Source organism: Rhodococcoides sp. S146-33 (assembly GCF_059489205.1).
Map to the genome: position 1 here is coordinate 56,348 of NZ_JCAJWY010000005.1, position 115,343 is coordinate 171,690.

At 64.5% G+C, this 115,343-nt stretch carries 104 protein-coding genes (2 of these 104 running past the window's edge); 62 read left to right on the forward strand and 42 right to left on the reverse strand.

Going from position 1 to position 115,343, the window contains the following annotated elements; genetic code table 11:
• The 4 genes from AC5WEY_RS19920 to AC5WEY_RS19935 form a co-directional block, all read left to right on the forward strand.
• A protein-coding gene (locus AC5WEY_RS19920; protein ID WP_495647210.1) for an MCE family protein crosses the window boundary here: on the forward strand, positions 1–194 show its final stretch. It extends 1,054 nt beyond the left edge of the window; 194 of the gene's 1,248 nt are visible here — the last part of the coding sequence; its start codon lies off the left edge, out of view; the stop codon is at positions 192–194.
• Between the two features lie 83 nt (positions 195–277).
• Complete coding sequence (locus tag AC5WEY_RS19925; protein WP_495647211.1) at positions 278–985, forward strand: hypothetical protein; 708 nt, start codon at positions 278–280, stop codon at positions 983–985.
• Positions 986–1,059: 74 nt separating this feature from the next.
• Positions 1,060–2,034, forward strand: a complete 975-nt coding sequence (locus AC5WEY_RS19930; RefSeq protein WP_495647212.1) for a hypothetical protein — start codon at positions 1,060–1,062, stop codon at positions 2,032–2,034.
• Positions 2,035–2,248: 214 nt separating this feature from the next.
• Complete coding sequence (locus tag AC5WEY_RS19935) at positions 2,249–4,825, forward strand: aminotransferase class III-fold pyridoxal phosphate-dependent enzyme (RefSeq protein WP_495647213.1); 2,577 nt, start codon at positions 2,249–2,251, stop codon at positions 4,823–4,825.
• Here the strand turns inward: AC5WEY_RS19935 and AC5WEY_RS19940 are convergent.
• On the reverse strand, positions 4,819–6,990 hold the full coding sequence (locus AC5WEY_RS19940) for an MMPL family transporter (RefSeq protein ID WP_495647214.1): 2,172 nt from the start codon (positions 6,988–6,990) through the stop codon (positions 4,819–4,821). The genes AC5WEY_RS19935 and AC5WEY_RS19940 overlap by 7 nt on opposite strands.
• Positions 6,991–7,646: 656 nt before the next feature.
• On the opposite strand from AC5WEY_RS19940, the gene rpoB reads away from it, so the two are divergent.
• The 3 genes from rpoB (at position 7,647) to AC5WEY_RS19955 (ending at position 15,777) form a co-directional block, all read left to right on the forward strand.
• On the forward strand, positions 7,647–11,153 hold the full coding sequence (gene rpoB, locus AC5WEY_RS19945) for a DNA-directed RNA polymerase subunit beta (RefSeq protein WP_032399433.1): 3,507 nt from the start codon (positions 7,647–7,649) through the stop codon (positions 11,151–11,153).
• A 95-nt stretch (positions 11,154–11,248) separates the two neighbouring features.
• Complete coding sequence (locus AC5WEY_RS19950; protein ID WP_283314423.1) at positions 11,249–15,205, forward strand: DNA-directed RNA polymerase subunit beta'; 3,957 nt, start codon at positions 11,249–11,251, stop codon at positions 15,203–15,205.
• 182 nt (positions 15,206–15,387) lie between these two features.
• On the forward strand, positions 15,388–15,777 hold the full coding sequence (locus AC5WEY_RS19955) for a VOC family protein (protein ID WP_495647215.1): 390 nt from the start codon (positions 15,388–15,390) through the stop codon (positions 15,775–15,777).
• A gap of 12 nt (positions 15,778–15,789) precedes the next feature.
• On the opposite strand, the gene AC5WEY_RS19960 is transcribed toward AC5WEY_RS19955, so the two are convergent.
• Positions 15,790–16,152 carry a nuclear transport factor 2 family protein gene (locus AC5WEY_RS19960; protein WP_495647216.1) on the reverse strand — a complete coding sequence of 121 codons (363 nt, stop codon included), beginning with the start codon at positions 16,150–16,152 and terminating at the stop codon, positions 15,790–15,792.
• A gap of 75 nt (positions 16,153–16,227) precedes the next feature.
• Between AC5WEY_RS19960 and AC5WEY_RS19965 the strand changes: the two genes are divergently transcribed.
• On the forward strand, positions 16,228–16,719 hold the full coding sequence (locus tag AC5WEY_RS19965; protein WP_495647217.1) for a MarR family winged helix-turn-helix transcriptional regulator: 492 nt from the start codon (positions 16,228–16,230) through the stop codon (positions 16,717–16,719).
• Positions 16,720–16,749: 30 nt separating this feature from the next.
• On the opposite strand, the gene AC5WEY_RS19970 is transcribed toward AC5WEY_RS19965, so the two are convergent.
• Positions 16,750–17,172 (reverse strand): VOC family protein, encoded by a 423-nt coding sequence (locus tag AC5WEY_RS19970; protein WP_495647218.1) that lies wholly within the window; start codon positions 17,170–17,172, stop codon positions 16,750–16,752.
• Positions 17,173–17,292: 120 nt separating this feature from the next.
• On the opposite strand from AC5WEY_RS19970, the gene AC5WEY_RS19975 reads away from it, so the two are divergent.
• Positions 17,293–18,906: an alkaline phosphatase D family protein gene (locus tag AC5WEY_RS19975; RefSeq protein WP_495647219.1), complete on the forward strand. Its 1,614-nt coding sequence runs from the start codon at positions 17,293–17,295 to the stop codon at positions 18,904–18,906.
• Positions 18,907–18,916: 10 nt separating this feature from the next.
• On the opposite strand, the gene AC5WEY_RS19980 is transcribed toward AC5WEY_RS19975, so the two are convergent.
• Positions 18,917–20,557, reverse strand: coding sequence for a GMC oxidoreductase (locus AC5WEY_RS19980; RefSeq protein ID WP_495647220.1), 1,641 nt, complete (start codon positions 20,555–20,557; stop codon positions 18,917–18,919).
• 133 nt (positions 20,558–20,690) lie between these two features.
• Here AC5WEY_RS19980 and AC5WEY_RS19985 point away from each other — a divergent pair, with 133 nt between their 5' ends.
• The gene (locus AC5WEY_RS19985; RefSeq protein ID WP_495647221.1) at positions 20,691–21,626 is read left to right on the forward strand and encodes an endonuclease/exonuclease/phosphatase family protein; all 936 of its coding nucleotides are present in this window, start codon (positions 20,691–20,693) and stop codon (positions 21,624–21,626) included.
• On the opposite strand, the gene AC5WEY_RS19990 is transcribed toward AC5WEY_RS19985, so the two are convergent.
• The gene (locus AC5WEY_RS19990; protein ID WP_057475252.1) at positions 21,623–21,997 is read right to left on the reverse strand and encodes a VOC family protein; all 375 of its coding nucleotides are present in this window, start codon (positions 21,995–21,997) and stop codon (positions 21,623–21,625) included. The genes AC5WEY_RS19985 and AC5WEY_RS19990 overlap by 4 nt on opposite strands.
• A 39-nt stretch (positions 21,998–22,036) precedes the next feature.
• Entirely contained in the window at positions 22,037–22,684 is a 648-nt protein-coding gene (locus tag AC5WEY_RS19995) for a type 1 glutamine amidotransferase (RefSeq protein WP_495647222.1), read from the reverse strand.
• Between AC5WEY_RS19995 and AC5WEY_RS20000 the strand changes: the two genes are divergently transcribed.
• Complete coding sequence (locus tag AC5WEY_RS20000) at positions 22,683–23,687, forward strand: MsnO8 family LLM class oxidoreductase (RefSeq protein WP_495647223.1); 1,005 nt, start codon at positions 22,683–22,685, stop codon at positions 23,685–23,687. The two genes, AC5WEY_RS19995 and AC5WEY_RS20000, sit on opposite strands and share 2 nt — an antisense overlap.
• Here AC5WEY_RS20000 and AC5WEY_RS20005 read toward each other — a convergent pair.
• Positions 23,663–24,562 (reverse strand): LysR family transcriptional regulator, encoded by a 900-nt coding sequence (locus AC5WEY_RS20005; protein WP_495647224.1) that lies wholly within the window; start codon positions 24,560–24,562, stop codon positions 23,663–23,665. The genes AC5WEY_RS20000 and AC5WEY_RS20005 overlap by 25 nt on opposite strands.
• 130 nt (positions 24,563–24,692) lie before the next feature.
• Here AC5WEY_RS20005 and AC5WEY_RS20010 point away from each other — a divergent pair, with 130 nt between their 5' ends.
• Positions 24,693–26,015, forward strand: coding sequence for an NAD(P)/FAD-dependent oxidoreductase (locus AC5WEY_RS20010; RefSeq protein WP_495647225.1), 1,323 nt, complete (start codon positions 24,693–24,695; stop codon positions 26,013–26,015).
• A 12-nt stretch (positions 26,016–26,027) separates the two neighbouring features.
• On the opposite strand, the gene AC5WEY_RS20015 is transcribed toward AC5WEY_RS20010, so the two are convergent.
• Genes AC5WEY_RS20015 through AC5WEY_RS20025 form a run of 3 tightly spaced genes read right to left on the reverse strand, consistent with a single transcriptional unit; the run spans position 26,028 to position 28,554 of the window.
• Positions 26,028–26,687, reverse strand: a complete 660-nt coding sequence (locus AC5WEY_RS20015) for a response regulator (protein ID WP_495647226.1) — start codon at positions 26,685–26,687, stop codon at positions 26,028–26,030.
• A complete protein-coding gene (locus AC5WEY_RS20020; RefSeq protein ID WP_495647227.1) occupies positions 26,684–27,979 on the reverse strand; it encodes a sensor histidine kinase in 1,296 nt (431 codons plus the stop codon). The genes AC5WEY_RS20015 and AC5WEY_RS20020 overlap by 4 nt, the downstream gene beginning before the upstream one ends.
• On the reverse strand, positions 27,979–28,554 hold the full coding sequence (locus tag AC5WEY_RS20025; protein WP_495647228.1) for a hypothetical protein: 576 nt from the start codon (positions 28,552–28,554) through the stop codon (positions 27,979–27,981). Before AC5WEY_RS20025 ends, AC5WEY_RS20020 begins: the two co-directional genes overlap by 1 nt.
• 166 nt (positions 28,555–28,720) lie before the next feature.
• Here AC5WEY_RS20025 and AC5WEY_RS20030 point away from each other — a divergent pair, with 166 nt between their 5' ends.
• The gene (locus AC5WEY_RS20030; protein ID WP_057475259.1) at positions 28,721–28,921 is read left to right on the forward strand and encodes a hypothetical protein; all 201 of its coding nucleotides are present in this window, start codon (positions 28,721–28,723) and stop codon (positions 28,919–28,921) included.
• A gap of 32 nt (positions 28,922–28,953) precedes the next feature.
• Here AC5WEY_RS20030 and AC5WEY_RS20035 read toward each other — a convergent pair whose 3' ends face one another.
• The 3 genes from AC5WEY_RS20035 to AC5WEY_RS20045 are packed head-to-tail and all read right to left on the reverse strand — an operon-like array spanning position 28,954 to position 30,694.
• Positions 28,954–29,478: a SixA phosphatase family protein gene (locus AC5WEY_RS20035; RefSeq protein ID WP_495647229.1), complete on the reverse strand. Its 525-nt coding sequence runs from the start codon at positions 29,476–29,478 to the stop codon at positions 28,954–28,956.
• Positions 29,465–30,028 (reverse strand): GtrA family protein, encoded by a 564-nt coding sequence (locus tag AC5WEY_RS20040; RefSeq protein ID WP_495647230.1) that lies wholly within the window; start codon positions 30,026–30,028, stop codon positions 29,465–29,467. Before AC5WEY_RS20040 ends, AC5WEY_RS20035 begins: the two co-directional genes overlap by 14 nt.
• A gap of 60 nt (positions 30,029–30,088) precedes the next feature.
• Complete coding sequence (locus AC5WEY_RS20045) at positions 30,089–30,694, reverse strand: TetR/AcrR family transcriptional regulator (RefSeq protein WP_495647231.1); 606 nt, start codon at positions 30,692–30,694, stop codon at positions 30,089–30,091.
• A 66-nt stretch (positions 30,695–30,760) separates the two neighbouring features.
• On the opposite strand from AC5WEY_RS20045, the gene AC5WEY_RS20050 reads away from it, so the two are divergent.
• The 3 genes from AC5WEY_RS20050 to AC5WEY_RS20060 all read left to right on the forward strand — a co-directional run bounded on the left by AC5WEY_RS20050 (position 30,761) and on the right by AC5WEY_RS20060 (position 32,773).
• Positions 30,761–31,417 carry a GAP family protein gene (locus AC5WEY_RS20050; RefSeq protein ID WP_495647232.1) on the forward strand — a complete coding sequence of 219 codons (657 nt, stop codon included), beginning with the start codon at positions 30,761–30,763 and terminating at the stop codon, positions 31,415–31,417.
• A gap of 35 nt (positions 31,418–31,452) precedes the next feature.
• Positions 31,453–31,719, forward strand: coding sequence for a hypothetical protein (locus AC5WEY_RS20055; protein WP_495647233.1), 267 nt, complete (start codon positions 31,453–31,455; stop codon positions 31,717–31,719).
• A gap of 106 nt (positions 31,720–31,825) precedes the next feature.
• A complete protein-coding gene (locus AC5WEY_RS20060; RefSeq protein WP_495647234.1) occupies positions 31,826–32,773 on the forward strand; it encodes a CPBP family intramembrane glutamic endopeptidase in 948 nt (315 codons plus the stop codon).
• On the opposite strand, the gene AC5WEY_RS20065 is transcribed toward AC5WEY_RS20060, so the two are convergent.
• A complete protein-coding gene (locus tag AC5WEY_RS20065; RefSeq protein ID WP_495647235.1) occupies positions 32,763–33,065 on the reverse strand; it encodes a GNAT family N-acetyltransferase in 303 nt (100 codons plus the stop codon). The genes AC5WEY_RS20060 and AC5WEY_RS20065 overlap by 11 nt on opposite strands.
• 285 nt (positions 33,066–33,350) lie before the next feature.
• On the opposite strand from AC5WEY_RS20065, the gene AC5WEY_RS20070 reads away from it, so the two are divergent.
• The 7 genes from AC5WEY_RS20070 to AC5WEY_RS20100 all read left to right on the forward strand — a co-directional run bounded on the left by AC5WEY_RS20070 (position 33,351) and on the right by AC5WEY_RS20100 (position 41,337).
• Complete coding sequence (locus AC5WEY_RS20070; protein WP_495647236.1) at positions 33,351–35,666, forward strand: HNH endonuclease signature motif containing protein; 2,316 nt, start codon at positions 33,351–33,353, stop codon at positions 35,664–35,666.
• Positions 35,667–35,820: 154 nt separating this feature from the next.
• A complete protein-coding gene (locus tag AC5WEY_RS20075) occupies positions 35,821–36,372 on the forward strand; it encodes a biotin transporter BioY (RefSeq protein WP_200936476.1) in 552 nt (183 codons plus the stop codon).
• Positions 36,369–37,490 carry an AMP-binding protein gene (locus AC5WEY_RS20080; protein WP_495647237.1) on the forward strand — a complete coding sequence of 374 codons (1,122 nt, stop codon included), beginning with the start codon at positions 36,369–36,371 and terminating at the stop codon, positions 37,488–37,490. The genes AC5WEY_RS20075 and AC5WEY_RS20080 overlap by 4 nt, the downstream gene beginning before the upstream one ends.
• Positions 37,487–38,605, forward strand: coding sequence for a thiolase family protein (locus AC5WEY_RS20085; RefSeq protein WP_495647238.1), 1,119 nt, complete (start codon positions 37,487–37,489; stop codon positions 38,603–38,605). Before AC5WEY_RS20080 ends, AC5WEY_RS20085 begins: the two co-directional genes overlap by 4 nt.
• Positions 38,602–39,282 carry an energy-coupling factor ABC transporter ATP-binding protein gene (locus AC5WEY_RS20090; RefSeq protein WP_495647239.1) on the forward strand — a complete coding sequence of 227 codons (681 nt, stop codon included), beginning with the start codon at positions 38,602–38,604 and terminating at the stop codon, positions 39,280–39,282. Before AC5WEY_RS20085 ends, AC5WEY_RS20090 begins: the two co-directional genes overlap by 4 nt.
• Positions 39,279–39,899 (forward strand): energy-coupling factor transporter transmembrane component T family protein, encoded by a 621-nt coding sequence (locus tag AC5WEY_RS20095; RefSeq protein WP_495647240.1) that lies wholly within the window; start codon positions 39,279–39,281, stop codon positions 39,897–39,899. The genes AC5WEY_RS20090 and AC5WEY_RS20095 overlap by 4 nt, the downstream gene beginning before the upstream one ends.
• Positions 39,889–41,337, forward strand: coding sequence for an AMP-binding protein (locus AC5WEY_RS20100; protein WP_495647241.1), 1,449 nt, complete (start codon positions 39,889–39,891; stop codon positions 41,335–41,337). Before AC5WEY_RS20095 ends, AC5WEY_RS20100 begins: the two co-directional genes overlap by 11 nt.
• Here the strand turns inward: AC5WEY_RS20100 and AC5WEY_RS20105 are convergent.
• From AC5WEY_RS20105 to aroQ, 5 genes are all read right to left on the reverse strand, one after another.
• Complete coding sequence (locus tag AC5WEY_RS20105; RefSeq protein ID WP_495647242.1) at positions 41,241–42,032, reverse strand: acyl-[acyl-carrier-protein] thioesterase; 792 nt, start codon at positions 42,030–42,032, stop codon at positions 41,241–41,243. The two genes, AC5WEY_RS20100 and AC5WEY_RS20105, sit on opposite strands and share 97 nt — an antisense overlap.
• 36 nt (positions 42,033–42,068) lie before the next feature.
• Entirely contained in the window at positions 42,069–43,592 is a 1,524-nt protein-coding gene (locus AC5WEY_RS20110) for a C40 family peptidase (RefSeq protein ID WP_495647243.1), read from the reverse strand.
• A 132-nt stretch (positions 43,593–43,724) separates the two neighbouring features.
• The gene (locus AC5WEY_RS20115) at positions 43,725–44,297 is read right to left on the reverse strand and encodes a vitamin K epoxide reductase family protein (protein WP_495647244.1); all 573 of its coding nucleotides are present in this window, start codon (positions 44,295–44,297) and stop codon (positions 43,725–43,727) included.
• Positions 44,298–44,316: 19 nt separating this feature from the next.
• Complete coding sequence (locus AC5WEY_RS20120; protein ID WP_057475272.1) at positions 44,317–45,069, reverse strand: DsbA family protein; 753 nt, start codon at positions 45,067–45,069, stop codon at positions 44,317–44,319.
• 62 nt (positions 45,070–45,131) lie between these two features.
• Positions 45,132–45,566: a type II 3-dehydroquinate dehydratase gene (aroQ, locus tag AC5WEY_RS20125; RefSeq protein WP_200936477.1), complete on the reverse strand. Its 435-nt coding sequence runs from the start codon at positions 45,564–45,566 to the stop codon at positions 45,132–45,134.
• A gap of 72 nt (positions 45,567–45,638) precedes the next feature.
• Here aroQ and AC5WEY_RS20130 point away from each other — a divergent pair, with 72 nt between their 5' ends.
• Positions 45,639–46,928 carry an MFS transporter gene (locus AC5WEY_RS20130; protein WP_495647245.1) on the forward strand — a complete coding sequence of 430 codons (1,290 nt, stop codon included), beginning with the start codon at positions 45,639–45,641 and terminating at the stop codon, positions 46,926–46,928.
• Positions 46,929–47,020: 92 nt separating this feature from the next.
• Entirely contained in the window at positions 47,021–48,712 is a 1,692-nt protein-coding gene (locus AC5WEY_RS20135) for an MDR family MFS transporter (RefSeq protein ID WP_495647246.1), read from the forward strand.
• 48 nt (positions 48,713–48,760) lie between these two features.
• Here AC5WEY_RS20135 and AC5WEY_RS20140 read toward each other — a convergent pair whose 3' ends face one another.
• Positions 48,761–49,444 carry a TetR/AcrR family transcriptional regulator C-terminal domain-containing protein gene (locus AC5WEY_RS20140; protein WP_495647247.1) on the reverse strand — a complete coding sequence of 228 codons (684 nt, stop codon included), beginning with the start codon at positions 49,442–49,444 and terminating at the stop codon, positions 48,761–48,763.
• 407 nt (positions 49,445–49,851) lie between these two features.
• Here AC5WEY_RS20140 and AC5WEY_RS20145 point away from each other — a divergent pair, with 407 nt between their 5' ends.
• The 3 genes from AC5WEY_RS20145 (at position 49,852) to AC5WEY_RS20155 (ending at position 54,102) form a co-directional block, all read left to right on the forward strand.
• Complete coding sequence (locus AC5WEY_RS20145) at positions 49,852–51,264, forward strand: ice-binding family protein (RefSeq protein WP_495647248.1); 1,413 nt, start codon at positions 49,852–49,854, stop codon at positions 51,262–51,264.
• Positions 51,265–51,444: 180 nt separating this feature from the next.
• Entirely contained in the window at positions 51,445–51,951 is a 507-nt protein-coding gene (locus AC5WEY_RS20150) for a class F sortase (RefSeq protein WP_235581490.1), read from the forward strand.
• A 102-nt stretch (positions 51,952–52,053) separates the two neighbouring features.
• Positions 52,054–54,102 (forward strand): ArnT family glycosyltransferase, encoded by a 2,049-nt coding sequence (locus tag AC5WEY_RS20155; RefSeq protein WP_495647249.1) that lies wholly within the window; start codon positions 52,054–52,056, stop codon positions 54,100–54,102.
• A 101-nt stretch (positions 54,103–54,203) separates the two neighbouring features.
• Here the strand turns inward: AC5WEY_RS20155 and AC5WEY_RS20160 are convergent, their stop codons facing one another.
• Positions 54,204–56,060 carry an HNH endonuclease signature motif containing protein gene (locus AC5WEY_RS20160; protein ID WP_495647250.1) on the reverse strand — a complete coding sequence of 619 codons (1,857 nt, stop codon included), beginning with the start codon at positions 56,058–56,060 and terminating at the stop codon, positions 54,204–54,206.
• A gap of 188 nt (positions 56,061–56,248) precedes the next feature.
• Between AC5WEY_RS20160 and AC5WEY_RS20165 the strand changes: the two genes are divergently transcribed.
• Complete coding sequence (locus tag AC5WEY_RS20165) at positions 56,249–56,764, forward strand: VOC family protein (protein ID WP_495647251.1); 516 nt, start codon at positions 56,249–56,251, stop codon at positions 56,762–56,764.
• A gap of 2 nt (positions 56,765–56,766) precedes the next feature.
• Here AC5WEY_RS20165 and AC5WEY_RS20170 read toward each other — a convergent pair whose 3' ends face one another.
• Entirely contained in the window at positions 56,767–57,165 is a 399-nt protein-coding gene (locus tag AC5WEY_RS20170; protein WP_495647252.1) for an ASCH domain-containing protein, read from the reverse strand.
• Between the two features lie 7 nt (positions 57,166–57,172).
• Positions 57,173–58,240, reverse strand: coding sequence for an endonuclease/exonuclease/phosphatase family protein (locus AC5WEY_RS20175; protein WP_495647354.1), 1,068 nt, complete (start codon positions 58,238–58,240; stop codon positions 57,173–57,175).
• 100 nt (positions 58,241–58,340) lie between these two features.
• On the opposite strand from AC5WEY_RS20175, the gene AC5WEY_RS20180 reads away from it, so the two are divergent.
• From AC5WEY_RS20180 to tuf, 15 genes are all read left to right on the forward strand, one after another.
• Positions 58,341–59,138, forward strand: coding sequence for a TIGR03084 family metal-binding protein (locus AC5WEY_RS20180; protein WP_495647253.1), 798 nt, complete (start codon positions 58,341–58,343; stop codon positions 59,136–59,138).
• The gene (locus AC5WEY_RS20185) at positions 59,135–60,829 is read left to right on the forward strand and encodes an acyclic terpene utilization AtuA family protein (RefSeq protein WP_495647254.1); all 1,695 of its coding nucleotides are present in this window, start codon (positions 59,135–59,137) and stop codon (positions 60,827–60,829) included. Before AC5WEY_RS20180 ends, AC5WEY_RS20185 begins: the two co-directional genes overlap by 4 nt.
• Positions 60,826–61,974: an acyl-CoA dehydrogenase family protein gene (locus tag AC5WEY_RS20190; RefSeq protein WP_495647255.1), complete on the forward strand. Its 1,149-nt coding sequence runs from the start codon at positions 60,826–60,828 to the stop codon at positions 61,972–61,974. The genes AC5WEY_RS20185 and AC5WEY_RS20190 overlap by 4 nt, the downstream gene beginning before the upstream one ends.
• Entirely contained in the window at positions 61,971–63,569 is a 1,599-nt protein-coding gene (locus AC5WEY_RS20195) for an acyl-CoA carboxylase subunit beta (RefSeq protein ID WP_495647256.1), read from the forward strand. Before AC5WEY_RS20190 ends, AC5WEY_RS20195 begins: the two co-directional genes overlap by 4 nt.
• 4 nt (positions 63,570–63,573) lie before the next feature.
• A complete protein-coding gene (locus AC5WEY_RS20200; RefSeq protein WP_495647257.1) occupies positions 63,574–65,544 on the forward strand; it encodes an acetyl/propionyl/methylcrotonyl-CoA carboxylase subunit alpha in 1,971 nt (656 codons plus the stop codon).
• Entirely contained in the window at positions 65,541–66,701 is a 1,161-nt protein-coding gene (locus tag AC5WEY_RS20205; protein ID WP_057475284.1) for an acyl-CoA dehydrogenase family protein, read from the forward strand. Before AC5WEY_RS20200 ends, AC5WEY_RS20205 begins: the two co-directional genes overlap by 4 nt.
• Positions 66,701–67,453, forward strand: a complete 753-nt coding sequence (locus tag AC5WEY_RS20210) for an enoyl-CoA hydratase family protein (protein ID WP_057475285.1) — start codon at positions 66,701–66,703, stop codon at positions 67,451–67,453. Before AC5WEY_RS20205 ends, AC5WEY_RS20210 begins: the two co-directional genes overlap by 1 nt.
• Before the next feature lie 29 nt (positions 67,454–67,482).
• On the forward strand, positions 67,483–68,106 hold the full coding sequence (locus tag AC5WEY_RS20215; RefSeq protein WP_495647258.1) for a TetR/AcrR family transcriptional regulator: 624 nt from the start codon (positions 67,483–67,485) through the stop codon (positions 68,104–68,106).
• A 60-nt stretch (positions 68,107–68,166) separates the two neighbouring features.
• The gene (locus AC5WEY_RS20220; protein WP_495647355.1) at positions 68,167–69,570 is read left to right on the forward strand and encodes a guanine deaminase; all 1,404 of its coding nucleotides are present in this window, start codon (positions 68,167–68,169) and stop codon (positions 69,568–69,570) included.
• A gap of 89 nt (positions 69,571–69,659) precedes the next feature.
• On the forward strand, positions 69,660–70,181 hold the full coding sequence (locus AC5WEY_RS20225) for a DUF3558 domain-containing protein (RefSeq protein WP_495647259.1): 522 nt from the start codon (positions 69,660–69,662) through the stop codon (positions 70,179–70,181).
• Positions 70,178–70,720 carry a DUF3558 domain-containing protein gene (locus tag AC5WEY_RS20230; RefSeq protein ID WP_495647260.1) on the forward strand — a complete coding sequence of 181 codons (543 nt, stop codon included), beginning with the start codon at positions 70,178–70,180 and terminating at the stop codon, positions 70,718–70,720. Before AC5WEY_RS20225 ends, AC5WEY_RS20230 begins: the two co-directional genes overlap by 4 nt.
• 294 nt (positions 70,721–71,014) lie before the next feature.
• A complete protein-coding gene (gene rpsL / locus AC5WEY_RS20235) occupies positions 71,015–71,389 on the forward strand; it encodes a 30S ribosomal protein S12 (RefSeq protein ID WP_008714048.1) in 375 nt (124 codons plus the stop codon).
• A 1-nt stretch (position 71,390) separates the two neighbouring features.
• The gene (rpsG, locus tag AC5WEY_RS20240) at positions 71,391–71,861 is read left to right on the forward strand and encodes a 30S ribosomal protein S7 (protein WP_003941856.1); all 471 of its coding nucleotides are present in this window, start codon (positions 71,391–71,393) and stop codon (positions 71,859–71,861) included.
• A 95-nt stretch (positions 71,862–71,956) separates the two neighbouring features.
• Positions 71,957–74,059, forward strand: coding sequence for an elongation factor G (gene fusA / locus AC5WEY_RS20245; protein WP_057475288.1), 2,103 nt, complete (start codon positions 71,957–71,959; stop codon positions 74,057–74,059).
• Between the two features lie 102 nt (positions 74,060–74,161).
• On the forward strand, positions 74,162–75,352 hold the full coding sequence (tuf, locus tag AC5WEY_RS20250) for an elongation factor Tu (RefSeq protein ID WP_032380840.1): 1,191 nt from the start codon (positions 74,162–74,164) through the stop codon (positions 75,350–75,352).
• 243 nt (positions 75,353–75,595) lie between these two features.
• Here the strand turns inward: tuf and AC5WEY_RS20255 are convergent, their stop codons facing one another.
• Genes AC5WEY_RS20255 through AC5WEY_RS20265 form a run of 3 tightly spaced genes read right to left on the reverse strand, consistent with a single transcriptional unit; the run spans position 75,596 to position 77,473 of the window.
• The gene (locus tag AC5WEY_RS20255; RefSeq protein WP_495647261.1) at positions 75,596–75,976 is read right to left on the reverse strand and encodes a hypothetical protein; all 381 of its coding nucleotides are present in this window, start codon (positions 75,974–75,976) and stop codon (positions 75,596–75,598) included.
• Positions 75,977–75,983: 7 nt separating this feature from the next.
• On the reverse strand, positions 75,984–76,535 hold the full coding sequence (locus AC5WEY_RS20260; protein WP_495647262.1) for a hypothetical protein: 552 nt from the start codon (positions 76,533–76,535) through the stop codon (positions 75,984–75,986).
• Positions 76,532–77,473: an Asp23/Gls24 family envelope stress response protein gene (locus AC5WEY_RS20265; protein ID WP_495647263.1), complete on the reverse strand. Its 942-nt coding sequence runs from the start codon at positions 77,471–77,473 to the stop codon at positions 76,532–76,534. Before AC5WEY_RS20265 ends, AC5WEY_RS20260 begins: the two co-directional genes overlap by 4 nt.
• Before the next feature lie 182 nt (positions 77,474–77,655).
• Here AC5WEY_RS20265 and ilvA point away from each other — a divergent pair, with 182 nt between their 5' ends.
• From ilvA to AC5WEY_RS20290, 5 genes are all read left to right on the forward strand, one after another.
• Positions 77,656–78,819: a threonine ammonia-lyase gene (gene ilvA / locus AC5WEY_RS20270; protein ID WP_495647356.1), complete on the forward strand. Its 1,164-nt coding sequence runs from the start codon at positions 77,656–77,658 to the stop codon at positions 78,817–78,819.
• Positions 78,820–78,893: 74 nt separating this feature from the next.
• Positions 78,894–82,025 (forward strand): arabinosyltransferase domain-containing protein, encoded by a 3,132-nt coding sequence (locus AC5WEY_RS20275; protein WP_495647264.1) that lies wholly within the window; start codon positions 78,894–78,896, stop codon positions 82,023–82,025.
• 55 nt (positions 82,026–82,080) lie between these two features.
• Positions 82,081–83,049: an ATP-binding cassette domain-containing protein gene (locus tag AC5WEY_RS20280; RefSeq protein ID WP_057475294.1), complete on the forward strand. Its 969-nt coding sequence runs from the start codon at positions 82,081–82,083 to the stop codon at positions 83,047–83,049.
• Positions 83,046–83,840, forward strand: a complete 795-nt coding sequence (locus AC5WEY_RS20285; RefSeq protein ID WP_057475295.1) for an ABC transporter permease — start codon at positions 83,046–83,048, stop codon at positions 83,838–83,840. The genes AC5WEY_RS20280 and AC5WEY_RS20285 overlap by 4 nt, the downstream gene beginning before the upstream one ends.
• Complete coding sequence (locus tag AC5WEY_RS20290) at positions 83,840–84,646, forward strand: endo alpha-1,4 polygalactosaminidase (RefSeq protein WP_495647265.1); 807 nt, start codon at positions 83,840–83,842, stop codon at positions 84,644–84,646. The genes AC5WEY_RS20285 and AC5WEY_RS20290 overlap by 1 nt, the downstream gene beginning before the upstream one ends.
• Before the next feature lie 68 nt (positions 84,647–84,714).
• On the opposite strand, the gene greA is transcribed toward AC5WEY_RS20290, so the two are convergent.
• Both greA and AC5WEY_RS20300 read right to left on the reverse strand, forming a co-directional pair.
• Positions 84,715–85,209, reverse strand: coding sequence for a transcription elongation factor GreA (gene greA, locus AC5WEY_RS20295; RefSeq protein ID WP_057475512.1), 495 nt, complete (start codon positions 85,207–85,209; stop codon positions 84,715–84,717).
• A gap of 224 nt (positions 85,210–85,433) precedes the next feature.
• The gene (locus AC5WEY_RS20300) at positions 85,434–85,874 is read right to left on the reverse strand and encodes a DUF4307 domain-containing protein (RefSeq protein ID WP_495647266.1); all 441 of its coding nucleotides are present in this window, start codon (positions 85,872–85,874) and stop codon (positions 85,434–85,436) included.
• 103 nt (positions 85,875–85,977) lie between these two features.
• Between AC5WEY_RS20300 and mca the strand changes: the two genes are divergently transcribed.
• The 4 genes from mca to AC5WEY_RS20320 all read left to right on the forward strand — a co-directional run bounded on the left by mca (position 85,978) and on the right by AC5WEY_RS20320 (position 90,182).
• The gene (gene mca, locus AC5WEY_RS20305) at positions 85,978–86,853 is read left to right on the forward strand and encodes a mycothiol conjugate amidase Mca (protein ID WP_200936480.1); all 876 of its coding nucleotides are present in this window, start codon (positions 85,978–85,980) and stop codon (positions 86,851–86,853) included.
• Positions 86,850–87,122: a hypothetical protein gene (locus AC5WEY_RS20310; RefSeq protein WP_057475299.1), complete on the forward strand. Its 273-nt coding sequence runs from the start codon at positions 86,850–86,852 to the stop codon at positions 87,120–87,122. The genes mca and AC5WEY_RS20310 overlap by 4 nt, the downstream gene beginning before the upstream one ends.
• Complete coding sequence (locus AC5WEY_RS20315; RefSeq protein WP_495647267.1) at positions 87,122–89,146, forward strand: thioredoxin domain-containing protein; 2,025 nt, start codon at positions 87,122–87,124, stop codon at positions 89,144–89,146. The genes AC5WEY_RS20310 and AC5WEY_RS20315 overlap by 1 nt, the downstream gene beginning before the upstream one ends.
• A 97-nt stretch (positions 89,147–89,243) precedes the next feature.
• Entirely contained in the window at positions 89,244–90,182 is a 939-nt protein-coding gene (locus AC5WEY_RS20320) for a GGDEF domain-containing protein (protein WP_495647268.1), read from the forward strand.
• 6 nt (positions 90,183–90,188) lie between these two features.
• Here AC5WEY_RS20320 and trhA read toward each other — a convergent pair whose 3' ends face one another.
• Positions 90,189–90,854 carry a PAQR family membrane homeostasis protein TrhA gene (trhA, locus tag AC5WEY_RS20325; protein WP_057475302.1) on the reverse strand — a complete coding sequence of 222 codons (666 nt, stop codon included), beginning with the start codon at positions 90,852–90,854 and terminating at the stop codon, positions 90,189–90,191.
• A gap of 160 nt (positions 90,855–91,014) precedes the next feature.
• On the opposite strand from trhA, the gene AC5WEY_RS20330 reads away from it, so the two are divergent.
• Entirely contained in the window at positions 91,015–91,797 is a 783-nt protein-coding gene (locus AC5WEY_RS20330; protein WP_057475303.1) for an isoprenyl transferase, read from the forward strand.
• 84 nt (positions 91,798–91,881) lie between these two features.
• Here the strand turns inward: AC5WEY_RS20330 and coaA are convergent, their stop codons facing one another.
• Positions 91,882–92,850, reverse strand: coding sequence for a type I pantothenate kinase (gene coaA, locus AC5WEY_RS20335; RefSeq protein WP_057475513.1), 969 nt, complete (start codon positions 92,848–92,850; stop codon positions 91,882–91,884).
• A gap of 99 nt (positions 92,851–92,949) precedes the next feature.
• Here coaA and AC5WEY_RS20340 point away from each other — a divergent pair, with 99 nt between their 5' ends.
• From AC5WEY_RS20340 to phoH2, 3 genes are all read left to right on the forward strand, one after another.
• Complete coding sequence (locus tag AC5WEY_RS20340) at positions 92,950–94,146, forward strand: DUF885 domain-containing protein (RefSeq protein WP_495647269.1); 1,197 nt, start codon at positions 92,950–92,952, stop codon at positions 94,144–94,146.
• 47 nt (positions 94,147–94,193) lie between these two features.
• A complete protein-coding gene (gene glyA, locus AC5WEY_RS20345) occupies positions 94,194–95,477 on the forward strand; it encodes a serine hydroxymethyltransferase (protein WP_057475305.1) in 1,284 nt (427 codons plus the stop codon).
• 442 nt (positions 95,478–95,919) lie between these two features.
• Positions 95,920–97,245 carry an RNA 5'-3' helicase PhoH2 gene (phoH2, locus tag AC5WEY_RS20350; RefSeq protein WP_170945933.1) on the forward strand — a complete coding sequence of 442 codons (1,326 nt, stop codon included), beginning with the start codon at positions 95,920–95,922 and terminating at the stop codon, positions 97,243–97,245.
• Between the two features lie 58 nt (positions 97,246–97,303).
• Here phoH2 and AC5WEY_RS20355 read toward each other — a convergent pair whose 3' ends face one another.
• Together AC5WEY_RS20355 and AC5WEY_RS20360 are read right to left on the reverse strand one after the other, a co-directional pair.
• The gene (locus AC5WEY_RS20355; protein WP_495647270.1) at positions 97,304–97,711 is read right to left on the reverse strand and encodes a limonene-1,2-epoxide hydrolase family protein; all 408 of its coding nucleotides are present in this window, start codon (positions 97,709–97,711) and stop codon (positions 97,304–97,306) included.
• Positions 97,708–97,878: a hypothetical protein gene (locus tag AC5WEY_RS20360; RefSeq protein ID WP_495647271.1), complete on the reverse strand. Its 171-nt coding sequence runs from the start codon at positions 97,876–97,878 to the stop codon at positions 97,708–97,710. Before AC5WEY_RS20360 ends, AC5WEY_RS20355 begins: the two co-directional genes overlap by 4 nt.
• 53 nt (positions 97,879–97,931) lie before the next feature.
• On the opposite strand from AC5WEY_RS20360, the gene AC5WEY_RS20365 reads away from it, so the two are divergent.
• Positions 97,932–98,789: an acyl-ACP desaturase gene (locus tag AC5WEY_RS20365; RefSeq protein ID WP_057475306.1), complete on the forward strand. Its 858-nt coding sequence runs from the start codon at positions 97,932–97,934 to the stop codon at positions 98,787–98,789.
• A 131-nt stretch (positions 98,790–98,920) separates the two neighbouring features.
• Here AC5WEY_RS20365 and AC5WEY_RS20370 read toward each other — a convergent pair whose 3' ends face one another.
• Positions 98,921–100,324, reverse strand: a complete 1,404-nt coding sequence (locus AC5WEY_RS20370; RefSeq protein ID WP_057475307.1) for a class II fumarate hydratase — start codon at positions 100,322–100,324, stop codon at positions 98,921–98,923.
• 32 nt (positions 100,325–100,356) lie between these two features.
• Positions 100,357–101,397: a class II fructose-bisphosphatase gene (gene glpX, locus AC5WEY_RS20375; protein WP_057475308.1), complete on the reverse strand. Its 1,041-nt coding sequence runs from the start codon at positions 101,395–101,397 to the stop codon at positions 100,357–100,359.
• A 135-nt stretch (positions 101,398–101,532) separates the two neighbouring features.
• Here glpX and AC5WEY_RS20380 point away from each other — a divergent pair, with 135 nt between their 5' ends.
• On the forward strand, positions 101,533–102,105 hold the full coding sequence (locus tag AC5WEY_RS20380; protein WP_495647272.1) for a DUF4245 domain-containing protein: 573 nt from the start codon (positions 101,533–101,535) through the stop codon (positions 102,103–102,105).
• Here AC5WEY_RS20380 and AC5WEY_RS20385 read toward each other — a convergent pair.
• The 3 genes from AC5WEY_RS20385 to AC5WEY_RS20395 form a co-directional block, all read right to left on the reverse strand.
• Positions 102,102–102,326 carry an exodeoxyribonuclease VII small subunit gene (locus tag AC5WEY_RS20385; RefSeq protein ID WP_156399342.1) on the reverse strand — a complete coding sequence of 75 codons (225 nt, stop codon included), beginning with the start codon at positions 102,324–102,326 and terminating at the stop codon, positions 102,102–102,104. The two genes, AC5WEY_RS20380 and AC5WEY_RS20385, sit on opposite strands and share 4 nt — an antisense overlap.
• Before the next feature lie 29 nt (positions 102,327–102,355).
• Positions 102,356–103,534: an exodeoxyribonuclease VII large subunit gene (gene xseA, locus AC5WEY_RS20390; RefSeq protein WP_495647357.1), complete on the reverse strand. Its 1,179-nt coding sequence runs from the start codon at positions 103,532–103,534 to the stop codon at positions 102,356–102,358.
• 95 nt (positions 103,535–103,629) lie between these two features.
• Positions 103,630–104,229 carry a lipid droplet-associated protein gene (locus AC5WEY_RS20395; RefSeq protein WP_495647273.1) on the reverse strand — a complete coding sequence of 200 codons (600 nt, stop codon included), beginning with the start codon at positions 104,227–104,229 and terminating at the stop codon, positions 103,630–103,632.
• 150 nt (positions 104,230–104,379) lie between these two features.
• On the opposite strand from AC5WEY_RS20395, the gene AC5WEY_RS20400 reads away from it, so the two are divergent.
• The gene (locus AC5WEY_RS20400; protein WP_057475311.1) at positions 104,380–105,387 is read left to right on the forward strand and encodes a 4-hydroxy-3-methylbut-2-enyl diphosphate reductase; all 1,008 of its coding nucleotides are present in this window, start codon (positions 104,380–104,382) and stop codon (positions 105,385–105,387) included.
• Positions 105,388–105,425: 38 nt separating this feature from the next.
• Here the strand turns inward: AC5WEY_RS20400 and AC5WEY_RS20405 are convergent, their stop codons facing one another.
• Both AC5WEY_RS20405 and AC5WEY_RS20410 read right to left on the reverse strand, forming a co-directional pair.
• Positions 105,426–106,568, reverse strand: coding sequence for a DUF6542 domain-containing protein (locus tag AC5WEY_RS20405; RefSeq protein ID WP_495647274.1), 1,143 nt, complete (start codon positions 106,566–106,568; stop codon positions 105,426–105,428).
• A gap of 20 nt (positions 106,569–106,588) precedes the next feature.
• The gene (locus AC5WEY_RS20410; RefSeq protein WP_495647275.1) at positions 106,589–107,755 is read right to left on the reverse strand and encodes a DNA recombination protein RmuC; all 1,167 of its coding nucleotides are present in this window, start codon (positions 107,753–107,755) and stop codon (positions 106,589–106,591) included.
• Between the two features lie 136 nt (positions 107,756–107,891).
• Between AC5WEY_RS20410 and AC5WEY_RS20415 the strand changes: the two genes are divergently transcribed.
• Entirely contained in the window at positions 107,892–109,076 is a 1,185-nt protein-coding gene (locus AC5WEY_RS20415) for an exonuclease SbcCD subunit D (protein ID WP_495647276.1), read from the forward strand.
• Positions 109,073–112,072 (forward strand): AAA family ATPase, encoded by a 3,000-nt coding sequence (locus AC5WEY_RS20420; RefSeq protein WP_495647277.1) that lies wholly within the window; start codon positions 109,073–109,075, stop codon positions 112,070–112,072. The genes AC5WEY_RS20415 and AC5WEY_RS20420 overlap by 4 nt, the downstream gene beginning before the upstream one ends.
• Here the strand turns inward: AC5WEY_RS20420 and AC5WEY_RS20425 are convergent.
• The 3 genes from AC5WEY_RS20425 to AC5WEY_RS20435 all read right to left on the reverse strand — a co-directional run.
• Positions 112,054–113,295, reverse strand: coding sequence for an AI-2E family transporter (locus AC5WEY_RS20425; RefSeq protein ID WP_495647278.1), 1,242 nt, complete (start codon positions 113,293–113,295; stop codon positions 112,054–112,056). The genes AC5WEY_RS20420 and AC5WEY_RS20425 overlap by 19 nt on opposite strands.
• Positions 113,296–113,392: 97 nt before the next feature.
• On the reverse strand, positions 113,393–113,890 hold the full coding sequence (locus tag AC5WEY_RS20430) for a methylated-DNA--[protein]-cysteine S-methyltransferase (protein WP_057475315.1): 498 nt from the start codon (positions 113,888–113,890) through the stop codon (positions 113,393–113,395).
• Positions 113,887–115,343, reverse strand: the 3' portion of a protein-coding gene (locus AC5WEY_RS20435; protein WP_495647279.1) for an AlkA N-terminal domain-containing protein. 10 nt of this gene lie beyond the right edge of the window; the window shows 1,457 of its 1,467 coding nt (coding positions 11–1,467); its start codon lies beyond the right edge, outside the window; its stop codon occupies positions 113,887–113,889. The genes AC5WEY_RS20430 and AC5WEY_RS20435 overlap by 4 nt, the downstream gene beginning before the upstream one ends.

A 115,343-nucleotide genomic window follows, 5' to 3' on the forward strand; every position in this document is an offset into this window, starting at 1 on the left:
CGCTGAACCTCGACGCGAACTGTGCAACGCCACAGGGCAGCGTGACGGGTGTTCGCAGCGCGAACCGAATCGTCTTTGCCGATCCGGACGTGCCGCAGCCGTGGGACCTCAACCCCAAGGTCGATCCCGAGAAGCTCAACCTCAACCCCATCGCCACCCAGTTGGCACCGCTCATCGGCGTCACGCCGAAGTAGCGGGATCGGAAGAACTGCTGCTCAGCACTGTCGTCGGGCCGAGAGTGGTTCGGCCGGATATTACCGAGTAGTAGGGTGAAATTGTGAACTCGAGCACCGAAGCCCTGGAGTCCCCAGCGACTCCAGGGCAGAACAAGACAGCGAAAATTCTTCTTGCCGTCGTCACGGTGATCGCCGTGGCCGCTCTCGCGGCGGCAGTGTTCTTCGGTTACGGCTGGGGCACGGCCCTGTTCAGCCAGAAGCCGACGGAAGATACTCGCGACTCTGCCCTCACCGGTGCCCAGCAAGCGGCCGTCAACTTGAACACGGTCGACGCCGCAAACATCGATCAGTCGTTCGACAACATGAAGTCCTCCATCACCGGCGACTTGATGCTCAACGACCTCGAGCAGACACGGTCGGGCATCACCGATCAGGTCCGTCAGTCCGGTGCCAAGAGTGAGGCCGAGGTGTTGCACGCCGCGGTGACCGAGCTCAGTACCGACGAGAACACCGCCGAGGCTCTCGTAGTCATCAAGACGACTACGACGTGGCCCGACCGCGTCGAGCAGAGCAAGCTCACGATGCGACTGGCCATGGAAGAAGTCGACGGGGTGTGGAAGACCAACAAGGTCGACCCCATCGGTTCGCGCATCTCGCTGGACAACCCGAACACCAATCCCGTCATCCCGACCGAACCGGGTGGCGCTACCGACCCGAATGCCGTCGACCCGAACGCCGCCGATCCGAATGCGGCCGACCCCAGTGCGGAAGCGACGCCGGCCCCACAGCCGGATTCCGGTGGCAACTGACGTTCCCCGCGCAGTGTCATGTTCGTCTGTAGTGCAGTGCGGTTCAGTGCAGTGAGTTTCGAAGGAGTTCTGTAGTGCCTCCCCAGCGTCGCAAGATCGTCCCACCCACCACCACCAGCAAGGTGCGCCGCAAGGTGGCCGGCACCGGTAAGCCCACAGCCTCCGATGCGGATTCGACCACCGCGGAGGGTTCGGGCGTGGCCGAGACGACCGCGATCACAACGCCGGCCTCGAGCGCGCCTCCAACCGACAAGACTGCGGTCGACAAGACTGCGGCCGATGAAACGGTTGCGGACAAGCCTGCGGCCGACAAGTCCGTGGCCGGCAACACTGCGGCCGACAACACTGCGGCCGACAACTCCGTGACTTCGAAGCCGTCACTGGCCAAAGCTGCCACCAAGCCCAAGACCACCAAGCCCGATACCGCCGAGCCCGACGCCAACGAGAAGACCGCCACCAAGCCTGTCTCCGCGACGGCAGGGGCTTCGGACGCGAATCCGGCAGCCGATTCGGCTGTCACCTCTCGCGAGGCGTCCACCTCGCGCGAGAAGTCGAAGTCGGGAATCGGTTACAAGCACGTGATCGTCGTCGCGATCATCGCTGTGGTGCTCGGTGCCTTTGCCGCCGTTGCGGCGTTCAAGCCGTTCGCCACCATCGACAATGCTGCCTGGGTGGATTCTGCAGCCACCCAGGAAGTCACCTCGGCGGCCACCGACGCGCTTCAGACCCTGTACACGTACAAGGCCGATACGATCGACGCCGATTTCGATGCGGCCCGTGCGGTGCTCAATCAGTCGATGCTCGATGAGTTCAATTCCACTGCGGACACCACCAAATCCGCTGTGGTGCAAACGAAGACGGGAACCGAAGCCATGGTTACCGACATCGGCGTCTCGCGTCTGGAGGACGACAAGGCCGAGTTGATCGCCAACGTCAACATCAGTGCCACTCAGGACGGTGTGGCATCGGGTAGTGCCGAGGGCCCGTTGACGGTCAACATGGAAAAGGTCGACGGCACCTGGAAGCTGTCGGCCATCGACGATCAGTAGTACCGGCACCCGTTCGCCGCACAAGCCCCGTTCGACGCAGATCTCCTGCTCGGACGGGGCTTTTTCGTGCGTCGGCCGCTGATCTGTCGTTAGCGAAGGACCGGATTACCATCGCGATTGCGTCCTGGCTTGGGACGAGCCCTGGTTGTTCGGGACAACCATTTCGACGCTCGACAGCCAGGGGTGGATCCGATGAAAACGGAGCATGCTGGTCATGACTGACACAACTATCGATCTCTCCATGCTGGAATCGAGGTCCGGTCGATCGGGCTTCGCCGAGAACGTCAATCCCGAACTGTACCGATTGTTGTCATCCCTGAATCTCGATCGCGAGTACGTGCGCGGCGACGGAACCGTCTTGTTCGACGCCGCGGGCCGACGCTATCTCGATTTCGCCGGCGCGTATGGGGCACTCCCGTTCGGTCACGGGCCCACACCGATCTGGCAGGCGATCAACGATGTTCGATGCAGTGGAGAGGCAATTTTCGTACAGCCCTCGGTGCTGACGGCGGCAGGTGAACTGGCAGATCGGTTGGGACGCATCGCTCCCGACGGGTTGACGCGAACGACGTTCGTCAACAGCGGCGCCGAGGCCACCGAGGTTGCGCTCAAGCTCGCGCATGCGCATACCGGGCGATCGGGAGTGTTGACCACCGGCAACAGTTTCCACGGCAAGACGCTCGGTGCGCTGTCGGCGACCGGAAACATCAAGTATCAGAGTGGATTCGGGGCACCGGTGGCCGGGTTCGATCACATCGCCTTCGGTGACGCGGATGCTCTGGATGCGGCCCTCACGTCGGCACCGGATCACTATGCGGTGTTCCTTGTGGAACCGATTCAGGGTGAGGGCGGAGTGGTGTGTCCGCCCGACGGCTATCTGCGGCGGGTGCGGGATGTCTGTGATCGGCACGGGGTGTTGCTCGCGTTCGACGAGGTGCAGACTGGTCTCGGCCGGACCGGACGGATGTTCGCGGCGGACCACGAGGGGGTGGTACCCGACATTCTGACCGTGGCGAAGGCGCTCGGTGGCGGCATCGTGCCGGTGGGTGCGGTGTTGTGCAAACCGGAGTTGGTGGACGAGAGCTTCGCGCTGCGCCACACGTCGACGTTCGCGGGCAATGCGCTGGCGGCTCGGGTGGGCATTGCAGTCATCGACGAGCTGACCCGGGACGACTGTGCGGTGGTGACGAATGCGGCCGTGCTCGGTCGGCAGTTGACGAAGGATCTCGGTGCGTTGGCCGAGAAGTATCCGTCCGTGGTCACCGACGTTCGCGGCCGCGGCTTGTTGCTCGGAATCGAGCTGACTGCGGACGTGAACTTCGTAGGGCGTCAGTCGCTGCTGGGTTCTATTGCCCAGCAACACAATCTGACTGCGGTGATCTGCTCGTACCTGCTCAACGTCGAAGGGATCCGAGTTGCTCCGACCCTGTTCGGGACCAGAGTGATTCGGATCGAGCCACCGCTGACGGTGTCCGCGGCGCAGTGCGCGCGTGTGGTGGCTGCGTTGGATCGGGCGCTGGGATACGCGGCGGTAGGGGACTTGGACGGATTGTTCGGGCACCTGTTGGGTCGGCCGACCGTCGCCACCCCGCCCTCACTCACCGCGCTGCGTCCGGGACGCGTCCCCGATATCGCTGTACGCCGAACGGATCGCCGGTTCGCGTTCATCGCGCACCCTCTGGATCTGGGGTTCTTCGCCGCCTTCGATCCGGCGCTCGACGTGTTCGATCATTCCGAACGACAGGATCTGCTACGCCGGTTCGCGGCATCGACGTCCGAGCTCGACCCCGCCTCGTTCGTCATCGGCAGCGGCCGGGTCGTCGGGGGAGGGGATGCGACGGCACACGGTGACCTGATCGGACTGCCCTACACCTCGGAGCAGTTGCTGCATCTGCCGACCGAACAGGCGCTGCGGGTGGTGGGCGGTGCCGTCGAACTCGCGATCTCGCGCGGTGCGACGGTGATCGGATTGGGCGGCTATTCGTCGGTGATCACCGGGAACGGGTTGGGTCTCGGTGCCACGTCTCGGCCGATCACCACCGGCAACACGTTCACCGCTGCAGCGAGTCTGCGGGCTGTTCGACGCGTGTGCCGTGAACGCGGAATCGACGTCGGTCGTGCCAGGGTGACGATTCTCGGTGCTGCCGGGGCGATCGGGCGGACGATCGGCAAGCAGTTGGCGGGCGAGGTCGGCAGTATCGCTCTGGTGGGTCGACGCGGTGAGAGCTCGGTCATCGCGCCGAAGTTGTGGGCGGCCGCCCAGGAGATGGTGGCCAGCGCGACGAGCGGATCCGGCTCGGGGGATCTCGCCGGTGCTGCGCTCGAGGTCAATGGCGACCTGGACGATCTGATCAGGTCCCGGCATATCGAGTTCTTCACTGATCCCGTTGCTGCGGTGCATGATTCGCTGATCGTCATTGCCGCCACGTCGGCACCGCACGCACTGATCGATCCGACCGATCTGATGGAGGGTGCCATCGTCTGCGATGTTGCGCAGCCGCCGAACATCGGCCGCGATGTGCGCGGTGAGCGGCCGGACGTGACGGTGTTCGACGGCGGCATCGTGAGGGTGCCGTCGGGTTCGGATTTCGGGTTGACCTACGGGTTGGCTCCGGGACTGACCTATGCCTGCATGGCCGAGACGATGCTGATCGCATTGTCGGGTGAGTTCGACCTCCGCAGCATCGGCACGAGTCTCGACGGAGACAGCGTCGAACGATTGGGCGAGCTGGCCGACGTTCACGGGTTCGCTCTCGCCGAGGCCACTCGATGGCGCGAAGGTAGTCAGTAGTCGGCGGGGGCCGGGGTTCCCGGGAGTTCGGGAACCCCGGCCCCGTCCCGCCCAGTCCCAGTCGGTCGTGTCGGGGTGGGATGCAGCCACCAGTTCGCGTTTCCCATCAGCGCGACGAGGGCGGGCACGAGCATCATCCGCACGATGGTGGCGTCGATGACGAGACCGACGATGATGCCGATACCCACCAGTCGCATCATCGATAGTTCGGACAACGAGAAGAACGCGGTGACGGTGATGAGCAGCAGCGCTGCGGCCGTCACGATGCGTCCGGTGTGAGCGGCCCCGAGGCGGACTGCCTCTCTGGTGCCGGCTCCGTTGTCGTGGGCCTCCACGATGCGTGAAAGCAGAAAGATCTCGTAGTCGGTGGACAGGCCGAACACCACCGCCATGACGAGGATGCTCATCGTGGACTGTAGAGGGCCGGCAGTGACGCCGATCGGCCCGGCACCGTAGCCGTCGTGAAAGATCCAGGTGAGCACACCGAAAGTGGCCGCCAGGCTGACCATCGCCATGGCAATTGCCTTGAGGCTGAGCACGATCGAACGAAAGGCCAGTGTCGTCATCGTGAATGTGGCCAGCACCATGATGGCCAGCATCCAGGGAATGGTGGAGTAGATCGCGTCGATGCCGTCCTCGCTCTGCGCGGTGCTGCCGCCTACGCCGAGCGTCGTCCCGGCAGGAGCGGGGATCGATCGAATCGCATCCAGTGTCGCGAGTGCAGCGGGGGTGCGATCGGCCGAGTTCATGATGGCATCGACCACGGTCAGATTGTCGGTGCTGCCACTGGGAAACGCGGCCGTGACTCCGTCCACGCGGCCGACTGCAGCGGTGACTTCGGAGACCGCGGCAGGGCTCGGCGGTTCGTCGGTGACCGATTCGACGACGACGGTGACGCTGCTGTTGGCGAGGGTGAATTCGGTGATCAGCTTCTGCGTGGCGATCCGGGCGGGTGAGTCCGCCGGCAGACCCGTGTGGTCGAGGTCGCCCAGAGCTACTCCGGAGATGGGTGCGCTGAGGACGGCCAGCACGCCGATGATGGCAACGGCCACGAGGACGGGCCTGCGCATCACGCGGTCTGCGACTTTGCCCCAGAACCTCTGCGCCCGTGCCTCGCCGCGGTCGATCGCACCAGTGCGCCAGCTCAGCGAATCGATGCGGGGGCCGAGGAGGGCGAGTGCGGCGGGCAACGCGGTCAGCGAGATCACGGCGGCGACGGCCACCGCTGCCATGCCGCCGATGCCCAGTGAGCGAATCATTGCCTGCGGGAAGATGAGCATGCCGATGAATGCACAGATCAGCAGCAGTGCCGAGAACGCCACGGTTCGGCCGGCGGTGGACATCGTGCGGCGTACCGCATCCACCGTTCCGTGCCCGTTGCGCAGCTCCTCGCGAAACCGCGTGATCACGAACAGGCTGTAGTCGACGGCCATTCCGAGTCCGACGAGGGATGCAATGTTGGTCGCGAACACCGACACCTCGGAGACGCTGTTCACCGCTCGCAGCACGGCCAGGGAGGCCAGCACGCTCAGTCCGCCGATCACCAGCGGAGTTCCTGCGGCGACGAGTCCGCCGAACACGATCAGGAGCAGGACCAGCAGAATCGGGAAGGTGATGATCTCGGCTCGCACGAGATCTGCCCGCGCTTGCTCGTTGTACGCGTCGAAGACGGCCGAGAATCCACCGAGCTGCACGTCCGCGCCATCGATCGTCAACTTCTCACGCAGGTCCTGGTAGGACTTGACGCGCCGATCCTCGTCGCCGGTCAGAGTCAGCACCGCGAGGGCAGAATTGCCGTCCGACGATCGAAGTCCGGGAGCAAAGGCGTCGGGCACCGTCCAGTAGGTGACGGGGTCGCGGGCCAGTACACCCGCGTCGATTCCGGCCAGGCTTGCCGCCACCGCGTCCCTGATCCCGTCGACCGTCCGCCCGTCCGTCGGGGTGTAGATCACCGCGACGTCCGGAACGTCGCGACCGAACCGGGATTCGACGAGTGCGTCGATTTTCGCCGACTCGCTCCCGGGATCGCTGTAGCCACCGAGGCTGAGTTCGTCGACGACGCCCAGGCCCCAGGTTCCGGCGAGCAGGACGGTTGCCACCACGGCAGCGAGGACCCAGCGCGCACGGGCGATGACGAACTCGACGACGGGCGAACCCCTGCTCACGCGAGGCTGCCGAGGGCTCGACACCTGCATGCAGCGCCGATTTTTACCACCGTGACCATGTTGTCCCCCCGCGAGACGTGATGTGAGTGCTCCGTGAATCTGCCTGTGGCACAGAGGAAGATCTGTCACACAGCACGTCCGATGACAGAACGACGCCGCCCCCGGTTGCGACAGAAGAAATACAATCAGAAGCGGCGGCCGATTGCCATAGCGGCAGCGGATTCCCGCGGACCTCTTGACGAAGGAAGGCGCAGGGGTCACTCTTGTCGTGAAGGAGCACCCCCGTGGTGACCGACCGTTGCCGGTCGTCAGCCACAGTCTTCTGTCACCGTTGCTGTTCGTTCGGGCCTCGGCGAGGAAGGCCGACACGCTGCTGCCGACTCGGCGCGCGAACGGACCTCGGGTGCTACTTTTGATGCCCCCGTTGCGCTGTGCGCACATTTGGGGTACCTTTGGACGTTGCGCTGGCTGCCTCCTGTCCACCTCTCGATCGCTGTTACCCGAAAGCACGTTTTCGGGCCGCTGTGATGGGGATTCGGTCTGGTTGCGACCAGCCGAAATTCGCCCCACATATAGCAAACAGATACAGCGGCGGTCGCCATGTCGTGTCAGCTGACAGGTCCTGTCAGTCGACGGAACGGCGCGACCCGCGTGAGGTGCTGGAAGGACGCATCTTGGCAGTCTCTAGCCAGACCAAGGCAGTTGTCGGAACACCGGGAGCCCCGAGGAGGGTTTCGTTCGCGAACATTCGCGAGCCGTTGGAGGTACCCGGTCTCCTCGATGTACAGACGGATTCGTTCGAATGGCTGGTAGGTGCGCAGAGTTGGCGCGACCGTGCCGCCGCCCGCGGAGACAGTGGTGTCTCCGGCGGACTCGAGGACATCCTGACCGAGCTCTCCCCGATCGAGGACTTCTCGGGCTCGATGTCGCTTTCCTTCTCCGACCCACGATTCGACGAGGTCAAGGCCTCGACCGATGAGTGCAAGGACAAGGACATGACGTACGCAGCTCCGCTGTTCGTCACCGCCGAGTTCATCAACAACAACACCGGCGAGATCAAGAGCCAGACGGTCTTCATGGGTGATTTCCCGATGATGACCGACAAGGGCACCTTCATCATCAACGGCACCGAGCGTGTCGTCGTCTCGCAGCTGGTGCGTTCTCCGGGCGTCTACTTCGATCATTCGATCGACAAGACCACCGAGAAGGACCTGCACAGCGTCAAGGTCATTCCCGGCCGTGGTGCTTGGCTCGAGTTCGACGTCGACAAGCGCGACACCGTCGGTGTCCGCATCGACCGCAAGCGTCGCCAGCCCGTCACGGTGCTGCTGAAGGCTCTCGGCTGGTCCACCGAGCAGATCACGGAGCGTTTCGGCTTCTCCGAGATCCTCATGGCCACGCTGGAGAAGGACAACACCGCCGGTACCGACGAGGCTCTCCTCGACATCTACCGCAAGCTGCGTCCGGGCGAGCCGCCGACCAAGGAGTCGGCGCAGACCCTGCTGGAGAACCTGTTCTTCAAGGACAAGCGCTACGACCTCGCTCGCGTGGGTCGCTACAAGATCAACAAGAAGCTCGGCCTCAACTCGGGCCAGCCCATCGTGGCGTCGACCCTCACCGAGGAAGACATCGTTGCGACCATCGAGTACCTGGTGCGTCTGCACGCAGGTGAGACCTCGATGACCGCACCCGAGGGCGTCGAGGTTCCCGTCGAGGTCGACGACATCGACCACTTCGGCAACCGTCGTCTGCGTACCGTCGGTGAGCTCATCCAGAACCAGATCCGCGTGGGCCTGTCCCGCATGGAGCGCGTCGTGCGCGAACGTATGACGACTCAGGACGTCGAGGCGATCACGCCGCAGACCCTGATCAACATTCGTCCCGTCGTCGCTGCGATCAAGGAGTTCTTCGGAACCTCCCAGCTCTCGCAGTTCATGGACCAGAACAACCCGCTGTCGGGTCTGACGCACAAGCGTCGCCTGTCGGCACTGGGACCCGGCGGTCTCTCTCGTGAGCGCGCCGGCCTCGAGGTCCGCGACGTGCACCCCTCGCACTACGGCCGCATGTGCCCCATCGAGACCCCGGAAGGCCCGAACATCGGCCTGATCGGATCGCTGTCGGTGTACGCACGCGTCAACCCGTTCGGCTTCATCGAGACCCCGTACCGCAAGGTCGTCGACGGCAAGGTGACCGACGATGTCGATTACCTGACCGCCGACGAGGAAGATCGCCACACGCTCGCGCAGGCGAACTCTCCGGTCGACGATTCGGGTCACTTCATCGAGGACAAGATCCTCGTCCGTCGTAAGGGTGGAGAGGTCGAGTTCGTCTCGTCCGACGACATCGACTACATGGACGTCTCGCCTCGCCAGATGGTGTCCGTCGCCACCGCGATGATTCCGTTCCTCGAGCACGACGATGCAAACCGTGCCCTGATGGGTGCGAACATGCAGCGTCAGGCTGTCCCGCTGGTTCGCAGCGAGGCTCCGATCGTCGGTACCGGTATGGAGTTGCGTGCCGCTGTCGACGCCGGTGACGTCGTCATCACCGAGAAGACCGGTGTCGTCGAAGAGGTCTCCGCCGACTACGTCACGGTCATGGCCGACGACGGATCACGCAAGACCTACCGGATGCGTAAGTTCGCGCGTTCCAACCAGGGCACGTGCGCCAACCAGCGTCCGATCGTGGACGAGGGACAGCGCGTCGAGTCCGGCCAGGTCCTCGCCGACGGCCCCTGCACCGAGAACGGTGAGATGGCACTCGGCAAGAACCTGCTGCTGGCGATCATGCCGTGGGAGGGCCACAACTACGAGGACGCGATCATCCTGTCGCAGCGCCTCGTGGAAGAGGACGTTCTCACCTCGATTCACATCGAGGAGCACGAGATCGACGCTCGCGACACCAAGCTCGGTGCCGAAGAGATCACTCGCGACATCCCGAACGTCTCCGACGAGGTCCTCGCAGACCTCGACGAGCGCGGCATCATCCGTATCGGTGCCGAGGTTCGTGACGGCGACGTGCTGGTCGGAAAGGTCACGCCGAAGGGCGAGACCGAGCTGACCCCCGAGGAGCGCCTGCTGCGCGCCATCTTCGGTGAGAAGGCTCGCGAAGTTCGCGACACCTCGCTCAAGGTTCCGCACGGCGAGAACGGAAAGGTCATCGGCATCCGCGTCTTCTCGCGCGACGACGACGACGATCTGCCTCCCGGCGTCAACGAGCTGGTCCGCGTCTACGTGGCTCAGAAGCGCAAGATCCAGGACGGCGACAAGCTCGCCGGCCGTCACGGCAACAAGGGCGTCATCGGCAAGATCCTCCCGCAGGAGGACATGCCGTTCCTGCCCGACGGCACCCCGATCGACATCATCCTCAACACCCACGGTGTTCCGCGTCGTATGAACATCGGTCAGGTCCTCGAAACCCACCTGGGTTGGATCGGCAAGACCGGTTGGAACGTGCAGATCGCCGCGGACGGCACGAAGCCCGATTGGGCCGAGCGTCTGCCCGAGGAGATGTTGGCGGCTCCGGCCGACAGCAACATCGCCACCCCGGTGTTCGACGGTGCCAAGGAGAATCAGCTCGCCGGCCTGCTGGAGAGCACGATTCCCAACCGCGACGGCGAGCAGATGGTCGGCTCCGACGGAAAGGCCACGTTGTTCGACGGCCGCTCCGGCGAACCGTTCCCGTACCCGGTGTCGGTGGGCTACATGTACATCATCAAGCTGCACCACTTGGTCGACGACAAGATCCACGCTCGTTCGACCGGGCCGTACTCGATGATCACGCAGCAGCCCCTCGGTGGTAAGGCCCAGTTCGGTGGACAGCGCTTCGGTGAGATGGAGTGCTGGGCGATGCAGGCCTACGGCGCCGCGTACACGCTGCAGGAGCTTCTCACCATCAAGTCGGACGACGTTGTCGGCCGCGTGAAGGTGTACGAGGCGATCGTCAAGGGCGAGAACATTCCCGAGCCCGGTATCCCCGAGTCCTTCAAGGTGCTCCTCAAGGAGCTCCAGTCGCTGTGCCTCAACGTGGAGGTGCTGTCCTCGGACGGCGCTGCCATCACGATGGCCGACGGTGACGACGAAGACCTCGAGCGTGCCGCAGCCAACCTGGGAATCAACCTCTCCCGCAACGAAGCTGCAACGGTCGACGACCTAGCTCAGTAGTTCAGTGGTCTCCGGGCCTGCGTCACTGCAGGCCCGGAGGCGTTCTTCTCATTTGCTCTTCCAGCACAACACCCATAACGGGGAAAGGAAGTTACGTGCTCGACGTCAACTTCTTCGATGAACTCCGCATTGGCCTTGCCACTGCAGACGACATCCGTCAGTGGTCCTACGGCGAGGTCAAGAAGCCGGAGACCATCAACTACCGCACGCTCAAGCCCGAGAAGGACGGCCTCTTCTGCGAGAAGATCTTCGGCCCCACTCGGGACTGGGAGTGCTACTGCGGCAAGTACAAGCGCGTCCGCTTCAAGGGCATCATCTGTGAGCGCTGTGGCGTCGAGGTCACTCGCGCCAAGGTGCGTCGTGAGCGCATGGGCCACATCGAACTGGCCGCTCCGGTCACGCACATCTGGTACTTCAAGGGTGTGCCGTCGCGTCTGGGCTACCTGCTCGACCTGGCTCCGAAGGATCTCGAGAAGATCATCTACTTCGCTGCCTACGTCATCACCACGGTCGACGACGAGCTCCGTCACAACGAGCTCTCGACGCTCGAGGCCGAGATGGAGGTCGAGAAGAAGGCCGTCGCAGATCAGCGCGACGCCGATCTCGAGGCTCGTGCGCAGAAGCTCGAAGCCGACATCGCCGAGCTCGAAGCCGAGGGTGCCAAGTCCGACGTGCGTCGCAAGGTCAAGGACGGCGGCGAGCGCGAGATGCGTCAGCTCCGTGACCGCGCGCAGCGTGAGCTCGATCGTCTCGAAGAGATCTGGACGACGTTCACCAAGCTTGCTCCCAAGCAGCTCATCGTCGACGAGCTCATCTACCGCGAGCTCATCGACCGGTACGGCGAGTACTTCACCGGTGCCATGGGTGCCGAGTCGATCCAGAAGCTCATGCAGACCTTCGACATCGATGCCGAGGCGGAGTCTCTTCGCGAGACCATCCGCAGTGGCAAGGGTCAGAAGAAGCTGCGCGCGCTCAAGCGTCTGAAGGTCGTCGCCGCATTCCAGGCCGGCCGTAACTCGCCGATGGGCATGGTCCTGGACGCTGTCCCGGTCATCCCACCGGAGCTTCGTCCGATGGTGCAGCTCGACGGTGGCCGTTTCGCGACGTCCGACCTCAACGATCTGTACCGCCGCGTCATCAACCGCAACAACCGCCTCAAGCGTCTGATCGACCTCGGTGCTCCCGAGATCATCGTCAACAACGAGAAGCGGATGCTGCAGGAGTCGGTCGACGCCCTGTTCGACAACGGCCGTCGTGGACGTCCGGTCACCGGACCGGGTAACCGTCCGCTGAAGTCGCTCTCCGACTTGCTCAAGGGCAAGCAGGGTCGATTCCGTCAGAACCTCCTCGGCAAGCGCGTCGACTACTCGGGCCGTTCGGTCATCGTCGTCGGCCCGCAGCTCAAGCTGCACCAGTGTGGTCTGCCGAAGCTGATGGCTCTCGAGCTGTTCAAGCCGTTCGTGATGAAGCGTCTGGTGGATCTGAACCACGCGCAGAACATCAAGTCGGCCAAGCGCATGGTCGAGCGTCAGCGTCCGCAGGTGTGGGATGTTCTCGAAGAGGTCATCGCCGAGCACCCCGTGCTGCTGAACCGTGCACCCACCCTGCACCGGTTGGGCATCCAGGCGTTCGAGCCGCAGCTCGTCGAGGGCAAGGCCATCCAGCTGCACCCGCTCGTGTGTGAGGCGTTCAACGCCGACTTCGACGGTGACCAGATGGCTGTCCACCTCCCGCTGTCCGCCGAGGCTCAGGCCGAGGCACGCGTGCTGATGCTGTCGTCGAACAACATCCTCTCGCCGGCATCGGGCCGTCCGCTCGCCATGCCGCGTCTGGACATGGTGACGGGTCTCTACCACCTGACGCGTCTGGACGCCGGTGCTGTCGGCGAGCGCGTCGACGCATCGACCGATCAGGCCGAGTTCGGGGCGTACTCCTCCCCGGCCGAGGCTCAGATGGCCGTCGATCGTGGATCGCTCACGGTGCAGTCGCAGATTCGGGTTCGTCTCACCACGCAGCGCCCGCCGCGTGACATCGAGAACGAGCTGTTCCCCGAGGGCTGGAACCGCGGCGAGGCATGGACCGCGGAGACCACTCTGGGACGTGTGCTCTTCAACGAGCTGCTTCCGGCGGACTACCCGTTCGTCAACGAGCAGATGCCGAAGAAGCGTCAGTCGACCATCATCAACGATCTCGCCGAGCGTTACCCGATGATCGTCGTCGCTCAGACCGTCGACAAGCTCAAGGACGCAGGCTTCTACTGGGCCACGCGTTCGGGTGTCACCATCTCGATCTCCGACGTCCTCGTGCCGCCGGAGAAGCCGCAGATCATGGAGACCTTCGAGGCTCAGGCCGATCAGATCGAGAAGAAGTACCAGCGTGGCGCACTCGACAAGGTCGAGCGCAACTCCGCACTGGTCAAGATCTGGCAGGACGCTACCGAGCAGGTCGGTAAGGCCATGGAGGCCCACTTCCCCGACGACAACCCGATCCCGATGATCGTGAAGTCCGGCGCAGCCGGAAACATGACTCAGGTTCGCTCGCTCGCCGGCATGAAGGGCTTGGTGACGAACCCGAAGGGTGAGTTCATCCCGCGTCCGATCAAGTCTTCCTTCAAGGAAGGCCTGACGGTCCTCGAGTACTTCATCAACACGCACGGTGCTCGTAAGGGTCTGGCCGACACGGCGCTTCGTACCGCCGACTCGGGCTACCTGACGCGTCGTCTGGTCGACGTCTCGCAGGATGTCATCGTTCGGGAAACCGACTGTGGCACCGAGCGCGGCATCGTCACGACGATCGCCGAGAAGACCGCCGACGGCAAGATGATCCGCGACGCTCACGTCGAGACCAGCACGTACGCCCGCACGTTGGCGAACGACGCTGTCGACGAGAACGGCACGGTCATCGTCGCTCGTGGACACGATCTCGGTGACCCGGCCATCGACGCGCTGCTCGCTGCGGGCATCACGTCGGTCAAGGTTCGCTCGGTGCTCACCTGCACCACCGGCACGGGCGTCTGCGCCACCTGCTACGGCCGTTCGATGGCCACCGGCAAGCTGGTCGACATCGGTGAGGCCGTCGGTATCGTTGCCGCACAGTCCATCGGTGAGCCCGGAACCCAGCTGACCATGCGTACCTTCCACCAGGGTGGTGTCGCCGGAGATGACATCACCGGTGGTCTGCCTCGCGTGCAGGAGCTGTTCGAGGCACGTGTGCCGAAGGGCAAGGCTCCGATCGCGGACGTGTCGGGACGCATCCAGCTCGAGGACGGCGATCGTTTCTACAAGATCACCATCGTCCCGGACGACGGCGGCGAAGAGGTTGTCTACGACAAGCTCTCCAAGCGTCAGCGTCTGCGCGTCTTCAAGCACGACGACGGCACCGAGCGCCTCCTGGCGGACGGTGACCACGTCGAGGTCGGCCAGCAGCTCATGGAAGGTGCTGCCGATCCGCACGAGGTGCTGCGCGTGATGGGTCCCCGTCAGGTGCAGATCCACCTCGTCAACGAGGTCCAGGAGGTGTACCGGTCGCAGGGTGTGTCCATCCACGACAAGCACATCGAGACGATCGTTCGTCAGATGCTCCGTCGCGTGACGATCATCGACAGCGGCTCCACCGAATTCCTGCCCGGTTCACTCACCGAGCGCAGCGAATTCGAGTCGAGCAACCGTCGCGTCGTCTCCGAGGGTGGCGAGCCCGCAGCCGGACGTCCGGTCCTGATGGGTATCACCAAGGCGTCGCTGGCCACCGACTCGTGGCTGTCGGCAGCGTCCTTCCAGGAGACCACTCGTGTGCTCACCGATGCGGCGATCAACTGCCGTAGCGACAAGCTCATAGGTCTCAAGGAGAACGTCATCATCGGTAAGCTCATCCCGGCTGGTACCGGTATCAACCGGTACCGGAACATCACGGTGCAGCCGACCGAAGAGGCGCGTGCCGCGGCATACGCGGTGCCGTCGTACGACGATCAGTACTACAGCCCGGACGGCTTCGGCCAGGGAACCGGTGCTGCAGTGCCGCTCGACGACTACGGTTTCTCCAACGAATACCGCTAGAGCGACTTCGTCGCACGTGCATAGAAATTCGTAGCCCGCTACGAATTTCCGTTCACGACGACAGAGCCCGCAGACAAAGCCCCGCATCGACTTCGGTCGGTGCGGGGCTTTGTTGTGATCAGTGCTTTTTTGTATCTGGATGCGAGCGGTGAGTTTTCCGCGTGACGCTAGTCGGTACCGACATGAGCAACCCAACATCCAGCACCATCGTGAATATCGGCGTAGCCATGTTCACCGTCACCGATCAGGACGCAGCCCTCGACTTCTACTCCCGCACGCTCGGGTTCGAGATTCGCGGCGATCTGCGGTTCGGCCCCGAAAAGGAGTACCGCTGGTTGGAGGTGGCACCTCCCGGTTCGACGGCGCGGCTCGCCCTGAACCCGCCGATGGGAGGCACACCCGGTGGCGGCTCCATCGGCGTCGAGACGGCCGATGTCGCGGCCGAGCATGCGCGGCTCAGCGCTCTCGGCGGTGTCGATCTGGACGACTTCATGGAAGAGGTGGACGGCGTCCCGCCGATGTTCGCGCTACGGGATCCCGACGGCAATTCGGTGTGGGTCGTGCAAGCCTGACGGGTCGACGGGCTACTTCTGGTCGACGAACGTGTACAGCTCGGCGATGAGGCCGTCCTTGACCACGGCGAAGTCCTGCCCGGTGACGACGGCCGGGGCGTCGGGCGGTGAGAGAGCCCAGGAGATGCGAGCAACGTCGCCCAACACAGCGGGCTCGACGGTGACGGCGAAGGACAGGCCGTCGGAGTCCGCGAGGAGTGCGGTGATCGCATCGATGACGGCGTCGCGTCCGGTCGCGGTGTTCTCGGCGTCGTAGAACACCGCGTCCGGGTGGTACATGGCCTCGATGAGTTCGCGTCGTCGTTCGACCTCGGTGGCGTTGAAGACCTCGACGACGTTGCGACGTACCAACTCGGCGTGAGAGATGCGATCCATTGGTGTGCCCCTAAGGTTGGTTGTCGGGGCTACCCGTCTTGCACCCCGGAGCAATAGTCGCAGAAAGAACATGACATGTCACGTAATGAGTCGACGGCCGACTCTCCTTGGCTGACGCCTTCGCAGGAATCGGCGTGGCGTGCTTACATGGGGCTCTCGCTGCAGATGACGTTCGAGATGAACCGACAGTTGACCGAGGACCATGGTCTATCCCTGGCCGACTACTCGGTGCTGGTCGCGCTGGCGGACAGTCCCGACGGGCGTCGCCGGGTGACCGACCTGGCAGCCGAGATCGGCTGGGAGCGCAGCCGGGCCTCTCACCACCTCGCCCGAATGTCCGCACGAGGGCTCACCGATCGAACGGTCTCGCCCACCGACGCGCGGGCCACGGACGCAGTCCTCACCGACGCGGGTCGGGCAGCTCTGGACGCGGCTGCAGCGGGTCACGTCGATGTGGTGCGTCGATTGTTCTTCGACGGGCTGGCACCCGAGGATGTCGCCACTCTGGAGTCGCTTCTCACCCGGCTGCGTGACCATGTGCGAGCCAACGGAACTCTGCCGCAGTAACCGATCTCCCCATCGTCCGAAGGCTGTTTGTCACCCCTGGTGACAGACAGCCTCGAGGTCGATGCCGTTGAGGTCCCGCACGAAAGATCCGTAGTACGTCGCGTGGTACTCCGGCTGGAGTCCCGGTGCCCGGAGTTCGATAGCTCCTGCCGACAGTGCTGCGGTGTGGAAGGCGTCGACTGTGGCGCGGTCCGGGGCACTGAAGGCGAGATGCGTATGCGGGCCGATGGCCGAACCCGGTGCGTCGACGATCCAAAAGAAGGGCTTCACCTCCGCCCAACCGAAGGCGATCATGGCGAGCTGGTGTGCCTCGGGGGTGTGCGGTACCCGCATGATCTCGGTGATCCCTAGCGGTGCGAGTGCAGCGCCGTAGAACTCGGCGCTGGCGGCGAGATCGGCAACGCCGATGTTGAGGTGGTCGATTTGAGAGCCGGTGCGGTCTGGGTTCGTCATGGGGCCAGTCTCATCGACATCGAGGACGTATTCGGTCCTGAATCGAATGGATCCGTCGTGTTCACCTTGCCGTCGAATCGATGACGGGCGCAGTTTGCCGGGGCGCGAGAGTCTCGACCAATGGTGAGACGGGGTAAAGACATTCGGATCGGGCAGGACATTTCCTTGCGGGCGGCGGCCACGCGCCGACAGTTTCTGACATGGAGTGCGTTGGTCGGGGCGATCGCCTTCACTCCTGAACTCGCGGGAACCACGGCGCACGCACAGTCCGTCGTGACCCCCGACTACCCCTTCCGCCTCGGCGTGGCTTCGGGTGATCCGTTGCCCGATTCGGTGGTGCTGTGGACCAGGCTCGCCACCGATCCTTTTGCGCCGCTGGGCGGGATGACTCCTGGCGTCGTGCCGGTGCAGTGGCAGATCGCAGCCGACGACAAGTTCGGCCGCATCGTCGCGCAAGGAATCGAGCTCGCCACCGAGTTCGATGGTTGGTCCATTCATGTCGACGTCCGGGGCCTCGAGCCGGCACGAGAGTACTTCTATCGCTTTCTCGTCGGCCCACACGCCAGCCCGGTCGGCCGTACCAAAACGGCACCGGCACTGGGCCAGCAGCTGAGCAAGCTCGACTTCGCTTGGGCGTCGTGCCAGAAGTGGGAGGACGGGTTCTTCGGCGCGTACCAAGACTTGGCCGCGTCCAATCTCGATGTGGTGTTCTTCTTGGGCGACTACATCTACGAATATGCGATCAAGGACGAGGGTGCCCGAAAGGGTGAGCCGCGAACCGAGTCGGCGGCCCGAGAAACCATGGTGCTCAGCGACTATCGCGATCGATACGCGATGTACAAGGCAGACCAGAACCTGGCTGCCGCGCATGCGTCGGCACCGTTCGTCTCGACGTTCGACGACCACGAGGTGGACAACAACTGGGCGTCACAGATCAGCCAGGACAACGACGATCCGACGCAGTTCCTGCTGCGCAGAGCCGATGCCTTCAAGGCGTGGTGGGAGAACACTCCGGTGCGCGCGAATCTGAAGCCCGCGGGCCCGGACATGAAGGTCTATCGCCGGTTCTCGTTCGGCGATCTGGTGGATTTCTCGGTACTGGACACTCGGCAGTACCGCAGCGATCAGGCGCACGGCGACGGCGAGCACGCGCAGGACGCCGAGACGGCCGATCCGTCGCGCACCATAACCGGTGCGGCGCAGGAACAGTGGATTCTCGATGGTTTCGCATCACCGTCGAGGTGGAACTTCCTGGCGCACCAGACGGTCATCGCAGATCTCGCTCGGGGGCAGGGTAACGACCGCAAGGTCGGCATGGATCCGTGGAGCGGGTACGAGGCCTCGCGGCATCGAATCCTGGACGGTGCCCGGGATCGCGGCACGAAGAACGTGGCGTCGATCGTCGGAGACATTCACCGCACGATCGTCTCGGAGTTGCGCCGCGATTACCAGGATCAGGTGTCGCCCATCCAGGGTGTGGAGATCGCAACCACGTCCATCGCGTCGGGCAAGGACGGTGCCGATGTCGATTCCGCGGGAGCTGCCATCGCGGACGGTTCGCCGCATGTGAAGTACGGCAATGCCCGGCGCGGCTACTTGCGGAGCACGCTGACGACCACCGAATGGCGTTCGGAGGTAAGGGTTCTCGATCGTGTGTCCACCCCGGGCGCGTCGGTGCGAACCGCAGCAACGGTCACCGTCCCCGAAGGCCGACCCGAAATCCAGCTGAGCTAGCGCCCGTGTCTCAGCGCCCGTCGGCGATGATCTGGGCGACGTTGCGTTCGGCCAGCGCGGTGATCGTCAGTGATGGGTTGGCGGCACCGGTGCTTCCCGGGATCAGCGCACCGTCGACGACGTAGAGGCCGGGGTGACCCTTCACGCGGCCGTAGTTGTCGGTGGCGTCGCCTAGTACCGCGCCGCCGAGGGGGTGGGCGGTGAACGTGTCGTCGACATCGCGGGTGAACGGTTCGGCCGCGACGATGGTCCCGCCGGCCTGCGCCATCCGATTCTGCACTGCGCGCAGGGCTTCCACGGTGTCGCGGCTGCCGCCCTTGGGCCAGTTCAGGGTCAATCTGTTTGCGGCGGAATCGAATCCGAAGTTTCCCCGCAGTGGGTCGATGGTCATGCCGAGTGAGCCGAGGAACCCGAGGTTCACGGGAACACCTGGCACGTACCAGTTTTCGACGGTCAGTGGCAGCCCGGAGTCGTCGGTTATGCGGGATGCACACGGCGCTCCCTGAGGGCCGGCGGACATCGGCCCGAGCGACCGTGTCATCGAGGCGTCGCCGTTGGTACCCCAGCCGGTGCCGACGAACTCGTTGAGGTTTCCCAGCGCCCCGGTGGTGCGGGCGCGCATCAGCAGTTCGGTGGTGCCGATCGATCCGGCACCGAGGACGAGGGTGTCGCAGGTGACGGCGCGAGTCTCGACGACGTTGCCGAAGGGGTCGAGGCGTTCGATCTCGACGCGGTAGCGGCCGCCGGATTCGCTGCCGATCGCGGCGACGCGGTGGCTGTGGCACACGGCCGCGTTACCGGTGGCTTCGGCTTGGGGAATGTAGTTCTGCGTCAGGTCGTGCTTGGCACCGTTGGAGTTGCCGAACGTGCTGGCACCGACGGTCGCGGACGGCCTGGACCGGCCGGCGATCTCGTCGCGCACGACGTTCCAGTTCCAGTTGCCGTCCACCGCTTCCGGGGTGAAACCTGCCCGTCGGGCGTGGTCGTCCCAGGTGCGGGAGTGCGCGAAGTTCGGGCTGTTGTACACGTCCTCGGGTATCGTCGACGGCCGAAGCATCGAACGGGCCTTGGGGTACCAGCTGGCGGCCATCTCGTCGTAGTTCAGACGCCCGCCGAACGAGAGGTCGAAGAATTTCTTGTTCGGTGCGATGGTGACGCCGGTGTAGACCACGGAGCCGCCGCCGACGGCCGCTCCGCGCCAGACCGAGAGGTTCTCGTAACGGGTGGTGTCGAGGACTCCGCCGAAGAGATCGACCGGTCCCACCGGGAGCCCGGTGATGTTGGTGAACGACGTTTGTTGCCACAGGCCGCGTCCGTCGGCGGTCATGTCGGCGGTGAAGATCTCGCGCCAGGGGTCGCGCGGCCAGCGCAGCCCGCGCTCGAGCACGGTCACCTGGGTGCCGGCCTGGGCCATACGCAGGGCGGCAGCGCTGGCGCCGAATCCGGAGCCGACCACGATGACGGACGAGTGGTCCGGCGGGCGCGGTGGGTCGGCGAACAGTTCGGGGACGAGCGATCGAATTCGGTCGGCACCGAGGGGGAGGGCACCGGCGGGGGCGGAGCCCGGCATGCCGGCGGAGCTCAGGACCGGAGCGGCGGCAGCGCCGAGCATTCCGGCAGCGGCCAGTCGCAGCAATTGCCTTCGGTTCACGGAAAGTCCCCCTACTTGACTCACGGACAGCGTTGTCGATTGTGTCGTGTTTGCCGCGAGAAAGCGAACAGTTCGGTCGGTCTCGAGGATGCTTCCCAGCTCGGCCTCAGGTTTGCCTGTCAGACTTCCGCTCATGGTTTCGGCTTCGGTGTCTCTGTTGTTGCTTGTCGCAGCGGTGGTCGGCATCGTGGCGCACCTCCGCGACTCGCGGGGGCAGGGGATGCTCGTGGCCGCCGCGTTGGCACATGTCCTCATGCTCGCTGCTGTGCCGGGCGCTGTTCTCGCGGCCGTGGCATTCGGTTGGTGGGGGTTGGCGGCAGGCGCGGCGGTACTGGCAGGGGCTGCCGCGACCCAGCTTCCTCTACACAGGCACCGCTCCCGGACGACGGCCAAGGCTCCGGCTCTGACAGTGCTACACGCCAACATCTGGCTCGGTCAGGCCGATCTCGACGGGTTGGTCGCGCTGGTCGAGCAGCACCGACCCGACGTGCTCACTCTCGTCGAGTTGACGCCCGAGGCCGACGCCCGGCTGCGGCCCAGACTGTCCGGCTCGTTGCCGCACGCGTACGTCGGTGCCGCTCCCGGCGGCGAAGGAACCGGCATCTACAGCCGGTTCCCGCTCGTCGACGAACAGCGCCACGACGGCTTCGTGACCGAGCTGCTCTCTGCGCGGGTGGACATGCCGGGCCGGCCGCTCGTGTTCGCGGTGCACCCGGTGCCGCCGTGGCCGCGGGAACCGTCCGAGTGGGTCCGCGAGCTCGGGCTACTACGACAACTGTTGGCCAAGATCCCCGCAGAGGACGGACCCGTGGTGGTGGCGGGCGATTTCAATGCGACGCAGGATCATCGGCGTTATCGCGATCTGCAGGACGGCCGATTCGTCGACGCGGCGGTGGTGACCGGAGCCGGCATGCTCAGGACGTACCCGGCGCACACCTGGCACCCGCCGGTCATTGCCATCGACCATGTTCTGGTGGCGGACATGGCGGTTCGATCGGTGGAAGCGGTGACCGTTCCAGGCTCCGACCACCGCGGCATCGTTGCCAGGCTGGCGTTTCGGCCGGTTTAGGACCGGGCCGGCAACTGCTGCACCGACCACGTGTTGCCGTCGGGGTCGGCGAAGTACACGAAGGTGCCCCAGCCCTCGTCCTTGGGCGGATCGATGGTCAGACCGGCTGCGGTGAGGTGTTCGTAGGCCTCCTGGACGTTGTCGACGACCATCAGGATTCCGGCTCCCTTGCCCGGTTCGGCGTCGGTGATGTTTTCGCCGATCGCGATGGAACACGCCGATCCCGGGGGGGTGAGCTGGACGTACCGCATCCCTTCCCAGGGCCGAGCGTCGTGGTCGGCGTTGAAACCGATCGAGACGTAGAAATCTTTGGCGCGGTCGACGTCGGTGACGGCCAGGGTGACGAGTTCGATCTTCATGGTGAGGTTCATGACGCAATGATGACCGCCATCGCGGACACATTCGGTCCGCTATGAGGCTTCGTCGAAGAACGTTTCGAGAATTCTTCGACCGTCCTCGGCGACTCCGGCCAGAACCTGTCCGCTCGGCGCTGTTCCCGCAGGCATGTGCGCATCGAGCATCGGCTGCTGCGCCGGTGTGAGCTCGACATGGAACTGCAGACCGAGACCGCTGCCGAAGCGGAACGCCTCATTCCGGTAGAGATTCGAGCTCGCCAGGAGCACCGCCCCCGCAGGCAGGTCGAACGTATCGGTGTGCCAATGAACGACCTGGATTCGATCCGGTCCGAAGAACGGTGCGCCGGCCTCGGTCGCCATCACCTCACCGGCACCCAACTCCGCAACCGGCCCTCGATACACCGCGCATCCCTGCGAGGCCGCGAGCAATTGAGCACCGAGACACACTCCGAGCACGGGAATGTCACGCCCTAGACACTCGGCAATCAATTCTCGTTCGGCCTGTATGTGAGGGTGAGCGACATCGCCCCACGCATCCATCGGCCCGCCCAACACGACCAACCCCGTGACCGCGTCGGCTGGGGGCAACGGGTCCCCACTTGCCGCCGAGACCACCGTGTACTCGATTCCGCGCTCGGTCATGATCGTCCCGATCAGCGCCGGCCCTTCGGCATCGACGTGCTTCACCACCCACCAACTCATGACAAGAAATATGCCCGACGCCCCGCCGGTTGTCCTAGCTGTGTTGCTTTCGCTTCTCGACAGATCCCGCACTCGATCCGGTATGGACGACGCCTCCGCGCTGCGTCACACCGTGGAACGGGCGGTGCACGCGGAGAAGATCGGGCTGCATCGGTTCTGGGTGGCCGAGCATCACGGCGTACCCGGCATCGCGTCGGGCGCTCCGGCGGTACTGGCCGCGGCAGTGGCGTCGCGCACCTCGCACATCCGTGTCGGATCCGGCGGCGTGATGTTGCCCAACCATCAGCCGCTGATCGTGGCCGAACAATTCCTGATGTTGGAGTCCCTTTTTCCCGGCCGGATCGATCTCGGGGTCGGCCGCTCCCTCGGATTCACCGAGCCGGTACGGGCAGCCTTACGCAGTGAGCACGCCGATACCTTCGAGGAAGATATCGCCGAATTGAGTGCGTATCTGGACGGTTCGGCACCGGTGACGGCGCGCCCTGTCACCACGCCTCCGCCGGTGTTCGTTCTCGCGACCGGTGCGGGCCTCGAGGTCGCTGCCCGCGCCGGGCTTCCGGTGGTCGTGGGTGGACCGGTGATTCAGCAGCCCGACCCATTGGCGATGTATCGCAGGAGTTTTCGGCCCTCACCCGCCAATCCTGAACCGCACGTGATCATCTCGCTCGACGTGACGATCGCAGCCGATACCGCCGATGCGCGCAGGCTTGCGCTGCCGGAGGCGTGGGCGATGGCGAGGTCGCGGCGGGAGGGTGAGTTCCCAGCGTTGGAACCGGCGTCGGCCGTCGACGATTCCCGGTGGACGCCGCGGACGCGGGACCGCATCGAGACCTCGCTCGCATCGACTGTTCTCGGGACCCTCGGTCAGGTGCGTCCGCGACTGGAGGAGTTGATCGATCGCACCGGCGCACGCGAGATCATGGCGTCGACATCGACGTTCGATCGTGCCGAGTTGTTCGACGCAGACGCCGCTTTCGCTCAGCTTGCCGGTGCCGTCGGCTGAACAGGTGCTGTTGCTGCCAGGGCTGCCACGAGGTCACGTTGGATGTCGGTGACGGGCACGGTGGCGTCGACCACGGCCGAGACCGGTAGTTGCAGTCTTCGGTCGGCCTCGGTGCGGAAGACGAGACCGGTCTTGGGGGTGCTGTCGGCGGTGCTGGCGTACAGAATCGTCCAGCATTGCGGGTGGTTGAGTAGTTCGGCGCTGGCGGTGTGATCGGACGCGACCGGCGGCCCGAAGGTGAGTGGAAGCCCGCTGCGCTTCATCTCGCGTTCGATCACCCGGTGCAGCAGGATCTGTTCGCTGCGTTTGGGCAGCAGCAGCGGGTAGTCGGCCAGTTGACTCAGGCTCGGGTTGTCCACGCCGGCCAGCGGATGGCCCTCGGCGAGCGCGACGACGAGGTCCTCGGTCCACAGTTCGGTGACGTGCAGTCCCGAACGTTCGACGCTGCCGCGAATCAGCGCCACCTGGCAGTCCCCGGACGTCACCGCTTCGATCTGTTCTGCGAATCGTTTCAACACGAAGTCGATCTCGGCGTCGGGATGGCGTTCGCGTACCGAGACGATGGCCGCGATGGCGTTCGCGGCGAAGGTCATGTTTCCGGTGAGGCGCAGTTGGTTTCGGCGGCGCGCCGTCAGTGCCAGGGCGGCTTGCTCGAGCTCCACCATGTGCCGCGCGATGGATACCAATTGTGCTCCCACAACGGTCAATCGGACGGTCCGTGAGGTTCGCTCGAACAGCGGCTCGCCGATCTCTCGCTCCAGCTTGCCGATCTGCAGACTGATCGCCGATTGTGAGACGTAGCAGCGCTCGGCAGCGCGCGAGAAGTTCAGTTCCTCCCCGACAGCAAGGAAGTACTTCAGCTGCCGCAGTTCCACGTGCATCTCCATCCATGAGTTCTACTCATGGATACTATTCCAACTTTCGCGTTGATAGACCAGCGATGTCGGAGTTTCATGGAAGTAGTTATTCGCCAAGGGAAAGACTCGAGCCGAAAAGGAAAGTGCTGTGCAAACGTACGACGTCGTCATCGTGGGATCGGGATTCGGAGCATTGGCTGCTGCCAAGTCTCTGGGCAAGGCCGGTGTGACGTTCTCGCTCATCTCCAGCACCACCGAGCACCTCTTTCAGCCACTGCTCTACCAGGCCGCCACGGGAATGCTCTCGACGGGTGAAATAGCCCCGCCGATCCGTCGCATCCTTTCGCAGTACGATTCCGCCGACGTCCGTCTGGGACGCGTCGTCGACGTCGATCCAGACGCTCACCAGGTGACGTACATCGGCGCGGGGGAGAGCCACACCATCGGCTTCGGTCGGCTCATCGTCGCAACGGGTGCCACGCAGGCGTACTTCGGTCGCGACGAGTTCAAGGACCGCACATTCGCGCTCAAGACCGTCGACGACGCGATCGCTCTTCGCGAGCAGATCCTGAGCTGCTACGAGACCGCGCATCTGACAACCGATCCGGCCGCTCGCAAGGAGTTGCTGAGCTTCGTCGTCGTCGGTGCCGGTGCAACGGGCGTCGAATTGGCCGGTCAGATCAGGGACCTCGCGCATCGCTACTTCGCCGGATCGTTCCCCGACATCGAACCGGACGACGTCACGGTCACCCTCGTCGACGGTGTGAAGGAAGTTCTGCCCGCATTCGGCGGCAAGCTCAGCGCCTACGCCCGCACGAAGCTCGAGAAGTCCGGCGTCGACGTCGTCACCGGGGCCATGGTCACCGACATCGCCGACGACGTCGTCACGGTGCAGGATGTGGACACCAAGACTTCACGGACCTTCGCCGCCAAGACGGTCATCTGGTCGGCAGGAGTGCAGGCCAGCGACTTGGCCGCGACAGTCGCCGAGCGGACCGGCTGCGAAACAGACCGTGCCGGACGCCTTCTCGTGCACGAGGATCTGACCGTCGGCTCGGCAAAGGACATCTACGCGATCGGCGACGTGACGTCGTTGAACAAGCTCCCCGGACAATCGCCCGTGGCGATGCAGCAGGGCAGGCACGTCGCGAAGATGATCATCGGCAAGGTCGACGCCGGAACGCCGTTCAAGTACACCGACAAGGGCAGCATGTCGATCGTCGGCCGATTCAGTGCTGTGGCAAGGCTGTTCGGCAAGGTCGACATGTCCGGTCCGATCGCCTGGCTCATGTGGCTTGCCGTGCACCTGATGTACCTGGTCGGGTTCCGAAACCGCTACGTTGCAGTGGTGTCGTGGATGACCTCGTACATCGGCGACAAGCGACCGCACTTCCAGTACACCGATCACTCCGCCTCGCTGGTCGAGCGAACCGGTAAGACTGCGGATGACGAGGAGCAAAAGGCCGCCTAGCTCGCTTGCTGCTCACTGATTGCTGCTCGCAAGGCCGTTGCGGTAGGCCCAGATCACCACGTGGACTCGGGTGTTGACGTCGAGCTTGCGACAGATATTTCCGATGTGAGTTTTCACCGTGCTCTGTTCGAGTTGCAGCGCCCGGGCAATGTCGTTGTTGCCCAGGCCCTGCGACAGCAGTTGCACCACTTCCATCTCGCGCAGACTCAAGTCCTGTTGCGGTGCAACGGAAGTGGGTCGACTCGTTGCACCCCGGCGGGCGAATTCCGTCATCAAACGCGGGGTCAGGTGGGGTGAGAGCGCCGCACCGCCGCCGGCCACGATGACGACCGCATCGGCGAGTTCATCGGGATCGGTGTCCTTGAGCAGAAAGCCGGATGCACCACTGTCGAGTGCCGCGAACACGTATTCGTCGAGGTCGAAGGTGGTGACCACGATGACGCGGGTGGTGTCGAACCGCGCCAGAATCTCGCGGGTTGCCGTCAGCCCGTCTCCGTTCGGCATTCGGATGTCCATCAGTACGATGTCGGGTCGAAGGTTCTCAACCTGTTGTACGGCATGCTTTCCCGAGATTGCGTGTCCGACGACCTGGATATCGGGATGTCCGGCGAGGAACAACTCGAACCCCTGTCGAACCACGGGTTGATCGTCGGCGATCAAGACGGTGATCATGCCGGCACCTCGAGCGGCCGGGAGATCTTTCCACCGACCGGCAGCCGAGCACGCACGAACCAGGTGGATCCGTCGGCCGACAATCCGGCGTCGAGAGTGCCTCCGAGCAGTGCGGCTCGCTCCTGCATACCCGGGATACCGAAGCCCTGTCCGGCCGATTCGCCCCGGCCGGACGCGTCCGAGGTAATCGTGTTGCTCACGGTCACTTCGATGTTCGACGAACGTTCGGATACCTGCACGCTCACATCGCAGTCGGGCGCATGGCGTCGGGCATTGGACAACGCCTCCTGGACGATGCGATAGCACGTCAACTGCACGGCGCTGTCGGTGTCGTCCCTGTTCACCCCGGTGTCGATCGTCATGGACGCGAACGACATTCGTGATTGCTCCAGTAGCTCGGGGATGTCGGCGATCATCGGCTGCGGTGCGCTGTTGTTTCCGTGTCCGTCGGTCGCTGTGCTCGGGCGCAGGATGCCGACGATCTGACGCAAGCTGTCGAGGGTGCGTTGACCGTGTCCGATTGCGTCGGTGAGCAGTTCGCGCGCCTGCTCGGGATTGCTCACGATGAGCGTCTTCGATGCCTTGGCCTGGATGAGCATGCCGGTCAGGTGGTGCGCAGCGACGTCGTGGAGTTCGCGAGCCATGGCTTTTCGTTCGTTGTCGAGCGCGGCCTCGAGCTGTCTTCGGTGTTCGAGCTCGGCTCGACCCAGTGCCGCCTCGTTCTCGAGTTCCTGGGCCCGGTTGCGCGCGATGTACTTTCCGAGGGCGATGAGCACCGTGTAGTTGATGATCAGGTTCGCCACCTGTTCGGCTACTACACCGATCGTGCCACCGGGGCCTGCTGCGGCATCCGGGAAAGACAGGCGGGTGTCGACGCTGACCAAAATTTCGAGGATCAGCCCGAGTGCGAGGGGTCCGAACAGGCGCGGACCGGTCACCCGAATCGCCAATGCGGCGACGGCAAACCAGTACAGCGGGGTGAACCCGAGGGTGCGGTCGGGCAGCACCAGGATCAGCGCGATACTGATTGCCACGACGGTCAGATAGGACGTGACGGGAAACGACCGGCGTACACACGTCACGGCGGTCATCGCGATCAGGGCAACGACACTCGCCGCGATCAGGGCTGGGCTGCCGACGAGTTCGTCCCTGGTGTCGCCGACCGTGCCCGTGGAGAGTTGGAACCCGGCGTAGACGACGGTGGCCAGCAGCATTTCGATCGGCAGTACCGCGGGATTGCGCGGGCGCCACGCGGGTCTGAAGGTATGCGGCAGCCGGTGAGAACCCAGCATCAGAGTCGACTCCGTTCTCCTGCCGTATCTTTCGAGCTCGAGTTCTTCTTGCCCACTACCCACAGCGGTCCGGTGACGAACCAGAAGAACGTGATGACGCCGAGTGGTTGGATCACGGTCTTCAGTGCTGCAGCCTGCTCCGAGTCTGCCACGGTGTACGCGAGTCCGTAGGTGATCGCCAGAGCGATCGCCGCTGCACACAGCCACTTCACGAATCCTCGGATCTCGTTGCGGTAGGCCTGCGGACCGGTCTTGGGAGGCTTCACCGGCGCGGGGCCGCCGGCGAATCGGTGCGCGAAGCGCACGTCGAGCCACGCCACGGTGGAGTGCGCAAACATGACGGTCCAGCCGAGGTAGATCCCGGCGAGGCGGTGAGCGAATTCGACCTCACCGCCGCGGTGTAGATCCAGTGCCACCGCAGCGATCAGGACAAGATCGAGTACCGGGAGGAGGGCGAGCGTGATCGTGCTGGCCCGTCGCATGCGTGCCACGTACCGCAGGCACAGTCCGCCGATCACCAGTACCCAGAAGCCGACCTCGCAGATCGCGATGGTGAGCAGGATTGGATTGTTCATAGGCGCGATTTCACCGCAGCCGACGTGCGCGCGATACCCCCGCGGAGGCGTCGTACCTGGTGGTTCGGCCGAAGGTACGACGCTGCGCTCCACCGAAAGTCGTAGCCGAACGCGCTACTGTGGAATCACGCATACAGGACACGTAGGCAATACCAGGGAGTCCGCCATGGCAGGCAAGAAGATCGACAGAGTGCACGCACAGTCCGCGTTGGAGACGGTTCGTGAGAATCCCGGCATCGCACTGATCGCTGCCGCACCTGCACTGGTGGTGCTGGCGGTGGTGTGGTGGCTACTCGGGTTCCCCGCGGCCCTGATCCTCTTGCTCGCAACAGGCGGTGCCGGATACCTCTACCTCAGGAACCGCTGATCAGATAGCGCGCTGACTGGGTGATGTGCTGACTACTGATCGGCACGCGGGATGCAGAACTCGGTGATGGTGGCCGAGCTTGCGGTCAGCTCAGCCCACGACTTCTCCGTGGTCAGTACCGCAATTGCCGAGGTCGGGAAGCGATGTCGAACCTCGCGGGCGACGTCGGTGTCGTCGTCGGTCGCCAGTTCGAGTGCAGTCCATGGGATTCCGGGCTCGTGCCCGACAACCAGCAAGGTCGACACCGTCACGTCGTCGAAGTACGTGTCGGCGAGTCGGATCTCGTCGATTATTTCGTCGGCGGATCCGCCGTAGATGTCGCGCTCGAAGCGAGTCGGCGTGTCACCGAGGCCGGTGGCGGCAAGGGTTTCGCGAGTACGCAGAGCCGTCGAACACAGGACTGCGTCTACCTGGCCGACGTGCTCGGCGATCCAGGCCCCGGCAAGTCCTGCCTCGCGTTCGCCACGCGCCGCCAGAGGCCGCTCGTGGTCGGGGACGCCGTCGGGGTAGCCGGATTTGCCGTGCCGCATCAGCACGAGGGTCTTAGAGGTCGCCATGCCGTCCACCGTAAACGGTCGAGGCTGCAGTATCGGTAACAGCAGTATCGGGATCAGGGAGAACGTTCACTGGCTCCGGGAAGACGAACTTGCGCATCGCCCACCATCGGAATGCGGTCGCCAGCAGTGTGCCGATGATCGAACCGCTGACGAAGTCGGCGATGTTCTCGGTGAGGAAGGACACGTTCGGCGCACGCAGATCCAGCATGTAACTGGACACCCACAGCGGTAGCTGGTTGATTGCCAGGCCGGTTCCGGCGACCGCGAAGAACAGCGCTGCCTCGTGGTGTCGGCGACGTCCGCCGCGGGCGGTGAACGACCACTCCCGGTTCAGAATGTACGACACGATCGTCGCGATCAGCACGGCCAGAACGTTCGCTGTCACCGGCTTGTCCTGCAGGATCGTCCACTTCAGACCGAAGAACAGTACGACGGTGACGACGAAGGTGATCGCTCCGACGATGAGGAACTTGAGGGCCTCGGCGTGCTTGACGAGGGGCTCGAGCCAGCGCTGGGGAACGTGGTCGGTGAGGCGGTCGGACACATGCATCCCATCGACGTTACCTCGAGTAACGGATCCGGCCGGATTCGTCGCGGCTGCGAAGGCGGCCTAGAGGCGTGTGTTCAGGTAGTCCCGCAGCAGTCGGCACACCTCGTCGGATGTGAGTTGTTCGGGGTACGTCACCGCCTGCAGCGTGAGTCCGTCGACGAATGTATGCAGTTCGGCAACGGCGTTCTCGTCTGCGTTGCTTCCGAACAGAAATTGCGGTGAGTCGGGCACATCTAGATCTCGTAGGTACGCCCAGGCGAGTCGGCATAGGTACCGGCTCCCGAACCAACCAGCCGTCTTGAGCGCGGCCAACCGTTCGTCGAACCGGGCTCGGGCTAGCGCCTCGAGCCATACCGACGCTTCGACGCGGCGGTTCTCGTCGAGGGGGAGCATTTCCTCGAGAACTCGGATGGCCCGCGTCAGGCCGTCGCAGTCGGTGGGGTGTGCTTCCAACCGATGCACGACGCGCTGCGTCATGGCCTCGGCTGCGAACAGCACCAGTTCTCCCTGGTCGGAGAAGTAGTACCGCAGCGATCCGGGGGAGACGTCGGCTTCGGCGGCGACGCTACGGACCGTTGCCCCGTTCATGCCTGCTCGTTCGATCACACGCCAGACGGCGGCAACGATCTCCGCCCGGCGTGCGTCGTGGTCGACGATCTTCGGCATCGGTCTGTTCTAGCACGAGAAAATCTTTTTCACACACCTGTGTCGGAATCCTGTTACGATACAGCTGTGTTAATTCAGCTGACCGGGCTCGCGCTGGTGGACAGCATCGGCGTCGGGACTCTTGCGGTTCCGCTGTGGATGATGCTGCGGCCGTCGTTCCGGGCTCGAGCGGTACTGCTGCACCTGGGCGTGTTGGGGCTGCTGTATCTCGGTGTCGGCATCACGCTGCTGACCGTGTTCCACGACGTGACCCTTGCGTCTATGGCCCATGCCGTGCCCGGAAATGCGTGGGTGCGGATGACGGTGGGTGTGGTCGTTCTGGTCGTGGGCCTCGTCTGCGATCGACGGCGTCGACGCCCGAGCGGCACGTGGTGGATGCTGGCACCGGCGAGTGCTCGAGGGGTGGCCCTCCTCGCTGTTGCAGTGGGCGCGGTCGAGGTGGCGACAATGCTGCCTTACTTCGCCGCGATCGACGCGGTGGCCGCGTCCGGCCGGGGATGGGCGTTCTCGGTCTCGCTTCTCGCGGTCTACGTGCTCATCACTCTGCTACCGGCTCTGGTCCTGCTTGCATTCAGAGTCGCTGCATCGCAACTTGTTTCGTCAGTTCTATGGCGTCTGACGCAACGCGCTCAACGCTGGAGTCAGGACGCGGTGGGAACCGTATTGATCGTCGTGGGTGCGCTGCTGGCCGCAGATACGGCCATCGATTTGAACCTGGTGTGACGTCGGCCCCGGTCGACTCGAGGAAAGGATGCGTTATGAGAGCAGTGAAATTTCGGGCAACCGATGCGCGCAGCATCGTCTTGATCGTCGTCGGCGCAGTGATGGCACTGTTTTTCTGGGACCTGCGGGTGTTCTGGTTTCAGGGCGGCCCCCTCGGCTGTGTCCTGATGGTCCTTGCTGTGGTGGATGTATGGGACTCGCGGCGCGCCACCGGCAGGCGCGGAATTGTCCGCGAGTTACGCGACGACATTTTTGGACGCGAGGATTCGACCGACACACCGGACCGCGATGGTCGCCGATGAATCGGATCGCTGCGACGGTACTGAATTTTCGGTCCCCGCGTGATAAACAAGTCCGGGGGTCGACAGCTGTTTCGTAGCAGGCTTTGCGGTGATTGGTGGTGACCTGGTGGCGAGCAGTCTCGATGCGGGCTTCGTGGCTCACTCGCGTCGGCGTGGCCTGACCGCAGTCGGCACTGCAGTGATGGTTCTGTGCTTGGTGGCCGGTTGGGGCGTCCTCTACTTCATCTCTCTGGTGGGTGCGCTGTGGCGTTTCCGCGAGCCCAATGCTCCTGCTCCCGTACTCACGCTGTCGGATCAATGGACGGACCTTGCTGTGGGTCTGATTCAAGTGGCAGTAGGGACCGCGGCAATCGCTTCGGTGTACTTCGTTCGTCGTCGTACATTGCCGGCGGTATGGCCGATGCGTCGCGGTACTGCGCTCGAGGCGGCGATTACCTGGTGTGCCGCAATCGGTGCTGCGTCCGCCCTGCTGCTCATGCTGTCCCGGATGGATGTGCTCCGCTTCAGCTTCTCGGTACCGGCTTCGATCGAATCCGATTGGCTTGCAGTCGTTTCTGCGCTTGCGGTAGGTCTGCGCGAGGAGCCGATCCTGGTGGCATTGCCGGTGTTGCTGCTCGTGGGCAGGCTGCCGATCTGGGCCATCATGGCGTTGTCGGCCACGATGCGGGGCTTGCTCTACCTGTACTTCGGCGGTGGCGGTTTTCTGTGGGCAGTGTGCTGGGGTGCTGCGGCAGTGTGGGTCTTCTATCGCTACCGACGGCTGTGGGTGTTGATCGCAGTGCACGGTCTGGTGATGAACGTTCAGGTGTTCGATCGAGTGATTCCGTCCGACAACGCCGCAACGATCATGCAGTGGGTCAACATCCTGATCCTGTTCACCGCGTTGCTGTGGTGGCTCACCCCGAGGGCGCTGGAGGCGTTTCTGCCGAACACGGTGGCTGTTCGCTACGGCGATTCGACCGTCGAGACAACGCCGATGGTGGCCGAGGTCGTGCTCAATCCCGAGAAGCTCGACCCGGACACACCCAGAACCAACCCGCCAGTCAAGCCCTGACCATTCGGGCTTCGCGGCATTCCCAGTCCGAGTCGAATCTGGTGGTGCCATCCGTATCGAACCGATGCTTGCGATAGAACGCAATCGCGCGGTCGTTTCCTGCAGCGACCCAGAGATACGCAGAACCTGTTCGGTGACCGATTGCGTCGACCATTAGTTCGGTGGCGACGCCAGTGCCGTGATGACTGGGCAGAACATTCAGTGACCACAATTCCGTTGCGGCCGGGGGTTTTACGTCCCGCGGCGGGCCGCCGGTGGCGAAGCCCACGATGCGAGAACTGGCGACGTCCACAGCGCACCGGGTCCGGATCCCACGTGCAGACGCGTCGTCGAGACCGGCGATGATCTGCTACCACCGTTCGATTCGGTGTTCGGGCCTCATCGCATCGAGCTTGGCGTCGTTCATCATCCCCGCATACGTCGCCTTTCAGATGGCCACGTGTGCGGTGCCGAAATCATCCTCATCACCGGGCCGGACGTCACGAATCGAGTAGCTGACCACCGCTCCGTTACACCGATCCTGCCGTCGAAAGCGCGCGATATTTTCTTGTCGTACCCCTCTCGTAGTATCGAATACATGTTCGATACCGGGGGGTGGGGAGCGGCGGAAACGCCGTCGGTCGATGACTGCATCGCGGGATTTCTCGATGTCATTGCGCTGAGCCGTGTCAACGAGAACCTTGCCCGGGCAGGGACCCTACTCGCGTACTGCGACGTCCTCGAGATGCGTCTCGAGGCCGCCGAGGCCGCCGATGGCGATCCGGGTGAGACGGTCCGAGGTGCGCTGTGTGATTTGGCCGTGACGATGACCGGCACGCGTCGCGATGCATCGGTGGTGCACGACGTCGCGGAACGCCTACATCGAATGCCGTTGACCGCCTTGCGTTTCGTGACCGGAAGCTTCGACTGGTCGACGGTGGTCACCATCACGTCGGTGTTGCATCGGGCCAGTGACGAGACCATCTCGAAAATCGAATACGAGGTCTGCGCTGCAGGCGGCCGAATGCGCCCGCAAGCCTTGCGGAACCGAATCTGGCGGTTGTGGATGAAGGCAGATCCGGACGGCGCTGCGCAGGCTCGCGAGACCGCGAAATCCGAGGAAGTCGGAGTGCGGATCGACCGAACCGGTCCTGGCGGTATTTCGACGCTCATCGCGAAGATCACGGATCTGGAATCGGCCGAAGCCGATGCGCTCATTGTCGAGATCGTCGGTACGGTCTGCAAGGACGATCCGCGGTCGACGGGGATGCTGCGGGCCGCCGGACTGATGGCATTACTGCACGGTGAGCACTCGCTGGTCTGTCAGTGCGATCTCAATGACGATTGCCCGGTTGCCGGTGCCGCCGATGATCTCCCTCCTCGGCGCGGGCACCTCCTGCAGATCGTGGTGGCGGTGGAGACTCTGCTGGGGCTGTCCACGGAACCTGCGACCTTGGCGGACGGAACTCCCATCGATCCCGAGGTGGCGCGCATCGTCGCCGCCGACGCGAAGTGGCAGGCAATGCTGACCGAGTTGGTCGACATGCTGAAGCCCGAGCAAGACAAGCCCAAGCAAGGCAGGCACGAGCAGGACAGGCACGAGCCGCGCAGTCCAACGCGCAAGAACCCGAACGACAACAAATCGAACGACGGCGATCCGGACGACGACGCCCCGAACTACGACACCCGGGTCGACGGCAGCCCGAACGGCGACGATCCGGACGACAACAACAATCCTGACGACGCCGATCCGGACGGCGATGATCCTGACGACGCCGATCCGGACGGCGATGATCCTGACGACAACGGTCTTGACGACGAAGGTCCTGAAGATCCTGACGACGAGGGTCCCGATGATCCTGACGATAACGGTCCTGACGACAACGGTCCCCACGGCGATGGACCCGGCGGTTCTGACGACGATGGGCCTGGCAACGATGGACCCGGCAGTTCTGACGACTATGGGCCCGGCGGTCCCGGCGATGGAGGCGGTGGTTCCACCGGAGGCGACGACCCAGATGACGGTCGCGGTCCCGCGATGAAGGGCTCGAACCGTTGCGCTGACCCGATCAATCGGGACGATCCCGAAGACCCTGACGACCCGGCCGGTCAGTCTCCACCCGGCTTTTGTTTGCTGCGCACAGTGCTGGGTATCGGCCGGGTGCGCAGTGCCGCTCAGCTTCCGCCGGTGCGCGGCACATGTGCCCAAGATTGTCCGCCTGCCGATCAGATTCTGGGGGAGGAGTCTGTCCGGGATGGGCTTGTCGCACGTTGGCTCGGGTGGATTGCCGAACAGCCCGAGCGTGCGCGCGGCATTTTCCCCGACGGTCATGGCGGACAAGGTGTTCCGTCGCGAGCCGCGGTGACCTATCGGCCGAGCGCGCGCGTCGCTGCCTTCGTGCGGACGGCCTATCGCACGTGCACGTTCCCCCACTGCGACGTGCCGTCGGCCCGGTGCCAGATCGATCATCTGGTTCCGTTCGACAAAGACGATCCGAGGCGCGGCGGGTGGACGATCGTGACCAATCTTCAACCGGTGTGCGTCTTCCATCATCAGGCGAAGACCTCGAAAGCGTGGTCGGCGGTGATGCTCGCCGGAGGGGCCATTCTGTGGTCGAACTCTGTGGGTCTACGCGCGGTCACGTTGCCGGAGTTCTCGACCACGTGCTCTCCCCGACGCCGCCGTCGCCGAAAGAAATCGGCCGACAATGCGCCGTCCCCGCTCGAACCCACCAGATGGGAGCTCGAGTTCAGCGGCTCTGTACCGCCGACACTCGCGGACTTTCGTTCTGCGTCTTCGGACACTGAGAGGAAAGAACTGGCAGAGATGAGACGTGCGTACCGCGAGCACTGTCGCGTCGTGCACGCGCGCATCCGGCTCGATCGGAGCAGATACGATCCTGCGCCCTTCTGAAAAATAGACCGTCCAGAGTGTGGTCAGAACCGCACACCTGCTACCTTGAACGCCGTTCAAGTCTCTGGGGCAGGTGACCGCCCCACTCCTCGAGGAGCCACCCGTGTCAGATGTCGACAGCAGTACCCGCCCGCCGAGCCGTAAGGTCAGCCGAATGAACGTCTCCGCCCGGGATATGGCGCAGATCGCGGTGTTCGCAGCGCTCATCGCTGCTCTCGGCCTGCCGGGATCGATCACGGTCGGCTTCTCCGGCGTCCCCATCACCCTGCAGACCCTCGGCATCATCCTGTCCGGAGCGATCCTCGGTGCCAGGAAAGGCACTGCTGCGGTCCTGGTATTTCTCGCGCTGACCATGATCGGCCTCCCCCTGCTGGCAGGTGGACGTACCGGTCTGTCGGCGATGGCCGGGCCCACCGTCGGTTACCTCATCGGTTGGATCCCGGCGGCGCTGCTGATCGGCTGGCTCACGGCCCGCATCCTGCCGAAGTACTCGATCGCGCTCGGTCTGGCGATCAACGCCGTCGGCGGCATAGTGGTCGTCTACGTCTTCGGGATCATCGGTCTGATCCTGCGCACCGACGTCGGCGTCCTGGCCGCAATCACGTCCAACGGCCCGTTCCTGCCCGGTGACATCGCCAAGGTCGTCGTCGCGACCGTCGTCGCCAAGAGCGTGCACCGCGCATACCCGGGCCTGATCAAGGCGTGACTCTCGAGCTGGGAGGTCGAGGCGCGGTGCCTGCCATAGTGTGGCGTGGTCGCACCTTCACCTACGCCGACCTCGACGCAGCCGTCGAGCAATGGCCACACCTCCCAGCACGAGACGCCCACCCGCACGACGCCTCAGCGCTCGAGCTACCCGAGGCGCTGATCTGCGTTTTCGCGGCTGCGCGGCAGGGACGTGCGGTGCGCGTCGAAGATCCGGCTACCAGGCCAGACCGCACCGAACACCCGAATCCCGACGCTTTTCTACTGGTCGCGACGTCCGGCTCCACCGGACGCCCCAAGCCGCTCGCCCGCACCGCCGCGTCGTGGGTCGACAGCTTTCCCGAGTTCACCGACATCTCCGGTATCCGACCGACTGACACAGTGCTGATCACCGGACCACTGCACGCGACGATGCACTTGTTCGCCGCGGTGCATGCACTGTGGTTGGGGGCCTGCGTCACCGACAATCCGGCCGACGCCACGGCTGTGCACGCGGTGCCTGCGGTCCTCCGTGATGTCCTTCGCCGAATGCCTCGTGCGCGGGTTGCCGTCGCGGCCGGGGCCGGACTCGATGATGCTGCTGCACAGACGATCTCGGCGGCGGAAATCAGGCTGATCGAGTACTACGGCTCAGCGGAGCTCTCGCTGGTGGCGGCACGGGTAGTACGCGAACAGGCGTCGCTGCAGCTGCTCCGTGGCGTCGAAGCACGTACCGACGGTGGTTACCTCGTCGTGCGTTCGCCGTACTCCGCGCTGAGTGCCGCCGGCTGGTTCGGTGTCGGCGATCTCGCTGAGCTCACTGGCCGCGAACTCGTCGTGTACGGCCGCGGCGACGCTGCGATCAACGTCGGCGGTACCACCGTCATGGCGGAGGACGTCGAACGCATCCTGACCACGCTCGACGGCGTCCGAGCCGCTGCAGCGATCGGCGCACCACACGCGGTTCTGGGCGAAACAGTCTCTGCCGTCATCGAACTCGACGGGACCCGCGACCTCGACGTCGTTCGTGCCGACGCTCGTGCAATCATGACCAAAGAGGCGCTGCCCAGGCGGTGGACGGTGGTTCAGCAGTTGCCCCGCACTGCGAGTGGCAAGATCGCCCGGAAAGCCCTGCTGTGAGTACTCCAGTGATCGTGGCGGCCAAACGAAGCGCGATCGGCATCGCCGGTCACGGTTTCGCTGGGATTACCGTGCCGCACCTTGCCGCTCCGGTCCTGAAAGCTGTTGCAGCAGGAGTCAGTTCATTAGACCTCCCCGTCGACGACGTGATTATGGGCAACTGTCTCGGCCCCGGCGGCGACGTTGCACGCGTATCGGCCCTGTTCGCGGGACTCGGTGTCGGCGTCCCCGGCGTCACTGTCGACCGCCAGTGTGGATCCGGCCTGGACGCCGTGATGCAGGCGGCGTCGCGCATCCGTAGCGGCGACGAGACGTTGCTTCTGGCCGGTGGCGTCGAATCCGCGAGTACGAGTCCGTGGCGGTTCTGGCCCCCGGTCGACGGCGGCGAACCGGTTCGCTACACCCGAGCGCCGTTCGCTCCCCAGGGTTTCGACGATCCTGACATGGGCGTTGCGGCAGACGAACTCGCGCGTAGGCGTGGAATCGACCGGCAACGGCAGGACGAGTACGCCGCACGGTCCTTCGCACGAGCCGCGGCACACGACTTCTCCGCCGAAATCATCCCGATCGGACAGATGAGCGCCGACGAGCGCATCCGTCCCAACGTGACTGCCCAGCGCCTGGGCAGACTGCGTCCCACGTTCACTTCCGACGGCACAGTCACCGCGGGGAACTCCTGCGGAATCTCCGACGGTGCAGCGGTTCTGGCGATCACCACGGCCGAGATAGCTGCCGGAAGGCCGACGCTGCGCATCCTCGGCAGCGCGGTGGCCGGGTCGGATCCGGCTCTTCCCGGCCTCGGCCCGGTACCTGCTATCGAGAAGCTCCTCGCCCGCACCGGGGTGTCACTGAGCGACATCGGGGTCATCGAAATCACCGAGGCGTTCGCGTCGGTGGTACTCGCAGTCTCGGATGCGCTGGGTCTCGACGAGGAGCGCATCTGCCCGGATGGCGGTGCCATCGCGATGGGTCATCCGTGGGGCGCGTCGGGCGCAATACTGTTGGTGCGATTGGCATCCCAGATGCTGCGACCGAACGGTCCGGCACTGGGGTTGGCGGCCTGCGCCATCGGCGGCGGGCAAGGAATAGCGATGTTGGTGGAGCGAGTGACATGAGCACTATCAAGTTCGAGAACATTTCCCACTCGTTCGGGGAGCGGCAGGTACTGACGGGCATCGACCTCGAATTCGACGAGCGTCGGATCGGCATCATCGGGTCCAACGGGTCGGGAAAGTCGACGCTGGCCAGAATGATCAACGGGCTGATCAAGCCCGATTCCGGCCGCGTCACGGTCGACGGCGTCGACGCCGCGAAGAAAGGTGCGCAGGTTCGCAAGAAGGTCGGGTTCGTCTTCACCGACCCCGACTCGCAGATCGTCATGCCCACTGTCGCAGAGGATCTCGCGTTCTCTCTGCGCCGGTCCGGGCTGAGCAAGAGCGAAGTAGCCGACCGTGTCGACGAAATCCTCGTCCGCTTCCGTCTCGATCAGCATCGCGATCACCCGGCGCATCTGCTGTCCGGTGGGCAGAAGCAACTACTCGCCATCGGTGCCGTCCTCATCAGGCGACCGGAGGTGGTTGTTGCGGATGAGCCGACCACGTTGCTCGACCTCCGCAACGGACGCGTCGTCGCGCAGGCTCTGGATTCCATGGACCAGCAAGTCGTCGTCGTGACTCATCAGCTTGCTCTCCTGGACAGCTTCGAGCGTGTCATCGTCATCGACGACGGCCGCGTCGCATTCGACGGTGCCCCCGCCGCAGCGGTTCCGGCGTATCGGGAGCTGATCGGGTGATCGGTCTCTACCGCCCCGGTACATCGCTGCTGCACCGAATGAGCCCAGGCTGGAAACTGCTGTCGCTCATCGTTGCAATTCTGGCGACCGTTATCTTCGCGCGCACCCCGATCGAGGTCGGCCTGGTGGCGCTGATCGTCGCCGCTCTGTTCGCGCTGGCCCGCATTCCGGCGAAAGTCGCACTGGCGCAACTACGTCCGGTGCTGTGGATGCTGCTGATCATCGGCGTGTTCCAGGTGCTGATCACCACGTGGCAGCGCGCGGTCGTGGTGTGCGGAGTGCTGGTGATCTCTGTTGCCCTCGCGGCACTGGTCACGCTGACCACCCGGGTGAGCGACATGCTCGACACCGTCACACGAGCCCTCGGCCCGATCCGACGCTTCGGCGTCGACCCGGATCGCATCGGACTGCTTCTTGCCCTTGCCATTCGGTGCATCCCACTACTGGCCTCCATCGTCCAGGAGGTGTCTCAGGCCCGTAAGGCTCGAGGACTGCAATGGTCGATGACGGCCCTGGCCACTCCGGTTCTGGTGCGCGCCCTCCGCACCGCCGACGCGATGGGCGATGCCCTCGTCGCGCGCGGTGTGGACGACGACGGTGCAGACGATGACGAGTGAGCTGCTCGCTGCGCGGGTTGCTCGGCATTCTGGACGACGAGACGCAGCGATCGTCGACGCGACCGGCGAGATCAGCTATCGCGAACTGTGGGATCGGGTCGAGCGCACCGGCGGATCGTTGACGGGAATGCGTCGGGTGGCGGTACTGCCGTCGTCGGACATCGGGTCGCTGATCGTGGTTCTGGCGGCAATGCATGCCGGTGTGAGTGTCGTTCTGCTGCATCGCCATCTGTTGCCCGAGGAATTCTCCGACGCCATTCGAGTGTGCCGACCGTCGCTGATCATCGCGCATCCGCGACAGCACGCACGGCTGCACAGGTGGGGTGCGGACACTGTTGTGGCACCCGAGCACCTCACTGCCGGCCGTGTCACCCCGATCGAGCCGCCGACCCCTGACGCCGAACTCCTGGTCGGCATCACCTCCGGAACGACCGGACCACCCAAATTGTTCGTCCGTGATCAGGCGTCCTGGGCTGCCACACTCGACCGTTCCGATTCACTGTTCCAGCTCGGGCCGGGCGATCGAGTGTCTGCATCGGGCACCCTCGACCACACGCACTTTCTCTACGGGGCACTGCACGGTCTCACCCGCGGTGCGACTGTGGATCTACGCGCAGCAATACATGCTCTCGAAGATGCTCCGACACATTTGTATTCGGTACCGACCATCGCCTGGGACATCGCTCGCTCGGGAGTGCGATCGGAGAGTGTCCGCGAAGTGCTCTCGTCTGCGGCGCGATGGCCGCTGTCGGGTCGCGCGGCATTGGCGACGGTACTGCCGAACGCAACTCTGACGCACTTCTACGGTGCGTCGGAGCTGAGCTTCGTCTCGTACGACCGTCGAACTCCCGATGGTGTCGAAGTGGTGGGCGCATTGTTCGACGGGGTCGAGGTGGAGACCAGGAACGAACTGCTGCACGTGCGTAGCGACATGTTGTTCGACGGCTATTTGGGCCGAGTGGGCGACCGCACCACTCTGACGAACGGGCCGGTCGACGGGTGGATGACGGTCGGCGATCGCGGCAGTGTCGAACAGGGTCGACTGACGCTGCTCGGCCGCGGCAGTGAGACGATCGTTCGAGCCGGACTCACGGTCGAACTGGCCCCGATCGAAGCGGCACTGTTGTCGATCCCCGGTGTTCTCGACGCCGGAGTGGTCGGCATTCCCGATGATCGTGCCGGCGAGGTACCTGCAGCGGGAGTGGTTGTAGCCAAAGGGGACTCACCCACAGCGGCGCAGATACGTCGGCACGTGCGCTCGTCGTTGCCGAGCCCGAGTCTCCCGGTGCAGATCGTGCCGCTCGACTGTCTTCCCCGCACCCCACGCGGCAAGCTCGACCGTCAGGCCTTGGGGGCAACCTTGGCCACGGTGCGGACCGTCGGCTCGCCCGATGCGCCGGTGACCACGAACCAGACGGTCAACGCGCCGCCGTCGTAGCGGTGGCGCAGTGTCACCTGCTCGCCCGCAACGACCGGGGTCAGGTACTCGATCACAGCTCGGTGTGGAGACGCCGCAAGCTCGGGAACGCCAACCAGAAGCTCCTCGATCGCGTGCCAGTACGCTGCATTGTTGAGGTGGTCGAACGGGTCGATATCGGTTGCGCGCAAAGGGAACTGCACGTCCGTGTCCGATTCTCTTGGTACCGGCTCGGTCAGCCAGGCCTTCCATCGCAACCGGTGCTGATCGGTGGTTCTGGCCAGCATCTCGAGTGCCCCGTCGCTGATGCGGGTCGGCATGCCGGTGTCCTTGCTGATGTTGATCCAGAAGCCCTCGGTTTCGATGCGTCCACCCTTGGGCGTCGTCAGCGCCACTCGCATGTTGGACCAGCGCGTCGACATCGACGAACACCACCGGCGCATGTGCACGTGGTCCGGAAAGTGGATGGGCTCGAAGACGTCGATGACGGTTCGCCGGACGATCCACATCGGATCGGTCTTGCCCAGGGGAGTGGCGTCGAGGTTGTCGGTGCCGACGTCCTGGAGGTAGCGCGCAACCCCGTCGAAGCGCAGTCGGTTGGTCGGATCGATGTCGCCCGTTCGCACCGGCCAGCTGGCCTCGAAGCCCTCACCGGGCGGCGGCTCCGGTGCCAGTTCGTCATCGAATCCGGCCGGTTCCACGCGTGCATTGGTCACGATCGCACTGTACGCGGACCGGCCGACTGTGCACTGTCAGACGATGTGCCGGGCACGCATTCCGTCGAACACCGGAGCCACCCGCACGACGTCGCCGCGTTGGGGTGCGTGCACCATCTGGCCGTTGCCCATGTAGATCGCCACGTGTCCGGGTCCCGCCGGTCCCCAGTTTGCGAACAGCAGATCGCCGGGCTGCGCCAGTTCCATCGGAATCTCGGTGCCGACGTTCCACTGTGTTTCGGAGGTACGGGGCAGCGTCACCTTCCCGCCCGAGGCCTTGAACAGGGCGTACGACGTCAGACCGGAGCAATCGAACCCACCGCCGGACGGACCGTTGATGTTCCCGCCACCCCACACGTAGGGGAGCCCCAGGTAGTCCATCGCCAATTGCACTGCCCGGCCGCCCATCCCGGTGAGATCGAGCCCCGCGAACGGGGTCAGAATGGCACCGAATTGGGCTTCGGTAGCCCTGATGCGGGCAACGTACGGCTTGGTCTGTGTCTCGTAATCGAAAGTGCCCGACGGCATTCCACCGGATCGGAGCACCGCGCCCGCGCCGGCGTTGTATCCGGCGAGGGTCAGGTCCAGGGTGTCCCCCGAGACCTTGCCCTCGCGCTTCCAGCCGTCGACCTGCCCGTAGATATCGCACAGCATCGTGCCCGACGCCATGACCGCGTCTCCGATGCTGTTGACGTCGACCACGCCGTTGCCGTCGTAGTCCTTGCCGTAGGTCGCCCACGTGCCTGGCATGAATTGCCCCGGTCCCTGGGCGCCGGTGCTCGAGACAGGCGCGGTCGGCCCGTACCGAAAGCCGTTCTCGGCGGCATAGAGTGCGGCGATCGTGGTGCCTTTGACGCCCCCGCAGATGTTGCCCGCTTTCTGCAACCACGGCACGAAGGCGGTGATGGCTCCCACCGCACCCAGGCCGATCGGGCCCACATTGATACCGGTGAACGTCACGGGCAGCCCGGGAAAGAGTGCGCGCCGAATGGCCTCGGCCGACGCCATGAACGCCGTCTGGGTGGCGATATCGGCTGCGGTGTACGTGCGGCCGGCGAACTGGACTGCGCCCGCACCCAGAGCAGCGGCAGTGGTCGAGAGAGCACTGGACGAGAGAGCACTCGGTGAGAACACACTGAACGGAAGTGGGGCAGAGGAGGAGTCGGCAGCAGATACTCCCGCCGCTGCGGTGGGGAGGGCGGCCAGGGCCCCGTCCGCGGCGGTCGGCCCCGGTGCATCGGCTGCTTCTGCGTCGGCTGCGTCGATGTCGTCCACCGTCGGCAGGTTCGGGAGCATCGGTTCGACGGCAGTGTGCAGGCCGTCGGCGGCGTCGGACAACGTGCGATCGGCGATATCGGCGGCCGGCTCGGGCATGGTGCCCAGGAGTTCGGTCCACTGATCGCTCATCGTCTTCGCCTGGTCCTCGGCGCTGGCAGCGATCTCAGCGGCCTGGTCCGTGACGGCCTTGTCCGGAATCGGAGCCGGGGCGTCGGTTCCGGCAACAACACCGGCGGCGGACACGATGACGGCAACGATGACTGCGAATGGATCGCCTGCCATGTTTCGACTCCTGATACTCGAACGATCTTCCCCGAGCCAGGAGCTGTGATCAGTCTCACTCGGGTGCTGTACCCATCATGCACGGTGCAGTCGATCGACTCATGAGATTCGCAAAAGGAAATGCAGCGAAACTCAGAGAAGCGAGGTCCAGTAATCCGAGAAGCGGATTCCGATGAGCGCGATGACGATTGCGTACCACACGGCCAGCAGCGTCCACCGCCATTCGAGGAAAAGACGGCCGATTGTGCCGCCGTTGTTCGGGCGGGTGCCGATCAATCGGCTCAGGGCAAGCACGAACAGCGGCATCGTCACCGCCCACACCACCATGCAGTAGGGGCACAGAGCGCCGATCTCGTACAGGCTCTGGACTATCAGCCAATGTACGAACACTTCACCGAGTAGCAGACCGCCACTCATGCCGAGCCAGAACCAGTGGGGCAGTTCGACGCGGCCGAGCCACAGCACCCCGGCGACGAGCGCAATCGAGAACGCGACGATACCCAGGATGGGATTCGGGAAGCCGAAGAGCGCAGCCTGTTTCGTCACCATCACCGAACCGCACGAGAGCACCGGGTTCAGGCTGCACGACGGTACGTACGACGAGTCCTCGAGCAACTTGAACCGCTCGACCGTCAGCGTCAGTGCCGCCAGCAACCCGATCGCGCTGAAGACGGTGAATACCGCTGCGCCTGCGCGTGTTCTCATGGCGGTTACCGGTTGCTGCTCAGTTACCGGCTGCCGCTGCGGCGGCGAGGATGTTGTCCGGAGTCGGGTTCGAGACGTCGGTGCCGTTGACGCGCACGCTCGGTGTTCCGTTGATGCCCTCGCCGATGACGGACTGCGTCTGGCTGGTGACCCAATCGGTGTAACTGCCGTCGGTGATGCACGACGCGGTGGCGGGGGAGTCGGCACCGGCGGAGGCGGCGATCTCGACGAGCTTGTCGTCGGTCAATCCGGTGCCGTTCTCGGCGGGCTGTTCCGCGAACATGGCGTTGTGCCAGTCCATCCAGCTGTCCCGGTCGTTCTCGGCAACACAGATCGCAGCACTCGCGGCACGCGTCGAATACATCGTGCCGTTCGAGAAGCGGTCGAGAATGGAGATGGGTCGGTAGTCCACCGCGACGTTGCCCGCGTCGGCCACTTGCTGCAACGTCGAACCGCTGATGGACTCGAAGTTCTTGCACGCCGGGCACTGGAAGTCCTCGACGACGCTGATGACGGTGGTGGCGTCGGGATTACCGAAGCGAATGGCACCGTTCTCGGTCAGCGACGTGGGTGTCAGTTGCGTGCCCGGTGTCGAGTTGGCGGAGGGTGACGCCTCGCCCGACGTCGAATCCTTGTTGACGATGAACAGAGCGATCGCAGCAACGAGCGCGATCAGAACGACAGCGACGACGATCTGGATGAGAGTGCGGCGATTCTTGTCACCGTTCTGCATTGCCCTGATGTCTTTCGATGCCTTGTTGCTCGTGTTCACGCGGCCAGTCTAGGCAGGGCAACCTGAGTGTCAGATGAGAGCAGTGTCGAATAAGAGCAGTATCAGATGAGAGCAGCCAGTCGTTCGATGGCGAAGCGGTATCCGTCGATGCCGAGTCCGGCGATGACACCGCTGGCGATCGGTGACACGAAGGAGTGGTGCCGAAATTCCTCGCGGGCGTGCACGTTGGAAATGTGCACCTCGATGATCGGTACCTCTGGAATGACGAGTGCGTCGCGCAGTGCCACCGAGGTGTGTGTCAGTCCGCCGGGGTTGATGACGATGCCCGACGCCACCCCACGGGCCTGGTGGATCCAGTCGATGATCTGTCCCTCGTGGTTCGACTGTTCCGCGTTCACAGTGAGTCCGTGGTCGGCGGCGGTCTTCTCGCACAGGGCGACGACGTCGGCGAGGGTGGCGTGGCCGTAGACCTCGGGCTGGCGGGTACCGAGCATGTTGAGATTCGGACCGTTGAGCACCAGCACCTGCTTGGCCATGACGTCACTCACTTTCTTGCTGGGCGAACTACCGAGTCGATCATTTCACAGCGTGGTTGACACAATCGTCCCGTGACTACAGGGAGAACCGTCTGGGTGGTGTGGGGTGTCGGTGTCTTCGCATACGTCATAGGGGTGCTCCATCGAACGTCGTTCGGAGTCGCGGGGCTCAGCGCTGCCGACCGATTCGCGGTCTCGCCGTCACTGCTGTCGTCGTTCGTGGTGTTGCAGGTGATCGTGTATGCGGCGATGCAGATCCCGGCCGGAGTGCTGTTGGATCGGATCGGTTCGCGCAGGATGATCGCCGCGGGCGCGCTGATCATGGCGTCGGCGCAGATCACGCTCGCACTCACCGAGTCGCTCCCGGTCGCAGTGGCCGCTCGCGCGTTCGTCGGCGTGGGCGATGCTCTCACGTTCATCTCGGTGTTGCGGTTGGTGCCGCGCTGGTTCTCTCCGCGGCGGGTGCCGATCGTCTCGCAGCTGACCGGTCTGCTCGGCCAACTCGGGCAGGTGCTCTCGGCGGTTCCGTTCCTGATTCTGTTGAACGGGCCGGGCTGGACGTTCGCATTCGGCAGCGCGGCCGCCCTCGGGCTACTCGCCCTCGTGTTGGTTCTGGCGCTGGTCAGAGATCGCCCCGATGCAGACGCGGCACCGGAACCGGACCCGACGTCACTGCGGCAGACTCTCGCCTCCATCGCGGAGGTGTGGCGACGCCCCGGCACTCGGCTCGGCTTCTTCTCCCACATGGGCAGCCAATTCTCGATCACGGTGTTCGCATTGTTGTGGGGTGTGCCGTACCTGACGTCTGCGCAGGGCCTGTCTGCGCCGACGGCCGGAGCGTTGCTGTCGGTGTCGGTGGCGGCCGCGGTGGCGGCGGGCATCGTGTTGGGTCTGCTCACCGGGCGTTACCCGATGCGACGGTCGTGGTTGGTGCTGGCGATCATGGTCAGCAACGCCACGATGTGGGCCATCGTGCTGTCGCTTCCCGGCCCTGCGCCGCTGTGGTTGCTGGTGCTGCTCGTGGTGGTGATCTCGGTAGGCGGCCCCGGTTCGGTCATCGGTTTCGACCTCGCCCGCACCTTCAATCCGAGCGCCAATCTGGGGACGGCTCAGGGAATGGTGAACATCGGTGGGTTCTTGGCGTCTCTGTTGGTCATCGCGGCGATCGGCTGGATTCTCGACGCGATGGGCGGCTACACCTTCGACAGCTTCCGGGTCGCCTTGCTCGTTCAGTTCCCGGTCTGGATCGTCGCGATCACCGGAGTTCTGCTGACGCGTCGCAAGACCAGGCGAGTGCTCGCGGCGGAGGGAATTCACCCACACACGATGCGTGAGGTCCGAGACCGGATTCGCGGCAAATAAACCTTTGCTTCAACGGAGTTCTGCGAGCATGCTGGTGGTCCGAATATTGTTGTAGGACACAAGCAAACGCTACGTAAAGGTGTACTAAAGAGATGGTAACCGAGCGAGAAGTGACTCCCGCGAGCGGTGAGTATTCGCACCGCGAGATCATGACCATTCTGTCGGGCCTGATGATGGGCATGTTCCTCGCTGCGCTCGACCAGACCATCGTGTCGACGTCCGTGCGCACGATCGCCGACGATCTCAACGGGTTCTCGGTTCTGGCCTGGGTGACCACGGCCTACCTCATCACCTCGACGGTCTCGACTCCGCTGTACGGCAAGCTCTCCGATCTGTACGGGCGCAAGCCGTTCTTCATGACGGCCATCTCGATCTTCGTCGTCGGGTCCATGCTGTGCGGCATCGCGACGTCGATGTACGAGCTCGCCGCCTTCCGTGCGATCCAGGGCCTGGGTGCGGGTGGTCTGATGTCGATGGCGCTGGCCATCATCGGAGATATCGTGCCGCCGCGTGAGCGAGCCAAGTACCAGGGCTACTTCCTGGCCGTCTTCGGCACGTCGAGTGTGCTCGGGCCGGTCATCGGTGGGCTGCTCGCCGGGCAGTCGTCGATCCTCGGAATCACCGGTTGGCGTTGGGTCTTCTACATCAACGTGCCGCTCGGCATCATCGCACTCGTCGTCGTGTGGCGGGTGCTGAACCTGCCGGTGTACCGACGCGAAGCGCGCGTCGACTGGTGGGGCGCAGTGCTGCTCAGCGTCGGACTGGTGCCGCTGCTCATCATCGCCGAGCAGGGCCGCGTATGGGGATGGAGCTCGCCACGGGCGTTGCTCTGCTTCGGAATCGGCATCGTCGGCGTCATCGCGTTCGTGCTCGCCGAGATCAAGATGGGCGACGACGCCCTGATTCCCATGCGGTTCTTCCGAAACCCGTTGTTCTCGTTGTGTATTGCCGTCAGCGTGATCGCCGGTGCGGCCATGTTCGGTGGCATTTCTCTACTGCCGCAGTATCTCCAGGTCGTCAAGGGATCATCGCCCACTCTGGCGGGCTATCAGACCCTCCCGCTGGTCGGTGCCCTGATGATCGCGTCGATCGTGTCGGGTCGAATGATCTCGAAGACCGGACGCTACAAGATCTTTCCGATCGTCGGCACCGCGCTGATGGCCATCGCGATGTTCACGTTCCACTACGTCCACGCCGATACTCCGCTGTGGCAGACCATGGTCGTGATGGGTGTGTTCGGACTCGGTCTCGGTTCGATGATGCAGCCGCTGACGCTCGCGATCCAGAACGCGATGCCGCCCAAGGACATGGGTGTATCGACCTCTGCCGCAACGTTCTTCCGCCAGATCGGGGCGACGGTGGGTGTTGCGGTGTTCCTGTCGATGCTCTTCACGCAGCTGACCCCGAAGACCGGTGATGCGCTGATTGCCGCGAGCTCGACGCCGGCGTTCCAGCAGGCGGTGCAGACTGCGGCAAGCAGTGCCGATCCATTGGAATCCGATTTTGCCAAGGCCATTGCATCGGGTGACGCCTCGGTCGCCGGGAGTGCGTTGCAGGACAGCTCGTTCATTCAGAAGCTCGAACCCGCGCTCGCAGAACCGTTCCGAATCGGGTTCTCCGACGCGATGGACTACGTGTTCCTGGCCGTGTCGATTCTGATGCTTCTCGGGTTCGTGCTGGTGCTCTTCCTGAAAGAGGTTCCGCTGCGCACTCAGTCGGGGCTGGCCGCCGCTCAACAGCAGCGAGACGAAGAAAAGGCGAACGAAACCGGGCCCGTCCTGTGAACCCGGTGAGTTCCGATGCGGGCGTACACGCCGGTCGGTGAGAGGTGTTCAGCTTTTCGGAATGTTCCCGAGGCCGTCGAACAGGACATCCAATCCACGGTTCAGTTCGTGGACACCGTCGTATTCCGTAATGAGCGAGGGTATGACGGACATGATGGGAAAGTCATCGATCGGCAGTCTGCGCAGCGCAAGGCTCAACCGGTCCACCGTCTCGTCCGGATGATCTGTTGTCTCCTGGGTCTCGCTGAGCACGTGTCCCCTCAGCAGGGACATCAGTAACCGGTAGGCAGAGAGTGCTTCGGGCACGGTGAAACCGGCGGTGGTCAAGAGGGTCAGGATGCCCTCCAGTGATACCAGTGAGCTCGTGGTCCCCAGTCCGAGTGGCGTCGCCCGGGGCCGAGTCGCGAGCAGCACCGCCGCCCGCGGGTGCTCGAGGGCCAGTTCGCGGTAGTGCCGAGCGAAGATGGTCAGCTGACGTTTCCAGTCGGTGTCCGACCCGTCGACCGCTACGAGTCCTGCGAGAATCGAATCGGCAATTGCGTCGAGGAGCGCCTCTTTGGTGGCGACGTATCGATACACGGTCATGGGGTCGCGGTCGATCGACACGGCCAAGCTGCGGATGGTCAGGCTGTCGAGTCCGGTGTTGTCGATGATGGACAGGGCGGCTGATACGACGTATTCACGGTCGATCTTGTCACGGGGAGGTTGATTGGATCGGTCCGAGGGCGTCATGACTGCTTCACCATTTTCGGTAAATCAAGGTAAGCGGCACGCCGATCGGCTTTCGGCTGCCAAACAAACTTGTTGTTCACCAACGTCTTTCGCTTGACCTGTGACCCTACACGTGGTCAGCTGTAGCTCTACACCGTAGAGATACGGAGAAACTCTTTTCTGCGAAGTGGGCATGAGCCTTCGCTGGTCTTCCACTCCTTTCGCTCGGTTGCAGACAGCCGACCGGCGATCCACTGATGTACAGAATGTGCGAGACCTCGACGCCCCTGGAGATTTCCAGTGAACATCGTCGACCGTCGCCCAATCTCCGAAGCACAGTCGAATCTCGTCGGGGGAATCGATGCACACAATTCGTTGTGAGACAACAATTCTCATGCGAATCCCCCTCCAGCAGATCGGTACACATCATGTACGCTTCGCAACACCGCCCTGCATCCTCCACCTCTCGACGCAAGGGCTCGGCGTTGATTCCTCTCGTCGGCACCGTAGCGCTGGCAACCAGCGCGCTCATGCTGGTCAACGCATCGGCGGCCGACGCTCAAGCAGCTGCAGTCGTCGTTCCCACCGTCAACCTCGGTGCAGCAGATCCGTACGCAATACTTGCCGGCTCCACCGTGACCGACGCGGGCGGATCTGCGATATCCGGATCCGTGGGTGTGAGCCCGGGTGACGGGCAACCTTCCAGCGTCAGCGGCTTGCTGCAGGGCCAAATTACCAACGGCGTCATCGACGACAAGAACGAACGGGCTCGGAACGCGAAAGCTGCTCTGCAGGTTGCATATACCGATGCTGCCAACAGGTCGGGTCCCGAACTGGTCCCAGTCGAGCTAGGGGGCACCACGCGGTATGCCGGTTTGTACAAGGGCGACACACTCGGACTGACCGGGTCTCTACCACTGACGCTCGACGCCCAAGGAAACTCCGCTGCCGTATTCATCTTCCAAGCTGGGTCCACTCTCATCACAGGGTCGAACAGCAGTGTCTCCCTGATCAACGGGGCCAGCCCGTGCAACGTGTTCTGGCAGGTCGGAAGCTCGGCCACTCTTGGTACCGACACGGACTTCGTCGGCACGGTCATGGCGCAGGCGTCGATTACTGCGACGACGGATGCCGATGTGCGGGGACGGCTATTGGCTTTGACCGGCGCAGTCACCCTCGACTCGAACACGATCAGCAATGCAGAGTGTGGGATCACCGAGCCTCCGGTGACCACGACTCCTCCGGTGACCACGACTCCTCCGGTGACCACGACTCCTCCAGGTGACGGTGGCGGTACTCCGGGCGACGGTGGCGGAACGCCGGGCACCCCGGGTGACGGTGGCGGTACGCCGGGCACCCCGGGTGATGGTGGCGGCACACCGGGCACCCCGGGCGACGGTGGCGGAACGCCGCCGATCGTCATCGAAGTACCCCCGATCCCAGGCCTTCCTCCGATTCCCGGCATCACGATCCCGCCGATTCCGGGTATCCCCAATGTGCCTGAGCAGCCGAACACCCCGAATCAGCCCAACACACCCAACACCCCGAACACACCCAACACACCGAACACACCCAACACCCCGAACACCCCGAACACCCCGAACACCCCGAACACCCCGAATCAGCCCAACCAGCCGACCACACCCGGTGGCCCGGATCAGCCGGGTACGTACAACCCGGGTGGGCAGATCACACAGATTCCCAACGGCGGTGTCGATACCGGTGACGGCAGTACGGTCACGCAGCCGGCCAACTCGGTGGCCGTGACGATGTGGACCCTTCTCGCTCTACTCACTGTCGGCGCGGTGTCGGTCACGTTGATGACGCGTCGTCGGCGCTGATCTGTGAAAGCCGTAGCCAGGGAGTACGCACCTCCGGCTGAATCTGCCCGCGCCCCGATCCTTTCCCGGGTCGTGGTGCGGGCAGTAGCCGCTGCCTGCTTCATGCTCCTGTTGTTTCTTACCGGTTGCGCAACGCCTTCGGACGAAGCGCCTCCGGAGCGCACCGCACCGTCGTCGGCCATGTCTACGCAGGCACCGGATACTTCTACCGATGAGGTTGCAGCGCAGGCAAATTCATCGGTGGCCGGGTCACCTCCCGCCCGTATCGACATTCCGGCGATCGACGTCGACTCCGACGTGATGGATCTGGGTCTTCGTTCGGACGGTTCGATGGAAGTTCCGCCGGGTGGTTTTCCCGCGGGCTGGTACACGGGGTCGCCGATCCCTGGCCAACTGGGGCCGTCGATCCTTGCCGGACACGTGGATTGGGGCGGCAGCCCGGGAGTCTTCTACCGACTCCGGGATCTCGCGCAGGGTGACGACGTCACCGTCACGGACCAGAATGGCGGTACGGTTCGCTTCGTCGTCAGCGCGGTGGAGCAGTATCCGAAAGACTCGTTTCCCACCGACAAGGTCTACGGCGACATCGATCATCCCGGCCTGCGACTGATCACCTGTGGCGGACAGTTCGACTCGGATATCTCGAGTTACGACGACAACATCGTCGTGTACGCCGATCGCGTCTGAGCAAGCTCGCTCGCTCACAGCAACCTCGCAGGCTGCTCCCAGCCGGACCGGCGGTCCGTCGCACATTCTCGTAGTCGACAACTTCGACGAACAGGATGTGCGATGACCGCCCAAATCGACCGACCGGCCGCGATGCCTCCGTCGCATGCCCGCCAGCCGTCCAGGCAGGACATGTGGTGGTATCGCCGCCGACACTTGCTCGGGCTTCTTGTTCTGCTCGCGTCCACCGCAACTCTGTACCTGTGGAACCTGACCGCAAGTGGTTATGCGAACACGTTCTACGCCGCGGCTGTGCAGGCAGGCACCAAGGACTGGACGGCGTGGTTCTTCGGATCACTGGATTCCGAAAACTTCATCACCGTGGACAAGCCACCGGCCGCGCTATGGGTGATGGGACTGTCGGCCCGTCTGTTCGGGTTCTCGAGCTTCAGTTTGCTGCTTCCCCAAGCCCTGATGGGTGTCGCCGCGGTGGCGACGGTGTATGCCGCGGTCAAGCGAGTCGCGAATCCCACCGCCGGCTTGCTCGCCGGCTTCACGGTGGCGTCCGTTCCTGCAGCTGCGCTGATGTTCGACTTCGACAACCCCGACGCGCTGCTGGTTCTCCTCATGACGCTCGGCGGCTACTTCGTCGTGCGCTCTCTGCAGACCACTGCTGGTCGACGGGCCGCCATGTGGCTCGCCTTCGCCGGCGTGGCGCTGGGATTCGCGTTTCTGACCAAGATGCTGCAGGGCTTGTTGGTACTACCAGCCTTCGGGTTGACGTATCTGGTTGCGGGACGGGCGCAATTGCGCGCAAGACTGCTGCATCTGGTCGGTGCGTTCGCGGCATTGGTGGTCGCCGCCGGATGGTGGGTGGTGGCGGTTCAGCTGTGGCCGGAAGGTGCGCGCCCGTACATCGGCGGGTCCACCGACAACACCGTGATGGATCTGGTGCTCGGATACAACGGTCTCGGCCGAATCTTCGGTAACACCGGCGGCGGTGGCGGGGCACCGGGCGGAATGAATTCCGGTGCAGCCGGATCGAGCTTCGGTGGGTCGACCGGTCTGGATCGATTGTTCGGCAGTGAGATGGGAATCCAGATTTCGTGGCTGATTCCTGCGGCATTGGTGGCAATGGTCTTGGGTCTGATCGCTCGCGGCCGAGCGCCGCGGACCGACATGCTGCGTGCATCCCTGATTCTGTGGGGCGGTTGGTTCATGGTGACAGCGCTGATCTTCAGTTACATGTCCGGCACGATTCACCCGTACTACACCGTGGCTCTTGCCCCTGCCATCGCGGGCATGATCGGAACCGGCGGCTACGCACTCTGGCTTCGACGCGAATCAATATGGGCCAGAGCAGGTAGGGCGACGATTATGATCACGGCTGGTGTCTGGAGTTGGGTGCTGTTACACCGCAACGCGGACTGGCTGCCGGCCTTGAAGTGGATCCTGTTGGTGGGAACCGTTGTTGCGGCCGTGATGATCCTGCTCGCCGGGCAGTACCGAAAGCTCACTGCGGCTGCGCTCATCCTCGGAGCAGTGGCCGGTCTCGGCGGTGGCACGTCGTATGCCATCGCTACGACGACGAACGCGCACAGCGGATCCGTCCCCACCGCAGGCCCGACCGGTGCAGTCAGCGACAGCGGCATGGGCGGGATGCCGACCGGTGGGATGCCGAGTGGAGCAGTGTCGGGCGACGCAATGCCGGGCGATGATGCGGGCATGCCTGCTGATGCTGCCGATCTCCCAGCAGGCTTCGGCACCGGCACTCTGCCTGGCGGTATGTCCAGCATGGGCGGTGGCATGGGCGGTGAGACCAACGAGGAGTTGACGGCTCTGCTCGAGTCCACAACGACGAGATGGTCTGCTGCAGTCAACGGTTCGCAGTCTGCAGCGGGGTACGAGCTTTCGTCCGATACCGCGGTGATGGCGATCGGCGGCTGGAGCGGCGATCCCGCACCCTCGCTCGACGAGTTCATCGAGTACGTCTCCAATCACGAAGTCGCGTACTACGTATCCGGAGGCATGGGTGATGGAATGGCACGCGGGGGCATGGGCGGCGACTCGACGAGCACCTCCTCGCAGATTCAGGAGTGGGTCGAGGCGAACTTCACCGCCAGCACCGTCGGCAGTGCGACGGTGTACGACCTCAGCACTTACACCGGCTGACACCGACCGAACAGAACGACACCCAGAAGGCACAGCTGTTCCACCGCAGACACGTCGACTGCGGTGGAACTTTTGTGTACTGACCCAATACCCAATATCGATCAGAAAGGCGGGGGATTATCGTCGGGTGCTGATGTAGGTACCGGCGCGGGCAGCGGCTGGACAATTTCGAGGCTCGAGGTATCCGCCTGTACAGCTTCACCTTTGGGCCTGCGATATACGGCGGGCAGATGGCTCATGTCTGCGAGTTGGGTCGTTCCGGGAACAGTGATCGCTGTGGTGCCGGCGTTCGAGAGCCAGAACTCCACGCCCTCGGCCAGCATCACGGGAGTCCACAAACCCATCGTCTTGAGGCTGTGGTGATAGCGGCACAGACAATGCAGATTGGTGTCGATGGTCCACCCACCGTTCGCAGGATCGCGATGGAAATACGGCACGATGTGGTCGATCTCGCATTGCTGAGCCGGGACGTCACAGCCCGGATGCCGGCACGTGCGGTCGCGGTATCGAATGCGTTCTGCGAGTGCGGTAGTGGGGCGATAAACGAGCGCACCGGGCGGCGGCAGTACGAGACCGCCGTGACCGTCGGGATACAGCGCGAACCCGAGTGAGGGATCGGCGGCAATCGCCGCTTCGAGTTCGGCTACGAAGGTGTACGTGCCGCGATACGGCGTGGCGACACAGTTGTTCCGCGGTGGACGCGGGGCATTCTGCGGACGAGGCGGTCGAGGAACTGCACCGCCCGTTCGGCGACGTCCACGCCCCAGTGCGTGAAACACCATGCGTGAGGGCTTGATAGAGCAGCTACCCCTGGTCTCGGTGTCCGACGGTGCAGACGTGCTTTCGGACGCGGACTCTGCGGTGTCGGACTCCGTAGTGTCGGATCCTGCAGTGTCGGTTTGTTGTGTGTCGGTCCGGTCTGTCTGCTCGACACCATCCGTTGCGGTGCCCTCCTCCACGTCGGTGTCGATGAGCGATTCCAAGTCTTCGCCGTATCCGAACTTCTCCGCCAGATTGCGGGCTTCGGTAAGGAGGATCTGCCAGTGCGCGTTGTCGGCGAGCTCTCGGGCGTACTCGGCATCGATGGTGCCGTGGCCGGCCAAGTGAGCAGGATTGGAGAGCAGACCGGCGAGAGTGGCGAGGTCGACCGTGATGACAGTGAGCGGCGCACGCCGATCTGGGCGCGCGGTATCGGCCGTGCAGGGGTTGTCGTCATCGGGTTCGCACATGCATGCCATCGACGATTCCTGCTGCAGCAGAGCAACATACGCGGCCGCACGCTTCTGACCCTTGTTTCGCGGATCGTGTCGGCAGACGGTGGCGGCCATCTCGTTGATGAGTTGCCAGGCAGCGGCGGCGTCGGCGGCAGTGAGGTCGGCCTTCAGCGTCGACAGCACATCTTTGTCGATGTAAGTGACATTGGTGTGCCGTTCCAAGTCCTTGCGTAGAGCGGCAGCCTGCTCGGGTGCGATGCGGTACATGATCGACCAGATTTCGGTCGCGAGCGGCCCGGGCGACAGGCGTCGGGCAGCGTGCAGAACCTCCCTTTGGACGGCTGTCGCCGCGTCCTGCGTCAGATTGTGGGTACAGCGGTAGATCGCACGGACTCGAGGCAAATCCAGTTCGCCGGCATCGAAGGCGGCGGCGATGGCGGGAAGCCGAAGCCGAAGGTCCATCCCGACCTCGGCGTACGTGTTCGCGACGGTCTTCGAGCAGCCCAGAACGTGCGCAATTTCGGAGGCTGCATAGTTGCCCGCATCCTGAATGACGTCACCCACGAGCACGTTCTGATGAATGCACGTGTCCCAGATGGCGGCAGCCAGAGCCACTTTCCGAGCGCACGCTTGATTCTCCAGAATCGTGACATCCCGAATCTCGGCCAACGAAGCAGGCGCGATGTACGGCTTCGATTGCGGCCCGAGATAGGCCGCGAATCGGCTGCGTGCAGATGTGGTCACTGTGTCTTCGCCCCCCGGCAGATGTTCAGCGATTAATAGAACGTACGTTCGATAGTACTGGAGTGTGAACGATCCGTCAAACTCAATTACGTTGCAATGGATAAGGATTGGCGTGGAACTGCCTATACACCCACCCACCGACAACACCGTTTGACCCTGACGCCGCGTCAGGCTTCAGGATGGTGGACATGACCGAGAACTACCCCGCCTTCGAGGTGAGACCAGTACCGATTCCGGGCCCACACACCGCCGCGCCCGAGCTGTTTCGTGGCCTGTACGGCATGCCGATGTTCGTCACCGTCCCCACCGCGAATCTCGCCGAATCGACCGAATTCTGGACCCGAGCTCTCGGTTTCTTCGAACTCTTCACAATTCCCGGTCAATTGGTTCATCTGCGCCGCTGGGTGTTTCAGGATGTTCTGCTCGTGCCGACGGAGCGGTCGGCCGGACTGCCGGCAATGACGGTGAGCTTCGCCTGCGTCCTCGACCAGCTCGATTCCATCGCCCAGGCCTGCGCCCAAATCCGACCCGGCTCGGCTACCGGGCCGCACACTCGACTGTGGAATTCCGTCGAGCTCGAGATCCACACTCCGGAGAATGTGCGGGTCATCATGACAGCGGCACGGCCGTATGATCCGGACAGCGCTGAAGCGGCAACCCTCCGAGCAGTAGGCATCGAACCGACGGAACACGGCGGACCCTGACTTCACACGAGGGTGAATCGCTCCAGCACCACCTGAGTGTCGTCGTTTACCGTGAAGTTCGGATCTCCCAATTCCGCGCGAACCTCGGCCGACTGCCAGAATCTTTCGTGTCCGGCTCGCCACTGCGCCACATCGGCGTACCCCTCACCCTCGTCAAGGGCATGTCGCAGCGAAACATCCTTCAGCGCAACGATATCGACACCCGTGGTCTCGGTGACTCCGACCACGACACCCGCCGAATCCACCACCGCGCCGCGATCACCCACGCTCGGCAGCTCCTCGTCGGCGTACTGAACCAACAGGCTTGCCGTGCTGGTCTTCGCGCCGGACAGCACGGCCGCAACCAGCGTGTCTCGAAGTGGGCCCGGGTAGGCGAACTCGACTATCGGCAGATCCGTCACCTACGCATCATAATTCGAGATCAGCCCACACCAGTCGATGGTCCGAGGGGTGCTCGGCCTGGTTCGGCCAGTACACCTGGGAGTCGATTACGGTGAGATCGTCGGACGGCAACACATAGTCCACTCGAAGGTCACCCGGCGTCGGATCCGCGAAATCAGCTGTGTCCGTTCCGTGTTCGTCGGATACAGGCGCGGGATCCTGAACGCGGGACAAATCCAGAACCTGCGCAATGGAACCGGCCACCGAGTCGCCGTCGACCGGATCGCTGTTCTGATCGCCGAGCATGACGAACGACGCTCCTTCGTCGAGTCCGCCGCGCACGCCCTTGTCGTCGTACAGGTAGTCCGCACCCGAGATGTAGTCGGCACTGAGCCTGATCTCGTCGTGATTGCGTTTGCCGTTGCGGTTCTCGGGTCCATCGAACGACGGGGGAGTGGGGTGCGAGGCCAGTACGTGCAGCGTCTTGCCATTCACGTCGATCGGCACGTCCCAGTGCGATTTGCTGGACAGTCGCAGCGCGTCGGACGCCTCTCCGTAGTAATCACGCGGCAGCAGGGAATCCGGCATGTCCTTCCACAGAAAGTTCTGGAACGTGCGCACCGATTCGGTGTCGATCGGATACTTCGAGTACACGACCATGCCGTACTGACCTGGGAATTGGCCGAAACCCCAGGAATCGCCCTGGCCGCCGAGCTTGCCGTCCTTGTCCAGGTCGAGTCCGGAGTCGACCCCGGTGTTCACGGGCGCCGTGAACCAATATGGGTACTGCTTGTCCAGATAGTTGTCGTTGAACAGTTTCACCGCATCGTCGCCCGAGTAGTCGAACTCGTTGACCAACAGCACATCCGGAGAGTTCGTGGAGATCACATCGGCCGCAGCGCGAGCCTGAGCGTTCTCACCCTGCAGGTCGGTCACCAACTGGCCGGCCGCGGGCCGATTGAGGCTCGCATTGAATGTCGCCACCCGAATGCTCGACGGTTCGTCGGGGGTCGGGTCCGTGGAAGACGGATCCGCAGAAGAACAGCCGGCAGTCATGAAGGCGAGGGTAACGGCGACGGCTGCGAGTCTCGACATTTTCACATTCCGCACCGTAGAGACGGCAAACGAACGTAAGGTTACGAATTAACAAGCAAGCGTGCTTGCTTTTTTCTCGTGCCTTTGTGAAGCTGGACCCATGGCAGACCTCGACACACTCGTCGGCGACCTCCGTGCCGAGGGCGACGACCTCGATGCGCTCGTCGCCGAACTGACATCGGAGCAGTGGGCGGCACCGACACCGGCCGAGGGTTGGACGATCGCGCACCAGATCGCACATCTGTCGTGGACCGATCACGTCGCGGAGCGAACCACGTCCGCAGCATCCGGCGATACCGCGGCCAAGGAGGAGTTCGCCCTCACTCTGAAGAAAGCGTGGGAAAACCCCACCGGGTTCGTCGACGAGGCTGCGGAGGAAGAAGCCCGCAATCCCGAACTGTTGAGCGCATGGCGAACCCGCCGTCGAGCCATGACCGACGCTCTTGTGCAGGTGCCGCCCGGAACCAAGATCGACTGGTTCGGACCGCCGATGAGTGCGGCGTCCATGGCCACAGCGCGATTGATGGAAACGTGGGCCCACGGCCAGGATGTCGCGGACGCATTGGGCGTCACGCGCGTTCCCACCGACAGAATCCGTGGAGTCGCTCATATCGGCGTCCGCACGAGGGATTTCGCTTACGCCGTCAACCAGCAGACTCCTCCCACCGAACCGTTTCGCATCGAACTCACCGCGCCGTCGGGCGAGCTATGGACCTGGGGACCCGAGGACGCTGTGCAACGCGTGACTGGCCCGGCCCTCGACTTCTGCCTCCTCGTCACCCAGCGCGCTCATCGCGACAACCTCGACATCCGCGCAGAGGGACTCGACGCCGCACACTGGCTCACCATCGCCCAAGCCTTCGCAGGCCCTCCAGGATCGGGACGAGAGCACGCATGACCGTACGAATCGGCAACTGCTCGGGCTTCTACGGGGACCGTCTTTCAGCCATGCGCGAGATGCTCGAGGGCGGCGAACTCGACTACCTCACCGGTGATTACCTCGCCGAGCTGACGATGCTCATCCTCGGCCGCGACCGGATGAAGGACGCGACTCGTGGCTACGCCAAAACCTTTCTGCGCCAGGCCGAGGATTGCCTCGGACTGGCGCTCGACAAAGGCGTCAAGATCGTCGCCAACGCCGGTGGTCTGAATCCACGTGGCTTGGCCGAGGCGCTGGAGAAACTCGACTCCGGTGCGAAAATCGCGTACGTCGACGGCGACGACCTTCTCGGCAGAGCTGCCCAACTCGGCCTCGGTAACCCGCTGACCGCAAATGCCTACCTCGGCGCGTGGGGCATCGTGGAATGCCTGAACTCCGGTGCCGACGTCGTCGTCACCGGGCGCGTCACCGATGCCAGCGTGATCGTCGGACCCGCTGCGGCGCACTTCGGCTGGACGCCGACCGATTACGACGCCCTGGCCGGTGCCGTCGTCGCGGGCCACATCATCGAGTGCGGAACTCAGGCGACCGGCGGCAACTACTCGTTCTTCACCGAGATCGCCGACATGTCCTGTCCAGGGTTCCCCATCGCCGAGATCGAGTCCGACGGTTCGTCCGTCATCACCAAGCACGAGGGCACCGGCGGTGCCGTCAGCGTCGGTACCGTGACCGCTCAGCTGCTGTACGAAATCACCGGCGGGCGTTACGCGAACCCTGACGTCACCGCACGGATCGACTCAGCGATCCTGACACAGGAATCCAGCGATCGAGTGTCCATCACCGGCGTGACCGGTGAAGCGCCGCCGCCCACCTACAAGGTCTCGCTCAATGCGCTAGGCGGTTTCCGCAACGAATTCACGATGGTGCTCACCGGTCTCGACATCGAGGCGAAAGCGGCACTTGCACAGCGTCAATTCGAGTCCTGGCTCCCCGCACGGCCAACCGAATTGGACTGGACACTGGTGCGCACCGACAAGCCGGACGCAGAGACCGAGGAGACGGCCAGCGCCCTACTGCGCTGCGTGGCTCGCGACAGCAACCCCGATGCCGTTGGACGTCAGTTCTCTGCGGTTGCAGTCGAACTCGCACTGGCCAGCTACCCCGGATTCTCGGTGACCGCCCCGCCGGGAAACGGAGCGCCGTACGGAGTGTTCACGGCAGGATTCGTCGACGCGGCCCAGGTGCCGCACGTCGCGCATCTCGCCGACGGCACCGAAAGCACCATCGCACCGTCGACAGAAACGCGGGCACTGGAACGCCTCGATGAACCGACGCTCCCCGCACCGAGAGCAGACGAAGCGACCATCCGACTCCCGCTCGGAACCATCGCGGCCGCCCGAAGCGGCGACAAGGGCGGCAATGCCAACGTCGGGGTCTGGGTCCGCACCGACGACGAATTCTCCTGGCTCGTCCACGCATTGACGGTCGACAGACTGAAGCAGATGTTGCCCGAGGCGGAGAAACTCACCGTCACCCGACACGTGCTGCCCAATCTGCGGGCCGTGAACTTCGTCATCGACGGCATCCTCGGCCAAGGCGTGGCATCGCAGGCCAGATTCGATCCACAGGCCAAGGGGCTCGGTGAATGGCTGCGGTCGCGGCACATCGACATCCCCGAAACACTCGCTTACAAGGGAGCACTCGTATGAGTATCTGGACGACGCCCGAGCGTCAGCAGCTGCGCAAGACCGTCCGAAGTTTCGTGGAGCAGGACATCGCACCGCACATGAATCAGTGGGAAACCGACGGAGAGATTCCTCGCGAGCTGCACAAGAAGGCGGCAGCTCTCGGTTTGATCGGTGCAGGCTTCCCCGAGGACGTCGGTGGGGACGGCGGAGATCTGGCCGACGCGGTCGTGATCTGCGAGGAGATGCATCAGGCCGGTGCGTCCGGCGGGCTCTTCGCATCGCTGTTCACCAGCGGAATTGCGTTGCCGCATTTGGTTGCAGCACGCGACGCCGACCAGATCGAGAAGTGGGTGCGGCCCACGCTGGCCGGTGAGAAGATCGGCTCGCTCGCGATCACCGAGCCGGGCGGCGGTTCCGATGTCGGCCACCTCAGGACGAAGGCGGTCAGGGACGGCGAGCACTACGTCGTCAATGGATCCAAGACGTACATCACCTCGGGCTGCCGAGCAGACTTCGTCGTCACTGCGGTTCGCACCGGAGGCGACGGTGCGGCCGGTGTCTCGCTGCTCGTCATCGAGAAGGGCACACCCGGATTCGAGGTCACCAGCAAGCTCGACAAAATGGGCTGGCGCGCATCCGATACTGCTGAGCTCTCGTTCGTCGACGCCCGAGTGCCGGTGAGCAACCTCGTCGGTGCCGAAAACTCCGGCTTCGCGCAGATCGCACAGGCATTTCTCACCGAGCGCATCGCCCTCGCCGCCCAGGCCTACGCCAGCGCGCAGCGCTGCCTCGATCTGACTCTGCAGTGGGTCCGCGATCGGGAAACGTTCGGAAAGCCGCTCATCGCACGGCAATCCGTACAGAACACCGTCACCGAGATGGCCCGCAAGATCGACATCGCCCGCGTCTACACCCGCTCCCTCGTCGAGAGATCGATGGAGGAGGACGCCGACTTCATCGCCGAGGTCTGCTTCGCGAAGAACACCGCCGTCGAATCCGGAGAGTGGGTCGCCAATCAGGCGGTGCAACTCTTCGGCGGACTCGGCTACATGCGTGAGAGCGAAGTCGAACGGCAGTACCGCGACATGCGCATCCTCGGTATCGGCGGCGGAACGACCGAAATTCTCACCGGACTGGCCGCAAAACGATTGGGGTACCAGGCATGAGCGTGCTGAAGTCCACCCTCGACACCGCGTCGGAGCAGTATTCCGGTGCCACCGAGGCCATGCACACCAAGCTGGCCGAGATCGACGCCGAGCACTCGAAGGCGCTGCTCGGTGGCGGTCAGAAGTACGTCGATCGCCACAAGAAGCGGGGCAAGCTGCTCGCCCGTGAGCGCATCGAGTTGCTGATCGACGAGGACTCGGCCTTCCTCGAATTGTGCCCGCTCGCGGCCTGGGGCAGCGACTTTCCCGTCGGAGCCAGCACCGTCATGGGTATCGGCGTCGTGTGCGGCGTCGAATGCCTCATCGTCGCCAACGATCCGACCGTCCGCGGCGGGGCGAGCAACCCGTGGACCCTCAAGAAGGGGTTCCGCGGCAACGACATCGCCACGCAGAACCGGCTTCCGGTCATCTCCTTGGTCGAGTCCGGTGGAGCCGATCTACCGACGCAGAAGGAGGTGTTCATCCCCGGCGGTCGAATGTTCCGTGATCTGACGCAGCTGTCGGCGGCGGGCATTCCGACGATCGCGTTGGTGTTCGGTAACTCCACTGCCGGCGGTGCATACATCCCCGGAATGTCCGATCACGTGGTCATGATCAAGGAGCAATCAAAGGTGTTCCTCGCCGGGCCACCGTTGGTCAAGATGGCCACCGGTGAGGACTCGGACGACGAGTCGCTCGGCGGTGCCGAGATGCATGCTCGAAAGTCAGGTCTTGCAGACTATTTCGCCGTCGACGAGCAGGATGCGATCCGTATCGGACGCAGCATCGTCTCGCGGCTGAACTGGAAGAAGAAGGGCCCGGAGCCGCGCGCCGACATCATCGAGCCGCTGGCCGACCCCGAGGATCTGCTCGGCATCGTCCCCACCGATCTGAAGATCCCGTTCGATCCTCGCGAGGTGATCGCCCGCATCGTCGACGGCTCCGATTTCGACGAGTTCAAGCCCATGTACGGCGGGTCTCTCGTCACCGGATGGGCCGAGCTGCACGGCTATCCCATCGGCATCCTGGCCAATGCCCGCGGCGTGCTGTTCAGTGAGGAATCGCAGAAGGCGACGCAGTTCATTCAGCTCGCCAACCGCTCGAACACCCCACTGTTGTTCCTGCACAACACCACCGGTTACATGGTCGGCAAGGAATACGAGGAAGGCGGGATGATCAAGCACGGCTCGATGATGATCAATGCCGTGTCCAACTCTACGGTTCCGCACATCTCGATCCTGCTCGGTGCGTCCTACGGTGCCGGTCACTACGGCATGTGCGGCCGCGCCTTCGACCCGCGATTCCTGTTCGCCTGGCCGTCGAGCAAATCCGCAGTCATGGGTGGCGCGCAACTCGCCGGTGTCATCTCCATCGTCGGACGTGCCGCCGCCGAGGCCCGTGGCCAAGCATTCGACGCCGAGGCCGACGCCGGAATGCGCGCGATGATCGAAGCGCAGATCGAAGCCGAGTCGCTGCCCATGTTCCTTTCCGGACGCCTCTACGACGACGGTGTCATCGACCCTCGTGATACCCGCACGGTAGTGGGAATGTGCCTGTCGGCCATTGCCTCTGCCCCGATCGAAGGCACCGCCAACTTCGGTGTCTTCCGGATGTGAAGCCATGACCGTAACCTCCGTCCTCGTAGCCAACCGCGGCGAAATCGCCCGCCGTGTCTTCACTACCTGTCGGGCCGAGGGCATCGACACCGTCGCGGTGTTCTCCGACGCAGACGCCAACTCCCCGCACGTGCGCGAGGCGGACGCCGCGGTGCGCCTACCCGGCAACAGCTCGTCGGCGACCTATCTCCGGGGCGACGCAGTCATCGCCGCGGCGGTACAGGCCGGGGCCGACGCGGTGCATCCGGGCTACGGCTTCCTCTCCGAGAACGCCGATTTCGCGCAGCAGGTCCAGAATGCCGGCTTGACGTGGATCGGACCGCCGGTCAAGGCCATCGAACTGATGGGCTCGAAGGTGGAGTCCAAGAAGATGATGGCCGACGCCGGAGTGCCGGTACTGACGCAGCTCGATCCCGAGTCGGTCACCGAGAACGAACTTCCGGTGCTGATCAAGGCCTCCGCGGGTGGCGGTGGGCGCGGCATGCGGATCGTGCGCAGCCTCGACACACTGCAGTCCGAAATCGAGGCAGCGGGTCGAGAAGCTCTGTCGGCGTTCGGTGACGGAACGGTGTTCGTCGAGCGCTACATCGAGACCGGCCGGCACATCGAAGTACAGGTCATGGCCGACCGGTTCGGCACCGTGTGGACCGTGGGCGAGCGTGAATGTTCGATCCAGCGTCGTCACCAGAAGGTCGTCGAAGAAGCGCCGTCACCACTCGTCGAACGCATAGACGGTATGCGCGAGAAGCTCTTCCATGCGGCGACGCTGGCCACCGAGGCCATCGGCTACGAGGGCGCGGGCACCGTCGAATTCCTCGCCGACGAGAAGGGCAACTTCTTCTTCCTCGAGATGAACACCCGTCTGCAGGTCGAGCACCCGGTCACCGAATGCACGACCGGTCTGGATCTGGTGGCGCTGCAAATTCGGGTGGCAGCGGGGGAGCGGTTGCCCGCCGAGCAGCCGGCGACGCGCGGTCACTCCATCGAGGTTCGGCTCTATGCCGAGGATCCGGCTCAGGATTGGCAGCCACAGAGCGGTTCCGTGCATCGATTCGAGATTCCCGGTGCGCAGTTCGAGGTGCTCGAAAAAGCCGGAATCAGAGTTGATTCCGGCGTCGAGTCCGGCAGTGTGGTGAGCACTCATTACGACCCGATGCTCGCAAAGGTCATCTCGTTCGCGCCGACGCGAGTCCAGGCAGCGAACCTGCTGGCGAAAGCACTGCAGCGAGCCACCATTCACGGCCTGAAGACCAACCGAGATCTGTTGGTCAACATCCTGCGGCACCCTTCGTTCCTGGCCGGCGACACCGACACCGCCTTCTTCGACACCCACGGCCTCGATGTGCTGTCGCTACCGATCGCGCAGGGCCGCGGCGTGGAGCTGTCGGCTCTCGCAGCAGCTCTGGCCGACGCGGCGAACAACGTCGAGCGAGCCCGGGTGAATCGAGGGCTCCCGGGCGGGTGGCGCAACCTGCGGTCGCAGCCGCAGCGCAAGACATACGACGACATCACCGTCGAATATTCCATCGGACGCAGCGGACTCATCTCCGCGGTAGATGGGGTCACGCTGGACGGCGTCGAACTCGTCGAGCACACACCGACATCAGTGACGCTCGACGACGGAGGCATCAGGCGCATCTTCGACGTGCACAGTTACGGATCGGATGTATTCGTCGATTCTGCGCTCGGGCCGGTCCGTCTGGTCCGCGCCCCGCGGTTCACCGACCCGAGCGACGAGGTGGCTGCGGGGTCGCTACTGGCGCCGATGCCGGGCAGCGTCGTCAGAATCGCTGCTGCGCAGGGCGATACCGTCACCGCCGGTCAGCCCATCCTGTGGCTCGAGGCGATGAAGATGGAACACACGGTGACCGCACCTGCAGACGGTGTACTCACCGAACTGAACGTCACAGAAGGTCAGCAAGTCGAAGTCGGCGCAGTTCTGGCCGTGGTCTCAGAAGGAGCAGAGCAAGCATGAGTTTCATCGAAACCGAAGAGCAGAAGGGGCTGCGCAACGCGGTCTCGTCACTGGGCAAGCGCTACAACTACATCGACTACGTGTTGCCCAAAGCGCGCAAGGGCGAGCCGCTGACCGAACTGTGGAACGAGGCGGGCAAGCTCGGCTTCCTCGGCGTCAACCTGCCCGAGGAGTACGGCGGCGGCGGGGCAGGCATCTACGAACTCGCGCTTGTGCAGGAGGAGTTGGCCGCGCACGGAGCCGGTCTGCTGTTGGTCGTCGTCAGCCCGGCCATCTGCGGCACCATCATCGGCAAGTACGGCACGGTAGACCAGAAGCAGGAGTGGCTCACCGCTCTCGCCGACGGGTCCAAGATCATGGTCTTCGGGATCACCGAGCCCGACGCGGGATCCAACTCGCATCAGATCACCACCACCGCGCGCCGTGACGGCGACGAGTGGATTCTCAAGGGCAACAAGATCTACATCTCCGGTGTCGACCAGGCCGACGCGGTACTGATCGTCGCCCGCACCGAGGATTCCAAGACCGGCAAGCTCAAGCCGGCCCTGTTCATCGTGCCCACCGACGCTCCGGGACTGCAGAAGACGCAGATGGAGATGGACATCGTCGAGCCCGATCACCAGTTCGTACTGTTCCTCGATGACGTCCGGTTGCCCGCCGAGGCACTCGTCGGCGAGGCCGACGCCGCCCTGATGCAGCTGTTCGCCGGCCTGAACCCCGAGCGCATTCTCGGTGCCGCGATGGCTGTCGGTATGGGTCGCTACGCTCTGGACGCGGCGGTCAAATACGCCAACGAGCGGACGGTCTGGAAGACGCCCATCGGCGCACACCAGGGCTTGGCGCACCCGCTGGCGCAGTGCAAGATCGAGCTGGAGTTGGCGAAATTGATGATGCAGAAGGCAGCGGTGCTCTACGACTCCGGCGACGATTTCGGTGCCGCCGAGGCCGCGAACATGGCCAAGTACGCCGCCGCCGAGGCCAGTATCAAGGCGCTGGATCAGGCGATCCAGACCCACGGCGGTGCCGGCTTGAGCAGTGAGTACGGTCTGGCTGCAATGCTCGGAGCGGCCCGCATCGCCCGCGTCGCGCCGGTGAGCCGGGAGATGATCCTCAACTTCGTCAGCCAGCACTCGCTCGGACTGCCCAGGAGCTACTGATGGCCGTTCTCGCCGAGAACTCCGCGAGCACGGCGTATTTGACGTTGGATTCGCCGGAGAACCGAAATGCGTTGTCCTCGGTGTTGGTCGACGAGCTCAGCGCCGGCCTCGTCGCCGCGGCCGAAAACGATGACGTCAGAACGATCGTGCTCGGCCACACCGGCACGACGTTCTGTGCGGGAGCCGATCTCCGAGAAGCGGGATCATCACCGGAACTTCGCACCCGGCAGATGCTCGACCTGATGCGGTTGATCATCGACACTCCCAAACCCGTCGTCGCGCAGATCGACGGGCACGTGCGAGCAGGCGGGATGGGACTCGTCGCGGCCTGCGATGTCGCGGTCGCCGGCCCGGAGAGTTCGTTCGCGTTGACGGAGGTTCGCCTCGGCCTCGCCGCGTCGGTCATCTCGGTGGCCGTGCTGCCGCGATTGAGCTCCCGGGCAGCGAGTCGGTACTTGCTCACCGGGGAGACGTTCGACGGTGCCACGGCCGAATCGATCGGCCTGATCACCGTGGCCGATGCCATCCCAGCGGCTGTGGTGGCCGATTACATGATCATGTTTCGGAAGTGCTCGCCGCAGGGCTTGGCCGAGTCGAAACAGCTCACCACGGCTGCCATCAGGCGCGAGATCGACGAGCGGGGAACGGCCGTCGCCGAGCAATCGGCCAGGTTGTTTGCATCGGACGAGGCCCGAGAGGGGATGATGTCCTTTCTGGAGAAGAGACCTCCGTCCTGGGTCCTCGAGAAGTAGGGCGGTCGAGAAGGAGTAGGGAGATGGTGATGGCGCGCGAACCCAAGCAGGACCGCAGCAGGGTGACGCGTCAGCGACTGCTCGAGGCGACAATCGACTCACTCGCCGAGCAGGGCTGGGTCGCAACCACGGTCGGTGTCGTCGCCGAGCGCGCCGGCGTCTCACGCGGTGCGACCCAACACCATTTCCCGACGCGTGAGGACCTCATCACCGGGGCCCTCGAGTACATGTTCGACACCCGAATGGACGACGCGCGGCGCGAAGCCCAGGACATTCCGCCGGGTCCTGGACGGACGAAGCTCGTCGTCGAGCGGCTCGTAGAGTACTACACCGGACCGATGTTCAAAGCGGCACTGCAGGTGTGGACGGCCGCCTCCGCAGATCCCGAGTTGCGCGATCGAATCGTGCCCCTCGAAGAACGGTTCGGCCGCCGTGCCCACCAGATGGCCGTCGAGAACCTCGGTGTCGACGACAACGATCCCGTCACTCACCGCCTCGTGCAGGCGACTCTCGACCTCGCCCGTGGTCTCGGACTCGCAGATGTGCTCACCGACGATGCGCGCCGACGTGCCGAGGTCGTGCGGTCGTGGGCCGAGGTATTGGATGTGTCGCTGAACGCGAGGCTGTCGACAGCGTCGGTGGGAGCTCGCTAGACCCCACACGGTCTGCAGCACCGACCGACCTGTGCTTGAGTCTGGCGGGTGACTTCCGATATCGCACGCGTGCACCGCGGCCACATCTTTCACGTCGCAGGCTCGCCCACCGTGCTCGACGCTGCCGCGTCGTTGGTGTCGATTCCCGACGGCGCGCTGGTGGTCTCCGCCGAGGGTGTCATCGAGTTCTGCGGCGAGTTCGATTCTCTTCCAACGCAATACGCGCGTAGTGAGATCGCTGATCACCGTCCCGGGTTTGTCCTGCCAGGATTCGTCGACACCCACATTCACTTTCCGCAGACCTATGCCGGTGATTCCTACGGCGGCGGTCAGCTTCTCGAATGGCTGAACACGTGCATCTTCCCGTCCGAGTCGCGCTTCGCCGATCCCGAGTTCGCCGCCGCGGCCGCCAGGGACTTCTGCGCCGCCCGCATCCGGGCCGGGACCACGCAGGCCATGGTCTTCGGGTCGGCCTTCCCGCACGCACAGGATTCGCTGTTCTCCGAAACGAGGAAGCACGGACTACGCGTCGTCAGTGGACGCGGGGTCCAGACCACCGGCCCGGCGTCGGCGCAGGCCTTGATCACCGGTGAGGACGAGGCCATCCGGCTGGTCTCGGAAGAAATCGACAAATGGCACGCGGCAGATACGGGCGACGTCGACACGGCGATGCTGCACGTGGCCGTCGTCCCGCGGTTCTCGCTCTCGGTGACGATCGAGACGCTGAAGAATCTCGGTGAGCTCTACGACTCCGTCCGCGCGCGGGGCGTCTACTTCCACACGCACCTCAACGAGAACAACCGGCCGGGCACGGGCGAGATCGATGCCACCAAGAACGCCTACGGGGTGGCTACCTACCTCGACACCTACGACGGCAAGTTTCTGCCGGGCTCGGAGGTCGGCGGTAAGAGCTTCCTCGGCAAGCGGACCATCCTGGCCCACGCGGTGCACTGCCAGGACGTCGAGCTGGCACGGATGGCCGAGACCGGCACCTCCATCGCCCACTGTCCGACGTCGCAACAGTTCCTGGGCTCGGGCACGATGCCGTGGAAGCGCACCGTCGCCGCAGGAGTGAACATCGCCATCGGGTCCGACTTCGGCGGCGGTGACGAATGGTTGCTACCGCAGGTGCTCGCCGATGCCTTCAAGGTGCACTTCTCCGAGGCCGGAGACGACGGGTTGTCGCTGCACCCGGCGGAATTGCTGTTCACCGGAACCCTTGCCGGGGCGCGTGCCTTGGACATGGAGAACCGGATCGGCAATTTCGACACCGGCAAGGAAGCCGATTTCGTCGTGGTCGATCCGTCCGCCTGGCCGCAGTTGGCGGCCGCGATCGACCACGGGGTTCGCGCCGAGGACGCCGAACTGGCCCGAGACCAGACTTTGTTCGCCCTCCTGATGGCCATGCGCGAGCCTGCCATCGTCGGCGTGTACGTCCAGGGACGCGCACTGCACGGCACATGACTGGATGCCCGTCCGATTGATAGGTTCACTGCGACGTCGAACTGCTGTAAACGTCGAACTGCAGGATCGGACAACACGCGAAGGACGGCATGAAGCGAGTGGCCCTGGTGATCACCGCAGTCGCCGCGCTTCTCGCGGGCTGCGGTAGTTCCGATACCGACGCTGCCGATACCTCGACCGAGGCAGCGCCGACGACCACCGGCGCGTACGAGCCCGGTCCGTTCTTCGGTGAATGCGGATCGATCACCGACGCCGAGGTACAGACGGCGTTCGGAGCCGGACCGTTCGGTCAGATCACCCGCAACTCCGTCGGCTGCCAATGGGAAACCGTGGGCTTCAGCGGGCCGGGTGTCAGCTTCTCCTGGTATCGCGGTAGCCCGATCGGCCGCGAACGCGCCGGCTCCGAACTGATCGGCCGCCCGGCCAAGGACATCGAGATCGACGGGAATCCCGGGTTCGAGGCCGAGCAGGGCGCGCTGTGCGAGATCGGTGTGCAATTCGGCGACGACTTCTTCCACTGGTCCATCACGTACTCCGACCAGCCTGCGGCGAGACCGCCGTGCGATGTCGGAAACGAACTCGCGACGCTGACCGTGGAGCGCAAACAATGACGCCGCAAACATCGAGAACGAGACGAGTGATCGCGGCCGCCGCGACCCTGCTACTTGCCGCCGGCTGCTCCCAGACGGTCCAGGGCACGCCCCGACCGGCGAGCTTCGGCGGCTCGGGAGGCGAAGAATTCACCAAGTTGTTGACCGAGTGCGACGCCGTCTCCGAGGACCAGATCACCGAGACCGTCGGTGCGGACCTCATCGCCCAGGGATTCCTCGGGGCGATCTGTAGGTGGGATCTCGTGGGGTCCGCGGGCACGGTGAAGGTGACGTTCAACTGGTTCGAATCCGGCACCCTGGCGGCCGAGCGTGCCGCCGACGAGAAAATGATGTACACCGTCAGCGACACAACAGTGCAGGGCCGCAAGGCAATACAGGCCCAGCGTCCGAACGATTCCGCGTCGTGCGGAGTATCGGCCGGCGCAGATCAGGCGGGCATCTTCGGGTGGTGGGTGCAGTATCGGCCGGATGTCGCCGGCCCCGATCCCTGTCAGGCCGCGGCGAAGCTGGCAGACCTCACACTCAACCTGAGCAGATAGGTTGCGTATCGGGCCGAAGGGTGTTTTGACCCGAGGCCGCGCAGCCGGGTATCGTTATGGGTCGTGTCCGGCCTGGCCGGACCGTTTGTGTGCCTATGCGAGGTACAGCCGTGCGCACGTTCGCTCGAAGAGCGCGCAACCGGCTGGACGTGTGGGGGTATGCGACACACCCGACCGCGGGGTGCAAGAGACCCGCGACAGCAGTACTGGAGCAGGCGCAGTACCGGGTGAGGAGCAGTGTTCTCTTGCTCCAACTGCTAGATCCCTGTTTATCGACACGAAGAAAGCCGGTTTATGCCAACGATCAACCAGCTGGTCCGTAAGGGACGCACCGACAAGGTCGCGAAACTGAAGACCGCTGCCCTCAAGGGCAGTCCCCAGCGCCGTGGCGTGTGCACTCGCGTGTACACCACCACCCCCAAGAAGCCGAACTCCGCTCTCCGTAAGGTCGCGCGTGTTCGCCTGACCTCCTCGGTCGAGGTCACCGCATACATCCCCGGTGAGGGTCACAACCTGCAGGAGCACTCGATGGTGCTCGTTCGCGGCGGTCGTGTGAAGGACCTCCCGGGTGTGCGTTACAAGATCATCCGCGGCTCGCTCGACACCCAGGGTGTCAAGAACCGCAAGCAGGCTCGCAGCCGCTACGGAGCCAAGAAGGAGAAGAGCTGATATGCCACGCAAGGGCCCAGCACCCAAGCGGCCGCTGATCAACGATCCGGTCTACGGATCCCCGTTGGTCACGCAGCTCGTCAACAAGATTCTTCTCGACGGCAAGAAGTCGACCGCAGAGCGCATCGTCTACCAGGCGCTCGAGCAGGCTCGCGAGAAGACCGGCACCGACCCCGTCGTCACGCTCAAGCGTGCACTCGACAACGTCAAGCCGGCCCTCGAGGTTCGCAGCCGTCGCGTCGGTGGTGCCACCTACCAGGTGCCCGTCGAGGTTCGTCCCGGCCGCTCCACCACGCTGGCACTGCGCTGGCTGGTCACGTTCTCGCGCGCTCGTCGTGAGAAGACCATGGTCGAGCGTCTGGCGAACGAGTTGCTCGACGCCAGCAACGGCCTCGGTGCCGCTGTGAAGCGTCGTGAGGACACTCACAAGATGGCCGAAGCCAACAAGGCGTTCGCCCACTACCGCTGGTGATCTCCTCGCTCGGGCGGTATTCGGAACTATCCGACACCGCCGGAGCGTTGATCAGCTCAGGCAATACCTCTTCCAACACCAAGGCGGGTTAACTCGTGGCACAGGACGTGCTGACCGACCTACTCAAGGTCCGCAACATCGGCATCATGGCCCACATCGATGCCGGCAAGACCACCACTACCGAACGCATCCTCTTCTACACCGGTATCTCCTACAAGATCGGTGAAGTTCACGATGGCGCAGCCACCATGGACTGGATGGAGCAGGAGCAGGAGCGTGGCATCACGATCACCTCTGCTGCCACGACGTGCTTCTGGAACGACAACCAGATCAACATCATCGACACCCCCGGTCACGTCGACTTCACCGTCGAGGTGGAGCGTTCGCTCCGCGTCCTCGACGGCGCTGTCGCAGTGTTCGACGGCAAAGAAGGTGTCGAGCCGCAGTCCGAGCAGGTCTGGCGTCAGGCCGACAAGTACGACGTGCCGCGCATCTGCTTCGTCAACAAGATGGACAAGCTCGGCGCGGACTTCTACTACACCGTGCAGACCATCATCGATCGTCTCGGTGCCAAGCCGCTGGTCATCCAGCTGCCTATCGGCGCAGAGAACGACTTCGAGGGCGTCATCGACCTCGTGCAGATGAAGGCGCTCGTGTGGAGTGGCGAGACCAAGCTCGGTGAGAAGTACGAGATCCAGGAGATCCCGGAAAACCTCAAGGAGCGCGCAGACGAGTACCGCACCATGCTGCTCGAGACCGTGGCCGAGTCCGACGAAGCGCTTCTGGAGAAGCACTTCGGCGGCGAAGAGCTCACGATCGACGAGATCAAGGCTGCCATCCGCAAGATGACGGTCAACAGCGAGCTGTACCCGATCCTGTGTGGATCCGCGTTCAAGAACAAGGGCGTTCAGCCCATGCTCGACGCGGTCATCGACTATCTCCCGTCACCCCTCGACGTTGCCGAGACCATCGGACACGCCGTCGGCGACGAGGAGAAGGAGATCACTCGCAAGCCGTCCGCAGACGAGCCGTTCGCAGCTCTCGCGTTCAAGATCGCGACGCACCCCTTCTTCGGCAAGCTGACCTACGTCCGGGTGTACTCGGGCAAGGTCGACTCCGGCGCTCAGGTCATAAACTCGACCAAGGGCAAGAAGGAGCGTCTGGGCAAGCTCTTCCAGATGCACTCCAACAAGGAGAACGCGATCGCGACCGCGTCTGCCGGTCACATCTACGCCGTCATCGGCCTCAAGGACACCACGACGGGTGACACGCTCTGCGATCCGCAGAACCAGATCATCCTCGAGTCCATGAGCTTCCCGGACCCGGTCATCCAGGTGTCGATCGAGCCGAAGACCAAGTCCGACCAGGAGAAGCTGGGAACAGCAATCCAGAAGCTCGCCGAAGAGGATCCCACCTTCTCGGTGAAGTTGGACGAGGACACCGGCCAGACCGTCATCGGCGGCATGGGCGAGCTGCACCTCGACATCCTCGTCGACCGTATGCGTCGCGAGTTCAAGGTCGAGGCCAACGTCGGCAAGCCGCAGGTCGCGTACCGCGAGACCATCCGCAAGACGGTCGAGAAGCACGACTACACGCACAAGAAGCAGACCGGTGGCTCCGGCCAGTTCGCGAAGGTCATCATCAAGCTCGAGCCTTTCGAGGGCGAAGACGGCGCGACGTACGAGTTCGAGAACAAGGTCAGCGGTGGTCGTGTGCCCAGGGAGTACATCCCCTCGGTCGACGCTGGTGCTCAGGACGCCATGCAGTACGGTGTTCTCGCCGGATACCCGCTGGTCAACGTCAAGGTCACACTGCTCGACGGTGCGTACCACGACGTCGACTCGTCGGAAATGGCCTTCAAGGTCGCCGGCTCACAAGCGTTCAAGGAAGCCGCCCGTAAGGCCAGCCCCGTCATTCTCGAACCCGTCATGGCCGTCGAGGTCATCACGCCCGAGGATTACATGGGTGAGGTCATCGGCGACCTGAACTCCCGCCGTGGTCAGATCCAGGCCATGGAGGAACGCAGCGGTGCCCGTATCGTCAAGGCACTGGTTCCGCTGTCGGAGATGTTCGGCTACATCGGAGACCTTCGGTCGAAGACGCAGGGCCGCGCTAACTACTCCATGGTCTTCGATTCGTACGCAGAAGTTCCCGCGAACGTAGCGAAGGAAATCATCGCGAAGGTCAACGGAGAGTAATTCTCTTCGTTTGCTGGACCACGCTCGACCTGTAATAAGTAACAACACATACGCGTGCTTGCCCCGCAGGGGTACGCACAGATCAGTCCAGGAGGACACACAGTGGCGAAGGCGAAGTTCGATCGGACGAAGCCGCACGTCAACATCGGCACCATCGGTCACGTTGACCACGGTAAGACGACGCTGACGGCTGCAATCACCAAGGTTCTGCACGACAAGTTCCCGGACCTGAACGAGGCATCGGCTTTCGATCAGATCGACAAGGCTCCGGAGGAGAAGGCTCGTGGTATCACGATCAACATCTCCCACGTCGAGTACCAGACCGAGAAGCGCCACTACGCGCACGTCGATGCACCGGGTCACGCCGACTACATCAAGAACATGATCACCGGCGCGGCTCAGATGGACGGCGCAATCCTGGTCGTGGCAGCTACCGATGGCCCGATGCCGCAGACTCGCGAGCACGTGCTGCTCGCTCGCCAGGTCGGTGTTCCTTACATCCTGGTCGCACTGAACAAGGCCGACATGGTCGACGACGACGAGATCATCGAGCTCGTCGAGATGGAGGTCCGCGAGCTCCTCGCTTCGCAGGAGTTCGACGAGGACGCACCGGTCATCAAGGTCTCCGCACTCAAGGCACTCGAGGGTGACGAGAAGTGGGGCGAGTCGGTTCTGGAGCTCATGCAGGCCGTCGACGATTCGGTTCCGGACCCCGTCCGTGAGACCGACAAGCCGTTCCTCATGCCCGTCGAGGACGTCTTCACCATCACCGGTCGTGGCACCGTGGTCACCGGACGTATCGAGCGCGGCTCGGTCAACGTCAACGAAGAGGTCGAGATCGTCGGCATCCGCCCCGGCTCGACCAAGACCACCGTCACCGGAATCGAAATGTTCCGCAAGCTGCTCGACTCGGGTCAGGCAGGCGACAACGTCGGCCTCCTCGTTCGTGGCATCAAGCGCGAAGACGTCGAGCGTGGACAGGTCATCATCAAGCCCGGCACCACGACTCCCCACACGGAGTTCGAGGGCAACGCCTACATCCTCTCGAAGGACGAGGGCGGCCGCCACACGCCGTTCTTCAACAACTACCGCCCGCAGTTCTACTTCCGTACCACGGACGTTACGGGCGTTGTGACCCTTCCCGAGGGCACCGAGATGGTCATGCCCGGTGACAACACCGAGATGTCCGTCACGCTGATCCAGCCGGTCGCCATGGATGTCGGCCTCCGTTTCGCCATCCGTGAGGGCGGTCGTACCGTCGGAGCCGGTCGCGTCACGAAGATCGTCAAGTGATCTAGTTTCACCTGCTCTACCGAAGCGGCACTCACCCGAAAGGGTGGGTGCCGCTTTTGCGTGCGTGCGGCTCCGCCGCCCGCGTCAATGGACCCTTGCACCGCTCGGACGTATGCAGTGGTTCATTCACGCGGGCCGAGGTGGCCACCCACAAGCACTCCCGTTGGGATCAATGTGGGTTTCAGTCGGTCAGAGTGCAACAAAGGCGCATTGATCCGGACCGGGGGAGGGTGGCGGCGGGAGCTAGTCTGTCGGCGACGCGAATGGACTGATGCCGGCACTGATCGGTGCCGCGATTGCAGCAACTACCGCGATCGACCCCCAGAAGGCCTGTGAGTTCAGCATCAGACCGCCGGCGAGTCCGCAGATCGCGACGACGACGCCACAACCACAGAGCAGTGCTGATCCCACAGCTGCATGTGCCAGCTCGGGGGTGCGGCGCCCTTTGAGCCAGATCATCGTTCCGGTCGCCGCGAACACCAGAGGGACGTAGAAGTAGAGCGAACTGTCACCGAGTTTCGAGGCGAATGCGGCAATCACCAGCACCGCTCCGAATGCCACGGGGACCGCGAGAGGCATCCCGCCGGACCATCGCTCGAACCTATTGCGCGTCGATGCCGTCATGACAACACTATCCCCGCTTGTCGACGTGCAACTGAATGCGGGTAGCAACATACGTACCAGCGAGGGATTCGGCGACGAATGCAGCGCGAGACTCGGCTTCGGCGGTGAATTCGACGACATCGAAATCTGGTGCGACATAGACCGATACAGCGATGGTGGGCATACCGCGATCATCGATCGCAGTGCCGCGAGCGCGTCGAACCCCGGGGAACCGAGCCAACTCAGCGGCCACGCCCGACGCGATTGCACTCAGGTCCACATGCGCCGAGAAGTGCGGCTCCTCGATGACGCTCGCTGTGCCGGTTCGGCGGGGAGAAAAATTGCCTACGAGCAGAAGCAGTCCCACCACAGCGGCCACCGCGACAACGATGGCCAGTGTCGGCACCCACCACCCCTGCTGCGGCAACTCGGCAATACGGGCACGGTCGAAGCGAGACAGTATCTCTCGCGCCCACGGAACGTCGTAGTGCCAGGCAAGGGCGAAGCCGCCACCGGCCACGAGCACGAGCCCGGCGACGACGGCGAGGAGTCGATCCACCCCGGCGACAAATGTCTTCACGAGACCCTCGTCGGCTGCGCTACCGAATGCCGAACCGACAGCCTGCGCCCAGCCGCGGCGACGGACAGGACCGGAGCGAGCGCTTCACGGACTGCAGCGTCGACACTGTCGACTTCGAAACCAGGATCGCGCTCCACCCGCACGTCGATCTTCTTTCGCGTCACGACGGTATGCGCGTCCGTGACTCCGCGAGTGGACTGCGTTGCAGCACTGCACAACCGAGCGATATCGGTGGGTGTAGCCCAGACGGTCGGTGCCCCTCCGCCCAGGCCGGAATGTGTTCTCGTGCGCGGTTTCACTCCGACGAACACGAGAAGAAGTCCGACGACGGCGAGACCGATCGCGGCGGCGATCATCCAACTCTGCCAGTGCAATCGGGACACCCAGCCGATCGCGTCGGCGATCCACGGACTGCCGCCGATGCTCCCGTTCGCGATGAAGAACTCGCGGCCCGCAACGAACGCCGCGCCCAGAAGCAACAATCCGAACAGCAGCGCCACCGGCATCGCGGCCGGTCCTGCCGTGGGTGGACGGGGTGAAACAGTCTGCGAAGTATCGGCTTTCGCCACAGGTGCGGACTCGCTGTCGAGGATGGTGTCGGATACCAGCACGTTCACCCGATGCACGTGCAGACCCGTCATCGTCGCCAGTGCCGCTTCGACCTCTGCGTGCACCGCCTCGGTGACCTCGGTGATCTGTGACGGCCACCGGACACCGATGTAGAGGTTGACGGCAACCGTGTCCGCGCCGAGGGTGACATCCGCGCGGGGGAGCTCTCGCCCGGTCAGTCGCGAGAGGCCACCGGTCGTGCGGGTGACCCGAGGGTCTTTCAAGGCCGCAGCGATCGCGGTCCGGGAGATGGCCCGATCCTTGATTTCGACACTGCCGCGCGAGCCGGGGTCGTCGCTGACCTCGTCGGATGCAGCCTGCGTCGTCACCGAGAATCCTTTGCGCCGGTCGCGGCTCGCTCTGGTGCGGCTCGCGCTCCACAACTGTAGTGACGACCGACGTCGGACGCCGTCATGGGAGTAATTGTTCCTGGCATACTGCGACTGTGTCGGAAATAGTGCGGGTGACCGCGTCGGATATCGCTTCGGCCGAGGAGCTGCTGGAACCGGTCATGCGCCGGACTCCGGTGGTGGCCTCGCGGATTCTGTCGGATCTGACCGGCCACGAAGTACGCCTCAAGTGCGAGAACTTGCAGCGAACCGGATCTTTCAAGCCGCGCGGGGCCTACAACCGCATCGCCAGGCTCGACGCCGAACAACGCGCCCACGGGGTGGTCGCGGCCAGCGCCGGCAACCACGCGCAGGGTGTCGCCTGGGCCGCGTCGCAAGTGGGGATCGAATCGACGGTGTTCATGCCGGTCGGGGTGTCGCTGCCGAAGCTGGTGGCCACCAAGGCATACGGAGCGACGGTGCACCTGGTGGGCAATACCGTCGACGAAGCTCTGACGTCTGCACGGGAATTCGCCGACCGTACCGGTGCAACGCTCATTCACCCGTTCGACCACCTCGACATCGTCGCCGGACAGGCCACTCTCGGAACCGAACTGCTGCAACAGATGCCGGACGTCGGCACCATCGTGATTCCCACCGGTGGCGGCGGACTGCTGGCGGGTGTCGCCGCAGCGGTCAAGCTGACGAAGCCGGACGTCAGAGTCGTCGGAGTGCAGGCCGAGGGCGCGGCCGCGTGGCCGGCGTCGTTGAAGGCAGGTCATCCGATCGCGTTGACGTCGATGTCGACGATGGCCGACGGCATCGCCGTCGGACTCCCCGGATCGGTGCCCTTCGATCATGTGCAGGGCTGGGTCGACGACATCGTCACCGTCAGTGAGGACGCGCTGTCGCGCGCTTTGGTGTTGTGCATCGAGCGCGCCAAACTCATCGTCGAACCAGCGGGCGCGGCAGCGGTGGCGGCGTTGATGACGCACTCGGCCGACGAGCTCGGTTTGACCGGCTCGGTGTGCGCCGTCCTCTCCGGCGGTAACATCGATCCGCTGCTGCTCACCCACGTCATCACGCACGGTCTCAGGGCGGGTGGACGCTATCTCGCTGTGCGCGTCACTATTTCGGACCGGCCGGGTGGACTCACCGGTGTGCTTGGGGTGGTGCGCGACGCCGGCGCAAGTGTGGTCGACGTCGTCCACTCCCGTACGGGTGGCCGGCTCGGCCTCGAGGAAGTGGACGTGATGTTGACCGTCGAGACACGCGGACCCGATCACCGAGGCTCGGTGCTCGAAGCCCTCGGTGCGGCGGGATACGCGGTGCACGTCGAGAACTGATCTCCCGGACCGCACAGGTGGCACTGGTACCTTGATCAGCGACCTGGACCAGGACATCAGTGGGAGATATTTGCATGGCTCGGCTCGTCGCGATCGTCTCTGCCGTCCTGGGAATTCTGCTGACGATTTCGATACCGCTGTTGCCGATCGAGCAGCAGCAGTCGTCGTTGATCTGGCCGCAGAGCGGCACTGTCGGCAACGTCGAAGCTCCTCTTGTCGGCTACACGCCGATCAGCGTCGACGCGACCGTCCCGTGTGACGCCGCGGCCAGGCTTCCAGGCGGCGGGCTACTGCTGTCCACGTCGCCCGAGGGATCGCCCGACGCCTATCGATACGGTCTTGTTGCGGAAGTGACCGGCGGTGAGGCGTCGCAACTGAAGGTGACGCTGCGAGATTCGGTTCTCCTCGAAAAGCCGGTCTCCGAACTGAGCCCATCGACTGCGGGCGACTGCTCGTTGACGATCACCTCCAACGGCACCGCGACAACCGTCGGACTGACCGGCGACGACACCGTGACGCGCGACGGCGATGTCCGGCCACAGCTGGTCGGTGTCTTCAGCGATCTCGAGGGCAGCGTTCCCGGTCTGCAGCTGCAGGCCGAGCTGGACAGCCGCTTCTCCTCTACGCCGAGCGTCCTGAAGTGGTTCGCGATGATCGTCGGTGTGCTCGCCACCATCGTCTCGCTGGTGGCGCTGCACCGGCTGGACCTGTCCGATGGCAGGCGCGCCCGACGCTTCCTGCCGCGTCGCTGGTGGACCTTCGGGCCGGTCGACGCGGTGGTGATCGGAACGCTGCTGATCTGGCACATCATCGGCGCGAACACCTCCGACGACGGCTATCAACTCGGCATGGCCCGCACGGCCGATCATGCCGGGTACATGGCCAATTACTTCCGGTACTTCGGTGTGCCCGAGACACCGTTCGGCACACCGCTGTACGACATGTTCACGCTCATGTCGCACGTGTCGACGGCCAGTGTCTGGATGCGGTTGCCCACGCTGATCTGTGCCGTCGTCGCGTGGCTCGTCATCAGTCGTGAGGTGATCCCGCGGTTCGGTGCCGCGGCTCGTGCGTCGAAGACTGCGCTGTGGACCGGTGGTCTGGTGCTGCTCGCATTCTGGTTGCCGTACAACAACGGTCTGCGACCGGAACCGTTCGTGGCGATCGGTGTGCTGCTCACCTGGTGCTCGGTGGAGCGATCCATCGCGACCCGCAGGTTGCTCCCCGCAGCGGCGGCAATTCTGATCGCGGCCTTGACGGTCACCTGCGCACCCTCCGGTTTCATCTGTTTTGCGCCGTTGATCGCCGGAGCCCGACCGGTTCTGCAGATCGTCGTCGCACGAGCACGGCAATTCGGCACTACAGCGCTGGGCGCGGCAACATTGCTGGCTCCGTTGGTGGCGTCGGGCACGGTGGTGCTGGTGTTCGCCTTCGGCAACCAGACCGTGGCGGGCATGCTCGAGATGCAGCGAGTGCACACTGTGGCCGGGCCGAGTCGGGCCTGGTTCGACGAGTATCTGCGCTATCAGTGGTTGATGAACATGGACATCGACGGCTCGCTCGCACGCCGGTTCGGGGTGTTCGTCATGATCGTGTCGCTGATCGCGGTAGTCGTCGCGATGCTGCGCAAGGGCGGCAAGATCCCTGGCACCGCAACCGGTCCCGCGCGTCGGATCGTCGGTATCACCGTCGGGTCCATGGCGCTGATGATGATCACCCCCACCAAGTGGACTCACCATTTCGGAGTGTTCGCCGGTCTGGCCGCCTCGGTTGCGGTCCTGGCGGCCGTGGCGACCGGCGCGGCGGTGCTGCGCTCGCGGCGCAATCGACTGTTGTTCGCCGCAGCGGTGTCGTTCCTGCTGGCCGTCGCGTTCACCGGAACCAACGGCTACTGGTACGTCTCGGCATGGGGAGTTCCGTTCTGGGACAAGCCGATTCTCGTCGCAGGCCTGGGTATCTCGACGATGTTCCTCGGACTGACGCTCCTGCTGCTGCTCGCGTCCGTGTGGTTCCATCTCCGCGCGCCGTACGTCAGCTCCGACAAGCCGTTGGCGCGATGGTGGTCGGTGCCGCCGATCGCCGTCGCGGCCGCATTGATGGTGCTTCTGGCCGTGGCGTCGATGGCCAAGGGCGCTGTGGCGCAGTGGCCGTCGTACTCGATCGCCAAATCCAACCTGTCGGCGCTGGCCGGAAACACGTGCGGTCTGGCCAACGAGGTGCTGCTGGAAACCGACCCCAATGCCGATGTGCTGCAACCGGTCAGCGGGGACGCGTTCGCCGCACTCGGTGCCGAGAACGACGGGTTCACCCCCGACGGCGTGGCGCGCGACCTCACCGCGGACAAGGAGTCCTCGGCGTCGGGCACCTCGAACACCGTCGATACCGAGGAACAACAGCAGCCGACGTCGACCACCGCAGCCGGAACCGGTGGCAGCGCACTGCCGTTCGGTCTGGACCCTCGAGACGTCCCGGTACTCGGCTCGTTCGGATCCGACACGCCCGCCACGTTGACCACCGGCTGGTATTCGCTGCCGGCAGATCCGGGCGATCTGATCTCCATCGCCGCTGCCGGACGCATCCGCTCGGTGGATTCCGACGGCATCGTCACGTACGGCCAGAGCCTCGAGCTGGAGTACGGAGTCGACGGTCGCGCGCAGGGGCGAGTGACGCCGATCGACATCGGCCCGACGCCGTCGTGGCGCAACCTGCGAGTTCCGATGGATCAGATTCCGGCCGGTGCCAACACGATTCGCCTGGTGCTCTCCGACACCGATCGCGATTCGGACCAGTGGCTCGCGGTCACCCCGCCGCGAGTACCGCGCACCCAGACACTGAACGACGTCGTCGGGCGGGAGACTCCCGTGCTGCTGGACTGGGAGGTCGGCTTCAACTTTCCGTGCCAGCATCCGTTCGACCATCGCTTCGGCGTCGCCGAGGTGCCAGAGTACCGAGTTCTCCCCGACCGCAGCGGTGCTGTCATCACCAATGCGTGGCAGGACCATTACGGCGGCGGGCCGCTCGGGTGGATCGACATCGTGGCCTCGGCCCGCACCATCCCGTCGTATCTGAAAGACGACTGGGACCGTGACTGGGGATCGATCGAGCGGTACACCCCGTACGACGACACGGCCGAGTCGGCGGATATCACCACCACCGAGGTGCAGCGTTCGGGCCTGTGGACGCCGGGGCCGATCAAAACCGGTTAATCTCTACGCGTTCGGAAGTCCTTATACCGACAGTGGAAGAAACGGGGAGAGGGCCATGGCGAACGCTATAGAAGTAGAGGACCTGGTACTTCGGTACGGAAAGAACGTCGCGCTCGACGGAGTCGATTTCACCGTTCCCGAGGGCACGGTGCTGGGTGTGCTCGGCCCCAACGGTGCCGGCAAGACGACGGCTGTCCGCATTCTGGCCACGCTGCTCAAGGCAACGTCCGGTTCGGCGAAGATCTTCGGTCTCGACGTGCTGAAGCAAGCGAACGAGGTACGCAGCACGATCGGGCTGACCGGTCAGTTCGCAGCCGTGGACGAGTATCTGACCGGATACGAGAACCTCGAGATGGTCGGACGACTGTTCGGCCTGCGCAAGGCGGAGGCGAAGAAGCGTGCCGAGGAATTGCTCGCACGATTCGACCTGGAATACGCACGCGATCGTACCGCCAAGCAGTACTCGGGCGGTATGCGTCGGCGGCTCGACATCGCGGCCAGCCTGATCGGTCGACCCCGGGTGGTGTTCCTCGACGAACCCACCACCGGGCTCGATCCGCGCAGCCGAATCACCATGTGGGAGTTCATCGCAGACCTCGTGCGCGACGGAACGACCATTCTGTTGACCACGCAGTACCTCGAAGAGGCTGATCGGCTGGCCGATTCGATCATCGTGCTGAACAAGGGCAAGATCATCGCCCGCGGCACGGCAGACGAGCTCAAGGCCCAAACCGGCGGCGAGCGACTCGAATTCGTGCTGACCGACCGATCTCAGGCCGATCGTGCCAAGGAGATCCTCACCCCGCTCGGCGTCGAGCCGCCCACCTTGGACGAGCAGGTGGGACGCATCGTCATGCCGGTCAACGGTGGATCCAAGGATCTGTCCTCGGCGCTCGGTCACCTCGAAGCGGCGGGCATCGGGGTGGTCGACGTCGGTCTGCGTCGGCCGAATCTCGACGATGTGTTCCTGAGTCTGACCGGTCAGTCCACCGGTGAGCCCGAGACGGCGGAGGAAGAGAAGTGAGCAACGTTCTCCTGGATTCCGCGATCATCACCAAGCGAAATCTGATCAAGCTCAAGCGAGTTCCCGATCTGCTGTTCTTTGCAGCGCTGTCACCCATCATGTTCGTGCTGCTGTTCGCGTACGTCTTCGGCAGTGCGATCGACGTGCCCGGCATCGACTACAAGAGCTTCCTGATGGGTGGCATCTTCGTACAGACGATGATCTTCGGGTCCTCGCTCACCGGGTCCTCGCTCGCCGAGGATCTGCAGAAGGGCGTGATGGACCGGTTCCGATCGTTGCCCATGGCGCGCTCGGCAGTGGTAATCGGGCGTACCGCGGCCGACGTCGGCAACAACATCGTCACCATCACGATCATGTCGATCACCGGACTCATCGTGGGCTGGCGCATCACATCGTCGTTCTTCGACGCCCTCCTGGGGTACGTACTACTGCTGTTGTTCGCGTACTCGATCTCGTGGGTGATGGCCTTGGTGGGCCTGACCGTACGTTCGCCGGAGATCTTCAACAACGCATCGTTCATCGTGGTCTTCCCGCTGACGTTCATCGCGAACACGTTCGTGCCGATCGACAACTTTCCGAGCGTGCTGAAGACCATCGCGGAATGGAACCCGATCTCGTCGGTGACGTTGGCGGTACGCGAGCAATTCGGCAACACCAATCCGATGGCACCGCCGCCGGAGGTGTGGCCACTGCAGAACCCCGTGCTTTACACCCTGATCTGGGTTGTGGTGATGCTCGTGGTGTTCGTGCCGTTGTCGGTGCGCAAGTACCAGAAGACGATGACCGCCTGATGCGCACCGCGGCGGCGGGAGCATGGCTGCTGGCCGCCGCGGTAGCGATCGGGGGATGCAGTTCCGAACAGCCACAGACCAACCCGACACGGACCGACCCGACACGGACCGAACGATTCGACTACCAACTCGGTGCGGCGTACGACGCGCCCGGAGGTCTCGATACCGTCGTCCGCGATGCCACCGCCGAGCCGCTGCCCGGCGCTGTGTCGATCTGCTACGTCAACGGTCTGCAGACTCAACCCGGTGTCGAGTGGAACCCGGCTCTACTGCTGCGTGATGCGGGCGGTGAACTCGTGGTCGATCCGGATTGGCCCGACGAGCACATTCTCGACCCGGGTACACCCGAGAAGCGTGCGGCGATCGACGCGGTCATCGGCCCGATCATCGAAGGCTGCGCCGCACGGGGATTCGACGCCGTCGAAATCGACAATCTCGACAGCTGGACCCGGTTCCCGGATTCGATCGACGAGGATTCGGTACTCGCACTGGCGCGCGTGTACGCAGACCGTGCCCATGCGTCGGGCATCGAGATCGCGCAGAAGAACACCCCGGACGGAGCCGGGCGGATCAGGGACGACGTCGGATTCGATTTCGCCGTTGCCGAGGAGTGTCTCGCGTACGACGAATGTGGTTCGTACACTTCGGCATACGGTGCGCGGGTGTACGACATCGAGTACACCGACAACCTCTCGGAGCCGTTCGATCGGCTGTGTGCCCGCCAGGATCGACCGGCCGTCACGATACTGCGAGATCGCGGCCTGGTGTCCCCGTCCGATCCGGCGTACGAGTACGAACAGTGCTGAGTCACTCGGACGACAGCACCCCCGGCCGCTGAGCGTCCGGGGGTGCGTCACATCTTCGCTGAGCAGGCTTACGTGTGGTACGGCTCCGCGCTCACGAGCGTGACCTTCATAGTCTTGCCGTTGGGCAGCGTGTACTCACGGGTGTCGCCGACCTTGGCGTCGATGAGCGATCCGCCCAGCGGCGACGCGGGGGAGTACACCTCGAGCTTGCTGTCGCGGGCACCTTCCTCGCGGGTGGCGATGAGGAACGTCTCGGCGTCGGACTCGTCGCCGTCGTAATAGACCTTGACGACCGAGCCGGGCAATGCGACGCCGGACTGGGTGGGTGCCTCGCCGACCTTCGCGTTGTTGAGCAGCTCCTGCAGCTGACGAATGCGTGCTTCCTGCTGGCCCTGCTCCTCGCGCGCAGCGTGGTAGCCGCCGTTCTCCTTCAGATCGCCCTCTTCGCGACGCTCGTTGATCTCGGCGGCGATGACGGGGCGATTGGAAATGAGCTGGTCGAGTTCGCTCTTGAGCCTGTCGTGTGATTCCTGGGTCAGCCAGGTCACCTGGGTCTCGGTCATCTCGATCACTCCCTCGTAGTCGGAATCTCGATATCGATTCCGTTTTCTGAGCAGGTAGGGCACGCAACGAACAGGGGACTCCAATGGTTGGATCCCCTTGGTCGGCCCGCATCCTGGAGCCGTCGTCATCGTTCGCAGGTGAACCCTGCCCGCAATGCAGCAATACACGGCACCTGTTACGGCGGCCGTGTATGACCCGAGCTTACCACGAACAGGCAGTTCGCCTATCGGGCTCGTAAATACTCGGGAACATCGAGGCTGCAGCCATAGACGTCGCCGACGGCAGGCGCGGACGACGTCGTCACCTCGGTGGTCAGCTCCACGGTGCCGGACGCGGACTCCGGCGGGATGTAGACCTCGCGTCTGCCGGTCTCGGAACCGTCGCGCGAACGGACGCGGACGATGCACACGGCCGGTTGCTCGGGATCCTGCCGGGTGACGCTGAAACGGATGGACATCGTGGAGTCGTCGACGATGTCGAACGACAGCTGGCTGCCTTCGATGGGTTTGACGGAGAACTTGGAGTACGCGTAGTAGGCCACGCCCAGTCCGACCAGCAGGACCAGGGCCACGAGTGCGATCTTCGTCGCACGTTTCGGGGCCCGCCGAATTCCGCTGGGACCGGAACCCGACGGGTACCTACCTGCGGGACGTGCGTTGGTCATGGCCACTCTCGGGGTCGGTTCGGGGGTGCCGCTGGGGGCCTGTCGGCGTCAGGTGGAACTATAGGGCAGGCAAGAACCAGGCGAATCCGAGGTGAGGAAGAACGTGTCCGGACTGCGGCTCATGGCAGTACATGCCCATCCCGACGACGAGTCCAGCAAAGGTGCTGCGACGACGGCTCGCTATGCGGCCGAAGGGCACGACGTACTGGTCGTCACTCTCACTGGTGGCGAGCGGGGCGACATTCTCAATCCCGCAATGGACATTCCGGGAGTGCACGAGCGTATCCACGAGGTTCGGCGCGAAGAGATGGCCGAGGCCGCTCGCGTGCTCGGCGTCCAGCAGACCTGGCTCGGTTTCGAGGACTCCGGTTTGCCCGAGGGAGATCCGCTACCGCCTCTTCCGGAGGGTTGCTTCGCGCTGGTGCCGTTGGAGGTCTCCACCGAGGCGCTGGTCAAGGTGGTTCGCGAGTTCAAGCCGCACGTCATCACCACCTACGACGAGCGCGGCGGCTACCCGCATCCCGATCACATCCGCTGCCACGAGGTCTCGATGGCGGCATGGGAGGCAGCGGGCGATCCCGAACGCTTCCCCGACGCGGGTGAGCCCTGGACTCCGCTCAAGCTGTACTACTCCCACGGGTTCATCCGTAAGCGCATGCAGCTGTTCCACGATTGGTTCATCGACCGCGGTGAGGAGAGCCCGTTCGTCGACTGGCTGAAGCGATGGGACGGCCAGCGCGACGAGATCATCGGCCGCATCACCACCCAGGTGACCGTCGGTGACTGGTTCGAGCAACGCGACGACGCGCTCCGAGCGCACGCGACGCAGATCGATCCCAACGGATCCTTCTTCGCGGTGCCGCTGGACGTCCAACGCAAGTTGTGGCCCACCGAAGAGTTCGAGCTGGCCCGTACCCGGGTGACGACCTCGCTGCCCGAGACGGATCTGTTCGCCGGAATCGAAGAGACCGACCGGTGATCGTCTCCTTTCTCGCCCAGCAGCCCACCGGCCCCGAGTTCGGCAAGTCCTCGCCGATCGGGCTGGTGATCCTGGTGGCGTTGTTGGTCGGAACAGCCTTGCTGATCTGGTCGATGAACAAGAAGATCAAGCGGCTGCCCGCCACGTTCGAGCAGGAGGATCCGACGTTGGATCAGGCGCTCGACGAGGGCACCGATCGCGGCGGAATCGCCACCACCACCCCACCGGAACAGAGTCCGGCAAAACCTGCCGCAACCGACGAGACCTGATGCTCGACGCCACGGTCCTGAACTCCAACGCGCTGAACGAGTCCACCAGCCCGTATCTGCGGCAACATGCGGACAACCCGGTGCATTGGCAGCAGTGGGGACCGCAGGCTCTGCAGTCCGCTCGGGATCGTGACGTTCCGATCTTGCTGTCGATCGGCTATTCCGCATGTCATTGGTGCCACGTCATGGCCCACGAGTCGTTCGAGGACGAGGCAACCGCGGCGCTGATGAACGCGAACTTCGTGTGCATCAAGGTCGATCGCGAGGAAAGGCCGGACCTCGATTCGGTGTACATGAACGCCACCGTCGCGATGACCGGCCAGGGCGGGTGGCCGATGACCTGCTTCCTCACCCCCGAGACCGAACCGTTCTACTGCGGCACCTACTACCCACCGACCCCGCGGCAGGGGATGCCGTCGTTCGAGCAGCTGCTCACCGCCATCGCCGACACCTGGTCGACTCGCCGACAGGACGTGTTCGACGCGTCCGCGGCCATCGTCACCGAACTGCGCAAGCAGAGCGCCGGGATTCCGGCCGGCGGACGACCGATCGATGCCGAGCTTCTGGCCGCGTCCGTCGCGGCGGTCTGCGCCGACGAGGACACCACCTTCGGCGGCTTCGGCCAGGCACCGAAGTTTCCGCCGGGCGCATTGCTGGAGAGTCTGCTTCGGCACTACGAGCGCACCGGCAACGGTGAGGTTCTCGACGTGGTTCGACGTACCGCGTCGGCGATGGCGCGCGGGGGCATCTACGACCAACTCGGCGGCGGGTTCGCGCGCTACTCCGTCGATGCCGAGTGGATCGTCCCGCATTTCGAGAAGATGCTCTACGACAACGCGTTGCTGCTCAGGTTCTACGCGCACGCGGCCCGGGTCGACGACGACCCTCTGGTTCGGCGGGTGGCATCGGATACTGCGGAGTTCATGCTCCGTGAATTGCGCACGGCCAACGGCTGTTTCGCGTCGGCGCTCGATGCCGATACCGAGGGCGTCGAGGGCCTGACCTATGCATGGACGCCGGAGCAATTGACCGAGACCCTCGGGTTCGAGGACGGGGTGTGGGCAGCGGGGCTGTTCGCAGTGAATTCGGCGGGCACGTTCGAGGCGGGCATGTCGGTATTGCAACTGCCCGCCGAACCCGAGGACTACGACCGGTTCGCCCGGGTACGTCGGGTGCTGTCCGAGGCTCGCGCCATCCGGCCGCAGCCCGGCCGCGACGACAAGGTGGTCACCGCGTGGAACGGGCTGGCGATCACCGCGTTGGTCGAAGCCGGAGTCGGGTTGGACACGCCGAAGTGGGTGGATGCGGCGGTCGAATGCGGCGAGCAACTCTTTGCCACCCACGTCGAATCGGGGCGGGTGCGTCGCGCATCTCTCGGTAGCTCGGTGGGGGACGCCACCGGAGTGCTCGAGGACTACGCGTGTCTCGCCGTTGCCGCGACTGCACTGTTCCAGGCCACCGGAGAAGCGGTGTGGATCGAGCGCACGGTTGCACTTCTCGACGCAGCGATCGAGCACTTCGCCGATCCGGACGAGGCCGGCAGTTGGTTCGACACCGCCGACGACGCGGAGACACTCGTGACCCGGCCCAGAGATCCCATCGACGGTGCAACCCCATCGGGAGCATCCACGATGGCAGAGGCGTTGCTGACGGCTGCTGCTCTGGTGGATCACACGTCCTCGGCGCGGTACGGCGAACTGGCGGCGGCGTCGTTGGCGCGAGCGGCGTTGATCCTCGAACGCGCGCCCAGGTCCGGCGGGCACTGGCTGGCGGTCGCAGAAGCGTCCGCATTCGGCCCGATCCAGATAGCGGTTTCGATCGCGCCCGGTGGCGACCTGATGTCTGCCGCGCGACGATTGGCACCGGGTGGGTCGGTGGTCGTTGCGGGCGTGACGGATTCGTCCGAATTGCTGATGGACCGTCCGCCCGTCGACGGCCTCGAAACGGCGTACGTGTGTCGCGGTTTCGTCTGCGACCGTCCTGTGACTTCCGCCGAAGATCTCTCGTTCGCATTGCGGAGATGACGAAGCTCGTCGATGCTTTTGCCCGAGAACAGTATGGTTGCGGGAACTTGTTCGGCCTGGGGCGGAAACTTCTAGCAGTGGATCGATGGTGCGTGTGATGAGCGAAGGCGTCACCAGGAACAGTGTCGTGAGCGACGGCATCCTCGACGAGGCGATCACCGACGAGCAGCGTGCGGCCGTGGCAATTTTCGTTGCCTCTGTCCCGATGGCAGCCATGGTCCACTCGATGCAGTTCGAGGTGGTCGGTGCCAACGGACTGTGCGAAGAGGTACTCGATTGCCCGGTGGCGGGCATGGTCGGTCGGCCCGTGGCCGATTTCGTACCTCTCGGGGATCGCGCGTCGGCCAAGCAGATGGCGATGCAGCTCGAACACCGTTACCCCGCGGCCGGCTCACCCGATGTCGTGCGGCCGATCGGTGCCCTGCGACGAGTACGGCGAAGCGACGGTGAGGTCGTCTCGTGCTGGATGCACGTCGGGATCTCGACCATCGCCGGTCGGCGGTTCATCGTCGCATTGCTCGACCTGGTGAACCCCGTCGTCGACGACACCGTGCACTGGCGCGACCGCGCCGAACGCGACGATCTGACCGATCTGCTGCGCCGCGGTCCGCTGTTGGCCCATGTCGACGAATGGGTTGTGGCCGGTCGTCCGGTCGCCCTGGCGTTCGTCGATGTCGATCGATTGAAGTCGATCAACGATTCGCATGGTCATGCTGCCGGGGACGCTGTGCTCGAGGCAGCGGGTCGTCGACTGCAGCAGTGGTCGCCGCGTGGCAGCATCGTCGGGCGATATGCGGGTGACGAGTTCGTGTTCGCGGTGACGGACGGGGTCGGCGGTACTTCGTTCGACGGCGCGAGACTGGCGGAATCGGTACGGTCCGCTATCTGCAGTGAACCGGTGCCGTTCGGATCTCGATTGCTCGGGGTGTCGGTGAGCGTGGGAGTAGCGGTGCGAGAGCCCGAAGAATCGAGCGAGCGCCTCATCCAGCGGGCCGACGAACTGATGTACCGAGACAAGGCGTCCCGACCCACCTGAGGGTGCTCAGAACAGAACGAGCCAGACCGCGATCAGGTGGCAGGTCGCCGCCAATACCGTTGCGGCATGGAAGAACTCGTGATGGCCGAATGTCGTCGGCCAAGGATTGGGCCATTTGGTTGCGTACAGCACGGCCCCGACGCTGTAGAAGATTCCGCCGACGAGCAGCAGTAGGAACGGTGCAAAGCCGACGTGGTCGATCAGGGCGGGCGCAACCGGAACGATCGCCCAGCCGAGAACGAGATACAGCGGTACACCGACCCAGCGTGGAGCCGTGGGCCACAACATCTTCAGAGCCACTCCGGCGAAGGCCCCGAGCCACACGACGATCAGCAATGTGCGTCCGGTGGAGGCGGGCAGGCCCAACACGGCGAACGGGGTGTAGCTGCCGGCGATGAAGAGGAAGATCATCGAATGATCGGCGCGCTTCATCCAGATCTGCGACGCCGCGGTCTTCCACGACACGCGGTGGTACGTGGCACTGACTCCGAAAACCCCACAGACGGTGATGGCATACACGCCCGTCGCCAGGCCCGCGCTCACCGAGACCATGCTGAACGCAAGCGTGACGAGCGTGATCGCACAGACCACCGCCACGCAGAACGCGTACAGGTGAATCCAACCGCGCATACGAGGTTTGACGGGTATCTCGTCGAGTCCGAACATCGTCATGTCGATTGCCTCCCGTGCCGCAGTCCGAACCTACGCAACCGTAGGTTCAGACGCTACTGTACCGCCCGCCCGCCCGCAGACGTCGGCGTAAGGTGATCCCGCAGTGCCGAAGTAGCAGCGGTGACGGGAACAGTGGTGACGGAGCAGTGGTGACGAAGCAGTGGTGATCATTCCGCAGAAGGTGCGCGGCGTTCTCTACAACGTCTACGAGCGGCGGCTACTGAGCCAGCTCGAAGGCGTTCAGCACCCGCGACACGTCGCGGTGATGTGCGACGGCAATCGCCGCTGGGCGCGTGAGAACGGGTTCACCGACGTCGCACACGGACACCGCATGGGGGCTCTGAAGATCGCCGAGATGCTCGGCTGGTGCGACGCCGCCGGAATCGAGATGGCCACCATCTACCTGCTCTCCACCGAGAACCTCCGCCGGGAAGCCGACGAACTCGATTCGCTGCTCGATATCATCACCGACGTCGTCGAGGAGATCTGCGGGCCGGAGATGAACTGGGGCGTCAAACTCGTCGGCACCCTCGATCTGCTGCCCGCCTCCACCTCGCGCCGTCTGAAGGAAGCGGCCGCGCTCACCGAGGGACGGACAGGAACACACGTCAACGTTGCCGTCGGATACGGCGGTCGGCAGGAAATCGCCGATGCCGTGCAGTCACTGGTGAGCGAGAAGATCGCCGAGGGTGTGACCGGAGACGAGCTGATCTCCTCCATCAACGTCGACGGCATCGACAGTCACCTCTACACCTCCGGCCAGCCCGATCCCGATCTCGTCATCCGTACCTCGGGCGAACAGCGACTCTCCGGGTTTCTGCTGTGGCAGAGCGCCTATTCGGAAATATGGTTCACCGAGGCCTACTGGCCCGAATTCCGACGTGTCGACTTCCTGCGCGCGTTGCGTGACTTCGCGGCCAGGCACCGTCGTTTCGGTATCTGACGTGCACGGCTGGACCGTCTGGTCATTCCGCAGGCTTCACTCCTGCTCGTAGCCTGCTACGAACTACCGTTCACGACCCGCGGTCTACAACTTTCGCAGGCGCAGCCTGTTGATCGTATGGTCGTTGTCCTTGCGCAACACCATGGTCGCGCGCGGCCGGGTCGGCAGGATGTTCTCCACCAGGTTCGGCAGGTTGATCGAATGCCACAGATCCTCCGCGGCGATCTGCGCGTGGTCGTCGGACAGGCCGGCGTAATGGTGGAAATGCGAGGACGGATCGGTGAACGACGTCTTCCGTAACGCGAGAAAGCGTTTGACGTACCAGCTCTCGATGTCCTCGATGCGCGCGTCGACGTAGATCGAGAAGTCGAACAGATCCGAGACCATCAATCGCGGTCCGGTCTGTAATACGTTGAGCCCCTCCACGATCAGGATGTCGGGTTGCCGGACCATGTGGTACTGGCCCTTGACGATGTCGTACGAGACGTGTGAATAGACCGGCGCGCCGACCTCCTCGGTACCGGATTTGACCTCGGTGACGAACCTGAGGAGTTTGCGCCTGTCGTAGCTCTCGGGAAAACCCTTGCGGTGCAAGATTCCTCGACGCATGAGCTCGGCCGTCGGATACAGGAATCCGTCGGTGGTGACCAGGTCGACCCGCGGATGATGGTCCCACCGGGCCAGGAGTGCTTGCAGCACACGGGCTGTCGTCGACTTGCCGACGGCGACGCTGCCCGCGACACCGATGACGAAGGGGACCTGACGATCGGGATGCTTTTCGCCGAGGAAGGTCGCAGTCGCTGCGAAGAGCCGCTGCCGGGCCGCGACCTGGAGGTGGATCAAACGCGCCAGGGGTAGGTAGACCTCGGCCACCTCGTCGAGGTCGATCTGTTCACCGAGACCGCGCAGCCCGATCAGCTCTTCCTCGGTGAGCACCAAGGGCGTGGATTGGCGCAGCGTGCGCCACTGCACACGGTCGAACTCGACGTACGGGCTGGACTCACTCACGCGCGACTCCCCTCGTGCGCCTTTTGCGTACTTGGGGGTACGCAAAAGGCGCACGATGAGTCCGGAAGTCGCATGGCTTCAGATTGTGCTCGGTCGCTGACGTTCGCGCACGGGCGGGGTCGTTCGCCGTACTAGGGTTCGGGTATGGATGCTGCTTCCCTCGTTCGTGAATACCTGCTGCTGGGCCTGAGTTTCGACCGGCTCGAAGACGGATTCGTCGACGCGTACACCGGCGATCCCGAGTTGCGTCGCATCACCGAGAACGCCCCGGCACCCGAGCCTCGTGAGCTGGTCCGTCGAGCACAGACACTGCGGGCGGAGCTCGGCAACGTCGATCTGACGCCCGAGCGCACGACGTTCCTCGACGTACACCTACGCGCCCTCGAATGCTCCGCGCGCAAGTTCGCCGGCGAGGACATCGGCTTCGTCGACGAGGTGTACGCATACTTCGACGTCCGAATCTCCGCGGGCGATCAGGACCAGTACCTGCAGGCCCACCGCAAGATGGACGAGGTCCTCGCCGGGCCGGGTTCGTTGAGCGAACGGTTGATCGCCCATCGCCGCGCTGACGTCATCCCCGCCGACCGCCTGCAGGACTGCGTCGAGGCGTTCTCCTCCGCGCTACGCGACCGCGTCCGCGCCGAGTACACGTTGCCCGACACCGAGAAGGTCACCTACGAGGTCGTCGGCGACAAGCCCTGGTCCGGATTCAACTACTACCTCGGCGACTTCCAGTCCACCGTCGCGATCAACTCCGACATCGAGCAGCAGATGGCCAATCTGCCGCACCTCATCGCGCACGAGTCGTACCCCGGCCACCACACCGAGCACTGCCGGAAGGAAACCGGGCTCGTCGGCGCAGGGCAGCTCGAGCAGACGCTGTTCGTGGTCAACACTCCGCAGTGCCTGATGGCCGAGGGACTGGCCGACCATGCTCTCGGGGCGATCGTCGGCGAAGGCTGGGGCGCGTGGGCGCAGGAGATCTATGCCGACCTCGGACTGCGCTTCGACGGTGAGAAGGCCGAGCGACTCTCTGCTGCGTCGAGCCAGTTGTTGGGGGTTCGTCAGGACGCCGCGCTGTTGCTGCACGACCAGCACAAGAGCGAGGACGACGTGGCCGCTTACCTGGAGCGGTGGTCGTTGGCATCGCCGCAGCGCGCCCGGCACAGCCTGCGCTTCCTGTCCTCCCCGCTGTGGCGGGCGTACATCAGCACCTACGTCGAGGGCTACAAGCTGTTGGCCGGTTGGCTGGATCAGGGAACGACCGTCAGCGAGCGCGCGCAGCTGTTCGGCAGGCTCCTCGACGAGCCACTGACACCGGGCGCAGTACGCGTCTCGTAAACTGGGTCTCGCCCCTCTCATTCTGCTGTCCCTTGGAGACTTTCGTTATGACTGACGTCAACAACCTGTCACTGGCCGAACTCGATCCCGAGGTCGCCGAGGCGATGGCCGGTGAGTTGGGACGTCAGCGTGACACGTTGGAAATGATCGCGTCGGAGAACTTCGTTCCTCGTGCGGTTCTGCAGGCCCAGGGCAGTGTCTTGACCAACAAGTACGCCGAGGGTTACCCCGGACGTCGCTACTACGGCGGTTGCGAGCACGTCGACATCGTCGAGGATCTCGCACGCAACCGCGCCAAGGAACTCTTCGGTGCCGAGTTCGCCAACGTGCAGCCGCACGCAGGCGCACAGGCGAACGCCGCGGTGCTGATGGCGCTGATCAACCCGGGCGACAAGATCATGGGCCTCGATCTCGCGCACGGCGGCCACCTCACCCACGGCATGAAGCTCAACTTCTCGGGCAAGCTCTACGAGGTCGAGTCCTACGGGGTGTCGAAGGAAGACCACCGGATCGACATGGACGAGGTGCGCAAGCAGGCCATCGCCGCGAAGCCTCAGGTGCTCATCGCCGGCTGGTCCGCGTACCCGCGCCACCAGGATTTTGCGGCCTTCCGTTCCATCGCCGACGAGGTCGGAGCGCTGCTGTGGGTCGACATGGCGCACTTCGCTGGACTCGTCGCAGCAGGGGTGCACCCCTCGCCCGTGCCCTACGCCGACGTCGTCTCCTCCACCGTGCACAAGACCCTCGGCGGACCCCGCTCCGGCATCATCCTGGCCAAGAAGGAATGGGCCAAGAAGCTCAACTCCGCAGTGTTCCCCGGACAGCAGGGCGGGCCGCTGATGCACGCCATCGCTGCCAAGGCCGTCGCCTTCAAAATCGCCGCGACGCCGGAGTTCAAGGAGCGCCAGGAGCGCACCCTGCTCGGTGCCTCGCTGCTCGCCGAGCGCCTCACCGGTGCCGACGTCGCCGACAAGGGTGTCTCGGTCCTCACCGGCGGCACCGACGTCCACCTGGTACTCGTCGACCTACGCAACTCCGAGCTCGACGGCCAGCAGGCCGAAGACCTGCTGCACGAGGTCGGGATCACCGTCAACCGCAACGCTGTGCCCTTCGACCCGCGTCCGCCGATGGTCACCTCGGGCCTGCGCATCGGCACCGGTGCACTGGCAACTCGGGGATTCGGTGAGGCCGAGTTCACCGAGGTCGCCGACATCATCGGTACCGCGCTTGCCACGGGTCAGGCCACCGACGCTCTCAAGGAACGCGTCGTGAAACTGGCGCAGAGCAAGCCGCTGTACGAGGGCCTCGAGGACTGGGGATTGCTGGGCTGACCCTGGTTCGCCGACCTACCCTTGCTCACCCCGGTCCGCGTCAATGGACCCTTGCACCGCTCAGACGTATGCAGTGGTTCATTGATTCACACCCACCCCGGTCGGATCAATGTGGCTTTCAGTCGATCTGAGTGCAACAAAGCCACATTGATTCAACCTGGGAGGGCACTTTCAGCACCGGCTGCCGGCCGACCTGGGGCGACGTCGACGTAACGCGTTGTTCACCGACACGCCAGACACTTAGCGAGCCGAACCTGGGTTTCGGCGGTACCGTCGGCAGTAACAGGCAGCGGGGAAGTTGCCTGTGCGGGAGGTTCTGATACGTGACTGAGCTAGTGAGCGCGAGAGGGCCGGTACCCGGTCCTCGTGTCACCTGACACATCGGACCCGACCGGCCGAGCGACAGAGTTTGCGCGGTGCCGCGCAGACGTAGGAGCCCCACGTGACCACTTCACGCTCCGTTTCCGCCCCTCTTCGGACATTCGTGCTCGATACCTCGGTCCTGCTGTCGGATCCGTGGGCAGTCATCCGGTTCGCCGAGCACAATGTGGTACTTCCGTTGATCGTGATCAGCGAGTTGGAGGGCAAACGCCACCATCACGAACTGGGATGGTTCGCGCGGGAATCCTTGCGCATGCTCGACGACCTTCGCGTCGAATTCGGCCGACTCGACCAGCCGGTTCCCATCGGAACATCAGGTGGCACACTGCAAGTCGAGCTCAATCACACCGATCCTTCGGTGCTTCCCGTCGGGTTCCGTACCGACTCCAACGACTCCAGGATCCTCGCGTGCGCCCTCAACCTGGCGGCCGAGGGCAAGGATGTGGTGTTGGTCAGCAAAGACATCCCGCTGCGCGTCAAGGCCGGTGCTGTCGGGCTTCCCGCCGACGAGTACCACGCTCACGATGTGGTGCCGTCCGGCTGGACCGGCATGACCGAGCTGGACGTACCGTCCGACGCGGTCGACACACTGTTCAACGACGGAGTCATCGACCTGGCCGAGGCGCGAGACCTACCGTGCCACACGGGAGTTCGACTGCTTGCCGGACGGCAGAGTGCGCTGGGCCGCGTCACGCCCGACAAGCAGATTCAGCTCGTGCGCGGTGAGCGAGAGGCGTTCGGTCTGCACGGTCGTTCGGCGGAACAGCGAGTGGCGCTGGATCTGCTGCTCGACGAGAGCATCGGCATCGTCTCGCTCGGTGGAAAGGCAGGCACCGGTAAGTCCGCTCTGGCGCTGACCGCCGGTCTCGAGGCAGTCCTCGAACGTCGCTCGCATCGGAAAGTTGTTGTCTTCCGGCCTCTGTACGCCGTCGGCGGCCAGGAGCTCGGCTATCTCCCCGGCAGCGAGAGCGAAAAGATGGGGCCGTGGGGTCAGGCGGTGTTCGACACCCTCGAAGGGCTCGCGAGCCCGGAGGTCATGGAGGAGGTCATCGCCCGCGGAATGCTGGAAGTGTTGCCACTGACGCACATTCGCGGTCGATCGCTGCACGATTCCTTCGTCATCGTCGACGAGGCACAGTCGCTCGAGCGCAACGTGCTGCTGACGGTCCTGTCCAGGCTCGGTAGCGGCTCACGCGTCGTACTCACCCATGACGTCGCGCAGCGAGACAACCTTCGTGTCGGGCGGCACGACGGCGTAGCTGCCGTCATCGAAAAGCTGAAGGGGCACCCGCTTTTCGCGCACATCACGCTCACCCGTAGCGAGCGTTCACCGATCGCCGCACTGGTGACGGAGATGCTGGAAGAGTTCGGTCCGTCAGGAGCCTGAGCGCTGCGCCCACGTGCACGGAACTTCGTAGCCCACTACGAAGTTCCGTGCACATGGGTCACCGGCCGGTCAGCGCTCGAAATAACCCTCGCGCAACACCTTTGAGAAAATCGGTAGTGTCGAAGTAATCTCGCCACACGGCCACTCGGCCGTCGCGCACCTCGAATGTGCCGCACACCCAGAATTCGATTCTGATTCGACGCCAGATCAGGGCGTCGGTTCGCTCGGTGAGAACGATGTCTCCATCGGCCGCGATGTTGTGCATGACGACATCGAATCCAAAGGTCGGCTTGGCCAGCAGCGCCAGGAATCTGCCGACGTTGGAGGTGCCGCGCACCTTTGGAAGCCCCACGTTGTGCCACACGACGCGATTGTCGAGTAGGGCCAGTGCGCGATCGGTGTCGCGAAGCCTCAACGCGTCGAACAGATCTTCCACGATCTTCGTTGCCTGCTGTGTGTCTGTCACTTGGTGAATCGCCTCAATTCGTCGACGTCGAAGATGTCCATTGTGACCGTGTTCGTCTCGGATGTCTCGCGAGAGAGTGCCACCATCGCAGAGCGGTGACTCCTGGGAATACCGTCCGCAACGGCCGAGGACAGACCTGCATCGACCTGGCCTTTGGGAGAATTCACAGAGGTCAGGGGCGCGACGTCGGGCGCTTGGGCGCAGGCGCTACGGTTATCGCATGTCTACGAACCTGTCCGACGGTGATCTGCTGGTCCGTTTGGAGCCCGCGGTCGAAGAGAATCTACGACGCCATATCGAGGCCGCGAGCGACTGGCACCCCCATGACCTCGCGCCGTTCGACGACGGCAAGAACTTCGCGTTCCTCGGCGGCGAGGACTGGTCGCCCGAGCAGTCGCACCTCAGTGATGTCGAAATCCTGGCCTCGACGGTCGCAGTCCTGGTGGCCGACAACCTACCGGCCTACCACCGCGAGTTGGCTCACGCGCTCACCGGCCTCGGGGCCTGGTGGAAGTGGACCGGCCGGTGGACGTCGGAGGAGAACCGACAGTCGATCGTGCTGCGTAACTACCTGGTGCTCACCCGCGCCGTCGATCCGGTGGCACTCGAGCGTGTCCGGATGGAACACATGACCCTCGGCTACGACGCGCCGAGTCATCATCTGCTCGACATCCTGGCCCACTTCGCCATCGAGGAAGCTGCCGCCGCGCTGCGTCACCGCAACACCGTCGCCCTCAGCAAGGATCCCGTGCTGGCTACCATCCTCGGCAAGATCGCCGACGACGACGCCCTGCAGTCGACGTTCTACGTCAACATCCTGAACGAGGCCTTTGCCGTTGTGCCGGACCAGGCCGCGCGCGCAATCGCGGACCGCGTGAACGGGTTCGCGATTCCGGTCGTCGACCTGCCCGAGCGCGGTAACAGCACCGCTGCACTCGCCGAAGCCGGCATCTACGACGCCGACCAAGAACGCGAGAAGGTGTTCAAGCCCCTGCTCGCCGAGTGGAAAATCTTCGATCGCACCGATCTGGGCGAGGACGGACTGAAGGCACGCGAGGAACTCGCACACCTGGCCTGAGGTTCGGCCCCTTTCGAAAGCGCCCGCCCCCGGCGGATCAATGCGACATTGTTGCAGTCAGAGTGACTGAAACCCACATTGATCCAACCGGGGGCGGGCGCGTTCAGGGGTCCGGCAGGCGAACGGGAAAGCTAGTCCTTGACCTTCGCCATCGCGAGGACGTCGAGGCGCTTGTCCAGTTCTGCTTCGCTGAGCTTGTCGCCGATCAGTCCGCGGTCGATGACCGTCTGACGGATCGTCTTCTTTTCCTTCAGCGCCTGCTTGGCGACGGCGGCCGCTTCCTCGTAGCCGATCGCGGAGTTCAGGGGCGTCACGATGGACGGCGAGGACTCGGCGAGGGTCTTGAGGTGATCGACGTTCGCAACCAAGCCGCTGACGCACTTGTCGGCGAAGAGCACCGAGACGTTGGCGAGCAGCTTGAACGACTCGAGGACGTTGCGCGCCATCATCGGGATGTAGACGTTGAGCTCGAATGCACCCGATGCGCCACCGAATGCCACCGCGGCGTCGTTGCCGATGACCTGTGCGGCGACCTGCGTAACAGCCTCGGGCAGAACGGGATTGACCTTGCCGGGCATGATGGAGCTGCCGGGCTGCAGGTCGGGGAGGGCCAACTCGCCGAGTCCGGTGAGAGGTCCCGATCCCATCCAGCGAATGTCGTTGGCGATCTTGGTCAGTGACACCGCGATGGTGCGCAGTGCGCCCGATGCCTCGACGAGTCCGTCGCGTGCGGCCTGAGCCTCGAACGAATCCTTGGCTGCGGTGAGTGCATCGATGCCGGTCGACTTGACCAGTTCCGCAACAACTTTCGGGCCGAAGCCGTCGGGTGCGTTGAGGCCGGTGCCGACGGCGGTGCCGCCGATGGGCAGCTCACCCAGTCGGGGCAGGGTGGCCTCGACGCGCTCGATGCCTGCCTCGATCTGACGGGCGTAGCCGCCGAATTCCTGGCCGAGGGTGACCGGTACGGCATCCATGAGGTGGGTGCGGCCGGACTTCACGACCGTCTTCCACTCGACCGCCTTGGCGGCGAGTGCCTCGTGCAGGTGCTTCAGAGCGGGCACCAGAGAGGTTACGGCCGCTTCGGTCGCAGCGACGTGGGTGGCCGTCGGGAACGTGTCGTTGGAGGACTGCGACATGTTCACGTGGTCGTTGGGGTGCACCTCGACGCCTGCAGCCTTGGCGATCGACGCGATGACCTCGTTGGCGTTCATGTTGGAGCTGGTGCCCGAGCCGGTCTGGAAGACGTCGATCGGGAACTGGTCGTCGTGCTTACCGTCGGCGATCTCGGTGGCCGCCGCGATGATTGCGTCGGCCAACGTGCCGTCGAGCAGACCGAGGTCCTTGTTGACCTGTGCGCAGGCTGCCTTGAGCAGGCCCATCGCGCGGATCTGAGTGCGCTCGAGCGGGCGGCCCGAGATTGGGAAGTTCTCCACCGCACGCTGCGTCTGGGCACGCCAGAGAGCGTCGATGGGGACGCGAACCTCTCCCATGGTGTCGTGTTCGATCCGGAACTGCTGTTCGTCTGTCTGCGTCATGAGCCTTACTTTGCCAGTCGTGGTTTCGTGGATCAGAAGGACGGTGCCTGGCCGGATTCGTCGGCGTCGAAGTCCACCGAGGAGTACTCGCGCAGCTTCTCGAGGCGGTGGTATGCGTCGATCATGCGCACGGTGCCGGACTTCGAGCGCATGACGATGGACTGAGTGTGTGCACCGCCGCCTGCGTAGCGAACGCCGCGCAGCAGGTCACCGTCGGTGACACCCGTGGCGGTGAAGAAGACGTTCTCACCCGAGACGAGGTCCTTGGTGTCGAGGACGCGGTCCAGGTCGTGGCCCGCGTCGATGGCCTTCTGCTTCTCGTCGTCGTCCGTGGGTGCCAGACGCCCCAGGATGGCACCGTCCATGCACCGCATCGCGGCGGCGGCGATGATGCCCTCGGGTGTGCCGCCGATTCCGATGAGCATGTCGGTGCCGGAGTCGGGACGGGCGGCAGCGATGGCACCGGCAACGTCACCGTCGGAGATCAACCGGATGCGGGATCCGGCGTCGCGCACCTGCTGGATCAGTTCGGCGTGCCGCGGGCGATCGAGGATGCACACCGTGACGTCCGACGCGGATCCCTTCTTGATCTTGGCGATCCGAGCGATGTTCTCGGCGACGGGGACGGTGATGTCGATGACGTCGGCGTAATCGGGGCCGACGGCGATCTTCTCCATGTAGAAGACGGCGGAGGGGTCGAACATCGCGCCACGCTCGGCGACGGCGAGGACCGAGATGGCGTTGGGCATGCCCTTGGCCATCAGCGTCGTTCCGTCGACGGGGTCGACAGCGAAGTCGACGTCGGGACCGTTGCCGTTACCGACCTCTTCGCCGTTGTAGAGCATCGGCGCTTCGTCCTTCTCGCCCTCGCCGATAACGACGACGCCGCGCATCGAGACAGAACTGACCAACTGACGCATGGCGTCGACTGCAGCTCCGTCGCCACCTTCCTTGTCGCCGCGACCGACCCAGCGACCCGACGCGAGTGCACCGGCCTCGGTGACGCGTACGAGTTCGAGTGCGAGGTTGCGATCTGGCGCCATGGCGCGAGTGGACTCGGTGCTGGCCGTCATCGGTTTGTAGCCTCCTGGTTGGTGGGGTGTTACCCAGGCGCGATTATCTCACTTCTGTGATGTCTGCGGTGGGGTCGGGTCGACTGTGAGGCACGCGCCGACCGAGCACTGCCGCACAGAGGGGATACTGGAGATGTGGCGAACAGCAAACCCCGGATTCTCAACAACAACCGCGACATGGTCTGGTCGCTCATTCCGCTGGTCATTGCGTGTTTGCTGATCGCAGGCGTGGCCAGCCAGTGCTCGCTGAGTCCGGGCGGCCCCAAGCAGGGGCCAATCCCTAATTTCGACGTGAACACGGCGTTGCAGTACGACGCGTCGGAAATCGGTTTCCCGGTGCGCAATCCGAGTGTTCCCGAGGGCTGGACGCCCAACTCCGGCAGTCGCGCGACCATCTCCGGCGACAACGGCGGAGCGGTGTCGACTGTCGGATACATCACCGGTACCGGTGCCTACTTGCAGCTGACCCAGTCTTCGGCGACCGAGGAACAGCTGGTTCCGTTCGTGGCCGGAAGTGAGACGGCGTACGCGTCGGGCGCACAGAACGTGTCGGGTCGGGACTGGGTGGTCTACGGCGAAGAAGGTTCCCGAAACTACTGGGTCTCCGATTTCGGTGACGTCCGAATACTGCTGGGCGGTACCGCAAGCACCGAGGACTTCACCACTCTCGCGTCGATCCTCGAGGTCACCGAACCGCTCGCTCCCTAGCTGTCCTTCTCGGTGCTCGCGAGCGCGGTCTCGATCCGCTTGCGCGCGCCGGCAAGCTGTTCCTCGCAGCGCGCCGCCAGCTGCTCACCGCGTTCCCACAAGGCCAGCGACGCATCGAGATCGAGCCCGCCCTGCTCGAGAATCCGCACCACCCCCACCAGTTCGTCGCGAGCTTCCTCGTAGCCCAGTTCCGATACCGGCTTGTCTTCGTTCTCGCTCATCGAATCTCCCTCTGTCGTTTCACTCGGCGTCATTTCACTCGGCCCATCACTGCGGCGGTGACGGCGCCGTCGGCCACCCGCACTCTGATCTGCGTACCCGGCGGCGCGTCGTCGACCGAACGCAGCACTTCGGGATCGGAGCCCGCCACCACCCGCTGCACGACGGCATAGCCCCGAGCAAGTGTGGCAGCCGGCCCCAGCGTCGACAGCCGCGCCCGCAGATGTTCGACGAGCGTGTCCTGGGTGGTGAGTTCGCGTTGTACGTCGCGTCGGGCCGCCTCGGTCAGGCGTCGGACTTCCTCACGTCGCTGCTCGAGTGAGGCGAGTGGATCTGCCAACACCGGTCGGTGCCGGAGCATATCGAGGCCGCGTGCCTCACGCTCGACCCAGTTGCGCAGGGCGGCAGCGCTTCTGGACTTCAGCTCCGACACCAGCGCTTGTTCGGCGACGGCGTCGGGAACCACGATTTTGGCGGCATCGGTGGGCGTTGCGGCGCGCAGGTCTGCGACGTGGTCGCTGAGCGGACTGTCGGGCTCGTGACCGATCGCGCTGACGATCGGTGTGGTGGCCCGAGAAATGGCGCGACACAGAGCCTCGTCCGAGAACGGCAGCAAGTCCTCGACGCTGCCGCCGCCGCGGGCCAGGATGATGACGTCGACAGCGGGGTCGTCGTTCAGGTTTTTCAGTGCGTCCAGAATCGCCGGCACCGCCTGGGGTCCTTGGACCGGAGTGTTACGTACCTCGAATCGAACAGCAGGCCAACGCCTCTGGGCGACGGTGAGGACGTCCTTCTCGGCTGCGCTGGCCCGGGCGGTGATGAGTCCGATGGTGCCGGGCAGAAACGGCAACGGTCGCTTCAGGCGTGGGTCGAACAACCCCTCTGCAGCGAGCAGGGCTCGGAGTCGTTCGATGCGGGCGAGAAGTTCGCCGACACCGACAGCGCGAATGTCGGTGGCGCGCAACGAAATGGTTCCGCGCCCGGTGAAGAACGACAGTTTGCCGTAGAGAATGACGCGTGCGCCCTCGGTCAGCGGAACAGGCGAGCGATCGAGTAGCTGCGGTGAACATGTCACCGACAACGACATGTCGGCCGACGGATCGCGCAGTGTCAGAAAGGCAGTGCGGGTGCCGGGTCTGGCGTTGATCTGCGTGAGCTGCCCCTCGACCCAGATACTGCCGAGTTTGTCGATCCAGCCGGCGACCTTCATGGCGACGGTACGCACCGGTAACGGCTGTTCGGCGGAACTCGCGGCAGCCTGAGTGGAACCAGGCTGGGTGGGACCGGACTGGGTTGGGGGAGTGCTCACTTGGCCTTGGCGGTGGTGATTCGGTTGGCCAGCATCGTCTGGAACGGTGCGCGGGCGAGCGTGTCGTTCTCGTAGTCGAGCAGAGCCTCCAGGTCTTCGACCGAGAGAGTGCGCAGCCGCGCGCGCAGTTGTGCCAGTGCGAGGGTGTCGAAGTCGATCATCTCGACGATCTCGGGCTTGTCGACGGACGGCGCTCGCTTGGCCGAGGTGTCCTGCACGGGCTCGTCCAGCGGAGGCGTCGAGTACAACGCGAAGCGGCCGTTGGCAGCGACCGGCTCGGCCACGGGCGCATCGGGTACGTCGACGTCGTCGGTGATCACAGGGGTGTCGACGGCATCGTCCTCGTCTTCGTCGAACGAGGCCCACGCGGGCTGCTCCTCGCGCGGAGTACCGACGACCGGCAGAGTGGCGATGATCAGATCGCCCTTGATTGCCAGTGCCGTCACCTGCTGCTGGAATCGCATACCGCGCGCCAGCGCTTCACTGACAACCGTCATCGGCAGCATGAGGGCGGAACCGGGAAGCTTGCGAGCCTCTTCGACCACGGTCACTGCGACGCCAGCGGCCACGCGAGCTGCAAAGGGGACTCGAGTCATGTCCACAAGAGTGCCCGAAGTCGTGAATTTTGGGTAGCCGACAGGCTGGAGACGCAGCGAGGCGCAGGAGTGGAGCCTGCGGAACGACCTCTTTGCAAGGGTGGAGCCTGCGGAACGACCTCGTTGCTGCTCGACACGTATCCTGGAGTCATGTCTTCGGCCGTTCCTTTGAATCTTGGTATCGCACAGTCCGCCGGCGCGAGTAAGTCCGCGTACGCCGGGGGTAAGCGAGTGCTTCTCGCGGAACCCCGTGGCTATTGCGCAGGCGTCGATCGTGCGGTCGAGACCGTCGAGAAAGCCCTGGAACAGCACGGTGCGCCGGTGTACGTGCGCAAGGAGATCGTGCACAACAAGCACGTGGTCGAGACTCTGTCCGATCGCGGCGCGGTGTTCGTCGAAGAGACCGACGAGGTGCCCGAGGGTTCCTTGCTCGTGTTCTCGGCGCACGGCGTCTCACCGGCCGTGCACACCTCTGCGGCAGAGCGGAACCTGCGCACCATCGACGCCACCTGCCCGTTGGTGACCAAGGTGCACCAGGAAGCGAAGCGATTCGCGCGCGACGACTACGACATTCTTCTCATCGGCCACGAGGGTCACGAGGAGGTCGAAGGCACCGCAGGAGAGGCTCCCGAGCACATTCAGCTGGTGGACGGCCCCGAATCTGTCGCCAACGTCACCGTCCGGGACGAGAACAAGGTGATCTGGTTGTCGCAGACCACGCTGAGCGTCGACGAGACGATGATGACGGTCGCCAAGCTGCGCGAGCGATTCCCGACGCTGCAGGACCCGCCGAGCGACGACATCTGCTACGCCACCCAGAACCGTCAGGTCGCGGTGAAGGCGATGGCTCCGGAATGCGATCTGGTGATCGTCGTCGGCTCGAAGAACTCGTCGAACTCGGTGCGTCTGGTCGAGGTTGCCCTCGGAGCCGGCGCACGGGCGAGCTACCTCGTCGACTACGCCAAAGAGATCGACCTGGCCTGGCTCGACGGCGTCGAGACCATCGGCATCACCTCGGGCGCGTCGGTGCCGGAGATACTGGTGCAGGGCGTCATCGACTTGTTCGCCGAGCATGGCTACGCCGACGTGCAACCGGTCACCACGGCCAACGAGACGCTGGTGTTCTCACTTCCTCGCGAACTTCGTCCGGCTCGCTAGGTAGTTACGCCGCGACCGTCGACCCCCGCCGGACTCGTTCAGTCCGTGTGGCGGTCGCGATAGCGAACCTGCGGCACCGGATGCGGCGGAATGTCGTCCCGATGGGCACCAGGGAGCGAGTGGTTGCCGGGAGCCTGGTCCGCGTCGAGCGATGAGGCGGTCCTTTTGGGTGGAGAGGTCTGGGGAGTGGCGACGGGCCGGGGACCGGTGGAATACGGCCTGGGGACCTCGCGAGGAGGCTCGGCCTTGGCCGACCGCTGGCGGCTTGGCTCGGTCGAGTACCGAGATTCGCCCGACTGCGGCCGCTGTGTCGACCGGGCCTGAGGCTGCTGAGGCTGAGCCTGTGGGTATTGCGGGCGCTGGTACTCGGGCTTCTGGTGCTCCGACCTGGCGCGCTCCTGCCGAGGTGAGTCGGTTCCGGAGTGTCGACTTGGCGACGCTGGTACCGCCCTGGACGAGCGGCGCTGACCGGCGCTCGGATCCACGGCCCGTGACGCGCGCGGGTTCGGACCGGAACGAGGGTCGGTGCCTCTTCGTCCGACGTACGGCTCCGACACGATGTCGGTGGCCTCGGTAGCGGACACTGCGCTGCGATCGGCCGACGGGGTAGCGCGCCTGCGGGTGCGTTCGGGGCGTTCTTCCTGAGCCCGGCGCTGCGCACGGGTGAGCTTGTCGTCGCCGGTCTTCGGGCTGCGACGAGCGGCGCTCTCGGCCTTCTGGCTGCGCCGCAGGGTGGGAGCGTGGGTGTTCTGCCGCTTGAGCACGATGCGCAGTGCTCCGAGTCCGACGGCCACGACGGTACCGAGCAGCATCAGCGGAAAGCGATTGACCAGCGGAATCGCCACGTTGAGAATGATGTCCTTGAGGCTGGTACCGGCGTTGTCGGTGAAGTATTGGTACGACAGCGGTACGGCGACGAACAGGATCAGCGGGGCTTGCACCATCGCGGTGAACAGTCCGCGGTAACGAACGAGCACTACGGCAGCGATGCAGCCGAGGATGTAGAAGAACGCGAACGCGCCGGTCAGTTCGGTGCCGCGGGCGGCATCGATGAGGAACCCGAGGAAAGTGAGTCCCGCGGCAATCGCGACGGCACCCCAGGCGGGCACACCGGGCAGAGTCGCGAGGATGGATCGGTGATCCAGCGGTACCCCGGATCGGGCACGTTGGGAGGTAGACACCCCTCGAGGTTAGCCGTAGTTCAGCCGACTGCATCGTCGACATGACCGAAGTCGTGGCGGTAGCGGGACGAATCGGACAGTGTGGGGCGACCGTCCACCCGACCGATCGTCACCGGCTCGGCGTCGAACAGCTCGAGTTCGTGCAGTTTTCTCGCCGTCACGCTCACTCTGGAGTCGACCGATCCGACGGTGGAGTTGAACGAGTCCACGGCCTTGCCGAGATTGGCCCCGAGCTTGTCCAGGTGCGTCGACACGACTCCGATGCGGGTGTACAGCTCGCGCCCCAACTGCTGAATGCGCGCCGCGTCCTCTGCCAACGATTCCTGCTTCCAGGTGTAGGCCACCGTGCGCAACAGCGCGACCAGGGTGGTTGGGGTGGCCAGGATCACGTTCCTGCCGAAGGCGTACTCGAGCAGGCCGGTGTCGGACGTCAGTGCCGCGTCCAGAAACGGGTCGCCGGGTACGAACAGCACGACGAATTCCGGCGTCGGCTCGAACGCCTCCCAGTACGCCTTGTCGGCCAACTGATCGATGTGGGTTCGCAGCTGTTTGGCGTGACGACGCAGGTTCTTCTCGCGAACGCCCGGGTCCTCGTCCTGAGCGGCATCGAGATAGGCCGCAAACGGCACTTTGGCGTCGACGACGATCTGACGACCGCCGGCGAGCCGGACGACCATGTCCGGTCTGATGCCGTCCTTGCTGACCTGGGTGTCGAAATCGCAGTGCTTGAGCATGCCGGCGAGTTCGACGACCCGCTCGAGCTGAATCTCGCCCCACCGTCCTCTGATCTGCGGTGCGCGCAGCGCCGTCACCAGCTGACCGGTTTGGGTGGACAGATGCATCGACGCTCGATGCATGCCGGTGACCTGCTCGGACAATCCTGCGTACGCCCGGATCCGGTTGTGCTCGACTTGCCGGACGTGCTCGGACAAGGCATCGACGGCGTCGTGCAACGGCTCGACCAGGTGCGAGACCTGTTGCCCGATCACGGTGGAGTTGCGTCGAGCGGAATCCTCGTTGACCGCGCTCAGCGACTGCCGAAGCATGCCTTCGTGCTCGCGCAGAGCAGCCAGTTGCGCCTCCGCCCGGACAGCTCTGTCTCCCATCCGCGAGGCGTGCAGCAACCAGCCCACCACCGCTCCGATGCCGAGGGCGACGAGCAGGCCGAGCGCCGTGAGAATGTTCATGGAGCCGATGGTGCAGTACGGCACCGACAAGTTCGGTCGGGCAACACTATGGGTCGACACTGTGGGTCGATGCTCACGTCCGACAGGCCGACAAGCCTCGAATAGTTTGTCGGTGGCACCCGATAGCGTCGTTCCCATGAGAATCCTGCACACCTCGGACTGGCACATAGGTCGCACCTTTCACGGTGTCGACCTGTTGGCGGATCAGGCTGCAGTGCTGGGGTCCATCGCGGAACTGGTTGCGACACAAGCGATCGATGTGGTGGTGGTACCGGGCGACATCTACGACCGCGCTGTGCCCAGCGCCGATGCCGTACTCGTCTGCAATCGCGGGCTGGAGGCAATTCGAGCTGCGGGTGCAGTCATCGTCGCGACGTCGGGAAACCACGACTCTCCGGCTCGGCTGGGAGCCGGTGCTGCGTTCGCTTCGGCGGGAGGCCTGCACCTGATGACTCGGGTGGGCGATGTTGCGACACCGGTCGTGATCGACGACGAGCACGGCGGCGTTGCGTTCTACGGCATTCCGTACCTCGAGCCGGAGACCACCCGCCTGGAACTCGATGTTCCCGCAGCGCGTACCCACGCCGAGGTGCTCGGAGCCGCGATGGATCGCGTTCGTGGTGATCTGGAGTCGAGAGGCGCTGCAGGACAGCATGTTCGGTCGGTGGTGCTTGCTCATGCGTTCATCGTCGGTGGTGAAGCGACCGGTTCGGAGCGGTCCATTTCCTCCGGCGGTATCGAAACCGCACCGGCGTCGGCGTTCGACGGTGTCGACTACGTGGCGCTCGGTCATCTCCATTCTCCGCAGGTTCTCACCGAGCGAGTGCGGTACTCGGGGTCTCCGCTGCCGTATTCGTTCGGCGAGCGATCGCACCGCAAGGCCGTGTGGATTCTCGAACTCGATGCGAACGGGCTCGGCACTGTCGAGCGGGTCGACCTGCCGGTGGTGCGCGGGCTCGCCCGTATCGAAGGCACGGTCGAGGAATTGCTGTCGGATGCAACCTATTCCGACGTCGAGGATCACTACGTCTCTGCCGTGCTCACCGACGATGTCCGCCCGGTCGACGCAATGCGATTGCTGCAGCAGCGGTTTCGGCACGCGATACACCTCGAGTGGCGTCGCCCCGAGGGGTCGGGAGAGCTTCGCTACCGCGACCGGGTGCGCGGTCGCAGTGATCTTGCCATCGCCACCTCGTTCCTGACGGACATGCGTAGCGAGCCCACCGCAGCGGAGTCCGCATTGATGGCCCGGGCGCTGGCGTCGGTGCATCGCGAGGACGAAGCCACCGACGGTGCTGCTGCAGACCGCGGTGCTGCGTGAGACTACATTCGCTCGAGATCACCGCTTTCGGACCTTTCGCGGGTACCGAGACGGTCGATTTCGACGCTCTCGGAGCCGACGGGCTCTTCCTGTTGCACGGGCACACGGGGGCCGGCAAGACGACGGTGCTCGACGCCGTGGCGTTCGCGCTGTACGGAACCGTTCCCGGAGCACGTCGTGAGGGCAAGCGACTGCTGTCCGACCACGCGGCCGTGGGAGCGGTCCCGAAGGTGACCCTCGAGGCGACCCTCGGTGGACGACGCATCCGAATCGTGCGTAGTCCGGAGTTCCTGCGTCCCAAGCTCAGAAGTACCGGAACAACCAAGCAACACGCCAAAGCCAGTCTCACCTGGCTCGACGGTCGCGGGCAGAACCTCACCCGGCTCAGCGAGATCGGCGATGCAGTCAATGCGTTGCTCGGAATGAGCGCCGACCAGTTCTTCCAGGTGGTGCTGTTGCCGCAGGGGGAGTTCGCTCGATTCCTGCGAGCCGACAGTGACGAGCGCGGAAGCCTGCTCGAAAGGCTCTTCGACACAGGCCGATTCGGTGATGTCGAAGAGTGGTTAGCGCAGCGCCGCCGAGAGTTGGCCGCCGGTCTCGCCGATGCCCACCACCACATCGACATCATGCTGGGGCGGGTATCGCAGGCATCGGGAGTTCCCGAGCCCGTCACCGATGACCGCGAACAACTCGACTGGGCGGCCGACGTCCTGGCAGACGCTCGCCAGAATCGGACTCTGGCTCAAGGGCGCGCGGTGCTGGTCGACGCGGCGGCTCGACGTGCGTCCGAGGCGCTGGCTCGGGCCACGACGGTTCTGGATCTGCAGCGCAGACGCGCTCTCGCCGAGGAGCAGCTCGCACAGCACCACGACGGCGAGTCGGCACGGGCAGCGCGCAGAACCGAGCTGGCCGACTCCGTGGCCGCAGGACCGATCGCCGAAGCAGCTGCAGACCTGTCCCTGGCTCGCGCGGCGGGCGAGGCGGCTACCGCCGCGCTGGCAGCAGCCGAGCGCGAGCTGCCGACATCGCTGGAGGGCAAGCGGTTTCACGACGCACTGCATTGGCCACCCGCGCCGGGCGATCCTGCGGACGAGCGCACCGTCGTCGCGCAGTTCGTGCGCGACTGGACCACCGACGTTGCAAGGATGCAGTCGTTGCTCGGCGTCGTTCGCGAAGCAGACAAGCTGGACGGTGCCCTGGTCGATTATCGAGCGCAACAACGCAGCGCTGTGGCGCAGATCGAGAAAACCGAGCAGCGACAGGCCTCGATGCCAGAGAAGATCGTGGCCGCCGAAACCCGGGCGGCGCGAGCCGAAGCCGCCGCGGCACAGTTAGCGAGCCTCGAGGAGCGTTGCGAGCGTGCCCGCGCAGCAGCTGAATCCGCAATCGAATTGGTGCGTAAGCGTGCCGCGCTTGTCGAGTGCGAACGTTCGCGTGACACCGCCGCTGCCGCACACAACACCGCATGGGAGCGCCTGCTCGATCTTCGTGAGCGCCGCATCGAGGGGATGGCAGCAGAGCTGGCGGCCCGCCTGAAAGACGGCGAGCCGTGCCAGGTGTGTGGATCGGCCGCGCATCCGCACCCCGCAGCGGCCTCGACGTCGACGGTCACCAAGGCGCAGGAAGACAAGGCAGCCGCCGCCGAACGTAAGGCGGCCGCCGCCCTCGATCAGGCGGTCGGGGCTGTCGCCGAGGCCAGACTCGCAGTGGACCTGCTGCACGATCGCACCGGGGGAGCCACTCTCGCTGAGCTGACTCAGGCCCTCGATACCGCAACGAGTTCGGTGCAGGATGCCCGTGCGATCGCGGCGGATGCCGACCCGGCGAGAGCGGAACTGAGCCGACTGCGCCGCGAGAAGGACGAACTGGCGGTCACGCTCAACAACCTCGTCGCTTCACGCGTAGCCGTGGACGAGCGAATATCGGCCACCGAGGAATCGTTGGCGCAGATGCGTGCGTCGGTGTCGCAGGAAGTGGGCGAGGGCGAGTCGCTGATCGATCGAATTGCCGAGCGCGAGGCCTTGATCGACGGTGCACGGCGAATTCAGGAGGCGCGGATCGTCTGGCTCGATGCCACCGCGCAGTCCGATGCGTTGCGTGCAGAGCTGGACCGACGTGTTGCCGCATCGAGCTTTGAATCCGTCGAGGCTGCGGCAGCGTGCGCTCTCACCGCCGATCGCGTCGAGCACATCGAGGCCGAACTCCGCGCCGCCGACGAGCGGCGAGCGCATGCCGAGCACGTACTACGTGAGCCCGCCATCGTTGCCGTCGCCGGGCACGCACCGGTGGACCTGAACCCGTTGCGACAGGCCTGTGCCGAACTCGACAGTCAGGTCAGGTCCGCTGCCGCCGCGGTCGCGGAATCCCGAAGGCGCGCAGACGATCTGGAACGGCTGATCGCGGAACTGTCGACTGCGGCCGAGGCCATCGCGCCGCAACGCGCGGAATTCGACGAGCTCGCCAACCTGGCGGACGTGGTGGCCGGGCGAGGGCAGAATGCACGAAAGATGTCGCTACGGTCCTACGTTCTCGCATCCCGGCTCGAGGACGTCGCCGAGTCGGCCTCCGCGCGCCTGCGTCGGATGTCCTCGGGTCGATACGAATTCGTCCATTCGGACGAGGCGGGTGCCAGGGGCAAGCGCGGTGGCCTCGGCCTCGATATCCGCGACGATTACACCGGCGTCGTCCGCTCGGCGAAGACTCTCTCCGGTGGCGAAGCGTTCCTTGCCTCGCTGGCACTGGCGTTGGGCCTCGCTGACGTCGTGGCTGCCGAATCCGGTGGCGTCGTACTCGACACCATGTTCATCGACGAGGGGTTCGGTACCCTCGATGCCGACACGCTCGAGCAGGTGATGGCCGTCCTCGACGAACTACGCGCAGGCGGCCGCGTCGTCGGCGTAGTCAGCCACGTCGACGAGATGCGCCAGCGCATTCCCAGCCGTCTCTACGTCAAACGCGAGCGCACCGGGTCGACGCTTCAGGTCGTCGCGTCCTGACCTGAAGCAGGCTTGTCCGGCTTCGACTCGCCCTCGTCGTCCAGACCGGCCTGCTCCTCGGTCAGTCCCTCGGGCGGCGGGATTTCGTCCTCGAGTTCGTCCTGGTCCGGTTCGTTCGAGCGCGCGTCGATCTGTTCGGACAGGTACCGGATCAGCACTGCGGCAACAGCAGCGGCCGGGACCGCGAGAAACGCACCGATGATTCCGAACAACGAGCTGCCGCCCGCCACCGCGAGGAGCACGATCGCCGGATGCAGGTTCATGCTTCGACTCTGCAGAATCGGCTGCAGCACATTGCCTTCCAACTGCTGGACCGCGACGATGATGGCGAGCACGATCAGCGCCGTCGTCAGCCCGTTCGCCACCAGGGCCACGAGAACTGCGAGCGCACCCGCGACGAACGCGCCGACGATCGGGATGAACCCACCGAGGAACGTCAGCGTTGCGAGTACCAGCGCCAGCGGAACGCCGAGAATGACGAGTCCGAGGCCGATGAAGAAGGCGTCGATGAAGCTGACGATGGCCTGCGTTCGGATGAAGCCGCCGAGCGTCGCCCACATCCGCGAGAGCACCTCGCCCAGATGGCGTCCGGCGCGGCCACCGGAGAATCCGTGCAACCACGGCAGGAACTTCGGTCCGTCCTTCACGAAGAAGAACGACAGCACCAGCACCAACGCCAGGGTGACCAGCAGTGAGCCGGCCGCCGATACGCCACTGAACACGCCGGTCGCGATGACGTCTCCGCTGTCCTGCAGCCGCGAGATGATGGCCGACACGGCCGTGTCGATCTGGTCGTCACCGATGTTCAGCGGCGGCCCCTTCAGCCAGTCCTGAACCTGCGCAATGCCGCCCGATGCCTGGTCCACCAGCTCGGGGGCCTGTTCGGCCACCGACGGAATGATCAGGGTGATGACGCCGCCGATGACGACGAAGAACACCACGAGCGAGACCGACGCGGCCAGCGCGGGCGGAAATCCGAGCCGCATCATCAACTTTGCAGGCGGCCACAAGACCGTCGCGACGATGACCGCCAGCAGGACCGGCAACAGGATCACCCACAGATGACCGATCAGCCAGCCGAACACCCATGCCCCGGCCGCGATCGAGACGAGGATGAGCGACCATTTGGCGAGCCACAGGCCGCCGACCCCGATGAGGTCACCGCGGTCCTTGCCGGACGTGGCGGAGGCCGTGGATTTTCCTGGCACTGCCGATTCGGTCACGGGGGTTTCCTCACAGTCGGCGGATGGCGGATCGTGAAGAACCATATCGCCCGGGACCGTTCGGCCGTGGGTCACCGCCCACCCGACGCGGCAGCGTTCAGGCCGCTTCGTGCGCCAACAGCCATTTCTTCGCGGGCAGCCCCCACCGGAATCCGCCGAGGGCACCGCCGATGCGGACCACCCGGTGACACGGCACGAACAGCGCGGCGGCATTACGCGCACAGGCGGACGCCGCACCGCGGATGGCAGCGGGTCGGCCGGACAGCTCCGCGAATTCGGAGTAGGTCACCGGAGTTCCGGGCTCGACGGTGCGCAATACATCCCAGGCGTGCATCAAGAATTCGCCGGACCGTTGCGCTACGGGCACCTCGTCGATACGCGTCAGCTCGCCGCGGTGGTAGGCGTCGACGGCTGCGGTGACCGTACCGAGGTCGGCGGCACTGCGAACGGCGTCGGGCCGCATCGTCGGGTGAATCAGGATTCGCAGCTCCTCGACATCATCGGTCCATCCCGACGCGAGCACGCGCTGATCGTCGTCGACGATAGTGGTGAACGGGCCGATCGGGGTGTCCTGGGTGGCGGACATAGCGGTCATGACTGTCTTCTTTCCAGTGCGGTGATCCACAGGTGCATCGAGACGTAGGAACGCCACGGAGCCCAGCGGGCGGAGTCCTTCAACGAGATGTCCAGCGCAGCCGCACCTTGGCGAACGACCAGGTCGGTGTCGAGGAGAACGTCGGGGTCACCGAGCAACCGCATCACGACGTAACGAGCCGTCCACGGCCCGATTCCTTTGAGCGCAAGCAATTCTCGCTCCAGCTCGGGACCCTCTCGCGCGGGATGCAATTCGACGGTTCCCGACGCGATGGCGTCGGCGACGCGGATGACGGTCTGCACGCGGGCTGCAGGGCCGGTGAGGACCTCGTGTCCGCGTTCGGCGATGACGGCGGGCTCGGGAAACAACCTGGTGACGGTTCCGTCGCCCAGGTCCAGCGGTGTGCCGAGGGCGTCGACGAGCCGGGCGGTGTGGGTGGCCGCAGCCTTCAACGAGATCTGCTGCCCGATCACGGTGCGCAGCAGCATCTCTGCGCCGTCGACCACCCCGAGGGCCCGAATTCCCGGGTGAGCCTCGACGCTCGCTGCCAACTGTGGGTCGGTGCGTAGGGCCTCGTCGACGGCGAGTGGATCGGCGTCGAGATCCAGCAGGTGGCGGATTCGGGCGACGGCGGGAGCGAGGTCACGCATGTCCTGCAATGTCACTGCGGCACTCACGAATCCGTCCAACACCCGCAGGGCTACCAACCCGCCGGCGTGCGGCAGGCGCAGTGATCGGACGTATTCTCCGTCTTCGGAGAACGACTCGATGCCCTCGACCACGTGACCTCGAAGGAACCACTCGATCCAGCCCCGGTCCAGCGGCTGACGATAGGGCAGGCGCAACGTGACCGTGCCACCTGTGGTTGCCACCGCGGTGCGGTGTGCTTCGCGGCGCAGCGTGGACGGATCAACCGCGAACACTTCCTTGACGGTGTCGTTGAACTGCCGGACGCTGGAAAAGCCTGCTGCGAAGGCGATGTCGGCCATCGCCATGTCGGTGGTCTGAATCAGAGTTCGGGCGGTGTGAGCGCGGTGCGCGCGGGCCAGTGCCAGCGGGCCTGCCCCGACCTCGGCCGTCAATACCCGCGTCAGTTGCCTGCTCGAGTAGCCGAGGGTGCTGGCGAGACCGTCGACGCCGCCGCGCTCGACAGCCCCGTCGGAGATGAGTCGCATCGCGCGGGAGCTGAGGTCGGAGTGGATGTTCCAGCGTGGGGAACCGGGGGTGGCGTCGGGTTGGCAGCGGCGGCACGCGCGGTAGCCCGATTGTTGAGCTGCAGCGGCCGTGGCCAGGAACGAGACGTTGTCGGGCTTGGGTGTCCGAGCCGGACAGGACGGGCGGCAGTAGATGCCGGTGGTACGAACGGCGGTGAAGAACTGGCCGTCGAACCGTGCGTCACGCGAGGAGACCGCGCGATAACACCGCTCGAAGTCCAGTTCTTGCACCTGCCGTT

Coding starts and splice junctions, on each gene's coding strand:
- AC5WEY_RS19935 (WP_495647213.1), top strand. CDS start 2,249: ATGACTGACACAACTATCGATCTCTCCATGCTGGAATCGAGGTCCGGT.
- AC5WEY_RS19955 (WP_495647215.1), top strand. CDS start 15,388: ATGAGCAACCCAACATCCAGCACCATCGTGAATATCGGCGTAGCCATG.
- AC5WEY_RS19960 (WP_495647216.1), bottom strand. CDS start 16,152: ATGGATCGCATCTCTCACGCCGAGTTGGTACGTCGCAACGTCGTCGAG.
- AC5WEY_RS19965 (WP_495647217.1), top strand. CDS start 16,228: ATGTCACGTAATGAGTCGACGGCCGACTCTCCTTGGCTGACGCCTTCG.
- AC5WEY_RS19970 (WP_495647218.1), bottom strand. CDS start 17,172: ATGACGAACCCAGACCGCACCGGCTCTCAAATCGACCACCTCAACATC.
- AC5WEY_RS19975 (WP_495647219.1), top strand. CDS start 17,293: ATGGTGAGACGGGGTAAAGACATTCGGATCGGGCAGGACATTTCCTTG.
- AC5WEY_RS19985 (WP_495647221.1), top strand. CDS start 20,691: ATGGTTTCGGCTTCGGTGTCTCTGTTGTTGCTTGTCGCAGCGGTGGTC.
- AC5WEY_RS19990 (WP_057475252.1), bottom strand. CDS start 21,997: ATGAACCTCACCATGAAGATCGAACTCGTCACCCTGGCCGTCACCGAC.
- AC5WEY_RS20000 (WP_495647223.1), top strand. CDS start 22,683: ATGACAAGAAATATGCCCGACGCCCCGCCGGTTGTCCTAGCTGTGTTG.
- AC5WEY_RS19995 (WP_495647222.1), bottom strand. CDS start 22,684: ATGAGTTGGTGGGTGGTGAAGCACGTCGATGCCGAAGGGCCGGCGCTG.
- AC5WEY_RS20015 (WP_495647226.1), bottom strand. CDS start 26,687: ATGATCACCGTCTTGATCGCCGACGATCAACCCGTGGTTCGACAGGGG.
- AC5WEY_RS20020 (WP_495647227.1), bottom strand. CDS start 27,979: ATGCTGGGTTCTCACCGGCTGCCGCATACCTTCAGACCCGCGTGGCGC.
- AC5WEY_RS20025 (WP_495647228.1), bottom strand. CDS start 28,554: ATGAACAATCCAATCCTGCTCACCATCGCGATCTGCGAGGTCGGCTTC.
- AC5WEY_RS20030 (WP_057475259.1), top strand. CDS start 28,721: ATGGCAGGCAAGAAGATCGACAGAGTGCACGCACAGTCCGCGTTGGAG.
- AC5WEY_RS20035 (WP_495647229.1), bottom strand. CDS start 29,478: ATGGCGACCTCTAAGACCCTCGTGCTGATGCGGCACGGCAAATCCGGC.
- AC5WEY_RS20040 (WP_495647230.1), bottom strand. CDS start 30,028: ATGCATGTGTCCGACCGCCTCACCGACCACGTTCCCCAGCGCTGGCTC.
- AC5WEY_RS20045 (WP_495647231.1), bottom strand. CDS start 30,694: ATGCCGAAGATCGTCGACCACGACGCACGCCGGGCGGAGATCGTTGCC.
- AC5WEY_RS20055 (WP_495647233.1), top strand. CDS start 31,453: ATGAGAGCAGTGAAATTTCGGGCAACCGATGCGCGCAGCATCGTCTTG.
- AC5WEY_RS20070 (WP_495647236.1), top strand. CDS start 33,351: ATGTTCGATACCGGGGGGTGGGGAGCGGCGGAAACGCCGTCGGTCGAT.
- AC5WEY_RS20075 (WP_200936476.1), top strand. CDS start 35,821: ATGAACGTCTCCGCCCGGGATATGGCGCAGATCGCGGTGTTCGCAGCG.
- AC5WEY_RS20090 (WP_495647239.1), top strand. CDS start 38,602: ATGAGCACTATCAAGTTCGAGAACATTTCCCACTCGTTCGGGGAGCGG.
- AC5WEY_RS20100 (WP_495647241.1), top strand. CDS start 39,889: ATGACGAGTGAGCTGCTCGCTGCGCGGGTTGCTCGGCATTCTGGACGA.
- AC5WEY_RS20110 (WP_495647243.1), bottom strand. CDS start 43,592: ATGGCAGGCGATCCATTCGCAGTCATCGTTGCCGTCATCGTGTCCGCC.
- AC5WEY_RS20115 (WP_495647244.1), bottom strand. CDS start 44,297: ATGAGAACACGCGCAGGCGCAGCGGTATTCACCGTCTTCAGCGCGATC.
- aroQ (WP_200936477.1), bottom strand. CDS start 45,566: ATGGCCAAGCAGGTGCTGGTGCTCAACGGTCCGAATCTCAACATGCTC.
- AC5WEY_RS20135 (WP_495647246.1), top strand. CDS start 47,021: ATGGTAACCGAGCGAGAAGTGACTCCCGCGAGCGGTGAGTATTCGCAC.
- AC5WEY_RS20140 (WP_495647247.1), bottom strand. CDS start 49,444: ATGACGCCCTCGGACCGATCCAATCAACCTCCCCGTGACAAGATCGAC.
- AC5WEY_RS20145 (WP_495647248.1), top strand. CDS start 49,852: ATGTACGCTTCGCAACACCGCCCTGCATCCTCCACCTCTCGACGCAAG.
- AC5WEY_RS20150 (WP_235581490.1), top strand. CDS start 51,445: ATGTCTACGCAGGCACCGGATACTTCTACCGATGAGGTTGCAGCGCAG.
- AC5WEY_RS20155 (WP_495647249.1), top strand. CDS start 52,054: ATGACCGCCCAAATCGACCGACCGGCCGCGATGCCTCCGTCGCATGCC.
- AC5WEY_RS20165 (WP_495647251.1), top strand. CDS start 56,249: ATGACCGAGAACTACCCCGCCTTCGAGGTGAGACCAGTACCGATTCCG.
- AC5WEY_RS20175 (WP_495647354.1), bottom strand. CDS start 58,240: ATGTCGAGACTCGCAGCCGTCGCCGTTACCCTCGCCTTCATGACTGCC.
- AC5WEY_RS20180 (WP_495647253.1), top strand. CDS start 58,341: ATGGCAGACCTCGACACACTCGTCGGCGACCTCCGTGCCGAGGGCGAC.
- AC5WEY_RS20185 (WP_495647254.1), top strand. CDS start 59,135: ATGACCGTACGAATCGGCAACTGCTCGGGCTTCTACGGGGACCGTCTT.
- AC5WEY_RS20190 (WP_495647255.1), top strand. CDS start 60,826: ATGAGTATCTGGACGACGCCCGAGCGTCAGCAGCTGCGCAAGACCGTC.
- AC5WEY_RS20195 (WP_495647256.1), top strand. CDS start 61,971: ATGAGCGTGCTGAAGTCCACCCTCGACACCGCGTCGGAGCAGTATTCC.
- AC5WEY_RS20200 (WP_495647257.1), top strand. CDS start 63,574: ATGACCGTAACCTCCGTCCTCGTAGCCAACCGCGGCGAAATCGCCCGC.
- AC5WEY_RS20205 (WP_057475284.1), top strand. CDS start 65,541: ATGAGTTTCATCGAAACCGAAGAGCAGAAGGGGCTGCGCAACGCGGTC.
- AC5WEY_RS20210 (WP_057475285.1), top strand. CDS start 66,701: ATGGCCGTTCTCGCCGAGAACTCCGCGAGCACGGCGTATTTGACGTTG.
- AC5WEY_RS20215 (WP_495647258.1), top strand. CDS start 67,483: ATGGCGCGCGAACCCAAGCAGGACCGCAGCAGGGTGACGCGTCAGCGA.
- AC5WEY_RS20225 (WP_495647259.1), top strand. CDS start 69,660: ATGAAGCGAGTGGCCCTGGTGATCACCGCAGTCGCCGCGCTTCTCGCG.
- AC5WEY_RS20230 (WP_495647260.1), top strand. CDS start 70,178: ATGACGCCGCAAACATCGAGAACGAGACGAGTGATCGCGGCCGCCGCG.
- rpsL (WP_008714048.1), top strand. CDS start 71,015: ATGCCAACGATCAACCAGCTGGTCCGTAAGGGACGCACCGACAAGGTC.
- rpsG (WP_003941856.1), top strand. CDS start 71,391: ATGCCACGCAAGGGCCCAGCACCCAAGCGGCCGCTGATCAACGATCCG.
- AC5WEY_RS20255 (WP_495647261.1), bottom strand. CDS start 75,976: ATGACGGCATCGACGCGCAATAGGTTCGAGCGATGGTCCGGCGGGATG.
- ilvA (WP_495647356.1), top strand. CDS start 77,656: ATGCGCCGGACTCCGGTGGTGGCCTCGCGGATTCTGTCGGATCTGACC.
- AC5WEY_RS20275 (WP_495647264.1), top strand. CDS start 78,894: ATGGCTCGGCTCGTCGCGATCGTCTCTGCCGTCCTGGGAATTCTGCTG.
- AC5WEY_RS20280 (WP_057475294.1), top strand. CDS start 82,081: ATGGCGAACGCTATAGAAGTAGAGGACCTGGTACTTCGGTACGGAAAG.
- AC5WEY_RS20290 (WP_495647265.1), top strand. CDS start 83,840: ATGCGCACCGCGGCGGCGGGAGCATGGCTGCTGGCCGCCGCGGTAGCG.
- greA (WP_057475512.1), bottom strand. CDS start 85,209: ATGACCGAGACCCAGGTGACCTGGCTGACCCAGGAATCACACGACAGG.
- AC5WEY_RS20300 (WP_495647266.1), bottom strand. CDS start 85,874: ATGACCAACGCACGTCCCGCAGGTAGGTACCCGTCGGGTTCCGGTCCC.
- AC5WEY_RS20315 (WP_495647267.1), top strand. CDS start 87,122: ATGCTCGACGCCACGGTCCTGAACTCCAACGCGCTGAACGAGTCCACC.
- AC5WEY_RS20320 (WP_495647268.1), top strand. CDS start 89,244: ATGAGCGAAGGCGTCACCAGGAACAGTGTCGTGAGCGACGGCATCCTC.
- trhA (WP_057475302.1), bottom strand. CDS start 90,854: ATGACGATGTTCGGACTCGACGAGATACCCGTCAAACCTCGTATGCGC.
- AC5WEY_RS20340 (WP_495647269.1), top strand. CDS start 92,950: ATGGATGCTGCTTCCCTCGTTCGTGAATACCTGCTGCTGGGCCTGAGT.
- glyA (WP_057475305.1), top strand. CDS start 94,194: ATGACTGACGTCAACAACCTGTCACTGGCCGAACTCGATCCCGAGGTC.
- AC5WEY_RS20365 (WP_057475306.1), top strand. CDS start 97,932: ATGTCTACGAACCTGTCCGACGGTGATCTGCTGGTCCGTTTGGAGCCC.
- AC5WEY_RS20370 (WP_057475307.1), bottom strand. CDS start 100,324: ATGACGCAGACAGACGAACAGCAGTTCCGGATCGAACACGACACCATG.
- glpX (WP_057475308.1), bottom strand. CDS start 101,397: ATGACGGCCAGCACCGAGTCCACTCGCGCCATGGCGCCAGATCGCAAC.
- AC5WEY_RS20385 (WP_156399342.1), bottom strand. CDS start 102,326: ATGAGCGAGAACGAAGACAAGCCGGTATCGGAACTGGGCTACGAGGAA.
- xseA (WP_495647357.1), bottom strand. CDS start 103,534: ATGAAGGTCGCCGGCTGGATCGACAAACTCGGCAGTATCTGGGTCGAG.
- AC5WEY_RS20395 (WP_495647273.1), bottom strand. CDS start 104,229: ATGACTCGAGTCCCCTTTGCAGCTCGCGTGGCCGCTGGCGTCGCAGTG.
- AC5WEY_RS20400 (WP_057475311.1), top strand. CDS start 104,380: ATGTCTTCGGCCGTTCCTTTGAATCTTGGTATCGCACAGTCCGCCGGC.
- AC5WEY_RS20410 (WP_495647275.1), bottom strand. CDS start 107,755: ATGAACATTCTCACGGCGCTCGGCCTGCTCGTCGCCCTCGGCATCGGA.
- AC5WEY_RS20415 (WP_495647276.1), top strand. CDS start 107,892: ATGAGAATCCTGCACACCTCGGACTGGCACATAGGTCGCACCTTTCAC.
- AC5WEY_RS20430 (WP_057475315.1), bottom strand. CDS start 113,890: ATGACCGCTATGTCCGCCACCCAGGACACCCCGATCGGCCCGTTCACC.